Source organism: Pseudomonas sp. B40(2017), from assembly GCF_002112855.1.
GTDB lineage: Bacteria > Pseudomonadota > Gammaproteobacteria > Pseudomonadales > Pseudomonadaceae > Aquipseudomonas > Aquipseudomonas pharyngis.
On sequence record NZ_NEIT01000011.1, the window covers coordinates 1 to 112,700 of the forward strand.

At 58.6% G+C, this 112,700-nt stretch carries 119 protein-coding genes (1 of these 119 running past the window's edge); 52 read left to right on the top strand and 67 right to left on the bottom strand.

Annotated features, from left to right (window positions below; all coding sequences use genetic code 11):
* Positions 1-88: 88 nt before the first annotated feature.
* Positions 89-748, bottom strand: a complete 660-nt coding sequence (locus CAF76_RS26550) for a ribonuclease T2 (protein WP_085648171.1) — start codon at positions 746-748, stop codon at positions 89-91.
* Between the two features lie 165 nt (positions 749-913).
* Between CAF76_RS26550 and CAF76_RS26555 the strand changes: the two genes are divergently transcribed.
* The 6 genes from CAF76_RS26555 (at position 914) to CAF76_RS26580 (ending at position 6,188) form a co-directional block, all read left to right on the top strand.
* Complete coding sequence (locus CAF76_RS26555; protein ID WP_085648170.1) at positions 914-1,396, top strand: hypothetical protein; 483 nt, start codon at positions 914-916, stop codon at positions 1,394-1,396.
* Positions 1,397-1,491: 95 nt separating this feature from the next.
* Complete coding sequence (locus tag CAF76_RS26560) at positions 1,492-3,195, top strand: copper resistance system multicopper oxidase (RefSeq protein ID WP_085648169.1); 1,704 nt, start codon at positions 1,492-1,494, stop codon at positions 3,193-3,195.
* 11 nt (positions 3,196-3,206) lie between these two features.
* Positions 3,207-4,064 carry a copper resistance protein B gene (locus CAF76_RS26565; protein ID WP_085648168.1) on the top strand — a complete coding sequence of 286 codons (858 nt, stop codon included), beginning with the start codon at positions 3,207-3,209 and terminating at the stop codon, positions 4,062-4,064.
* A 31-nt stretch (positions 4,065-4,095) separates the two neighbouring features.
* Complete coding sequence (copC, locus tag CAF76_RS26570; protein WP_085648167.1) at positions 4,096-4,470, top strand: copper homeostasis periplasmic binding protein CopC; 375 nt, start codon at positions 4,096-4,098, stop codon at positions 4,468-4,470.
* A 3-nt stretch (positions 4,471-4,473) separates the two neighbouring features.
* The gene (copD, locus tag CAF76_RS26575) at positions 4,474-5,337 is read left to right on the top strand and encodes a copper homeostasis membrane protein CopD (protein ID WP_085648166.1); all 864 of its coding nucleotides are present in this window, start codon (positions 4,474-4,476) and stop codon (positions 5,335-5,337) included.
* Between the two features lie 59 nt (positions 5,338-5,396).
* On the top strand, positions 5,397-6,188 hold the full coding sequence (locus CAF76_RS26580; protein WP_172829495.1) for a transporter substrate-binding domain-containing protein: 792 nt from the start codon (positions 5,397-5,399) through the stop codon (positions 6,186-6,188).
* A 3-nt stretch (positions 6,189-6,191) separates the two neighbouring features.
* Here the strand turns inward: CAF76_RS26580 and CAF76_RS26585 are convergent, their stop codons facing one another.
* Complete coding sequence (locus tag CAF76_RS26585) at positions 6,192-6,401, bottom strand: hypothetical protein (protein WP_085648165.1); 210 nt, start codon at positions 6,399-6,401, stop codon at positions 6,192-6,194.
* A 186-nt stretch (positions 6,402-6,587) separates the two neighbouring features.
* Between CAF76_RS26585 and CAF76_RS26590 the strand changes: the two genes are divergently transcribed.
* Positions 6,588-7,253: a TIGR02466 family protein gene (locus CAF76_RS26590; protein WP_085648164.1), complete on the top strand. Its 666-nt coding sequence runs from the start codon at positions 6,588-6,590 to the stop codon at positions 7,251-7,253.
* 42 nt (positions 7,254-7,295) lie between these two features.
* Here CAF76_RS26590 and CAF76_RS26595 read toward each other — a convergent pair whose 3' ends face one another.
* The gene (locus CAF76_RS26595) at positions 7,296-7,655 is read right to left on the bottom strand and encodes a DUF6124 family protein (protein WP_007955862.1); all 360 of its coding nucleotides are present in this window, start codon (positions 7,653-7,655) and stop codon (positions 7,296-7,298) included.
* A 461-nt stretch (positions 7,656-8,116) separates the two neighbouring features.
* Here CAF76_RS26595 and CAF76_RS26600 point away from each other — a divergent pair, with 461 nt between their 5' ends.
* From CAF76_RS26600 to CAF76_RS26655, 12 genes are all read left to right on the top strand, one after another.
* Complete coding sequence (locus tag CAF76_RS26600) at positions 8,117-8,662, top strand: PAAR domain-containing protein (RefSeq protein ID WP_085648163.1); 546 nt, start codon at positions 8,117-8,119, stop codon at positions 8,660-8,662.
* Between the two features lie 10 nt (positions 8,663-8,672).
* Positions 8,673-9,455, top strand: coding sequence for a hypothetical protein (locus CAF76_RS26605; RefSeq protein WP_085648162.1), 783 nt, complete (start codon positions 8,673-8,675; stop codon positions 9,453-9,455).
* Complete coding sequence (locus tag CAF76_RS26610; RefSeq protein ID WP_085648161.1) at positions 9,452-9,796, top strand: hypothetical protein; 345 nt, start codon at positions 9,452-9,454, stop codon at positions 9,794-9,796. The genes CAF76_RS26605 and CAF76_RS26610 overlap by 4 nt, the downstream gene beginning before the upstream one ends.
* 92 nt (positions 9,797-9,888) lie before the next feature.
* Complete coding sequence (locus CAF76_RS28625) at positions 9,889-10,545, top strand: hypothetical protein (RefSeq protein WP_143491867.1); 657 nt, start codon at positions 9,889-9,891, stop codon at positions 10,543-10,545.
* 374 nt (positions 10,546-10,919) lie between these two features.
* Positions 10,920-11,669: a restriction endonuclease gene (locus tag CAF76_RS26615; RefSeq protein WP_085648160.1), complete on the top strand. Its 750-nt coding sequence runs from the start codon at positions 10,920-10,922 to the stop codon at positions 11,667-11,669.
* 37 nt (positions 11,670-11,706) lie between these two features.
* Positions 11,707-12,729, top strand: a complete 1,023-nt coding sequence (locus CAF76_RS26620; RefSeq protein WP_085648159.1) for a glycosaminoglycan attachment site — start codon at positions 11,707-11,709, stop codon at positions 12,727-12,729.
* Positions 12,730-13,791: 1,062 nt separating this feature from the next.
* Complete coding sequence (locus tag CAF76_RS26630) at positions 13,792-14,007, top strand: hypothetical protein (protein ID WP_085649318.1); 216 nt, start codon at positions 13,792-13,794, stop codon at positions 14,005-14,007.
* An 83-nt stretch (positions 14,008-14,090) separates the two neighbouring features.
* Positions 14,091-15,932: an NACHT domain-containing NTPase gene (locus CAF76_RS26635; protein ID WP_085649243.1), complete on the top strand. Its 1,842-nt coding sequence runs from the start codon at positions 14,091-14,093 to the stop codon at positions 15,930-15,932.
* A 708-nt stretch (positions 15,933-16,640) separates the two neighbouring features.
* A complete protein-coding gene (locus CAF76_RS26640; RefSeq protein ID WP_085649319.1) occupies positions 16,641-16,829 on the top strand; it encodes a hypothetical protein in 189 nt (62 codons plus the stop codon).
* An 8-nt stretch (positions 16,830-16,837) separates the two neighbouring features.
* The gene (locus CAF76_RS26645) at positions 16,838-17,134 is read left to right on the top strand and encodes a hypothetical protein (RefSeq protein WP_085649244.1); all 297 of its coding nucleotides are present in this window, start codon (positions 16,838-16,840) and stop codon (positions 17,132-17,134) included.
* 131 nt (positions 17,135-17,265) lie between these two features.
* Positions 17,266-18,543 carry an ATP/GTP-binding protein gene (locus CAF76_RS26650; RefSeq protein WP_085649245.1) on the top strand — a complete coding sequence of 426 codons (1,278 nt, stop codon included), beginning with the start codon at positions 17,266-17,268 and terminating at the stop codon, positions 18,541-18,543.
* A complete protein-coding gene (locus tag CAF76_RS26655; protein ID WP_085649246.1) occupies positions 18,543-19,208 on the top strand; it encodes an RloB family protein in 666 nt (221 codons plus the stop codon). The genes CAF76_RS26650 and CAF76_RS26655 overlap by 1 nt, the downstream gene beginning before the upstream one ends.
* Here the strand turns inward: CAF76_RS26655 and CAF76_RS26660 are convergent.
* The 24 genes from CAF76_RS26660 to CAF76_RS26770 all read right to left on the bottom strand — a co-directional run bounded on the left by CAF76_RS26660 (position 19,198) and on the right by CAF76_RS26770 (position 36,613).
* A complete protein-coding gene (locus CAF76_RS26660) occupies positions 19,198-20,172 on the bottom strand; it encodes a hypothetical protein (protein WP_085649247.1) in 975 nt (324 codons plus the stop codon). The two genes, CAF76_RS26655 and CAF76_RS26660, sit on opposite strands and share 11 nt — an antisense overlap.
* Positions 20,145-20,849 carry a hypothetical protein gene (locus tag CAF76_RS26665; protein ID WP_085649248.1) on the bottom strand — a complete coding sequence of 235 codons (705 nt, stop codon included), beginning with the start codon at positions 20,847-20,849 and terminating at the stop codon, positions 20,145-20,147. Before CAF76_RS26665 ends, CAF76_RS26660 begins: the two co-directional genes overlap by 28 nt.
* Positions 20,846-21,391 carry a DNA-binding protein gene (locus CAF76_RS26670; RefSeq protein WP_085649249.1) on the bottom strand — a complete coding sequence of 182 codons (546 nt, stop codon included), beginning with the start codon at positions 21,389-21,391 and terminating at the stop codon, positions 20,846-20,848. The genes CAF76_RS26665 and CAF76_RS26670 overlap by 4 nt, the downstream gene beginning before the upstream one ends.
* Positions 21,388-22,311, bottom strand: coding sequence for a hypothetical protein (locus CAF76_RS26675; protein WP_085649250.1), 924 nt, complete (start codon positions 22,309-22,311; stop codon positions 21,388-21,390). Before CAF76_RS26675 ends, CAF76_RS26670 begins: the two co-directional genes overlap by 4 nt.
* Complete coding sequence (locus CAF76_RS26680) at positions 22,308-23,015, bottom strand: hypothetical protein (protein WP_085649251.1); 708 nt, start codon at positions 23,013-23,015, stop codon at positions 22,308-22,310. Before CAF76_RS26680 ends, CAF76_RS26675 begins: the two co-directional genes overlap by 4 nt.
* A gap of 8 nt (positions 23,016-23,023) precedes the next feature.
* Positions 23,024-24,682, bottom strand: coding sequence for a phage tail protein (locus CAF76_RS26685; RefSeq protein ID WP_085649252.1), 1,659 nt, complete (start codon positions 24,680-24,682; stop codon positions 23,024-23,026).
* Positions 24,683-24,691: 9 nt separating this feature from the next.
* Positions 24,692-25,216 carry a phage tail protein gene (locus CAF76_RS26690; RefSeq protein WP_085649253.1) on the bottom strand — a complete coding sequence of 175 codons (525 nt, stop codon included), beginning with the start codon at positions 25,214-25,216 and terminating at the stop codon, positions 24,692-24,694.
* Entirely contained in the window at positions 25,213-26,385 is a 1,173-nt protein-coding gene (locus CAF76_RS26695) for a baseplate J/gp47 family protein (protein WP_085649254.1), read from the bottom strand. Before CAF76_RS26695 ends, CAF76_RS26690 begins: the two co-directional genes overlap by 4 nt.
* Positions 26,382-26,699 carry a DUF2590 family protein gene (locus CAF76_RS26700; RefSeq protein WP_085649255.1) on the bottom strand — a complete coding sequence of 106 codons (318 nt, stop codon included), beginning with the start codon at positions 26,697-26,699 and terminating at the stop codon, positions 26,382-26,384. The genes CAF76_RS26695 and CAF76_RS26700 overlap by 4 nt, the downstream gene beginning before the upstream one ends.
* Positions 26,696-28,681 (bottom strand): phage tail tape measure protein, encoded by a 1,986-nt coding sequence (locus CAF76_RS26705; RefSeq protein WP_085649256.1) that lies wholly within the window; start codon positions 28,679-28,681, stop codon positions 26,696-26,698. The genes CAF76_RS26700 and CAF76_RS26705 overlap by 4 nt, the downstream gene beginning before the upstream one ends.
* 5 nt (positions 28,682-28,686) lie before the next feature.
* Complete coding sequence (locus CAF76_RS29170) at positions 28,687-28,827, bottom strand: hypothetical protein (protein ID WP_371857948.1); 141 nt, start codon at positions 28,825-28,827, stop codon at positions 28,687-28,689.
* A gap of 23 nt (positions 28,828-28,850) precedes the next feature.
* Positions 28,851-29,141, bottom strand: a complete 291-nt coding sequence (locus CAF76_RS26710; RefSeq protein ID WP_085649257.1) for a putative phage tail assembly chaperone — start codon at positions 29,139-29,141, stop codon at positions 28,851-28,853.
* Positions 29,138-29,653 (bottom strand): lysis system i-spanin subunit Rz, encoded by a 516-nt coding sequence (locus tag CAF76_RS26715; protein ID WP_085649258.1) that lies wholly within the window; start codon positions 29,651-29,653, stop codon positions 29,138-29,140. The genes CAF76_RS26710 and CAF76_RS26715 overlap by 4 nt, the downstream gene beginning before the upstream one ends.
* Entirely contained in the window at positions 29,653-30,186 is a 534-nt protein-coding gene (locus CAF76_RS26720) for a lysozyme (protein ID WP_085649259.1), read from the bottom strand. The genes CAF76_RS26715 and CAF76_RS26720 overlap by 1 nt, the downstream gene beginning before the upstream one ends.
* Positions 30,183-30,479 (bottom strand): hypothetical protein, encoded by a 297-nt coding sequence (locus CAF76_RS26725; protein ID WP_085649260.1) that lies wholly within the window; start codon positions 30,477-30,479, stop codon positions 30,183-30,185. Before CAF76_RS26725 ends, CAF76_RS26720 begins: the two co-directional genes overlap by 4 nt.
* On the bottom strand, positions 30,476-30,688 hold the full coding sequence (locus CAF76_RS26730; protein ID WP_085649261.1) for a TraR/DksA C4-type zinc finger protein: 213 nt from the start codon (positions 30,686-30,688) through the stop codon (positions 30,476-30,478). The genes CAF76_RS26725 and CAF76_RS26730 overlap by 4 nt, the downstream gene beginning before the upstream one ends.
* Positions 30,688-31,140 (bottom strand): phage protein, encoded by a 453-nt coding sequence (locus CAF76_RS26735; RefSeq protein ID WP_085649262.1) that lies wholly within the window; start codon positions 31,138-31,140, stop codon positions 30,688-30,690. Before CAF76_RS26735 ends, CAF76_RS26730 begins: the two co-directional genes overlap by 1 nt.
* Before the next feature lie 6 nt (positions 31,141-31,146).
* Complete coding sequence (locus CAF76_RS26740) at positions 31,147-32,262, bottom strand: DUF2586 domain-containing protein (protein WP_085649263.1); 1,116 nt, start codon at positions 32,260-32,262, stop codon at positions 31,147-31,149.
* Positions 32,263-32,273: 11 nt separating this feature from the next.
* Positions 32,274-32,957: a virion morphogenesis protein gene (locus tag CAF76_RS26745; RefSeq protein ID WP_085649264.1), complete on the bottom strand. Its 684-nt coding sequence runs from the start codon at positions 32,955-32,957 to the stop codon at positions 32,274-32,276.
* A complete protein-coding gene (locus CAF76_RS26750) occupies positions 32,944-33,396 on the bottom strand; it encodes a phage tail protein (protein ID WP_085649265.1) in 453 nt (150 codons plus the stop codon). The genes CAF76_RS26745 and CAF76_RS26750 overlap by 14 nt, the downstream gene beginning before the upstream one ends.
* A complete protein-coding gene (locus CAF76_RS26755; protein WP_085649266.1) occupies positions 33,393-33,854 on the bottom strand; it encodes a head completion/stabilization protein in 462 nt (153 codons plus the stop codon). Before CAF76_RS26755 ends, CAF76_RS26750 begins: the two co-directional genes overlap by 4 nt.
* 98 nt (positions 33,855-33,952) lie before the next feature.
* The gene (gene gpM, locus CAF76_RS26760) at positions 33,953-34,672 is read right to left on the bottom strand and encodes a phage terminase small subunit (RefSeq protein WP_085649267.1); all 720 of its coding nucleotides are present in this window, start codon (positions 34,670-34,672) and stop codon (positions 33,953-33,955) included.
* Positions 34,669-35,688: a phage major capsid protein, P2 family gene (locus CAF76_RS26765; RefSeq protein WP_085649268.1), complete on the bottom strand. Its 1,020-nt coding sequence runs from the start codon at positions 35,686-35,688 to the stop codon at positions 34,669-34,671. The genes gpM and CAF76_RS26765 overlap by 4 nt, the downstream gene beginning before the upstream one ends.
* 1 nt (position 35,689) lies before the next feature.
* A complete protein-coding gene (locus tag CAF76_RS26770; protein ID WP_085649269.1) occupies positions 35,690-36,613 on the bottom strand; it encodes a GPO family capsid scaffolding protein in 924 nt (307 codons plus the stop codon).
* A 162-nt stretch (positions 36,614-36,775) separates the two neighbouring features.
* Here CAF76_RS26770 and CAF76_RS26775 point away from each other — a divergent pair, with 162 nt between their 5' ends.
* The 3 genes from CAF76_RS26775 (at position 36,776) to CAF76_RS26785 (ending at position 39,932) form a co-directional block, all read left to right on the top strand.
* Positions 36,776-38,818: a terminase large subunit domain-containing protein gene (locus tag CAF76_RS26775; protein ID WP_085649270.1), complete on the top strand. Its 2,043-nt coding sequence runs from the start codon at positions 36,776-36,778 to the stop codon at positions 38,816-38,818.
* Positions 38,730-39,599: a phage portal protein gene (locus tag CAF76_RS26780; protein WP_085649271.1), complete on the top strand. Its 870-nt coding sequence runs from the start codon at positions 38,730-38,732 to the stop codon at positions 39,597-39,599. The genes CAF76_RS26775 and CAF76_RS26780 overlap by 89 nt, the downstream gene beginning before the upstream one ends.
* A 75-nt stretch (positions 39,600-39,674) precedes the next feature.
* Positions 39,675-39,932, top strand: a complete 258-nt coding sequence (locus CAF76_RS26785) for an ogr/Delta-like zinc finger family protein (protein WP_047293252.1) — start codon at positions 39,675-39,677, stop codon at positions 39,930-39,932.
* Between the two features lie 55 nt (positions 39,933-39,987).
* Here the strand turns inward: CAF76_RS26785 and CAF76_RS26790 are convergent, their stop codons facing one another.
* Both CAF76_RS26790 and CAF76_RS26795 read right to left on the bottom strand, forming a co-directional pair.
* Positions 39,988-40,173, bottom strand: a complete 186-nt coding sequence (locus CAF76_RS26790; RefSeq protein WP_041074617.1) for a hypothetical protein — start codon at positions 40,171-40,173, stop codon at positions 39,988-39,990.
* 101 nt (positions 40,174-40,274) lie between these two features.
* Positions 40,275-40,622, bottom strand: a complete 348-nt coding sequence (locus CAF76_RS26795; protein WP_178076205.1) for a helix-turn-helix domain-containing protein — start codon at positions 40,620-40,622, stop codon at positions 40,275-40,277.
* A gap of 92 nt (positions 40,623-40,714) precedes the next feature.
* Between CAF76_RS26795 and CAF76_RS26800 the strand changes: the two genes are divergently transcribed.
* The 8 genes from CAF76_RS26800 (at position 40,715) to CAF76_RS26835 (ending at position 45,832) form a co-directional block, all read left to right on the top strand.
* Entirely contained in the window at positions 40,715-40,915 is a 201-nt protein-coding gene (locus tag CAF76_RS26800; protein ID WP_018929266.1) for a DNA-binding protein, read from the top strand.
* 29 nt (positions 40,916-40,944) lie between these two features.
* Positions 40,945-41,418: a YmfL family putative regulatory protein gene (locus tag CAF76_RS26805; RefSeq protein ID WP_085649273.1), complete on the top strand. Its 474-nt coding sequence runs from the start codon at positions 40,945-40,947 to the stop codon at positions 41,416-41,418.
* Positions 41,415-41,780: a hypothetical protein gene (locus CAF76_RS26810; protein WP_085649274.1), complete on the top strand. Its 366-nt coding sequence runs from the start codon at positions 41,415-41,417 to the stop codon at positions 41,778-41,780. The genes CAF76_RS26805 and CAF76_RS26810 overlap by 4 nt, the downstream gene beginning before the upstream one ends.
* 77 nt (positions 41,781-41,857) lie before the next feature.
* Positions 41,858-42,091 carry a hypothetical protein gene (locus CAF76_RS26815; RefSeq protein ID WP_047293115.1) on the top strand — a complete coding sequence of 78 codons (234 nt, stop codon included), beginning with the start codon at positions 41,858-41,860 and terminating at the stop codon, positions 42,089-42,091.
* 2 nt (positions 42,092-42,093) lie between these two features.
* Positions 42,094-44,889, top strand: coding sequence for a toprim domain-containing protein (locus CAF76_RS26820; protein ID WP_085649275.1), 2,796 nt, complete (start codon positions 42,094-42,096; stop codon positions 44,887-44,889).
* A gap of 16 nt (positions 44,890-44,905) precedes the next feature.
* Positions 44,906-45,199, top strand: coding sequence for a hypothetical protein (locus CAF76_RS26825; protein ID WP_085649276.1), 294 nt, complete (start codon positions 44,906-44,908; stop codon positions 45,197-45,199).
* Positions 45,200-45,263: 64 nt separating this feature from the next.
* Entirely contained in the window at positions 45,264-45,560 is a 297-nt protein-coding gene (locus CAF76_RS26830) for a hypothetical protein (RefSeq protein WP_085649277.1), read from the top strand.
* On the top strand, positions 45,557-45,832 hold the full coding sequence (locus tag CAF76_RS26835; protein WP_085649278.1) for a pyocin activator PrtN family protein: 276 nt from the start codon (positions 45,557-45,559) through the stop codon (positions 45,830-45,832). Before CAF76_RS26830 ends, CAF76_RS26835 begins: the two co-directional genes overlap by 4 nt.
* Before the next feature lies 1 nt (position 45,833).
* On the opposite strand, the gene CAF76_RS26840 is transcribed toward CAF76_RS26835, so the two are convergent.
* On the bottom strand, positions 45,834-46,958 hold the full coding sequence (locus tag CAF76_RS26840) for a site-specific integrase (protein WP_085649320.1): 1,125 nt from the start codon (positions 46,956-46,958) through the stop codon (positions 45,834-45,836).
* 102 nt (positions 46,959-47,060) lie between these two features.
* Here CAF76_RS26840 and dusA point away from each other — a divergent pair, with 102 nt between their 5' ends.
* Both dusA and CAF76_RS26850 read left to right on the top strand, forming a co-directional pair.
* Positions 47,061-48,071 (top strand): tRNA dihydrouridine(20/20a) synthase DusA, encoded by a 1,011-nt coding sequence (gene dusA, locus CAF76_RS26845; RefSeq protein ID WP_085649279.1) that lies wholly within the window; start codon positions 47,061-47,063, stop codon positions 48,069-48,071.
* 84 nt (positions 48,072-48,155) lie between these two features.
* Positions 48,156-48,527 (top strand): DUF2388 domain-containing protein, encoded by a 372-nt coding sequence (locus CAF76_RS26850; RefSeq protein ID WP_039772759.1) that lies wholly within the window; start codon positions 48,156-48,158, stop codon positions 48,525-48,527.
* Here the strand turns inward: CAF76_RS26850 and CAF76_RS26855 are convergent, their stop codons facing one another.
* Entirely contained in the window at positions 48,528-49,361 is an 834-nt protein-coding gene (locus CAF76_RS26855) for an undecaprenyl-diphosphate phosphatase (RefSeq protein WP_007951638.1), read from the bottom strand.
* A gap of 506 nt (positions 49,362-49,867) precedes the next feature.
* Here CAF76_RS26855 and CAF76_RS26860 point away from each other — a divergent pair.
* The 3 genes from CAF76_RS26860 to CAF76_RS26870 all read left to right on the top strand — a co-directional run bounded on the left by CAF76_RS26860 (position 49,868) and on the right by CAF76_RS26870 (position 53,336).
* On the top strand, positions 49,868-50,608 hold the full coding sequence (locus tag CAF76_RS26860; protein WP_039772760.1) for a winged helix-turn-helix domain-containing protein: 741 nt from the start codon (positions 49,868-49,870) through the stop codon (positions 50,606-50,608).
* Positions 50,609-50,899: 291 nt separating this feature from the next.
* Entirely contained in the window at positions 50,900-51,559 is a 660-nt protein-coding gene (locus CAF76_RS26865; protein ID WP_085649280.1) for a helix-turn-helix domain-containing protein, read from the top strand.
* A 382-nt stretch (positions 51,560-51,941) separates the two neighbouring features.
* Positions 51,942-53,336 carry an undecaprenyl-phosphate glucose phosphotransferase gene (locus CAF76_RS26870; protein ID WP_085649281.1) on the top strand — a complete coding sequence of 465 codons (1,395 nt, stop codon included), beginning with the start codon at positions 51,942-51,944 and terminating at the stop codon, positions 53,334-53,336.
* A gap of 595 nt (positions 53,337-53,931) precedes the next feature.
* Here CAF76_RS26870 and CAF76_RS26880 read toward each other — a convergent pair.
* The 6 genes from CAF76_RS26880 to galE all read right to left on the bottom strand — a co-directional run bounded on the left by CAF76_RS26880 (position 53,932) and on the right by galE (position 60,131).
* Positions 53,932-56,010 carry a YjbH domain-containing protein gene (locus tag CAF76_RS26880; protein WP_085649283.1) on the bottom strand — a complete coding sequence of 693 codons (2,079 nt, stop codon included), beginning with the start codon at positions 56,008-56,010 and terminating at the stop codon, positions 53,932-53,934.
* Positions 56,007-56,771 (bottom strand): capsule biosynthesis GfcC family protein, encoded by a 765-nt coding sequence (locus tag CAF76_RS26885; protein WP_371855520.1) that lies wholly within the window; start codon positions 56,769-56,771, stop codon positions 56,007-56,009. Before CAF76_RS26885 ends, CAF76_RS26880 begins: the two co-directional genes overlap by 4 nt.
* Positions 56,768-57,433, bottom strand: coding sequence for a YjbF family lipoprotein (locus CAF76_RS26890; protein WP_085649284.1), 666 nt, complete (start codon positions 57,431-57,433; stop codon positions 56,768-56,770). The genes CAF76_RS26885 and CAF76_RS26890 overlap by 4 nt, the downstream gene beginning before the upstream one ends.
* Positions 57,434-57,444: 11 nt before the next feature.
* On the bottom strand, positions 57,445-58,560 hold the full coding sequence (locus CAF76_RS26895) for a polysaccharide biosynthesis/export family protein (RefSeq protein ID WP_172829496.1): 1,116 nt from the start codon (positions 58,558-58,560) through the stop codon (positions 57,445-57,447).
* Between the two features lie 90 nt (positions 58,561-58,650).
* Positions 58,651-58,887 carry a hypothetical protein gene (locus CAF76_RS26900; protein ID WP_003226528.1) on the bottom strand — a complete coding sequence of 79 codons (237 nt, stop codon included), beginning with the start codon at positions 58,885-58,887 and terminating at the stop codon, positions 58,651-58,653.
* A 227-nt stretch (positions 58,888-59,114) separates the two neighbouring features.
* Positions 59,115-60,131, bottom strand: a complete 1,017-nt coding sequence (galE, locus tag CAF76_RS26905) for a UDP-glucose 4-epimerase GalE (RefSeq protein WP_039772766.1) — start codon at positions 60,129-60,131, stop codon at positions 59,115-59,117.
* A 380-nt stretch (positions 60,132-60,511) separates the two neighbouring features.
* Between galE and galU the strand changes: the two genes are divergently transcribed.
* Together galU and CAF76_RS26915 are read left to right on the top strand one after the other, a co-directional pair.
* Positions 60,512-61,345 (top strand): UTP--glucose-1-phosphate uridylyltransferase GalU, encoded by an 834-nt coding sequence (gene galU / locus CAF76_RS26910; protein WP_007951629.1) that lies wholly within the window; start codon positions 60,512-60,514, stop codon positions 61,343-61,345.
* A gap of 47 nt (positions 61,346-61,392) precedes the next feature.
* A complete protein-coding gene (locus CAF76_RS26915; RefSeq protein WP_085649285.1) occupies positions 61,393-61,800 on the top strand; it encodes a mannose-1-phosphate guanylyltransferase in 408 nt (135 codons plus the stop codon).
* 3 nt (positions 61,801-61,803) lie between these two features.
* Here the strand turns inward: CAF76_RS26915 and CAF76_RS26920 are convergent, their stop codons facing one another.
* Genes CAF76_RS26920 through CAF76_RS26955 form a run of 8 tightly spaced genes read right to left on the bottom strand, consistent with a single transcriptional unit; the run spans position 61,804 to position 71,290 of the window.
* Entirely contained in the window at positions 61,804-62,952 is a 1,149-nt protein-coding gene (locus tag CAF76_RS26920; RefSeq protein WP_085649286.1) for a GDSL-type esterase/lipase family protein, read from the bottom strand.
* A 12-nt stretch (positions 62,953-62,964) separates the two neighbouring features.
* A complete protein-coding gene (locus CAF76_RS26925; RefSeq protein WP_085649287.1) occupies positions 62,965-64,008 on the bottom strand; it encodes an acyltransferase family protein in 1,044 nt (347 codons plus the stop codon).
* A gap of 12 nt (positions 64,009-64,020) precedes the next feature.
* Positions 64,021-65,124, bottom strand: coding sequence for a hypothetical protein (locus CAF76_RS26930; protein ID WP_085649288.1), 1,104 nt, complete (start codon positions 65,122-65,124; stop codon positions 64,021-64,023).
* Positions 65,115-66,347, bottom strand: a complete 1,233-nt coding sequence (locus tag CAF76_RS26935; protein WP_085649289.1) for a polysaccharide biosynthesis C-terminal domain-containing protein — start codon at positions 66,345-66,347, stop codon at positions 65,115-65,117. Before CAF76_RS26935 ends, CAF76_RS26930 begins: the two co-directional genes overlap by 10 nt.
* Positions 66,344-67,456 (bottom strand): polysaccharide pyruvyl transferase family protein, encoded by a 1,113-nt coding sequence (locus tag CAF76_RS26940; RefSeq protein ID WP_039772772.1) that lies wholly within the window; start codon positions 67,454-67,456, stop codon positions 66,344-66,346. Before CAF76_RS26940 ends, CAF76_RS26935 begins: the two co-directional genes overlap by 4 nt.
* 14 nt (positions 67,457-67,470) lie before the next feature.
* Entirely contained in the window at positions 67,471-68,547 is a 1,077-nt protein-coding gene (locus CAF76_RS26945) for a glycosyltransferase (RefSeq protein WP_085649290.1), read from the bottom strand.
* Positions 68,548-68,588: 41 nt separating this feature from the next.
* The gene (locus CAF76_RS26950) at positions 68,589-70,811 is read right to left on the bottom strand and encodes a polysaccharide biosynthesis tyrosine autokinase (protein ID WP_085649291.1); all 2,223 of its coding nucleotides are present in this window, start codon (positions 70,809-70,811) and stop codon (positions 68,589-68,591) included.
* 38 nt (positions 70,812-70,849) lie between these two features.
* Positions 70,850-71,290 carry a low molecular weight protein-tyrosine-phosphatase gene (locus tag CAF76_RS26955; RefSeq protein WP_039772775.1) on the bottom strand — a complete coding sequence of 147 codons (441 nt, stop codon included), beginning with the start codon at positions 71,288-71,290 and terminating at the stop codon, positions 70,850-70,852.
* A gap of 290 nt (positions 71,291-71,580) precedes the next feature.
* Between CAF76_RS26955 and CAF76_RS26960 the strand changes: the two genes are divergently transcribed.
* Both CAF76_RS26960 and tal read left to right on the top strand, forming a co-directional pair.
* Positions 71,581-72,525 carry a glycosyl hydrolase family 5 gene (locus CAF76_RS26960; protein WP_085649292.1) on the top strand — a complete coding sequence of 315 codons (945 nt, stop codon included), beginning with the start codon at positions 71,581-71,583 and terminating at the stop codon, positions 72,523-72,525.
* A gap of 187 nt (positions 72,526-72,712) precedes the next feature.
* Positions 72,713-73,639: a transaldolase gene (tal, locus tag CAF76_RS26965; protein ID WP_039772777.1), complete on the top strand. Its 927-nt coding sequence runs from the start codon at positions 72,713-72,715 to the stop codon at positions 73,637-73,639.
* A gap of 73 nt (positions 73,640-73,712) precedes the next feature.
* Here the strand turns inward: tal and rssC are convergent, their stop codons facing one another.
* From rssC to CAF76_RS26980, 3 genes are all read right to left on the bottom strand, one after another.
* Complete coding sequence (rssC, locus tag CAF76_RS26970) at positions 73,713-74,195, bottom strand: anti-sigma factor antagonist RssC (RefSeq protein WP_003226553.1); 483 nt, start codon at positions 74,193-74,195, stop codon at positions 73,713-73,715.
* On the bottom strand, positions 74,195-75,376 hold the full coding sequence (gene rssB / locus CAF76_RS26975; RefSeq protein WP_041475374.1) for a two-component system response regulator RssB: 1,182 nt from the start codon (positions 75,374-75,376) through the stop codon (positions 74,195-74,197). Before rssB ends, rssC begins: the two co-directional genes overlap by 1 nt.
* Positions 75,377-75,698: 322 nt before the next feature.
* Positions 75,699-76,388, bottom strand: coding sequence for a VacJ family lipoprotein (locus CAF76_RS26980; RefSeq protein WP_011335174.1), 690 nt, complete (start codon positions 76,386-76,388; stop codon positions 75,699-75,701).
* A 186-nt stretch (positions 76,389-76,574) separates the two neighbouring features.
* Here CAF76_RS26980 and CAF76_RS26985 point away from each other — a divergent pair, with 186 nt between their 5' ends.
* Both CAF76_RS26985 and CAF76_RS26990 read left to right on the top strand, forming a co-directional pair.
* Positions 76,575-77,195, top strand: coding sequence for a phosphatase (locus CAF76_RS26985; protein WP_085649293.1), 621 nt, complete (start codon positions 76,575-76,577; stop codon positions 77,193-77,195).
* Positions 77,196-77,303: 108 nt separating this feature from the next.
* Positions 77,304-77,567, top strand: coding sequence for a DUF4404 family protein (locus tag CAF76_RS26990; RefSeq protein WP_085649294.1), 264 nt, complete (start codon positions 77,304-77,306; stop codon positions 77,565-77,567).
* A gap of 63 nt (positions 77,568-77,630) precedes the next feature.
* Here the strand turns inward: CAF76_RS26990 and queF are convergent, their stop codons facing one another.
* Both queF and CAF76_RS27000 read right to left on the bottom strand, forming a co-directional pair.
* Positions 77,631-78,461, bottom strand: coding sequence for an NADPH-dependent 7-cyano-7-deazaguanine reductase QueF (gene queF, locus CAF76_RS26995; protein ID WP_085649295.1), 831 nt, complete (start codon positions 78,459-78,461; stop codon positions 77,631-77,633).
* Between the two features lie 61 nt (positions 78,462-78,522).
* Positions 78,523-79,017, bottom strand: a complete 495-nt coding sequence (locus tag CAF76_RS27000; protein ID WP_256579672.1) for a plastocyanin/azurin family copper-binding protein — start codon at positions 79,015-79,017, stop codon at positions 78,523-78,525.
* 193 nt (positions 79,018-79,210) lie between these two features.
* On the opposite strand from CAF76_RS27000, the gene CAF76_RS27005 reads away from it, so the two are divergent.
* Both CAF76_RS27005 and CAF76_RS27010 read left to right on the top strand, forming a co-directional pair.
* Positions 79,211-79,891 carry a heavy metal response regulator transcription factor gene (locus CAF76_RS27005; RefSeq protein WP_085649297.1) on the top strand — a complete coding sequence of 227 codons (681 nt, stop codon included), beginning with the start codon at positions 79,211-79,213 and terminating at the stop codon, positions 79,889-79,891.
* Positions 79,891-81,231, top strand: coding sequence for a heavy metal sensor histidine kinase (locus CAF76_RS27010; protein ID WP_085649298.1), 1,341 nt, complete (start codon positions 79,891-79,893; stop codon positions 81,229-81,231). Before CAF76_RS27005 ends, CAF76_RS27010 begins: the two co-directional genes overlap by 1 nt.
* 30 nt (positions 81,232-81,261) lie before the next feature.
* On the opposite strand, the gene CAF76_RS27015 is transcribed toward CAF76_RS27010, so the two are convergent.
* From CAF76_RS27015 to CAF76_RS27025, 3 genes are all read right to left on the bottom strand, one after another.
* Complete coding sequence (locus CAF76_RS27015; RefSeq protein WP_064598104.1) at positions 81,262-82,506, bottom strand: lipoprotein-releasing ABC transporter permease subunit; 1,245 nt, start codon at positions 82,504-82,506, stop codon at positions 81,262-81,264.
* A gap of 63 nt (positions 82,507-82,569) precedes the next feature.
* Complete coding sequence (gene lolD / locus CAF76_RS27020) at positions 82,570-83,253, bottom strand: lipoprotein-releasing ABC transporter ATP-binding protein LolD (RefSeq protein WP_162831788.1); 684 nt, start codon at positions 83,251-83,253, stop codon at positions 82,570-82,572.
* Between the two features lie 7 nt (positions 83,254-83,260).
* Positions 83,261-84,511, bottom strand: coding sequence for a lipoprotein-releasing ABC transporter permease subunit (locus CAF76_RS27025; RefSeq protein WP_011335182.1), 1,251 nt, complete (start codon positions 84,509-84,511; stop codon positions 83,261-83,263).
* A gap of 94 nt (positions 84,512-84,605) precedes the next feature.
* Here CAF76_RS27025 and CAF76_RS27030 point away from each other — a divergent pair, with 94 nt between their 5' ends.
* Together CAF76_RS27030 and CAF76_RS27035 are read left to right on the top strand one after the other, a co-directional pair.
* Positions 84,606-85,187 (top strand): PilZ domain-containing protein, encoded by a 582-nt coding sequence (locus CAF76_RS27030; RefSeq protein WP_039772787.1) that lies wholly within the window; start codon positions 84,606-84,608, stop codon positions 85,185-85,187.
* 14 nt (positions 85,188-85,201) lie between these two features.
* Positions 85,202-85,924 (top strand): glycerophosphodiester phosphodiesterase family protein, encoded by a 723-nt coding sequence (locus CAF76_RS27035; RefSeq protein WP_064381085.1) that lies wholly within the window; start codon positions 85,202-85,204, stop codon positions 85,922-85,924.
* 42 nt (positions 85,925-85,966) lie between these two features.
* Here the strand turns inward: CAF76_RS27035 and sthA are convergent, their stop codons facing one another.
* Complete coding sequence (gene sthA, locus CAF76_RS27040) at positions 85,967-87,361, bottom strand: Si-specific NAD(P)(+) transhydrogenase (RefSeq protein WP_007953019.1); 1,395 nt, start codon at positions 87,359-87,361, stop codon at positions 85,967-85,969.
* Positions 87,362-87,558: 197 nt separating this feature from the next.
* The gene (locus CAF76_RS27045) at positions 87,559-88,608 is read right to left on the bottom strand and encodes an FAD:protein FMN transferase (RefSeq protein ID WP_178076203.1); all 1,050 of its coding nucleotides are present in this window, start codon (positions 88,606-88,608) and stop codon (positions 87,559-87,561) included.
* A gap of 53 nt (positions 88,609-88,661) precedes the next feature.
* Here CAF76_RS27045 and CAF76_RS27050 point away from each other — a divergent pair, with 53 nt between their 5' ends.
* Complete coding sequence (locus CAF76_RS27050; RefSeq protein WP_085649299.1) at positions 88,662-89,954, top strand: MFS transporter; 1,293 nt, start codon at positions 88,662-88,664, stop codon at positions 89,952-89,954.
* A 65-nt stretch (positions 89,955-90,019) separates the two neighbouring features.
* On the opposite strand, the gene CAF76_RS27055 is transcribed toward CAF76_RS27050, so the two are convergent.
* Positions 90,020-91,483 (bottom strand): glyceraldehyde-3-phosphate dehydrogenase, encoded by a 1,464-nt coding sequence (locus CAF76_RS27055; protein ID WP_039772791.1) that lies wholly within the window; start codon positions 91,481-91,483, stop codon positions 90,020-90,022.
* A 354-nt stretch (positions 91,484-91,837) separates the two neighbouring features.
* Between CAF76_RS27055 and mfd the strand changes: the two genes are divergently transcribed.
* Genes mfd through CAF76_RS27070 form a run of 3 tightly spaced genes read left to right on the top strand, consistent with a single transcriptional unit; the run spans position 91,838 to position 98,566 of the window.
* Positions 91,838-95,287, top strand: a complete 3,450-nt coding sequence (mfd, locus tag CAF76_RS27060; protein ID WP_064598107.1) for a transcription-repair coupling factor — start codon at positions 91,838-91,840, stop codon at positions 95,285-95,287.
* A 10-nt stretch (positions 95,288-95,297) separates the two neighbouring features.
* Positions 95,298-95,864 (top strand): CsiV family protein, encoded by a 567-nt coding sequence (locus CAF76_RS27065; protein WP_064598109.1) that lies wholly within the window; start codon positions 95,298-95,300, stop codon positions 95,862-95,864.
* Between the two features lie 11 nt (positions 95,865-95,875).
* Positions 95,876-98,566 (top strand): DEAD/DEAH box helicase, encoded by a 2,691-nt coding sequence (locus tag CAF76_RS27070; RefSeq protein ID WP_085649300.1) that lies wholly within the window; start codon positions 95,876-95,878, stop codon positions 98,564-98,566.
* A 114-nt stretch (positions 98,567-98,680) separates the two neighbouring features.
* Here the strand turns inward: CAF76_RS27070 and CAF76_RS27075 are convergent, their stop codons facing one another.
* The 3 genes from CAF76_RS27075 to psrA form a co-directional block, all read right to left on the bottom strand.
* The gene (locus CAF76_RS27075) at positions 98,681-99,418 is read right to left on the bottom strand and encodes an S-methyl-5'-thioinosine phosphorylase (protein WP_085649301.1); all 738 of its coding nucleotides are present in this window, start codon (positions 99,416-99,418) and stop codon (positions 98,681-98,683) included.
* Positions 99,419-99,431: 13 nt separating this feature from the next.
* Entirely contained in the window at positions 99,432-100,442 is a 1,011-nt protein-coding gene (gene nagZ, locus CAF76_RS27080; RefSeq protein ID WP_085649302.1) for a beta-N-acetylhexosaminidase, read from the bottom strand.
* Positions 100,443-100,600: 158 nt separating this feature from the next.
* Complete coding sequence (gene psrA / locus CAF76_RS27085; protein ID WP_085649303.1) at positions 100,601-101,308, bottom strand: transcriptional regulator PsrA; 708 nt, start codon at positions 101,306-101,308, stop codon at positions 100,601-100,603.
* 230 nt (positions 101,309-101,538) lie between these two features.
* Here psrA and lexA point away from each other — a divergent pair, with 230 nt between their 5' ends.
* Both lexA and sulA read left to right on the top strand, forming a co-directional pair.
* Positions 101,539-102,147, top strand: coding sequence for a transcriptional repressor LexA (gene lexA, locus CAF76_RS27090; protein WP_007953044.1), 609 nt, complete (start codon positions 101,539-101,541; stop codon positions 102,145-102,147).
* Between the two features lie 10 nt (positions 102,148-102,157).
* A complete protein-coding gene (gene sulA, locus CAF76_RS27095; protein WP_085649304.1) occupies positions 102,158-102,631 on the top strand; it encodes an SOS-induced cell division inhibitor SulA in 474 nt (157 codons plus the stop codon).
* A gap of 83 nt (positions 102,632-102,714) precedes the next feature.
* On the opposite strand, the gene CAF76_RS27100 is transcribed toward sulA, so the two are convergent.
* From CAF76_RS27100 to CAF76_RS27135, 7 genes are all read right to left on the bottom strand, one after another.
* A complete protein-coding gene (locus tag CAF76_RS27100; RefSeq protein ID WP_007953047.1) occupies positions 102,715-102,948 on the bottom strand; it encodes a hypothetical protein in 234 nt (77 codons plus the stop codon).
* A 105-nt stretch (positions 102,949-103,053) separates the two neighbouring features.
* A complete protein-coding gene (locus CAF76_RS27105) occupies positions 103,054-103,578 on the bottom strand; it encodes a DUF6586 family protein (protein WP_064598118.1) in 525 nt (174 codons plus the stop codon).
* A gap of 174 nt (positions 103,579-103,752) precedes the next feature.
* Complete coding sequence (gene topA, locus CAF76_RS27110) at positions 103,753-106,383, bottom strand: type I DNA topoisomerase (RefSeq protein WP_064598120.1); 2,631 nt, start codon at positions 106,381-106,383, stop codon at positions 103,753-103,755.
* Between the two features lie 114 nt (positions 106,384-106,497).
* Positions 106,498-106,734 (bottom strand): DUF1653 domain-containing protein, encoded by a 237-nt coding sequence (locus CAF76_RS27115; protein WP_007953059.1) that lies wholly within the window; start codon positions 106,732-106,734, stop codon positions 106,498-106,500.
* 98 nt (positions 106,735-106,832) lie between these two features.
* On the bottom strand, positions 106,833-108,008 hold the full coding sequence (gene fadA / locus CAF76_RS27120) for an acetyl-CoA C-acyltransferase FadA (protein ID WP_085613118.1): 1,176 nt from the start codon (positions 108,006-108,008) through the stop codon (positions 106,833-106,835).
* Between the two features lie 29 nt (positions 108,009-108,037).
* A complete protein-coding gene (gene fadB, locus CAF76_RS27125) occupies positions 108,038-110,185 on the bottom strand; it encodes a fatty acid oxidation complex subunit alpha FadB (protein WP_064598124.1) in 2,148 nt (715 codons plus the stop codon).
* Between the two features lie 539 nt (positions 110,186-110,724).
* On the bottom strand, positions 110,725-111,162 hold the full coding sequence (locus CAF76_RS27135; protein WP_085649305.1) for a hypothetical protein: 438 nt from the start codon (positions 111,160-111,162) through the stop codon (positions 110,725-110,727).
* A 103-nt stretch (positions 111,163-111,265) separates the two neighbouring features.
* On the opposite strand from CAF76_RS27135, the gene CAF76_RS27140 reads away from it, so the two are divergent.
* Positions 111,266-111,703 carry a universal stress protein gene (locus CAF76_RS27140; protein WP_011335197.1) on the top strand — a complete coding sequence of 146 codons (438 nt, stop codon included), beginning with the start codon at positions 111,266-111,268 and terminating at the stop codon, positions 111,701-111,703.
* Positions 111,704-111,778: 75 nt separating this feature from the next.
* Here the strand turns inward: CAF76_RS27140 and CAF76_RS27145 are convergent, their stop codons facing one another.
* Positions 111,779-112,700: the end of an ATP-binding cassette domain-containing protein gene (locus CAF76_RS27145; protein WP_011335198.1), read on the bottom strand. It continues 1,001 nt past the right edge of the window; the window shows 922 of its 1,923 coding nt (coding positions 1,002-1,923); its start codon lies off the right edge, out of view — the gene reads right to left on this strand; its stop codon occupies positions 111,779-111,781.

Below are 112,700 nucleotides of genomic sequence, written 5' to 3' on the forward strand. Positions count from 1 at the left end.
GGGAACTGGGGGTGGATGCGGGGGGATTTGCTTGAGGTTGATTGCAAAAAAACAGGCGCCCTTTTCAGGCGCCAGTTTTTATGGTCGGTCAACGCGACGGCGGTACTCGAATATCCCCCGCCCGGCACTGGGTTTTCACACCCTTGCCGCAGGCGCCGAATTGCAGGTCCTTGCCCATGCACACGCGCACTTCCGAGAGTTCCGGGCCGTTGCAGATGACGGCGATGCCGTCTGACGGGATGCCCGGATTGCTCTTGCGGAACAGGTCGGCAATTTCCTGCGCTTCGAAGTAATAAGAGCTACTGAACGGTTGCAGTTCTTGCGGGATTTTTACCGCGGCCACGGCCTTGTCCGCTTCGTCCAGATAGCCCATCGCGCCGAGGCCGCTGCAGGTGCCGTGTTTGCTCCATTCGTGATCGAGCAGTTTTTTGGTCGGGAACAGCGTCAGGCCTTTAGCTGTTTCGGCGGCCGACAGGTTGGTCAGCGGTGGGCAGGATTGCGGCCAGCCGCCCTTGGCGTATTGCGGCCACAGGCCATGCAGGACAAAACCGTAACCCTTGCCGGTGCATTGCGGGTCGTCCTTGTGGGTCAGGCAAAAGGTTGGCGACCAGGACAACGTCAGCAGGTAGTAATCGAACACCCCCGCCACTGATTCCGCCTTGCTGGCGGACGACTGGCGCGCCGAACTCAGGCCGATGCTACCGACCGTCAGCGCAATCAGCGCCATAATTGTAAAAAGCTTTTTCATGTTCCCGTTCCTTGGGACGCGTGCGTCCGTGGTTTCTGTGGTCTGACCGTCACTTGGCCAGACGCTGATTGAGTCATGCCCGTGTTGCAAGCGCATGACGCAGGGCAAAACCTGCATTACTTTGAAAGGACTACGATGATGTTGAAATCACCACAGGGAACCGACATGAGTAAAGCAGACGAACTCGCCGCGAAACTCAAACAAACCCGGCACACCCATGCTGACGAAATCACCTGCGCCGAACTGGAAATCGATTGCTGGCCGGCTCAGGTCTACGCCTTGTATCACCGCATCGAAGGCTGGTTGCAACCGGTCACCGAAGTCGGCCTGAAGATTCGGCGCAATCCTACCCATGTTTGCGAAAGTTCGCCGGATGGCGAGGCCCACGACTACGCCATCGACCAGTTGATCATCGAAGCCAACCACCACAGCCTGACGTTCGATCCCATCGCCCGCTTCACCGAAGACGGCGCAGGGCGCGTGCAAATCGTCCTGCCGGGGCGCGAAGCATCGCTGCTGCGCACGGTCGATGAGCACGGTGAAAGCCATTGGTGGTTGCAGACGCTCGAAACCGGGCAACAGCTGGATGCGATTGCGTTGACGGAAAACAACCTGCTGCTGGTGGTCCAGGAAGGTCTCGGTCTGTAGGTTGAACCTGACACAACTGTAATCCGCCCCTCAGCCTGCTGAAAGCTGCCGCTGGTTAGCCTCCCCGTCATTGGTCAAACGGGGACTTCCAGCGCATGCCTTCCACCACCTCAAGACGCACCTTCGTCAAAGGCCTCGCCGCCGGCGGTCTGCTCGGCGGCCTCGGTCTGTGGCGCACGCCGGTCTGGGCCTTGAACAGCCCCGGTCAGGTCAATGAGTTAAGCGGCACGGACTTCGAGCTGTTCATCGGCGAAACCCCGGTCAACTTCACCGGCCAGCCCCGCACCGCGATGACCATCAATGGCAGCCTGCCCGGCCCGCTGCTGCGCTGGCGCGAAGGCGACACCGTGACGCTGCGCGTGCGCAACCGGCTCAAGGACAGCACGTCGATCCACTGGCACGGCATTCTGCTGCCGGCCAACATGGACGGCGTGCCGGGCCTGAGTTTCAAGGACATTGAGCCGGGCGGCGTGTACGTCTACCAGTTCAAGGTCCGCCAGCACGGCACCTACTGGTATCACAGCCATTCCGGCTTGCAGGAGCAGGCCGGGGTCTACGGGCCGCTGGTGATCGATGCGCGGGAACCGGAGCCGTTCCAGTACGACCGCGACTACGTGGTGATGCTCAGCGACTGGTCCGACGAAGACCCGGCCAGCCTGATGAAGACCCTGAAAAAGCAGTCCGACTACTACAACTTCCACAAGCGCACCGTCGGCGATTTCATCCACGACGTCGATGAAAAAGGCTGGGGTACCACCGTCGCCGACCGCACGATGTGGGCGCAGATGAAGATGAATCCCACCGACATCGCCGACGTCAGCGGCGCCACGTACACCTTCCTGATGAACGGCCACGCCCCGGATGACAACTGGACCGGCCTGTTCCGCCCCGGCGAAAAACTGCGGCTGCGGCTGATCAACGGCTCGGCCATGACCTACTTCGACGTGCGCATCCCCGGATTGAAAATGACCGTGGTCGCCGCCGATGGCTTGCACGTCAAACCGGTCAGCGTCGACGAGTTGCGCGTCGCCGTGGCGGAAACCTATGACGTGATCGTCGAACCCGCCGCCGACGCCTACACCCTGTTCGCCCAGGCCATGGACCGCACCGGTTATGCCCGAGGCACCCTCGCCGCCCACGCCGGTTTGTCGGCCCCGGTGCCGGCGCTGGATCCGCGACCGCTGGTGACCATGGACGACATGGGCATGGGCGGCATGGATCATGGTTCGATGGACATGAGCGGCATGGATCACTCGAGCATGAACATGGGTCCGATGCAGGCGCACCCCGACAGCGAAAAGGACAACCCGCTGGTGGACATGCAAGTCATGACCACCGCCGCGAAACTCGACGACCCTGGCCTTGGCCTGCGCGACAACGGGCGCCGGGTACTGAGCTACGCCGACCTGCGCAGCACGTTCGAAGACCCGGACGGCCGCGACCCGAGCCGCACCCTCGAGTTGCACCTCACCGGCCACATGGAGAAATTCGCCTGGTCGTTCAACGGCATCAAGTTCTCCGACGCCGAGCCGCTGCTGTTGAAGTACGGCGAGCGGATTCGCCTGGTGCTGGTCAACGACACGATGATGACTCACCCCATTCACCTGCACGGCATGTGGAGCGATCTGGAAGACGAAAACGGCAATTTCCAGGTGCGCAAACACACCATCGACATGCCGCCCGGCACCCGTCGCACTTACCGCGTGACCGCCGACGCGCTCGGCCGTTGGGCCTATCACTGCCATCTCCTGTACCACATGGAAATGGGCATGTTCCGCGAAGTGCGGGTGGAAGAATGAGGACGCCGACCATGACTCGATTTGCCGCGTTTTCGTTGTCACTCCTGTCGATGGCCCAGGCCTTCGCCGCCAGCGACATGCAGGGCATGGATCACAGCCGGATGGGCGATCTGCAAAGCATGGACGACGGCATGATGCAGCCCGCCGCGCCGACCGAAAGCCGCACGCCGATTCCGGCGCTGACCGACGCCGACCGCGCCGCCGTGTTCACCAGCCACGCCGGACATCAGGTACACGACAGCGCCATCAACACGTACTTCCTCGCCGACAAACTCGAATGGCAGGACGCCGACGACGCCAGCACTCTGGCCTGGGACTTGTCCGGCTGGATCGGCGGCGACATCGATCGGCTGTGGCTGCGCTCCGAGGGCGAACGCAGCAACGGCAAGACCGAAGACGCGGAAATCCAGGCGCTGTGGGGCCACGCGATTTCGCCGTGGTGGGACGTGGTCAGCGGCGTGCGCCAGGACTTCAAACCCGGCGCTCCACAAACCTGGGCCGCGTTCGGTCTGCAAGGCATGGCGCTGTACAACTTCGAAGCCGAAGCCACGGCGTTCCTCGGCGAAAACGGCCAGAGCGCGGTGCGGCTGGAGGGCGACTACGACATCCTGCTGACCAATCGCCTGATCCTGCAGCCGACCGCCGAACTCAACGTCTACGGCAAAAACGACCCGCAACGCGGGATCGGCTCCGGCCTCGCGGACACCGAAGTCGGGCTGCGCCTGCGCTATGAAATCCGCCGCGAATTCGCGCCCTACATCGGCGTGACCTGGAACCGCACCTACGGCCACACCGCCGATTACGCGCGGGAAGAAGGCGAGGATCGCAGCGAAGCGCGACTCGTCCTCGGCGTACGGATGTGGTTCTGAATCCCTTCAAAAAACAACACCGAGGTCTTGCATGCGCACATTGAAAATCTCCCTCGTCCTCGCCAGCGGTTTGCTCCTGAGCACCCTCGCCCAGGCCCATCCGAAACTGCTGTCGTCGACCCCGGCCGAAGGTGCCGACGGCGCGGCGCCCGGCAAGATCGAACTGCATTTTTCGGAGGATCTGCTGACCCAGTTCTCCGGCGCCAAACTGGTCATGACCGAAATGCCCGGCATGGCCCACTCGCCGATGCCGATGAAGGCCAAAGTCAGCGCCGGCAGCGACCCGAAAACCATGCTCGTCACCCCGCTCTCGCCTCTGCCCGCCGGCACCTACAAGGTCGAATGGCGCGCGGTGTCGTCGGACACTCATCCGATCACCGGCAACGTCACGTTCAAAGTGAAGTGAGCGATGGCTGAACTGATCAACATCCTCCTGCGTCTGGCGCTGTATGTGGATTTGCTGCTGTTGTTCGGGCTGGCGTTGTTCGGGCTGTACAGCGTTGACGCGGTGCTGCGGTTTCGGCCGATGCTGCGCGGGATGGCGTTGATCGGGGCGCTGCTGTCAGTGGCGGGACTGGTGTTGATGACTCGTGCCATGAGTGGCGAAACGGAGTTCGCGGCGCTGTGGCCGCATCTGCAAATGATGGTGCTGGAAACCGACGTCGGGCTGGCGTGGACGCTGCGGATGATTGCGCTGATCGCCGTGATGATCTGGCCGGGATTGTGGCTGGCATCGATGGCCGGCGCCGTCGCCCTCGCCTCCCTGGCCTGGAGCGGACACGGGGCGATGGATAACGCGTGGCATCTGCTCAGCGACATCCTGCACCTGCTTGCGGCGGGTGCCTGGCTGGGCGCGATGCTCGCGTTGATCTTGATGTCGCGGCTCGACGCGCTGTTCTGCGAAGCGCGCATTCGTTCGCTGGCGGATTCCGTCAAACACTTCGAAGGCGTCGGCGCGGCGATTGTGCTGATCCTCTCGGTCACCGGCGTGGCGAATTACCTGTTCATCGTCGGCCCGACACTGGGCGAAGTCCTGTTCGGCACCTACGGCATTCTGCTGGCGATCAAGGTTGTGTTGTTCGGGGGCATGCTGGTGCTGGCCGCGTTGAACCGCTTCCACCTCGGGCCGTTGCTCGAGCAATCGTTGCGCGCGGGGCAGCATCAAGTGGCGGCCAACGCCTTGCGTCGCAGCGTGGCACTGGAGCTGGTGATTGCGCTGTTGATCGTGGGACTGGTGGCGTGGCTGGGCACGTTGAGCCCGGAACCGGGGTGACACCCGGCAAACCCATTCACTACACTGGCCCGCACCTCCACTGCACAAGCCCGATCACAATGACAATTCCAAAAAGCACGATGATCTTCTGCGGCCTGCTGGCCATGGCCGGCGCCGCCCAGGCACAAGAACCGGCCTCGCACCTCGACACCATTCAGCAACAGGGCCAGTTGCGCGTCTGCACCACCGGCGACTACAAGCCCTACACCTTCAAACGCCCGGACGGCGGGTTCGAAGGCATCGACATCGCCATGGCGCAAACCCTGGCCGACAGCCTCGGCGTCAAGGTCGAATGGGTACAGACCACCTGGAAAACCCTGATGCCGGACATGCAGGCCGGCAAATGCGACATCGGCGTCGGCGGCATCTCGGTGACCCTAGAGCGCCAGAAAAAAGCCTTCTTCAGCAACACCCTCGACGTCGACGGCAAGATCCCGCTGGTGCGCTGCGCCGACCAGTCCAAATACCAGACCATCGACCAGATCAACCAGCCGAACGTGCGCCTGGTCGAACCCGCCGGCGGCACCAACGAAGCCTTCGTCCACGCCTTCCTGCCCAAGGCGCAACTGGCGTTGCATGACAACGTGACCATCTTCGAGCAACTGCTCGACAACAAGGCCGACGTGATGATCACCGACGCTTCCGAAGCCCTCTACCAGCAGAAACTCAAACCCGGCCTGTGCGCCGTCAACCCGAGCCAGTTCATGCAATACGGCGAAAAAGCCTACCTGCTGCCACGAGACGACATCAGCTGGAAACTCTACGTCGACCAGTGGCTGCACCTGAGCAAAGTCACCGGCAAATACCAGAAAGTCTTGAGCGAATGGATCGCCGTACCCGCGGCCCAGTAAACCTCAGTCGTCATGCATCAGGCCGGAGCTGTACTGGTTGAAACTGTTACCGATATTGCTCCCGCCGAACTTCAACGTATTCACGTTCCGCGCCTGCGGCGACTGACAGTCGCTGGAGAAACAACTGGTGGTGGTCAAGCCACCGGAGCCGGAGCAGGCGCTTAGAACCGAAACGGTTGCGACGATCAACAGTGCTTTGAGTGGGTTGTTCATGGTGTGAGGCGCTCGGGTGGGGTCGGGATCTTGTCGATGGATCGTAGGCCTGTGCGGGTGGTGGGAAGATGAAACTTGCGGGGTTTTCAGCGGGGGTTCAGGTTCGGCCTTTCACAAAGGTTTACATCGGCTTTTCAGTTCGCTCGGTATAGTTTTTTGCAACTTGAGCAACCCAGAGAACCCGCAATGCCGTCGACCAGCCAGTTGGTAAATCCTGACCTGATAAAGATTCGACGGCTGTTCACAACACCCCTCGCCAGCCTCCAGTACCCCGATGCCGCAAAACTTAATTCCCAACTCAAAACCATCATCACAACCCGCATGGCGCAAGATCGCAGCGGCGCCCAGCGCAGCAACGACGGCGGCTGGCAGTCCGCGAACGACTTCCATGAATGGGGCGAAGAAGCCAGCGACGCTCTCGTGAAGTTCGCCAAAGCGTTCGCCGTGCAAATGACGGCAGTGCACAGCGAACAATTCGGACTGACCGAACCGAGTTTCGAATGGAAACTCAACGCCTGGGCCAACGTGAATACCGCAGGCCACAGCAACGCCCTCCACGGACATCCGGGCGCCTTCTGGTCAGGCGTCTACTGGGTGGACGCCGGCGGCCGAGAAGACGACCCGACCGTCGGCGGCGACCTGGAATTCGCCGACCCTCGCGGCATGGTCGCCTCCACCTACAACCCCGCACTGCGAATGCGCGTCGAAGACTGCATCACCGCGGGCTTCAGCAGCACCTGCGCCGCCAGCAGCGGCACCTTCATCATGTTTCCGTCGTGGTTGATGCATTCAGTTCGACGGTTTGAAGGGACGAGGCCGCGGATTTCGATTGCGTTTAATTTTGGTGCTTGAGCCACAGAAAAGCGGCCCTCCGCGACAGAGGGCCGCAACGACCTACTTCGGCTCGACGTTATCCAACGCCTGATTCACCGCCAAAGACCCCAACATCACCAACTGCGCAATGCCGATGGCGGTTTTGCGGTGGGCGGGTTCCAGGGTGGCGGCGAAGTTGTTGAGCATTTCGGAGGCTGAACCCAAGGATTCGCTGGCGTTGGCGAGCAGGGATTCGGTGTCGTAGGCCGGGTTGGCGAAGTACATCGGATCGTGTTGCGTGTGGCTGCCCATGATCCGTTGCTGTGGGGTGAGGTAGTGATCGAGGGCGCGCTCGGCGGCTTCGTTCAGGGTTCGTGAATCGGGGAATTTGTAGGGGGAAACTGGATCGGTTTCTGGTGGGTTGGGTGTTGGTTTGAACATGGAGTAACTCCCGACGGATAAGAGGTTAGGAGCCGCCACCTTCGCTACCAAACTAGGGTGGAGGCCATACGCAGGTTGGTAGACCGGCCGTCAGGAACCCCGGCGCATCCGAAGATGCCCTGCGCATGACCACCATAAAACGAAGGCACTGAAAGCCCCCGCAAGACAGTAGTCTTGTGCTTCTGACGGAATCCGGGCTACCAAACCCGATCACTGTTTTTCAGTGACCCAGGAACGATAGAACCCCCGTGCTAGAGGCACAAGCCGGCGGATTCTGTCTTAGGTGTAGGGGGTGGCGCAAGGATGCGTAGGGCCGAAGTAGTGTCAGAGAGCTTCGTTTAAACACACTCAAATTTTGCTGTTTAGATGGATAACCAACACCGCGCACGTCGCCGTCAGGCAACTACCAAAGCAACTCTGATACAGTCGGTGCCAGCTAATCCGTTGACAGGGAGTCAAACATGGCAAAGCCCGCTGCACGCATCACCGATCCCACCAGTTGCCCCATCCCCGGACACGGCCCCAAAGCCATTGCCTCCGGATCCCCCGACGTATTCTTCGACGGACTTGCCGCCGCCCGAAAAGACGACACCTGCACCTGCGGCAGCGCACTGGCCTCCGCCGTATCCAGCACCGTATTCATCAACGGCAAAAATGCCGCGCTGGTCGGCACAGTGGGTTCACATGGAGACGTTGTGATCGGAGGATCGGGAACGGTGATCATCGGCGACTCACATACGCCTGCGCCGTTTACGCCGCCGACGCCGATGATCATTCATCCTGGATGGATCAGCTTCACCATCCCCGGTTCTGAGTCTTACCTAGGCATGAGCTGCGTTGCTCACTTCGAAGATGGTTCTACCCAATTCGGAAATTTCGATATCACCAACACTGTGAAATTTCTCAACATCCGTGGAAAAGTCTGCCAAAAGCTAGAGTTCGGCACTCAAGAAGAACCACCGACCGACTCAATTTTCGACACGTTATTCAATGCATCATTGAAATAAGGATTGTTTCATGACTGAGCCATTGCTCGTAACGGGAAGCTACGTTGTTCAAAAAGCACACGAGCTTGAAAATTCTCCATTGGACATGGCGATTGCGGGTATGGAGGGGGCTGCCACAAGATTCTCTTTAGATGCCATATCAGATGCAAAAGTACGCACCAACTACATGAGCAACATTAAGCGCATGTCAGTGGAAACCAAAGCCGAAGTCGCCGCAGGAAGGCTAAGTGCCCAAGAAGGAGCAGCATTTTGCCAGGAAATGCGAAATAGAATCTTGGTCGAGCATCGAAAATTTACCTCGGCACAAGGTGTGGCCTTCGCCGAACGGAAGAAACGATTACCTCCGACGTTACAGGACACCCTGGACAAGTACGCACTCAAAACGGCAAACGTCGAATACAACAAATTGACTCCAGAACAAAAGAGCAAAGTCTATTACGAGATTCTGGATTCAGCGGGCCGTGACAACGCACCGGTAAGCAAGGGAACTCAAAAATTAAGAATAATGGGAAAGGTTGGATTACTAGTCACTGCGACCTTCGCCGTATATGAAATCATGAACGCTGACAACAAAGTAAAGGAAACAGCCCGACAAGGCATTATCATCGGCGGCGGCGCCGCTGGCGGTGGACTCGCAGGCTTGGGCGTTTCCGCATTCTGCGGCCCAGGCGCACTTGCTTGCGCGGTGGCAATCGTTCTGGCGGGAAGTATTGTGGGAGGAATTGCTGGTAGCGCAGTAGCCGACACCTTTGATGAAGAACTGGAGGAATTTTCCAAATGGGAAGTTCTATGACAAAGCAACAAAGAGCGGATGTGCGCTGGGCATTGTCCGATGCTTTTGTTGATAACGAGGTCGACTATGCTGCGATTGCACGGCGGACAAGAGAATTCGACCGAGATGAAGTGAAGCGCATACTCTTTGAAGAGGTTGCTCCTGTTTGCCACTCAAACCTTGAAAGCACTCTTCCAACCATATGGCTTTGCTTTAATAGAGAGGAATTGGAAGCTGATATAGAAAAAATGTTGGAGGCAAAAAAAAATAGCTGGTTAAAAAGAAAAACTAACGACTTAACAGTGATATTGTTAAAAAATAAATACAGGTACATCTGGGAAGAATTAGAATACCAATTTTAAATTACAATCTGGATTCCTAACAAACACATCTTCCCAGATTCTTCTCGAATCCATCTTGGTACAAGCCAAAATTCACTTTAGGAAAATCACTTATGGCGCACCCAACCGAGAACTGCAAAGGCGACGAAAACAAGAAAAATATTTGTGCTCTTTATGAAGTACAAGTCATCTCAAGAATTGCGCTAATGCCTGGCTCAACTATTGAGGGGTGTTGCGGTGACTTAGAAAGCGAACACACTATATTTCATTATAAAAATAAAAAAAACCCTACGGATGAAGGGACATTTTCAGTAGGAAAAAGCTGCGCTGCGAGCTTCCTTAAGATACTCAATCAAAAAATGCCACACTTGATAGACCCTATACAGAACATCCAAATTCCAGGCACAGGGCAAGGGCAAACCACATCGACCAACGGGTCAGAAGAACAGAGCATCAAACACTCCAACGTAGCAACTCAATCGATCCCAGCCATCAATCAAGAACTATATACCGCCATTAATTTATTCTTCATTTTACAAAATAAAATCCCCAAATGGGCTCTTCAAAGAATTCTCCTAGAGATCCAGAAATCCCCTACAAAGGCTTTAGATGAGAAAAACGTTTTCGATTTTGTTAAAGTATTAGCAGCACACAAAAAAACCTTAAATGAAATGATCACACTTGCAAAAACAAATTACCCAAAAATGAAATCTTACAACTTCCCAACCATAGATGCCATTGCACGCAAAAACTGGATTTGTCTTCCATAAAATAAACAACACTTAAAAACAACAGAGACCGCTTATTAATAAGTTGCAAAATCAAAGTCGCAATGGGGACAGTCGCAATGGGAACAGATTTATTTGAAACCTAGAAATCTAAAACAAATAAATCTGTCCCTTTAATCGCTAGTGGATTGCCCCAACGATCTCCATCGAGCGCGCAGCGAAAATCGTCCAGAATAGCTGTCGAGCAGGAAGTGACTTCGGAGAGACCCTACCAGCAAAGACGTAGGGAATGTATCCAGTTAAAGTAATGACCTTACAAGGCTAACTGGCAAAACGTAATATTACCCACACTACAGTAGTAGACAGATAGGTGCCAATTAGCTACCTTTTGTTCAAGATAAAATAAGGAGCGTGAAATGTGGGAGTTTGGCGGGGTAATTGAGTACATTTGCAATAAATGTGGCACCGAAGGCGAAATTGCAGTGAGTGAGCTTTCAGTAGAATGTACCGGTGGATCAGAGCGAGGAATGGGTGAGGAGTTAATTTATGAAATTTCTTCAGAACTGGAATGCTCCCATTGCGACAGCAAGATTAATATTTCTTTTGAAGCAAATGAATACCCAATAGGCTTTCTTAGCTTTGTAATAAACAATACTACGGGAGCATCAACGCCGGACGAACCACGAATGATTCATTTGGAGGAGCTTTTCCACACCGATGATTTCGGCCCGGTCCAAAATGCTATTGAAGACCTGATATTAGCAATTAAATACAACCCGACACGCATAAGATCCATCACCTCAAGAGAGTTTGAAGAGATTATCGCAGCAGTCTTCGAAAAAAAGGGCTTTAACGTTGAGCTCACTAAAAGAACTCGAGATGGAGGCAAAGATATCATAGCTATATCCACAGATGGTTTGGGCATAAAGAACAAATACTTCATTGAATGCAAGCATTACGATGAAAACAACAAAATTAGTGTTTCGATAGTCAGAGAGCTTTACGGCGTAATGAATCAAAAGGATGGCCCAAACAAGACAATCATGGTTACCACATCTTCGTTCACTAGCGATGCCCAGAAATTTGTCAACAACGATATTTCCAGCAGCTGGGATATTACCCTTGCAGATTACAATCAAGTAATTGAATGGATCAAAGATCATTAACTATTCCCCCCAAACAAGGCGAGCCCGAGACCACTCCATGACCATCGACCTGTTCACACCTACAATACCAATTTATGAACAACATCCAATTTTCAAGATGATACTCAACGCTGAATATTCAGCCGAGAGGGAAGTCATCAACGCTTGGGCTGAAGGATTCCAGGACCGAGACGGTAAATTCATAAACGAATTTCAGAAAACATTTGAATCGTCATTCTGGGAACTTTATTTGCACGCAGCCTTGAAGAATTTTGGCCTTGAAATAAACTTACAAAATCACGCCCCGGATTTTGTTATAGATGGTCCAACTCCATTTACATTGGAGGCTACTATTGCGGCACCTCCAGCCGGTGGAAAGCCTCCATTGGGCGCGACAGGAAGCGAACTACCGGGTGATTTCACTGAATTCAATATAGAGTCAACTCTCCGTATCTGTAATAGTTTCGACGCAAAACTTAAAAAGTACAGAAAGAGCTATTCAAACCTAGAGCACGTAAAAGAAAAACCTTTTGTACTAGGAATCGCCTCTTTCGATCGCCCTCACTCACATTTTGCTGCAGGCCGAAGTATCATCGCTGCTATGTATGGTCTTTATCACGACGAGGCAGCCACAAAACCAGGTGATACAGAAGTGCCGTCGTACAATGTTAGCGCTGCACCAAAAAACGAACATACAAATATTGACGTAGGTTTATTCTGCAATGACAACCACTCAGAGATTTCAGCTGTAATATATAGCTGTTTAGCGACATGGGGTAAGGTTAGAGCACTTGCCGACAACCCATACGCACCGACAATATATCAAACCATTCACCCCCAAGAGGGCAGCATCTACCCCGAACTACGCTGCGCAATAAAAAAAGACTACACAGAGCACCTGCTTGACGGCCTCTACGTTCTTCATAATCCATTTGCTAAACACCCACTACCAGTTGGCTTACTGAAGCATGAGCGACTTTGCGAGATTACGGTTGCTACTGACGGCGAGCTAATCATGGACGCTCCAGACGACTTCCTCCTCTTGCGCATGCTTTTTTCAGCAGTAGAGAAGCAGCGTTGAAATCATTGCAGTGGAACTGAACGGGATTAGTCTTCTGTAATACTCGGCATACCCAGCTGGCTTCAGCGACAGCCCGATTCCCCCGCCCTACTTAAAAACTTCGCGCACATGAGACTGACAGTTCTTCAACGCGATCAATCCTGGGGTGCCTTCATCGGTGATGACGATAGCTCCTCGAGCATGCGCTGGGTCAAGCTGGGCGCGTAGGGCTCCATCCACCAAGCCTCCGGTGCCTAGATAATTCTCAGATATCAGTGCCCCTTTTCATGCTCCCCCGTAAGCACGCCACTCAGAGCCCCCTAAGCCCCACCCTTCCATTCCTGATAAACTCCCCCACCTCCCAGCCACACCGATTCCGTACCCCCAATGCCCCCAATCACCGCCACACCCGCCCCACTCTCCCGCCGTTTCTCCGTCGCGCCGATGATGGATCGGACTGACCCTTCTTTTTCCTCCCGAAAATAAAGGCCCAAAAGCCTCGCCACCAACCCGCGTACCAGTTGCGTACCAGCTCTATTCTTCTCCCTCCTTGTCCCACCCCTCTGCCGACTGCATTAGCAAATTTTAAGCAGCGGTTCTCGGCTCCAATCCTGGCACTGTCTATCGTCCGCTCAGGCGTGTTTCGTGAGTGTTAAAACCGCGCGCACGAAAGCCCAGCGAATCGCCCCGTCTGTGCTTCACTCCGTTTTCAGGTTGACCCCTGGGAAAAAGGTAATTTTAGTAATTTTCTTTTTTGCATTCAAAAAAAATCAATAAAATCAGCAGGTTATATTAATTTAACAAAGGTAATAATAGGGTAATAGAAAGGTTAGAAAATTACCCTTAGTCAAAGTAATTCCACCCGCCTACGAAACCCTTTAAAATCAGGCACTTGGTAAAAAATTACCTTCGCTCTTACCAAATATTACCTTCAAAGGTAATACCTCAAAGCCACGTTCTATAAGGGCTGCAGCCATTTTTCCGCGGCGGCTTACCAAAATTACCTTTTTCCCAGCCTCGAACCGAAATCCCCCCCTCAGGTGTCCTGCTATGCTTCCTGCTTTCCGCACGGAGGCAAATAGCATGGCCAGCGAATATTCCCTTACCATCGTCCTCGAAAAGATTTATGAGAATCAGCTGGGGCTGGAAGCTGCGTTGATGGAACTGGTTCTGCTAGTCGAGCAGCAGGGACACGATGTCGTAGGCGAGAACGCCCGCGGGGCACTGGAGCGAATTGGGGAGAATGCCGGGTTTATCAAGCAAGGCTTGGCACGACTTAAAAACCTAGAAAAGGACTAAGGATGAAAAGGGCACACTAAAGCACAAACAGGTACTCTCAAAAGTCACTCTTCAGCAAATCTCACTGTCTACTAGGATAGAATATGGCAGCCTCCTTAACAGCCATTGCACTGACTAAGCTTTTAACCCCGCTAATCTCAGAAATTTATAACGGCGCAAGCGGAAAGGTTAAAGACTCATTGAAAAAATGGGCTGCAACTGCAGGATTAAAAAAAACAGGCTCTGCATTATTTCGAGTTGAAAAAGTAAAAACAATATGGTCGCCTGAGAAAGAAGTCTCACTAAACAGTTTTTACTACCCATCAAAACTACTTGTGGCAAGCGACGAAGATTTTGATGATTACATAGAAATTGAAAACAAAAGCATAGAGGGCTTACCAGAAGGAAACCTGGTAATAGAAGGAATTGTGGGACAAGGAAAATCCATATTTATGAGGCATCTTGCCGCCTCCGCCTACAACACAAGCACTCCGAGCGTTATCCCTTTATTCTTAGAACTTCGCACCATATCCACAAAACGCGGATTGAAAGATTTAATTTTTCTCTTAATGGAATCCTTGGGTATTACAGGCACCCCGGATGTGTTCTCATACCTGGCTTCCTCTAAAAAACTTGTGCTTCTACTTGATGGCTTCGATGAAATACCAAGCGAACTCGTAAGCGACACAATACTAGAACTTGATGAAATACAAACAAAACATCCCGAACTAAAAATCATAATTTCTAGCAGGCCACGCCACCACATTCAAAACGTAGCGGGCTTTCAAGTACTCCACTTAGCTCGACTTTCAACTCTCGATTACGATCCTTTCATCTCGAAACTCATACCTTCAAGCGTGAAGCGATTTGAAGTTGTCGAAGCATTGAACGATTGCTCAGATGGAATCAAAGGCGTAATCAGTACACCTTTAATGCTTACTCTGGTTGTAATAGTATATCAAACAGAAAAAGAAATTCCTTCGACGCTTTCAGAGTTCTTTGAAAAGCTATTCGGAATTGTGTTCACCAAACACGATAAACTGAAAGCCGGCTTTAATAGACAACATCACACAAAGCTATCCGAACGTAAACTTCGACAGCTTTTTGACTCCTTTTGCTTTGTACTTATCCAACTTGGAGGAGGACGATCAGTTGAGTCAAAACTGTTTGAGCAAGCATTCGATAGCTCTGTGGCCTACTTCCCAGAATGTAAGTGTGAACTGGAAGATTTCCGAAATGACATCATCAAAGTCGCCTGCCTTATGGTTGAAGAAGGATTAGACACTACAACTTTCCTTCACAAAAGCATCCTTGAATACCATGCTGCGGCCTTTGTAAAATCACAACCAGATAGCCGCGCGCGTAACTTTTATAAATCAGCATTTTCCACTTATGACAAATGGTATGCTATTTTAGAGTTTCTTGAGTCCATTGATACAGTACGCTACTCGAAATATTACATGCTTGAGTGCGTAAGCCCCTTAGTCGATGAGCTATCCGATCTATTACACAACAAGGAAGAAGGCGCCATAGTTGGATACATAGAAAAACATACCCCCGGAATTAGTTATCTTTTTGATGACGAAGTAGTTCAAGAGTTCGGATCGGACGGCGCGCGCGGCCCGCACTTTCTAAATCATCTTAATGAAACCATTATTTACGCAATACTAGATGATCTTGAAGACTCCGAAAAAGAAGACCTGTTCAAAAAAACCGTAAAACTTAGCAACAAACAAGTTAAAGAAGGTGGAGACCACGTCCTCTTCCACCCATACATAAAATACTTCGGACTTCAAAAAATAAAAAGTGCACTCATTCAACTTGAACACGAGCACTCAGAATACATTAGAGAGGCGCGAGAAAAACTTTCTGAAGAAGCATCAAAGGAGAACATTTTTGACGACCTCCTGGCCACTAATGCATCCGTATATAATATATTTGACTAATAAAAAGATAGCGCACTGTATTATAAGAGATCATTAAATTTTTATTACTGCCTTTCCTTCTTCGGCGGAGATGCTCTTCCGCCGGAGATTTCGCCTCCAACAATCACCTCATTGAATTCCGGTGAAATGACATCAACTCACTGAACGCCAACAAAAACGGGCGATTGAGTCAATTCTGTGCCGTTATGCTCGCGTTCCGCTAATTCCTCGGGTGCGAGCTACTCAGAAATTAAAAACTCGATAGAACACGCTTTTCAGCCCCGGCTACCGCATAAATAGTGGCCTAGAGAGGTGAATACGGGCTTGGCCTGATCCGGGACGCAGCGCAACGCCGCTTCAATTCGTTGCAAAAGCTTTCATTCGTTGAAATTGCGATGCTCCTCAAAGCGACCGCATCAGGCCTGGGCAAGCCCTCAGTTTGTAACGTCAGCGCATTTGCACAAAAGAGCGATACGAAGCCCGTTGGCGGGAGGGGGATAAGTGTTTTTTCAGCAGTTTTTTTCGTAGCGGCAGGATTTTTTCGAGCCCCCCTTCCCTGCCGGTCAATGGTCTATCCAATGCCGTCAGTCGCCGTAGTCATCAGAGCGACTTTATAATCAGTATACTGGTTATTCATACAGTATTTTGACAGAATAGGCATCGCCGATGAATAGAGAGTCTGCGGGAGTATTCAGCGCGGAATCATCCGCACTAGCGCAGTGGCAAGTCATGCTGCGCGATGAAGTTGCGTTGCTTGCAATGCCCGGCGCTCAGCACAAAGCATTGCTCAAACAAGCCCACGCTCTGCACCAGGAACATGTGATTGACGCTGACGAACTCAGCGATTTGCTGGAGTTAGCTGACGCGGCGTTGGCCTACGCGGTCGAATCATCACTTGATCTCGATGCTGATGAGTAGGGGGTGCCATGCACGTACTGATTACACCAATGCGCTTACGCGGTGTCGCTTTTGATTCCAAGGAAAGACGCCGCTATCCGGCTATCTGGGGCAACGTCATGGTCAACTCGACTGACTGCCGTGAGTTGGGTCGATCAGCCAACGTTGCCCGCGTGGTGGTGGGGATGCCGCTTGATCCGGATCCGCTGCCGCCTTTGCTGGATGCGACGCTTGCCGGCATGGCAGTAACAGGATTCGTACTTAGCGGTATCGAATACATCGAGGGTTGCGCGTACGCCCAATCTTGGTGGTGCCGCTTAGGTTAGAAATCGCCCTAATACCTGAAAAGAATGGCGAAAGGCCACTCCCCTCATCCTCAAATGGCATGCTACAGTTCGTTTAGCTTATTTTTTTGACATTTTTTGTCAAAAAACGGATCCAAAGGAGATTCACGTAGATGTTGATTCAGTTAACTGTAAGGAACTGGCGTTCTGTTCGGGATGAACAAACCTTCAGCTTAGTTAAGGCGTCCGGAGGTGAATTAACAGAATCAAACTCGTTTGATCCTCAGACGCCCGCTACGGGTGAGCTTTTGAGATCGGCCGCTATCTATGGCGCGAACGCTGCTGGCAAGTCGAATCTCATCAATGCTATGAGAGTAATGACCGAAATTGTTGTCGGATCAACGAACCCTAAACCTGGCGATGAAATTCCAGTCCAGCCATTTATGCTTGATTCACGAACAGAAAAAGAGCCAACCGAGTTCGAAGTTACATTCGTGGCGAAAAACGTTCGATACCAATATGGTTTTTCCGCAACCAAAAAGCGCATCATGGCCGAGTGGCTAATTGCTTATCCTAACGGAAGGCCTCAGAACTGGTTTACTCGAGTATGGAACCCAGTAGATGACGAATACATGTGGGACTTTAAAAACACATTCGTCGGTCAAAAACAAGTTTGGCAAGAATCCACTTTAAGTAACGCGCTATTTTTATCCATTGCAACACAACTCAACAGCAAACAACTCCAACCAGTATTCAACTGGTTCAAATACACTTTACGCTTTGGCAGCGTAACTGGATGGTCGACAAGTTATACTGCATCGCAATGCGAAATCTCGGACCAAAAGGAAAGGATTTTAGACTTCTTGAGAGCTGCCGACCTCGATATTAAAGATGTGGATATCAAATCAGAGAAGTTCTCTACAAAGCATTTGCCCGACTCTCTACCAGAAGAGGTAAAGCGAGATATCTTAGACAACATGAAGGATAACATTGTCTACGACATTAAAACCATTCACAAAGGCGTCCAAGATCAGCCAGTCGCTTTTGAGTTTGATGAAGAGTCCGACGGAACGCAGAAATTATTCTCGTATGCAGGGCCTTGGCTTAACGTACTCGAAACAGGTAGAGTTCTATTTATTGATGAGCTCCACGACAACCTGCACCCAAAACTTGTTAGATTTTTGGTTGATCTGTTTCACAATTCGGAAACAAACCCAAAAAATGCGCAGTTGATTTTCACAACTCATGAAACTTCCATTTTAAACCAGGATGTATTTCGTCGAGACCAGATTTGGTTTTGCGAAAAGAACAAGGAACAGGCCACTAGCGTCTATCCGCTGACAGATTTCAGCCCCAGGAAAGGTAGAGAAAGTCTAGAGGATGCTTACCTTGCAGGCAGATATGGTGCTTTACCATACGTAAGGAACATCCGTAAATCGAGGGCTGGCTAATGGGATCAGATAAGGAAAATCTTTTCCACAAGAGAAAGGCTCAGAATCTTGAACGTAAAAAGCCTTCTAAAAAGCCGTATGAAAAAATCTTGATTGTTTGCGAGGGTGAAAAAACCGAGCCATACTATTTTGAGGAATTAAAAGATCATTACGAAATCGACACTGCAAACATTCGAATTAGCGGCGAATGCGGATCTGACCCAATCAGTGTTGTAAGGCACGGACAAGATCTCTACAGAGAAGAGCTAAAGAAAACTGAGCCTTTTGACAAAGTTTTCTGTGTTTTTGACCGAGACAATTACGGTGAAAAATTCTATGAAGCAGTGAGACTCACAGAGTCCCTAAAGCCGAATAATGTTTTTCAGGCTATTACCTCAATCCCATGCTTTGAGGTGTGGTTCATCCTACATTTTGACTACTTCTCTACAGCATTTGAGACAGTGGGTAAAAAAACCTGCGGAATGCGCACAGTTTCTGAGCTTGAAAAATATTGGCCGGAATACAAAAAAGGTTGCAACGGATCTTTTGATCACGTTTTCGACAATATCGAGAGGGCAAAAGCTCTAAGTCTTCGACTGCACAATGACTCCAAACGTTCGGGTTCTACAAACCCGCTAACCAACGTTCATATACTAGTGGAGTACTTGCAAAAAGTTAAAGGCTAGTAATCGAGCGCAGCTCAGAAATCAGCTGCAACGTAGAATTCGCGTTGATACCGAAATTAGATGCATTGGAGGGCACTGGGCCAGAACCATGAACATGAATAGCTATTTCAAGATTCATCTTCTCAATTATCTCCGATAATTCACAAACAACTTTGAATAGATTTATATCTTCTGACCCTATCCAGTTTTTTGGTGCAACCAAACGTTGTTCAATTCCAGCAATAGCTTCTCGCACTCCCTGAATTCTCTCATGCATATCACCGCCCACCGTAGCGTTGTGCTTCTGCGCGACAACCAGGTTCAGATCCCGGCCAGTCGCTTGGTGCAGATCATCCACTGCCGCCAGGCTCGCGGATCCGCCCGACAGCAGCTTGAGCGCGCCCAGTGCCTCGATCGTCTTCACACCACCGACAGACTCGGTTGAGTGTTCTTCAACCGCACGCGTATGGCTCTGGAACTGCTCGCGGTTGTCCAGGGCTTCAACCTCGCGCTCGATCGCTTGATCCCGGATCTTGCCGTCGGTCTGTCGTAACCAGGTGCCGTCCGCGTCGACGCGCTGCTGTGCCGTGCCGCTGTGCTGCCACACCTGGTCACCCTTCGGCACCTTCGGCATACTCAGCCCGTGAGGCAAGATCGATTGAATGTAGGGCTTGTTCGGCAAGCCGTAGGCGAAACACACCACCACCCGCGTGCCTTCCTCTGGAAAGGCGTAAATACCCATTTCCTCGCCACCAGTGGGCAGTGGCAGCGGGACGCCGGTCAGTGGCGGGATGGCCGGATCCGGCTCGTCGTCCGGGCCGAGAACAACGATGTCCACCGCGTAGCGCGGACGGAAGTCGTCGCAGATCCCGGCGTCCGCCGGCGCATCGGCCACGGCAGTGACTTGGGCGAAACGCGGCAAGTGGTAACCGCCGGTGAGTTCGGGAAATTGGCGCTCTACAGCGCGGCGGATTGCGTCTTCCATCGGATTGCCATCTGGTCATTGGCGAGTGCCACACTGGTGACACGTTCGCCGGCGTTGATCGTTGCACCCGGTCGCAGGCCAGGAAGGGCCGCCACCATTGCGCTCTGGTTGCCCTGGTAGCCGTCAAACAGCTCCGTGGGGATCTGCAGCGCCGTCCGGGCGCCAAAAAAGCTGTCGGCCCAGCTGCCGGCGAACACTTCGCCGTTGCCCAGCTGGTGCCAGGTAAAGTCGGGAATGCTGAACACTCGGGCCAGGCTATCCATGGCCTGGTATCCGGCAGCAAGGCTGTAGAAGTACGGCGCCTTCACGCCGGCGTATGGCCGATCGGGAACGCGAAAGCGCAGGCCCGTCTGCTCGCTGATGGCAGCCAGCACAGCGCGCAGATCGACATGACGCAGGTTCAACGGCAACGGGTTGCCCAGCACAGCAGCCAGCTCACGGCAGAACAGCACCTGCTCTTTGGCATTGGCGGCGGTGCAACGCTCGACGTAGCCGATGAAATGGCGCTGCAGCGTGCGGTCGTTGTAGCCGATATCCAGCGTCACCAACCCTTTCAGCGGCTCAGCAGACTGAACGGTGAAGTTCGCCCGCCCTGGACTGGTGGCGTCCAGCCGAACGTCTTCCTTGACCAGGCGAACAGGCGCGCCATTGATCGACAGAACCTTGTGCAGTTTCACGTCTGCTCACTCCCCAGCCACTTGTCCACGCGGCCCAGCACTTTTTCAAAGCCGCTCAGCTCCGGGTTGTCGCTCGAACCTGAGCCGCCCCCGCCTTCGCCCACCGCGCTACCTGGTGCGCCCTGGGCATCGACCTTGTTGCCAGCGCGTCGACCCTCGACCTTTTCCGGGTTCGATTCGCGCTCGCTGAGGGTGAATTGCACCAGCCAGGCTTTCAGGTTGTCCGCCTCCCGGGCGCTGACGCCTTCGGAGAACTCCACCTGGCGTACGCCGAAGGCCTCGGCGGTATCGTTCACGACGCGGTACAGATGCAACTCCCCGCCGCTCGCCGTGGCTTCGGCCAGGCGCATCAAGTCAGTCAGTTGCACCCGATCAACAAAGGGAATCATCAGCGAAACGGCCAGCGTCTTGGGCTTGAAGCCCTTGTGGGCCTTGTCGGTGTTGCTGGTCTGCCCCGACATGTCTCCGCTTTCGATGCGCAGATTGCCGGTGACCTTGAGGTTTTTCCCTTGGACTTTTTGCCCGTCGAGTAACAGCGTCATAGCCCCACCAATTCCTGTACAAAACTCAGACCTTCCTTGGTGCCGACCAGCAGCATTCCCGCGCACTGCACCCACTCATGCCCCGGTGCGTCGCCGCTCAGCAGCTCCTGGCGCAGCTCGCTGGAGTTGCCGGGGCCGATCAGACGTGCGCGGATGCTGACATCCGGATTGCCCTCGGCCAGTAGGTTTTTCAGGTCGGCCAGTTGTTGATCTCGGCCCTGTTGCTGGGCGACCTTGCGAGCGGCCAGCGCTGCTAGATCGCCCAGCGGCGAACTGTCGGCGGCGTAGCCCTCCAGCACGGCCAACTGGCCGGCCATGGTCTGTTTTGCGGCCTTGACCACCGTGCAGCGCTCCAGCGGCAGGGTCTGCCAGCGCGGGAGTGGGCCGGCGCCGGGGATCTCCCACTTGTCGCTCTCAAGTTTCATCAGGTGCTGCGCGCGCCGCTCCGTGCGCACCAGGTCGGGAATCGGCAGTAATGCGTTGAATCGGGACAGGCCACTGGCCAACTGTTCCAGGCGCGTGCCCAGGAACAGAATCGACAGCGCGTATTGCGGCCCCGCCGGACGCCCGGAGTCGGTCGCGTCTTCCAACTTTCTGGCCAGGTGTTCCAGGACGTTCGGCGCCGACAGGAAACGCTGGTAGCCCGTGCCCTGGCCGATGCCGCTCTGGAATGGCGTCACTACCAGGCACGCCGGCACCTGGCCCAACTGTTCAGCCAGCGCCGCCCGACCGGCTTCAATGGCGCCTTTCGCGGCATCGCCGACCGGCCCCGGGTTGGTGCTGGCCAAACCTTCCAGACCTGCCACCCGCTGGGCGGTGCTGACCAACTCGCCCGTGGCCAGATCCTTGGCGGCGGACAGTCCACCCATCCACTGCGTGGCCTGCTCCGGCCAGCGCATCGTCACCGGTGCCCAGGTCATGCCGGCGGCGTCCAGGTGATGGCTTTCATCGCCTTGAGGTCTTTGTCTTTCAGCGCGCTGGCCACCGCCTGACGCAGCGTCTCGGCCTGTTGCTGCGCCGCCTGCCGAAACCGCACCAGGTCATGACTGACCTTCTGCAGTTGGGCGATCGTGTGCGGTCTGAAGGCCAGCACCTGGTCGGCGTCGTAGCATGGGTAGGTGTCGTCCATCCCCAACAACACCTGACCGTTCAGGTTTACCTGGTCATCAATCGCGCTGCTGTAGCGGTACACCTCGCCCAAGGCGCTGGAGTTGAATCCGCCGGCGATGTACGCCGCGCAGTCGGTGGCGATCGCCTGCAGTTTTTTGTCCCGAAGTGCGGTCAGCACGGCATCGATGTCATCAACCCATTCGCTGCCCTTCCAGATCTGGTTCGGCCCGGGCTTTTTCATGGTGAAGCCTGCCGGCACCGGTTCGAAACCTTCCAGAGTTCGCGGCTCGCCGGTGTCGGTGCTGTACACCACCACGCCGCCGAAGTAGTCCACCAGCTGCCATGCTTTGCCATTCCACCAGGCGGCTTTATGTTCAGGGATAGCCGGCGGCGCTGTTTCTACGCAGCCGCCCGGGATCATGTATACGCCCGGCTCCAGCGGCGATTCGTCAGCGGTCACTGTGCCCACCAGGATTCCTAGGTGGTTGGTCTGATAGACGACTTTCTCGGTCATGCTCGATCTCAATACTTGATGCAGTAGAAAAGGGCCAAGTTCCTAGGCCGGGTTTCAGTGCCGCCGGCGGCGGCGACGGTGATGCCGTGGGTGTGCGCACCACCTCCACCCACGCCGACGTTGTGGGCGTGGTGGCCGGCAGCGTCCATACCGATGTTGTGCGCGTGCGCGCCAGCCCAGGACGTTTCGTGAGCGCCACCTGATTGCTGTACCGAGTTGGGGCCGCCTGCGCCCTGGCCGACACCTGGCGAACTCGGCGCGGAGTGGTTGTGCGCGCCCTGGGCGTCAGTCCAGGTTCGGTGAACGTGGTTGCCCTGGGCGTCTGTCCAGGCAGCGTGAAGGTGGTCACCCACCGCTGCAGCAGAGGCGGTGTGCGCGTGGGAATGGATCATCATGTCCTGATAGACGCCGAACGCACGGCCCGGGTCGAGGCCGCGCCCGTCGTCCCAGCCGCGAGGGAACAGGCCGCGCATATCGGGCAAGTTGAACGTGGTTGTTCCGTCGCCGGCGCCGTAGTGCGTACCCAACCATCCAAACAGTCGCGGATAGGCCGTGCGCGACACCGCCGCACCGTTGCATTTCAGCCATCCCGGCGGGGCAGCAGTCATTGCAAACGCTGCCACCATGCCGGTCATCGAGTCGTCGACCTGCTTCTGCAGCTTGTTCAACGCGGCCGTGGTGGCAAGGATTTCGCTGCTGTTGGTGGCCGGGTCATCGCTCTTGGCGTTGGGCAGGTTGCCCAGATCCACGTCTTCTTTGGTCGTGCCACGGGCGCGCAGCAACGGATAATCACCAGTACGCGACGCGAAATATTTGACCAATGCGCCACCGACCGGCTCGGCGTCCCGCAAATCCACGATGTTGCTGGATGAAATGAAGTCAGCCAACGGCACGCAGTAATGACGCACGCCGGCGGCATCGGTGTAATCGGCCTGCTCGCCGAACACCACTTTCCAAGCGGCCACCCGATCGTTCAACCGGCGTTCCAGCCACACGTCCAGCCAGATTTTGCCTACCGGAATCACACCGGTGACGGCTTCGGATTTGGCGATCGCCACGCGGATGCCTTCGACAAAGGCCGTGCCGCCATTGATCTGATAACCCGAATCCACCTTTTCGAAGATCAGCGAGTTGCTGAAAAAGAACGCACGTCCGTACAGGTTGCGATTACTCAGGCGCTCGCGCTCATCAATCCCGGCCAGGCGCACAGTAAAGTCATGCTGCCAGGTACTGGCATCGATGGAGATGCCGGTAAGCGCCTGGGCGCCGTCGAACGCGACCAGAAAGTTGCGCGTGACGTTGTTGCCGATCTGCAGCGGCGGGATGTTCTTGCGCTTCTGCTGCAGCGGGACGTAGGAGACGGCAAACAGCAGGCCGTCCGCGTCCTCGAGGCCGACCCAGTTGAAGTCCCAGTCGCCGATGTCGGAACCGAGCTGGGCGCTGTAGACAACTTGGTTCGGATTCACAAATCCCCGGTTTTCCTCGGGGATGTCGTAGACCTGGACAATCTGGCCCGCCGGCGGCTTGCCAGCGGCGCGATCCACCGGCGTTTCGGGATCAAGCCCGGGCACGTTGGCGAAAATGAATTTCGTCACAACCAGGGGCTTTTTCTGGCTTTGTTTCAGGGCGATCTGGCTTTCGCCGGCCAAAGTGATACTGGCGCTCACGGTGCGCTCCTACAGGCTGGCGACCAGCGTCTGCTGGTCGTCGTTGAAGTCGATCAGGCCGATTTGCAGGCCCACGGGGGTAATGGTCACGAAGTCATAGCGCCGGCAGGTGCGGCCGTACTGCTGGATCAGCACACGCAACAACTCGGGATTGAGGGACAGCTGCGCGTTGCTGAACTTGAGCAGCACCACGTCCCAGTCACGCCCGGGCTGGCGTTCCTCGATCTCGACGTAGCCGACGCCCAGGCGCTCGAAAATGCGCTTCATGCCGGCAGTGCTGCCGGCGTCCACTGAGTTGATGAAGGCGAATTTCACGCGCAGGCGGAAAAGGGCTTCCGGTTCACCGGTGAAGCGCGTCACGTCACGCTGCCAGGCCCACAGTTCCAGAATGGCCAGGTGGCAGGTGTCGGGATCGATCTGCAGGTAAGGCCAGCGCAACCAGCTGGTGACGGTTTCCCACCAGGACTGTGCAGCGGCCAATAACTTCGACAGCTCGGTGCCGCCGAGCCAGAAAGGCAACTTGAGCTTGGTCATTGCGCCGTCACCTGCAACTGGCCCAGGCGCGGAATGTTCAGCCCGCTGATGATGTCCTGACCGGGCAGAAACCGCAGGGACGCGATGTCCTCGAACTGCTGGTGAATCTCTTCACTGAGCCGGCTGTAGCTGAAACGCGATTGCGGATAGGTCAGCGTCGGCTGGTAGTCCGTCGCGGTGCTTTCTCGAAAAGCTGCGCGCACGAACAATTCCACCTCTTTCACCAAGGCGGCGATCCGCTCGGCGCCTAAGTTGGGCTTGGGCCACAGCCACAGCGTCACGGTCGCCGGGACTTCGGGCATGACCATGGCCATCAGATCGTCGCCGTGGCCATGGTTGCCCTGGTCGCGGATGTGCGCATTGATCTGCTGCAGGTAGGCGTCCGCCGGCACACCCGCATCGAAAAGGATGTAGGCATTGGCACTGCCCGGGCCACGGGGCGCGCCGTGTTCGAAATACACACCATCCGGCCGCACGCCCGGGAAGGCGGAAATCATGGCGCGATACACCGCGTCGGTGTGCCACTGGTTGACCGCCGAGAACTGGTTACGCACGCGCAGACGCAACTGGTCGTTGGGTTCCGGATCTGCACCTGGGGATTCCAGCCAACCGTCTTTGTTCACCACCTGGACAATGCCAGGGATCGGCACCGGCAGGATCGCGTAGTACCCCGGCGCCAGGTTGAAGCCACTGCCGGCCTCGACTGCCTCCACGGGAACGTCCAACTGCAGCTGGCCCTGCTGGAACGTCGCCGGCGCCGTGGTAACCAGTTTGTAGACGTTGCCATTGATCGCGGCAGACTGCACCACGATCCCCTTTTCCAACTCCAGCACGCCGTCCGGAATGGCCCGAGTGAACAGCAGTTTTCCCTGGGCCTTGGTCGCACCCTTGCGCTCGACGTTCACTGCCCAGGCCAGCGTATCCAGCCAGGCGTCAACCGCCGTTTTCACGAAGAAGTTGGGCAGCACGGTCATGCACAGGAAATCCAGCAGCCACAAAACCGGCTTGGTCACCAGCGCGGTCATCACCCGCCAGAACGGCGAATAACTGCTGGTGTTGGCCACTTTCGCGCCCTGGGCTTCAACTTCCTTTTCCCACTCAGCCTTCAACGCCGCCTCAGTGGTCGGGATGCCGGCATCGGCGATCACCTTTTTAAAATCGACGCTCACAGACTTACCTCGATCGATCCGAATTTGATGGTTTTGGCGGTTACCAGGTACACACCTGGCGCCTGCTGAGTGATGCGCGCCGTTCCCGGCACCAGGCGCACATCTTCTTCAACCAGCAGTTCCATCTGCTGGATGCAGTCGCGCTGACGCAGGCGATCACGCTCGGCCACCAGCGTCACCAACAGCCCGCTGTCGCGGATCATGTGGGCGATGTCCTGGGCGATACAGGCACGGTCGTCGACCAGCAGCGGCTGGTGCGACAGATCCAGCGCCATGTCGTTGTCGACGATGAGCAGATCCACGTACTCGCTCATCCGCCTACCGCCATGGCGACCATGTTTTCCATCTCCAGCGGGGTCATCGGCTTACCGGTGTTGATGGTCACGTTCTCCACATGGGTGCCCTTGCTCTGGCTGCTGTTGTTGTTCTGGATGCTGGTCAGCAGGCCACCCGGCGGCACAGCAGACGGACGCGCCGGCGACAGGCTTGGAATGGCCGCATTGATGGTCTGCTGGGCTTTCTGCGCGGCGTTGGCGGTGTCGGCGGCGTTGGTCGCGGCATCGACGCCTGGCACTTCGGGCATGCCGCCAAAACGCGCTTCGATGTTCACGCCCGGGATGCTGTTCAGCAGCTCGATCACGCCGTTAACGGCCTTCGTGAAAATGCCGACGATGCTGTCCCACGCGGCCTTGGCCATGCCCGACCAGCCGCCCATGGAGTTAAGCCAGTCGGACAGCTTCTGGAGCTTGTCGGCGACGAACTGGAACGCGGCCGTGTTCATCAGGGCGCTCGTCCACTCCTTCCAGAAGTAGACCGCCGCCACAATGACCGCCACCAGGGCGACGATCCCGACCACGATCCACACCACCGGGCTGGCCAACAGAGCCGCGTTGACCAGCCAGATCGCGCCCTGCCAAAGCATCATGGCGCCGCGAATAAGCGCCAGGCCGGCGCTCAGCGTGTAGATCACGGCGACGTAAGCGAGGATGGCCAGCTTCTGCAGGATGAACACCGCGACGGTGCGCAGCCCCATCAGTTGGAAGACTTTCCAGACGGTCAGCATCCCCAGCCAGGTCATGCGGGCAATGCCCACCACCATGGTCAGCGCCGACATCGCGGCGACGATGCCCATGATCGTCAGCGCGGTGATGCCGATCACCCGGGTGATATTCGGGAACAGCTGCGACCAGCGCACCAGCGTTTTGCCGATGTCCACCATCTTGGCCATGAACGGCGACAGCACCGGGATCAGCACCTGGCCGAACACTACTCGCATGACTTCAACCAGGGACGCCCACTGTTGCCACGGGTCAACCATCGCCCGCGCCATCTGCTCGGCGTTCTCCAGCCCGCGCACCTTGCCCAGTTGCTCGATGCCGTTGCGCAGCCGATCGGTGTCCTTGGCCAGCGCACCGATCACCTGGGCACCTTCGCCGCCGAAGGCTTCCATCAGCTTGGCCCCGGCCGACGCGCTGGTGAGGTCGCCGAACTTGCCCTGAAGCTTGTCCAGGATGGTCATCATCGGCAGCAACTTGCCCTGCTGGTCGGTGAACTTCATACCGAGCTTTTCGGAGGCGGCGCCGATGTTTTCGAAAAACGCCTTATAGCGTCCGCCGGCGTCGCCGCCCTCCATGGTGCTGCTCAGCGTGCCGATCACCGCCATCTGTTCAGCCAGGTCGACGCCGGAAGTCGTGGCGATCGCCCCGGCTTCCTTGAAGGCGTCTTTCATGGCCGCGCCGCTGGTACGGAACAGCTGCACCGCCAGCGCCGTCTGGCCGCCGAGCTTTTCGACCCACGCGCCCTTCCCCATCGCATCGGCTTGGGATTTCTGCAGGTTGTAGAGCGTGCCGACGTATTCGCCCATGGTTTCGGCGTCGGTCTTGGTGGCCTTGGCCAGCAGGTTGCTGGTGTTGGTGAAGGTCGCCAGCTGGTTGCCGGCAAGGCCCTTAATGGCGCCCTCGATCAGGTACGCCGATGCCACAAAGTCCTTGGCGTTCTCGCCGTAGTTCACCGCGAACTCCAGCGACTTGGCGTTGAGCGCCGACAGCGCGTCCTCGGCTACGCCCAGCGATCGGACGTCGCCCAGGGCGCGATTGACCTCCAGCGCCGGTTCCATCGATTCGCGAATGGCGACCACGCCCGCCGTCAGCCCGCCGAGGCCCAGGCCGATCGTCTTGATGTGCTTTTCGCTTTGATCGGAAAGCTCGGCAAAACCCATTTTCACCTTGCCCAGGGGCGCGGTGACCTTGTCCTGCAAGCTGAGAATGAAAGCCAGGCTGGCGCTACGGTCTGCCAATGTCGTTACCCGTTCAGCGCAAGGGCGATGCCGCTAGCCACGGCAAATTCCATGCGTCTCCAGTGTTCGTCCTCCAGCCACTTGGCCGTCCCCATCGCCTCGGGCGTGGGTTCGACACCAGGTAGCCAGCGGTTCGTCAGGGCCATCAGCTGGCCCAGGCCGTTTTCGCTTAGGCGCTCAGCGTGCTCGAGCGCTTTTTTACGATCACCTCAACGTTGGGCGCGTATTCCTCCAGCAACGCGCCGACCAGCTGCATCACCATCACCGGGTTGGCCAGCAGCGGTTTCAGCGTGGCCTTTTCCTCTTGCTTGACGGTGGTCATCAACAGGTTGTTGCCCGGGGCGACCTTGTTGGTTTGGGTCAGGGCGTTGAAGTACTTGGTCACGTCCGCAGGCGTCAGGTTGAACGTGAATTCCTGTTCGCCGACTTCCAGGGTGATTTCGGTGTTTTGCTGGCTCATGGGGTATCGCTCTTTTTGAGGTTGGGAAAAGTGGTGCCCTGGGGCGCCGGCGATCGCCGGCAAACGCCAAGGGCGTATTGCTGCAGTCCGACGATCATTTGCCGGCTTTTGGCGAGTTGATCTCGGAGGGTGAAATAATCCGGTCGAGCGTCTGCAGCGAGTTCGGCGCGTCCTCCATCAGCCACGCGGGCGGTGCCGGCGGTGGCGGACACAGATCCGGAGGCGGGACAGGTGGCGCTGACGTACAGCCGGCCAGAGCCATCGCCAACAGCGCGGCGCAGGCGTTCGTTTTCAGTGCGTGCATCGGTCAATTCCTTGGTGTTTCGTTGGTCGATCGCGTCCCGTTCGGCGAGCATTTCGCCGCTGATGCGTGCCGCTTCGCGCAGGCCGCTGGCCTCCCATTTCGCGCTGTCGCGCTCGTGCCTGGCTTCGTCGCGCTGGCCTTCAAGTACGTCAAAACCGATCCAGGCAACCAGGCACAGCACGACCAGGAACAAGGCTTCGCGCAGCATCACAAGCCCTCCGCACACAGCCGGGATTCGGCCAGCCGGCGGTTGTGCAGACCCGGCACAAAGCGCTTCTGGCCCTTGGCGTCAGTCACAAAGGCCCATACCGGCGTCTTGCCGTCCGGTGCCCATGCCAGGGCTTTGCAGCCCTCGGCAATGCGACCGGCGTTGATAAGCGCGACCGCTCGACCGGCGCAGGTGCTGGTCACGCCGAAGTTGTGGCTATGACTGGTGAGGGCGTCGAACGTGTTCTGGCCCACGTTCGGGTTCGTGATGCACTCGGCCAGCTGCAGCTGCGTTTTGCGGATCACCAGCTGCTCCACCTCGGCGCACTTGGCGGGCGACCAGTAGTCGCCAACCACGACCGGGTACGGGCTGGTAAACCGGGTGATGCCTTTGCAAACCGTGGGCAGTCCGCCGGCGAGCTTGTCCGCGTAAACGGTGTTCTGGCCGTTGCCTTCCCAGGTGCCCAGGAAGATCACCAACGGGGTGCTGGCCAGCGCGATCGCACCGGCCATGATCCTGCCGCGCAGGCTCATGGGAACCACACGCGCAGCAGTGCCGGCACGACCATCTGCAGCACGGCGCCAACCAGCGTCAGAATCGTCAGCAAGCGCCCGACCTTGGAGCCGATCACGTTGACCGCCAGGGTCAACGCCTGCTGGCCCTTGTTCAGTTCCTTGAGCTGGCCAGTCATGTTTTCGAATTGCTGCTCAAGCTTGGTCACGCGAGTCGGCACGGTGTCGTGACGACCTTCAAACTCATTCATGCGGTGCTCGATCACGGCGAGTTGCCGCTCCAGCGTTCCCAGACGCGAAGTGTCAGTGGTCATCGGCGTTTACTCTTCTCGACGTCCGTCTGGCACGGGACGCACCGGGTTATGCCGCCGTGCGCCTGGCGCGCCGGCGGGATTGGTTTGTCGCAGTCCTGGCAATGGGTCAGGCTCGGCCCGACCGGCACAGCCTTGCTCAGCTGGGCCTTGATCGCCTGGTCACGTTGGCGTTGCTCCAGCTCCTGGGCGCGGTCGAACCAGTCCACCATCAGCGCAGCCCCTCGGTTTCAGCAGCGGCCAGGTACGGAACGCCGTTGATGCGGATGAAATCCGGGCTGGTGACGTCGAACGGAACCTTGTATTTGCTCTTCTCGCCGCCCTTGGGATCGATCGACAGCAGGCTGGAGACCTTCACCCGGCAACCGAACGCTTCCACGCGCATTTCCTCATCCTCGCCGGCCTTGGCGAAGAACACCGAGTCGAAGGGTTTCAGCTCACGGAAACTGCCCGCCGAGCGCGCCGCGTCCACCAGCAAGTTGAAATTGGTGCTGTCCAGTTCCAGCTCGCCGGCGGCGGCGACATCGCCGTCCACGTAGCCGTCCGGCACGCCACGGGTTTGGGCCACTGCCGAATTGTCGGTAATGTCCAGGGTGCAGCTTTCGACGTGCAGCGCGATGTCGCCCAGGTTTACGTCAAAGTTCTTGCCGCCAATCTTCGCCATGGGGCGTTACTCCGTTTTCTCAGTGGAAAGATCCAAGGCGATGTTCGCGGTCAGGTCTTTCGGGCAGTTGTGGGGTTTGAGCTTGATGTAGGCCGCGACCTTGGTTTTCGTCAGCCAGGTCAGCACCAGGTCGCCGTCCTTTGGCGGCTCGATGTCGCCAGGGAACACCTGGCCCGCGAACGTGACGGACTTGGCCATGGCGCGCAGCGGCGCCATCAGCTGGTTGGTGTTGACGGCCATGCTGTTGGGGGTGTTGTTCAGTCGGCGATCGGCCACGCGGCGAATCAGCAGCGGGCGGATCTGCCGAGCGGCCTTGTCGGTGATGCGCAGGTATTCCACGACCTGAAAGTCACTGCCGGCGGTGTCCAGCATGTTGCCGTCGCCCCAGTACACGCCCGGGTAGTCGGGATAGGTCTGCGAAACCGAGTAGCGCGCCCGATCCAGCTCGCTGCGCACCGCCGAGGTCAGCGGGACTTTTTCGCCATCGATCGGAACAGGGCCGAGGCCCAGCACGGCACCGGTAGCCACGCGCATCGGGCTGTCAGCGATGCTCACGGAAGCATTGGCCAGGCGACCGGCCAGCACGCCAAGGTCATTGCCGTGCAACTGCGGTACGACCAGCACACGCGGCGCGGCCAGGTTGGCCAACAACGCTTTGCGTTCGCTGACGTACTGCGCCCAGTTCTGTTCGGCGGTGATACCAGGTGCGGACGCCATGACGAACACACGGCGTCCGTAGGTGTTGTTCAGCGCGATCGCTGCGTCATGCATCGCCGACAGCTCGGCGGCAGCGGTCACCGGCTTGGTAATCACCACAGATTCGACGGAGTAGCCCTGCTGCTGGGCCTTTTCCAACGCCTCGTCCCATTTGCCCTCGGCGCCGATCGGAGCCGCGACACATGCCCACCGCTGGCCACCGTTGAGACGGGCAGCGGTGATTTGGGTTTTCAGGTCGCTGGCCGGAACGCCCAGTTCGGCGTCCAGATCGCTGTCCGTGTTCAGCGGCAGGATCTGGCCGACGTTCTTGCCAGCGGGGCCGATGAAAAGAAAGTAACGCTCAATCTCGCTCACAGGCCCCTGGCCCAGGTTGAGATTGTCGACGGTGACTTGACCGAGTGCCATGCAGTGCCTCGTTAGCGGGGTGAAGTTAGGATTTGTTGCAACACCTGGCTAATCAGCAGGTCGGTGTCGCGTTCGGTTTCGGCGCCGATGAACTGGCGTTTCGGGAGCGTGATTTCCCAGCTCTGCGCGCCCGACGACTCGCTGCGCTGGTCGTCCAGGATGCGAATCAGCAGGCCGGCCTTGGCGTAGTTCACATGCTCCTGAATCCACGCCACTGACGGCCTGGTCAGGCTCTTTTTGCCGGCCTGACGCACGCGAAAGCCCAACCGGCGCAGGCGCTTTGCCTGTTTCTCGGTGGCAGCCAGGCCGGGCGGGGTTTTGTTCCAGCGGCGCATCTGTGCGGCGGTGCGGCGTTCGCTGACACCGTAGTGTTGCTGAGCGGCGACCCATCGGGTCAGAGCGTTTTTCCAGCCCAGTTCCGCTTCATCAGCCGTCAGCCTGGTGACCACCATCAGCTTGGCCAGGCCGGCTTCCATCTTCTTTTTGCCTTTGCCGTCGCCCTGACGCGGGGCGAACGCCGAACCGTCCAGGTTCTGCTGGGCACGCTGACGCTTGCGGCTCATCGTCCGCACACGCTTGGTCACCTGGTTCAGCAAACGCCGGCGCAACTGCGACGGCAGGCTCAGCAACGCCAGTTGCTCGCGCACGCCCAAGCGTCCGCGCACGTCGAGTTCGAACGTGCTACGTCCCGCCATTGGTGGCCACCTCGCCGCGCTCAGCGACCCACAGGTCAAACGGGATGAACGCCCAGGTCTTGCCGAAGGCCTGGATCTCGCCGTCCGGTTCTTCGGATAGATACTGCGGCTCGACGAATTCCAGCGTGACTTCCACGTCGAACAGATCGCTGTCCATGGGCTCCACGGCGAATTCCGGCGCCGGCAGTTCGTGGCGGTCGCGATCGGCGTCGTGAGTCTCCAGCCAACTGCCCACCAGAGCCATCATGCGGGCCGGATTGGCGGCGAAACGCTCCAGGACAATCACGGCGCGATAGTGCATGTCGGCAAAGTGCATGCCGTCGACGTCGGGTTTCCAGATCAGCGACAGCTTGACCTGCTCCGTCCAGCTGTCGAGCTGTTCAGGCTCGACCAGGCGGCGCTCCAGCAGGTAGGCGGTCAACGCCTGCAGCTTGGTCATAGCAATTTCGCCGTGATGCGGCCACGGCCCTGCAGGGCGCGCACAGCCTGCTGACTGAATGCCAGAAACGTGTCTTCACGCTCCGGCGCTTCCTTGCCGGTGTTCTCGGCGCTCTCGCGGCGGGTCACGGTGGCGAACTGCTGCAGGGCGCTGGCCTTGGCGCGGCAATACACGGCGCGCTTGTACAGCTTGGCTTTGAATGCACGCTCAGGCAGCAGCATCGGATCGGCTGTTTCCACGGCGACGATGCCCGTTGCCAGCCAACTGGTTTTGAGCTTGGCCAGGTCGGTATTGACCTCGGCCATCGCGATAAACAAGGCGTCGGTCAGCAGGTCGCCCAGGAACTCCGCCGGCAGGCGATAGCCCTTCTGAAACTCGGCCACGGAGAGGTTCGGCCAAAAGCCGTCGTTCTCGATCGCCTGTTCCACAACAGTGGTGGGTTTCCCGGAAAAGCTCATTGCTGACCGCTCGAATTAGGGCGGGGAGACTGTTTTTCGTGGGGCTGTCCATAAATGGCAGACACACGTCCACAGTTCCCCGCTGGGGGGGTAGTCGGTTATTGGGCGCCGGTGACGGCGGGTGTTTGTTTGGCGATCGCCTTACGGCACTTCGCAATGCGTGTCTCGTTACCGGCCTTGGCGTGCAACTCGGTAGATCGCTCCAGGTGCTTGAGCGCTGTTTCCCACTGCTCGGCCTCCATGGCGCGCATACCGATCAACTTGTGGTACTTGCTCGGGATCTGTTCGGGCAGATCCCATTCGCCGTCGACACGCGGCAGCAGGTCGGACAGGTACGGTTCCGGGCTGCGCTGGGCGTTGTATTCACGGAAAGCCCATTCGATCACCGCGTCCGCTACGAACGTCTGCACGTTGCGCTTGAAGCGCTCCGGCATTTCCTGCCCCTGCTCGATCGCGAAGTCCGCCAGTTCCAGACCGTCTTCGAACTGCTCGGTGTCGAACAGCCAGACCATCACCTGCACCAGGACGGGGTTCTGCATCACCAGGCCCGAATCCATGTAGCGCTGGATGAAGTCCTGGTACTTGGGCAGCAACTCATTTCGCTTAAGCGTTTGTTTGCTCGCCAAGTTCTTTAAATCGCTCAAGCGCTTCAGGTCTTCATCCAGCGAGGCTTGCATCAGCTGCAGGTGCTTTTTCGCGTTGGCCGGACTGCTCAGGGCTTCCGCCGGCGAATACGCAAGCGGTGCCGCTGCAGCAGCGATCACTGCAGCGGTTCCCTGCGCCAAAGTGCGGCGCTTGTGGGCAAGAGCCAGGCTCACTTCACCAGCTCCACGTTTTCGGTCAGCGCGATCTTTTCCAGCTGCTCGATCACGTAGCCCTCGTTGCGGCTGTTGTAATCCTCGACGCGGGAACGTTTCGGGTTGTCCACGGTTTGCTTGCGCCAGCTGGAGTCCTGGAAGTAAATCGACAGGTTGTCCCAACTGGTGACCAGCACGCCGTTGACCGGGAAGAACGGCACGCTAAAGCTCGGCAGACCGCCGTAGGTGGCGATCACCTGGGCGTCCTCGATACGCTCTTTCTCGGTCGGGGTGTCGCCCTGCTTGGCGTACAGCTTGGCCTTGTCAGCGGCCAGCAGGTCGGTGCCGATGATCGCTACCAGGTCGCCGCTGTCGCGCAGACGCTCGTCCACCATTTGCTTGGTGTCATGCACCAGGGCGTCCAGGTTCTCGTAATCACCACCCGGCCCCATGGTGACCTTGCCAGGTGTATTGCCTTCCTTGAGAACCTGCTGCGGTGCCTGCTCGCGCAGTTGCTGCAGCCAGCCTTTGTTCACGTCCTGCAGCATCGGATAGGTTTCGATATCGGTCTGCGCAGCCGCTTTCACACCGTGGAAACCGACCATGATGCGATCCAGGGCGATCTGTTTCTGCACAGCAGCCGAATACTTCTGATGGAAGTCCGGGAACTTGGCCCAGGCATCGATCTTCGCGTAGGGCAGGCCCACATCCGATTCGGTCGACGACAGTTCGTAGGTGCTGTTATCCAGCGCCGAAGCGTCCTTCGCCACGCGGTCGGTGGTCTTGGTGTTGGTGCGGCCTGTCACCGGGCCAGACACGCCAATAAACACCTTCTCGCCCTTGATCTCGGTCACCGGAATGACGTTGATGCGTTGCAGGAAGTCCGACTTGGCGGTGATAGCCTCGTTCAGTTCTTGGGCGATCGACGGTTCAACAGAGAACATCTTGCTGGCCAGCTCGACACCGTAGGTCTCGGCGATCGCCAGCTGCATTTCGGCGTACATCTTGGCGCCGTAGGCGCTCAGTGAACGGGCCATGTCAGAGCACCCGCACTTTGGATTTGTCGGCGGCGCCGGTGGTGCGCGGCAATTGCCGACCGGCAGGGGTGTTTTTCAGTGCGGTGAACTGCTTCTCCAGGCGACCCAGCGCGGCCAGGACAGCTTTGTTGCCGGAGCCGCTGCGCTTGAACTCGCGTTCTTCCTCGGCAGTGGTGACGATTTCGTCTACTGCAGCGCTGACATCATCGATCGGGGCCTGATCGGGTTCCGGTGCGTCTTCGGCTGCAGGCTCGATCACGGCCTGAATGCCGGCAGCGACGACCAGCAGCTGGGCCAGCAGGGCTTTCAAGGCCGTTGCGGTAGCTTCATCCATTGGGGGTTTGCTCTCGGTTGGGGTTTGCGGGGTGGTTTCGGTGGGCGTGTCTTCAATGCCGAAACGCTTGAACAGGCGGGTGAACATGGCGGCAAGGCGCCCGATCTCGCCCTGCGGCTCGGTTTCGCTCAAAGAGCCCAGCTCGTGGGAAGCGGCGTAGTACGAATCGCGGCTGGTGCGGCTGGAAAAGTAGAGTTCTTGGGTTCCGACACTGGCGGGTTCGTCAGTGACCGCGATGCCGGTCATGTAGGCTTTGCCACGGCCCCGGAAATTCGGCCTGATCTCAATGCTGGTGAACAGCTTTTCGCCGGCGTCGTTGAGGCGCAGCAACTTGTCGTTGGGCTTCAACTGCGCCTCAAGGGCAACTTGGCCAGGCTCCAGGTCTTCCGCGTCCTCGACGAGACGCACAGCGAAGACGGTGCCAAATGAACCGAACCAACGTTCGTGCTCACACCAGATAACGGCGGTGTACAGGGTCGGTGTGTAGGTCTCGGCGATGTCGCGCAGTTCCTGGGGCAGGATCTCGCGGCCATCGACGGTCGGGCCGCTGGTGGCAACACGTTTCCAGTAGGAGACAAGGGAACGGGGCATGGTCGGTAACTGCGCTCAATCGTTGAATGAGCCGCCACGATAGGGAGCCGTTTTGCCCCAAACAAACGGTTGGTTTTCGGCGTTCTCCTATTTTCCGGATATAGGCGAATGCCGGGATTTAACCCCGCGTTTCCAGCGTTTTCGCCGCATAGACTGCGGCCCATGAACTACCCGACCGAAGTCAAAGAAGCCGCAAAACGCCTCTACCTGCGCCGCTGTTCGGTAAAGGAAATCCAGGCGCATTTGAAGCTGCCTAACATCCGCATCGTCTACTACTGGATTCGCCAAGGCGGCTGGGACGAGATGCTTACGGATGAAGAACCGCTGAGTGCCGTCAACCGGCGAATCACCCTGATTCTGGAAAAGATCGATCCGCTGACGGATGCCGAGCTGAAAGAGCTGGAGCGCCTGACAAGCTTGCTGGAGCGTCTGAAAAAGCTTGCGGCAAAACCTGCGCCGGCAGCGCCTGCCGACCGTCCGGACGAGTCTGACGAACGCCAGCCAAGCCAACGCCGTGAGCGGCGCGAGGGCGGCGGCAAGAAGCGCGAAAAGAAGGCGAAGAACGACATCAGCGGCCTGACCGAAGTGGACTTCCTGGATAAGTTCATCTCGAAAATGTACGGCTACCAGAAAGAGCTGTTCGAGGCGAAACAGAACCCGCTGACCCGCCGCATCCGGAACATCCTCAAAAGCCGTCAGGTCGGTCTGACCTACTACTTCGCCGGCGAAGCGTTCATGGATGCCGTGTTGAGCGGTGACAACCAGGTGTTCCTGTCGGCCAGCCGATCGCAATCCGAGATTTTCCGCAGCTACATCATCCAGTTTGCCCAGCAGTGGTTCGGCATCGAGCTGACCGGCAACCCGATCACCCTGAGCAACGGCGCCGAGCTGCGTTTCCTCAGCACCAACAGCAGCACCGCCCAGGGCTACCACGGGCACGTCTACGTCGACGAATACTTCTGGATTCGCGACTTCGAAAAGCTCAGCACCGTCGCCAGCGCCATGGGCACCCACAAGAAATGGCGCAAAACCTATTTCTCGACGCCCAGCGCCGTGTCGCACCAGGCGTATCCGTTCTGGTCGGGCGACGAATTCCGCAACAGCAAGCGCGGCAAAAAGGCCGGCGGCGAATGGCCGAGCGAGGCGGCTTACACGCAGGGCGCGCTGTGTCCGGACGGTCAGTGGCGCAAGACGATCACCCTGGACGATGCGATCGCCGGCGGCTGCGATCTGTTCGACCTGGAACAGCTGCAGCTGGAGTACGACGAAGACAAATTCCAGCAGCTGTTCTACTGCAAGTTCATCGACAGCACCCAAAGCGCATTCAGCCTCAAGGATCTGGAGCGCTGCTATTCGGATCTGTCGTTGTGGGAGGACTACAACCCGGATCTGGATCGCCCGTTTGGCAACAGCCCGGTCTGGCTGGGCTACGACCCGAGTCGCACCCGCGACGACGCCACTTGCGTGGTCATCGCGCCGCCACTTGAACCCGGGGCGAAGTTCCGGATTCTGGAAAAGCACAGCTGGCGGGGCCACTCGTTCACCTACCAAGCCGCGCAGGTCAAGAAGCTGACCGAGCGCTTCAACGTGCAGCACATCGGAATCGATGTCACCGGCGTGGGTTACGGCGTGTTCGACCTGGTGCGCGACTTCTACGCCAAGGCAACGCCGATTCACTACAGCCTGGAGGCGAAAAACGCGCTCGTCCTCAAGGCTCAGGACACGATCCAAGGTAGCCGCATCGAGTGGGACGCCGGTTGGACGGACATCGCCCAGGCGTTCCTGACCATCAAGCGCGGCGCCACCAACAGCGGCCAGATCACCTACAGCGCATCCCGTACCGAAGCCACCGGTCACGCCGACATTGCCTGGGCGGTGATGCACGCCCTGTCCAACGAACCTTTGAACACCAACAAGCGGCGCCGTAGCCGCTACGTCACGAGTAACCAGAGCAGCCATGGCCAACCGCAAACGCAGAAAGCACCACGTAGCCCAACCACAGCAACAGCCAATGCGCTCGTTTACGTTCGGGGAGCCGGAGCAGGTGCTGTCCGGCAACATCGGCGAGTACGTGGGGGTGTTTCCCAGCGACGACGGCAAGATCTACAAACCGCCGGTGTCACGGGCTGGCCTGGCCAAGCTGTTGCGCGCCAACGCGCACCACGGCGCCATTCCGAAATTCAAGCGCAACCTGTTGCTGCGTGAGTTCATCGCCTCGGTGGGCTGCAGCACGGAGACGATGGGACGCGCCGGACTGGACTACATGGTGTTTGGTGAAGCGTACTTCTACAACGACACCAATGCATTCGGCCAGGTGCTGGAGCTGCAGCACCTGCCGGCGATCAACATGCGCGTGAAGGTCGACGGCGGCTACGTGATGCTGCTGCCGGACAACAAGGAAATGGAGTTTGAGGCGCACGAAATCTCCCACGTCCTGGACTACGACGTGGAACAGAACATTTACGGGATTCCGGACTACCTGGGCGGCCTGCAGGCGTTGCTGCTGAATGAGGCAGCCACCCTCTTCCGCCGGCGCTACTACAGCAACGGCGCGCACGCCGGCTACATCTTCTACACCAACGATCCCGACCTGACCGAAGAGGACGAAGACGAGTTGCGCGCCCAGATCAGCGCCAGCAAGGGTGTGGGCAACTTCCGCTCAATGTTCGTCAACATCCCCAACGGCAAAGAGAACGCGATTCAGATCATCCCCGTGGGTGACTTCCAGGCGAAAGACGAGCTGGAGAAAGTGAAGAACATCACCCGAAACGATGTCATCGCGGCCTGGCGGATGAACCCCGCGCTGGCCGGCATCATCCCGGAGAACACCGGCGGGTTTGGCGACATTGAAAAGATCGATCGCGTGTACACCAGCAACGAGATTCGACCGATTTGCCAGCTGTTCGATCAGCTCAATGACCGGTTACGCGAAGACAGGCGCTTTAGCTGGAAGCCTGCACCGGATGCAGTGGATATAACTGCATGAAACACCTTTCGGAGCGAATGCCACTACAAATTGTGGCAATATGGTGGCGATCAGCTGCCCCTGGGGAGGGACACTATGAGAGTTGTTTGCAAGTGCGGCCACAAGGGCCGAATTGCTTCACGGGAAGAGGTAACAACGGAGTTCGTCAAGCTGTATTGCCAATGCCTGGACGCAAGGTGCGGGCATACGTGGGTGTCGAACCTGACGTTCTCACACACGCTCAGTCCATCTTCGCAGACCTTCGAACGTATGTTGATCGATCGGTTTCGCGAGTTGCCCAGGGCGAAGCAGCGGGAGCTTTTCGAGCAGTTGGGATCGCAGGCGGTGGCGTAGGTACAAACCGCCAACGCTACAGCGTTGGCGATCGGGATCATTCAAAGAATGACGTTCAGCCCCCTACCTTCTCCTTTGGGTTGATTGCCAGTATCTCGGCCACGCGACGGACCTGCTGCTGTTCAACGCGACTCAGCCGACGATACAGATCGATCAGTCGACGCTCGATGTCCGTGAGGACGGTAGTTTCCGACCCAACGTGTTCGAGGTTGATTTGATCGTTCTTCTTGCGATCCAACATGCTAACTACTCCATAAAGTGCATTGCTGAATCGACGTTATCGGGGCGGCAAACCGCATTGAAACAAAGGCGTGACTAATGAGTCAGGTGCATTGTTGCGAGTTACTTCCGCTGCCGAGCAGCGTCGTCTGCCATGGCTTCGAGAAAGCGACGAATTGCTTTTTGATCCTCGTCAGAGATGCTCCTGAACTGGTGAATCAATTCTTCTTCCGCAGCGCTAAAAAGTTGTCCCAATGGCGTCGATCGCCGACCGGTGAGCACGTAAGCCGCGTCAACGCCACGCTCTTCAAGCGCGGTGACATATCGGAGATCGAGAGAATTTGCTCCCAACTCGTAGTTTTTCTGCGTGCCTCTGCTAACGCCTAGCAGCACACCAAAATCAGTTTGATTTAACCCCAAGCGCTCGCGCTCTTCCCTGAGGCGTTCACCCACTCGATCCGCTATGAGCATTTTTTTAGCCACCACCATTGACTTGATCATTTTTTTGACCAAGAATCACCACAGACAAACGCAAACAAACAGAAACGAACAAGGGGAGCACTATGCCCGCCACCGTTACGCACGAGCAAGCCCGGGCGGCGCTTGATCGAAAAGGCGTCAGCATTGCGGAATTCAGCCGCAAACATGGACTGAACAAAAATTTAGTCAGCGACCTGTTGAACGGTCGGATCAAAGGTCGCCGTGGGGAGGCACATCGCGCCGCGGTACTGCTTGGAATCAAAGACGGCGAAATTGAACAGTAGTGGCACGGCTCAACAGGGAAAAGTAGAAGATGAAAAGTTTGATCCTAGATACCCGCAGGGAAGTTACCAGCGAGATCATTCGAAGCTATGTTGGGGGGCGCGAAGCCGCAGCCAACCGTCTGGGCCTAAAGCTCAAAAAGTTTGACAACCATGCCTACGAAAATGCCGGCTGCTCTCCACTCAGTGACGCGCAAATCTTCATGCTCGAGCAGGAAAACGGCACCTACCACCTGGCGAACTACGTCGCTTCAATGTACGGCGGGCGCTTCATCCCCGTAGCCAATCCGGAAACACTGGATAACGTCGAACTCTATGCCCGCTCCCTACATGTTGCAGCTAAGCGTGGTTGCGTTGACCAGGCCATTGCTCAGGCACTTGAGGATGGATCAATCAGCGAGAAGGAAGCCGAATTGATTCTGGACGCCAACAACCTGCATCTGGCTGCGCGTCACGCCGAAGTATTGGCGGCGATCGCCCTCTACCGCGAAGGGAAAGCCCAATGAGCAACATGAACGCAGTACAGGATCATCAGGACATGCTCAAAGCTACCGCGCTGCTTTTTCTTGAACGGCATCAGTGCGAACACCTGAGCGACGACCAGCAGCTGCTGAAACGCGCAGTCCAGCACCTAGTTGCCGACTTTGACGTGCTGACTCCTACCGCCGAAAAAATGGTTCACCTGGCCTACAGCGATCTGTCTGCAGTGAGCGATCGGCAGCGTCTGGATGTTCTGACCAGCACGCCTACTCACACCGTTATCACGGACACAGGCACCGGTGAGGTGTGGGCCATCCCCGTCAGCCTGATCTATGAGCGAATTCTGAACGCACCGGACAACGGGCGTTTCCGCATCACCACTCCGTAACACCTAACTAAAAAACCCTCCCGATCCCCCCATTCCCGTGGGTTTGGGTGAGCTGCGCCCGAAATTGAGGTTTGACGATGGAAAACGCCCTGAACATCCACGCAAAGCTGCCGCCGGAACAGGCTCAGGCGCTCTTGGCCAACCTGCGCGAACAGTACCGTCTCAGCCTCAATGACCTTTGGTACGCAGACCAATATCGATTCATTCCCGAAGGCCTACGTCACGGATCGATCCTCGCTAATTGCCCTGTGATGGCAGCCCAGAAACACCTGATCGGCGCCCTCTCCCTCTGCCTTAAGAAAGTGAAGTAACGATGAAAGAGAAACTGCGTAGCGACGTGATCGAGCGCCTGACAAGCGATTACGGCCTCAAGCACCGGGCAAACACCGACTACATGCGCGGCGGCACCTGCCCGAAGTGCCGTCAGAAAACGCTGTACACCCGTTTTGACGCTCCGTGGTTGGTGATCTGCGGCAGACCTGAAAAATGCGCTCATACCCTGCATGTGAAGGAGTTGTACGAAGACCTTTTCGAAGACTGGAGCAAGCGCGCGCCGTCCAGCGACCAACACCCCAACGCGACCGCCCGTGCCTACCTGGAATTCGCTCGGGGCTTTCGCATTGAGCTGATCCAGGGCTGGTTCACTCAGGAAAGCTTTTACTCCCCTGACCACAACGCTGGCAGCGCTACGGTACGCTTCGCGTTGGACAAAGGCGGCTGGTGGGAACGCCTGATCGACCGTCCGCACCGCTTCGGCAAGATGAAAGCGCGCTTCAAATCGAAGGACAGCTATCGTGGCGTCTGGTGGTGCCCGCCCTGCGTGGATCTGCTGGAAGCGAAGGAAGTCTGGATTGTTGAAGGCATCTTTGACGCCATCGCCTTGGTACACAACGACATCGTCGCGGTATCGGCCATGTCCTCGAATGCCTTCCCTGAAGAGTCGCTGCGAGCCCTTGCACGTGACCGCGACGGCAAATTGCCCAAGCTGGTCTGGGCACTCGACAACGAGTCAGGCGCCCATGCTTACACCAAACGTTGGGCGAAGCAGGCGCGCGCTTTGGGGTTCGTCTGCGAGGCGGCGCAGATCCCCCTGCGTGATGGCCGCAAGACCGACTGGAACGACCTGCATCAACGTTGGAATTTCATCGAAGACGAGGGCCAACGCGCCGACCAGATCGCGGCAGATCTGAAACAGGCGCGTCACCTGGGCGCGCTGCTGCTGGCCGAGAGCGCCGCCGAAAAAGCGCTGCTCATGTACGACTGGAACAAGCGCGGTGAATTCCACCTGGGCTTCGGTAGCCGCCTGTACTGGTTCAAGTTGGATATGGAGAAATTCAATCGGGCGATGCAGGACATCGAGGACAGCGAAAACCACGAGGACCAACTGCTCAACCAATCCCAACAGCGCGAGAAGGCTTTACAGCAGTCCGGCAGCGTCGTCGAGATCGCCAACTGCTATCCACAGGCGTTGTACTTTCAACGCAACGAAGTTACCGATGAATCCTGGTACTACGTGCGTGTGGACTTCCCTCACGACTCAGAAAGCGTGAAGAACACCTTCACTAGCGGTCAGCTATCAGCCGCCAGCGAATTCAAAAAACGCCTGCTCGGAATGGCTGCCGGTGCCATGTACACCGGTAGCGGCCAGCAGCTCGACAAGCTGATGAAGGATCAACTGTTCGGCATCAAAACCGTATCCACGATTGACTACGTGGGCTACAGCAAGGAATACGGCTGTTACGTTTTTGGGGATCTCGCCATCAAGGATGGCACGATCTACAAAATCAATAGCGAGGACTATTTTGAGTTCGGAAAACTGCGGCTGAAATCGCTGCAGAAAGGCGTCCCGATCAAGCTGCAGCGTGATGGGAAGGACTTTAACGAACAGTGGCTGCAGTTGCTGTGGACATGCTTCGGCGCCCAGGGCCTGGTCGCACTGGTGTTCTTCTTCGGTTCACTGTTCTGCGAGCAGATCCGGGCGCGCTATCAGTCCTTCCCTTTTCTGGAAGCCACCGGCGAGGCCGGCGCCGGCAAAACCACCTTGCTTAACCTGCTGTGGAAACTGCTCGGCCGCGAGGGGTACGAAGGCTTCGACCCGATGAAGTCGACGAAAGCCGGTCGTTCGCGGTTGATGGGTCAGGTATCCGGAATGCCTGTGGTGTTTCTTGAGGCGGATCGCCACGGTGACGATCGATCTCACGCCAAGACTTTCGAATGGGACGAGCTGAAAGACTTTTTTGGTGGCGGCACTTTGGCCACCAAAGGTGTGAAGACTGCCGGCAACGAAACCTACGAACCACCGTTCCGCGGCACGATCGCCATCAGCCAGAACGCGGCCGTGGTCGCCCATGAAGCGATCATGACCCGGATCGTGAAGCTGCACTTCATCCGGCCGACAGTGACGCCGCAAAGCCGCGCTGCAGCGGACAAACTGAACGCCCTGGACGGCGGCACGCTCAGCCACTTCCTGATTCGGGCCGTCAGTAAAGAGTCGGCCGTCCTCGAGCTTTTCGCCCAGCGCATGCCCGAACACGAAGCCAAGCTGCGCCGGCTGCACACCCACTGCTTCGACTGCGGAACCGAGTTCCCAAGCGAACAAGGTAACTGCCGCAGCTGCGGATCCGACCTGCGCGGATACATCCGTGTGGAGCGGATCAGCAAGAACCACGCGCAGTTGCTTTCGCTGCTCGATGCCCTGCGCCTGGTTCTGAAACTGGACGAGCCTCAGGTAGCCGCGACCCAGCGGCAGATCGTCCGAATGGCGATCGAGCGTCAAGCCTCAATCAGCTCCGACCACCCGGCCGTTGCCGAATTCTGGGAAGTCTACGACTACCTCGAATCGCTCAATGATGACCCCCTGGTCGATCACAGCAGCGACCCGAGCGTCATTGCGATCAACCTCAACGAATTCAGCGAACGAGCCGCCGAACACAAACAGAAGCTGGCCGACGTGGCCACCCTGCGCGACCTGCTGAAAGAGTCACGCTCGCACAAGTTTTTGGAAGCAAATAAAGCCGTACACAGCGCAGTCCGCGCAGCGATGAACAGCAGAACACCCTTGGCGCCGGGCCGTCCCACAACGGTCAAGTGCTGGATCTTCAAAGCGTGAAAAGGAGGCTACACCGATGCAAATCCAAGTTTTTATGGGGAATGCCGGCGACGGCAACACGAACAAGCTGCAGGAGATCATCGATCGCCTGAATGCACTTGGGAAGAGCCAGCCGGTGATTCAAGCCGGGGCTTACGGCGAGGACGGGCTGCTGCAGATTCTTGAAGTTCGTGCTGCAGGTGGCCAGCGCGAAATCCTGGTGGACTCATGCAGCCCACAGCAGATCTTGACCGTACTGGAATGGCAATCCTGTACCGAGGAAGACCCGAATTACGCTGACCTGGTTATTCACCTGGCCCGTCGGGACTGACGGAATAGAAGCGATGTCGAGGAGTTGCAGCTCCCCGACATCAACCACCACTGAGGGCAACACCATGGAAGCGCAGCACCAAAGCAGCAGTGATCCAAAGGCTAACACACTCAACAACAGTGACCCGCACGCTCGGCATTTGATGGCTATCAGAATCGTAGGCACAGCGCTGTTTGACTATCGAGTACGGAAAACTGAAGCAGCGCGGATCCGGCTTGAATGCCTTACCACTTTCGCCAAGGAGTTGGGCGACATCGATGCGGCAGAGTTCGCTGTTGTCGCTCAACTACTGGCAGGCAAATCAACAACAGACCGCCCCCCAATTGATCGAACTTACTCACTCGAAGGTATCGCACTATGAAAACGCTGTTTGTACTGATGGCCCAATACAATGGCCAAGTGGTAATTCCCCTGGATCGAGTGTGCCAGGATTATTTCACGCACCTGACAACGGAAATGTTTCAACGCAAAGTTGGTGCAGGGCAGATAAAGCTCCCGATTACTCGCATGGAGTCGAGCCAGAAAAGTGCGAAAGGTGTTCATATTGCAGACCTGTCGGCCTACCTGGATGAACAGCGCGCTGCAGCAGTCAAAGAAAGTAATCAACTGAATAGCGCGCCGCGCAGCAGCTAATTCACCTCAACGTTTTGGCGCCCAGTTTTACGGGCGCCTGCAGGATGCGCTCGAACCATTCCCAAGTTGCATACACATCCCCTCGTCCGCGCAAGTGGGTATAACGGCGCATTGAGTTCCAGTCTCGATGGCCCGACACGCTCGCCACTCGTGGAATATCCCAATCCATTTCAAAAAGACGACTGACGCCTTCGTGGCGCAGATCGTGAAAGTGCAGATCTTCAATGCCCAGGATTTTGCAGGCCCTTGTCCAGGACGTCGACACGGATTCAGCGCTGTAAGGAAAGATCTCAGGCAACACTTTAGGCATGGTTTGAAGGATCTCCCATGCTTCTGGCGGCAATTGACACCAGACGTCGTTACCGATTTTTTGCCCAGGGTTCTTCATGTCACGAACCAGAACCCGATGGCCTGCTTCATCCAAGTCATCCCACCGGATCCGGGTAATCTCTTCTTGCCTACGCGTGGAAAACAACGCGAATCCAGTCAGCTTTAGCATGTTGATAGAAGTCGGACGACGGCTTTGAATACTCCGAAAGTGCGTCAGCAGTTTGTCGAGTTCTTCCAAGGTGGGCCGGCGATCGCGCTCGCGACTTTTCATGTTGTAACCGAGCTTTTTCAACACTCGGCGGGCGTCCGCCATTGCGTACGGATCCACCTCATACCCCCAAGCGGGCCGAGCTATCGAGAGAACCGCACCCAGGTGTGCGAGATCGTTGCCGGCGGTTTGAGGCTGAACGCCCCCGCCCTCCTTGCCCATGCGCCATAACGCGTATTCGACCAGGTGCTGGCTGCTTACATCTCTGTCGTTCAACTTCCCCAGGTAGCATTCGCTGATCGCCTTCAACGTGCCGAGCTTCGTCTTCCCGAGAGGGCGCGCCTTGGTCATCTCGGCCAAGTACCGATCGATCATTTCCTTAATCGTCGCACCCGGTCGGTTCGCTCGCTCGATCGCACCTGGTACATCCAGTTCGGTTTCTCTTTTACGTACCCAAGCCTGTGCGGCCTGTTTTCGGGCGAAGGTCTGGCTCTCTTGGTAAACTTGCGCCCCATCGCGAAACAGGCGTATCTGTGCCGTGTAACTGGTGCTGCCGTCGGTGCGTTTCCGTGCTCTGATCGTGGCCATAGTCAACTGGTACAATTTGAAAGGTGGTTGGTACATTGTACCAACCGACCTCAGAAAACGCCTATTTACCCCCTGAAACCGGCTTAGAACACGTAGAGCAAAATGGTACAGAATTCAGCTACATACCCAACAAACACCGGCTCTACACTGTCTAGAAGGTTCTCCGTTGCGCCCATGATGGATTGGACTGACCGCCATTGCCGGTACTTCCTACGCATCCTGTCGAAAAACGCCCTGCTCTACACCGAAATGGTCACCACCGGCGCGCTGCTCAACGGCGATCACGAGCGTTTCCTCCGTCACAACGAAGCCGAGCACCCGCTGGCGTTGCAGTTGGGCGGTAGTGTTCCGCTGGATCTGGCCGCTTGCGCGCGCATGGCGCAGGAGCACGGTTACGACGAGGTGAATCTGAACGTTGGTTGCCCGAGTGATCGGGTGCAGAACAATATGATCGGGGCGTGCCTGATGGGGCATCCGCAGTTGGTGGCGGATTGTGTGAAGGCGATGCGGGATGCGGTGTCGATTCCGGTGACGGTGAAGCATCGGATCGGGATCAATGGCCGTGACAGTTATGAGCAGCTGTGCGATTTCGTCGGCACGGTGCGGGATGCCGGGTGCACGAGTTTTACGGTGCATGCGCGGATTGCGATTCTTGAGGGGTTGTCGCCGAAGGAGAACCGTGACATTCCGCCGTTGCGTTATGACGTGGCGGCGCGGTTGAAGGCGGATTTTCCGGAGCTGGAGTTCATTCTGAACGGCGGGATCAAGACGATGGAGGCCTGCCATGAGCATTTGCAGACCTTTGACGGGGTGATGCTGGGGCGCGAGGCGTATCACAATCCTTATCTGCTGGCCGAGGTGGATCAGCAGTTGTTCGGTAGCAGCGCGCCGGTGATCAGCCGGGCGGAGGCGCTGGCGCAGTTGCGGCCTTATATAGCCGAGCATTTGCTGGCCGGCGGTGCGATGCATCACATCACCCGGCATGTGCTGGGCCTGGGCACCGGTTTCCCGGGTGCGCGCAAGTTTCGTCAGTTGTTGTCGGTAGATATCCACAAGGCCAAGGATCCGCTGGCGTTGCTGGATCAGGCGGCGGAGTTGCTGGCGGGTCGTTGATCGATGCTTTGAATATGCGGGCAACGAATGACTGTTGCCCGCTGATGTAATTCTTTTGATGTACTGACAGGATGTCTTTTGTTTATGCCCGCGTTGAATTTCTCTGGTTTCAAGCGTTGCACCCTCCTTGCCTTGTTTTGCGCCACGTCTAATGCCCAGGCCCACTGCGACGGGCTGTGTCTGGGTAACACCGATACGCCATGGGAGGTGACCAAGTTGTCTGGTTTCTCGCTTGCTTCCCTGCTGCTCACGCCTTTTACGGCTTCGCAAGAAACCACCGACAGCCATAAACGCGTTTACTCCGCCGAGGAGCTGGAAGACGCGCGGCTTTATCTAGCCAGCGACGGCATGCTGAAGGCTGCGTATTTCACGTCAGCCTTGCAGCGGTTTCGTCATGAATCGCCCGATACCGAGTTAAGCGACCTCGCCGTCGCTGCGCTGATCAGCAGTCAATGATCAGGCGGCTGCGGCCGCCGTCCAGTTCACCCAGCCGAACTGCCAGGTGGCGAGGATCAGCAAGCCGAAGGCAATGCGGTACCAGGCGAAGGTGGCGTAGCTGTGGTTCGCAATGAACTTCAGCAGGCCGCGCACGGCGATCATCGCGAAGATGAATGCTACGACGAAGCCCAAGGCGAAGACCGGCAGGTCGCTGCTCTGGAACAGTTCGCGGTACTTGTAGCCGGAATACACCGCGGCACCGACCATGGTCGGCATCGCCAGGAAGAACGAGAACTCCGTGGCGGCCTTGCGTGACAGGCCGAACAGCAGACCGCCGATGATGGTGGAACCGGAGCGCGACGTGCCCGGAATCATCGCCAGGCACTGTACGCAACCGATCTTCAGCGCGTCGGCCCACTTCATGTCGTCCACATGGTCGACACTCACTACATGATCGCGCTGCTCGGCCCACAACATCACGATGCCGCCCACCACCAATGCAACGGCAACGGTGATCGGGTTGAACAGGTATTCATGAATCGTGTCGGCGAATAACACGCCGAGAATGACTGCCGGGAAAAAGGCGATCAGCAGATTGCGGGTAAACCGCTGGGCATTGCTTTGGGTCGGCAGGCCTTTGACGATCTCGAAGATCTTCGGGCGAAACTCCCAGACCACGGCCAGAATGGCGCCCAATTGAATAATGATGTTGAACGCCATGGCGCGTTCACCGCCGAATTCCAGCAAGTCGGCAACGATAATCTGGTGGCCCGTACTGGAAATGGGCAGGAACTCGGTCAGGCCTTCTACCGCCCCAAGAATCAGCACCTTGAACAAGGTCAGTAAATCCATTAATCCTCCGTCAGAGCGCTCTTTGCGGGCGCCCTGTTAAATGCATTCAGGCATTGAGTATCTGAAGTAAAACAATTGGCAGATGAACACCCATTGCCCGACTCGGGGACGGAGAATATGTCTTATCAAAAGCCACACTCAAGGCATGTTAATAAACGTCCGTGTGTGAACTTGTCGACGTTATAGCCAAAAGACAGGCCTCCCCATAAAATGTGACCCACCTCACACTGCTCTGATACGTATGCAGTTGAGTGATGGCCAAGGGACATAAAAACAGCTCGCGATAATTACAAAATAGTGGCACCATTCCATATTGCCACCATCTAACGGCATCAATTCCGTTAGTTCACAGCCCCGAAAAAATCAACTAAAAGCTTGAATCGCTTAATTATTGTTAGAAAACTCGGGAGCCACGTCTAAAATTCGTCCAAATGTTACCAATTGTCAGTCACAGATGAGAACCGGTGCTTTAACATCCCGATGTCAGCACCTTTTCGAGTCAATGCATGATGCTCACAGGTAACTTAGCGACTAGAAGCCCGCGCCGCACAAGCGACGAACCAGGTGTTCTCACCCTGGGTCGTACCCGTGGCGTGGCTGAACACTTTAGCGCGCTAATCGCAAAGCATGTGCAGAGCGGTGTGGCTGTTGAAGCCGACGCCTACATTAGTTCATATCAGCACAACGAATATCACGGCCTGTATCGGGCGATCTTCATTATCATCGACAGCCCTCAGGCACTCGAAGATAACCTTGCGCTAGTGGAAAACCTGCGCAACGACAACTTGAAGCCGATTATTTGTGCAGTGATCACGGGGCGCGGCGCCCACAACAAGATCAAGTACTTTCTGGCCGGTGCCGACTTCTGTATCAAACTCAATACCTTGTCCGATGAAAGCGCGGAACTGCTGGGTGAGTTCTTCGACAGCGAAGAATGGCAGCGGGATATCAGCCTGGTGCTGGACCCCACCCGCATCTGCCTCTCGGACACCAGCAAGAAACTGGATATCTCCTTTGCCGAAATGAAGATCCTGCAAGCCTTTGCGCAGACCGGCAATCACATTCTCAGCCACGATGAAATCGCCAGCATCATGGGGCTGAACACCCAATTCTACGACCCTCGGGCGCTGGAAAAATCCATCAGCCGCTTGCGTGGGAAAATCAAGGACGTGTACGGTACGAACGCCATACAGAGCATTCGCGGGTATGGCTATCGTCTGATGAGGGGGTTGATCTCAACCCCTTGATTCAGGGAAAACACTCTTTTGCAGCATACGAGGGAACGTCTGATGCAACGCTTCAAACATCCGCTTTCTCATAGTTTTAACCGCGTCACATATCTAATAAAAAGCTGTCAATTGCATGAGCGCTGCAACACTTAAACATAACAATAAACCATTACTCTAACGCAGACCGAGTGGAACTTATCGAGGCCATCTTTGGGCCCAGACCCTGCCTGATCGATTAATTCCGAGGAAAACATTGCTCGCCTGCCATTATTTTTTCGCCAAATTTGGTGTGTACTTTAGGAGAGAGACATGGAAACCAGCACGACCCTCCCAAGAAAATACTTTGTTGTCGTGACTAACAGCTCAGCGTCGCAACGCGAACTCGAGAGCATTCTCTCCAGTGAGCGTTTCAATTCGTTTGGCACGTCTCAGGCACAAATGTTTATTGAAGGTGTTGCTTCGCCCTCTTCCACTCCGATGCTGATGGAGTTCACTTACCCACGCGGCACAAGGAAGCATGTCGCACGTAGCATCGAACATGATACCCAGCGCATATTGGCCACCCTCGAATCGGAATGGCTGGCAGCACAATCGGCGCATTCATTCCACAATTCCACGGCCATGTCCGAAAACCCCGTTGATACTTCCCGAACGATCGAATCCGACGCGCCCTGCACCCAAGCCTGGCATCTGGACAATGATCAGGGTGCATTGACGAAAGAAGGCGTCGAGATCAGTCTCACCGGGCTTGAAACCGCACTGGTCCGCAAGATGCTGCACCATGAAGATCGCGTTGTCAGTCGCGACGATCTGATTCTCAGCATCGGCCGCGAGCCGGAGCAATACCGGGGACTGGAAATGTGCCTGAGCCGTCTTCAAGACAAATTCAAGAACGCCAGCAACGGTGAACGATTGTTTCGTGCCGTGCGCAATCGCGGTTATTGCCTGATCCAGGAAGTTGTTGCCTAAACAACATCCCCCACTACAAGACAAACAGATACAAGTGCGATTACAAAAATAAAAAAGCACTCTGTTTGGTTTCACTCCTCCCTGGTTATACCCGCCTCCTGACCCCACCTACGATAGCAAACACAATATTGATTATTCACCCCCTGCCTTTCGACCTTTTCTAACGTTTGAATATTGGAAATTTAAATAAGTTGGCACTGTGCCATCTTGTTAGAACTCGTCAGACAGCATCCCCGGCAATAACTTAGTCTATTGACTGACGACAGTTCCGCATTCCGGCGTTGTTACCTCAGGACACTGACTCAAACAACAATAACAAGTCTGCTTAACAACTCGGTTTTCTACTGTCGAAACCTGAACGGACGTCTTTTGGGGATATCGTATGGATCTTTCTCTTCGTATCAATCGAAACACCGGCCTCAAGGGACTGACCTTTTGGGGCCAATGGGCGCTGGCACAGAGTTTCATTGTTTCCCTGTTGTTCATACTGGCCGAACAGCACACGGGCACCGTCGAGTTCTACTATCGGATGTGCACGATCCTGGCCGTACTGGCCTCGGTGCCGGCTTATACCTTCAGCGGCGCGTATCGAAAGCGAGACAATTACCTGACCGGGCTGGGTCGACTGTTCACGGGCTGGTTCATGACCATGGCCGGGCTGGCGTTCATCGCCTTCATTTGCAAGGCCGATGCGCTGTTCTCCCGCCAGGTCATCCTTGAGTGGGCGGTGTACGGTTTCCTCGGTCAGGCGCTGTTGTACGCACCGCTGCATGCGTTCTCGAAGTTCTACCAGCGTTCGCGCAAAAGCGAACACAAGACCCTGATCGTCGGCACTGGCGAACTGGCTCTGGGCCTGGCGAAGAAGTTGAGTCAGCACGAAAACCTGCCGCTGGTCGGCCTCGTCAGCAACGGCGATACCCCGTCGCTGGAAGCGGACGCTCCGCGCGTTGTCGGCGCTCAGGACGAACTGCTCGAGCTAATCCAGACCCACGACATCCGCCGCCTGTACATCACGCTGCCGCTGTCGGAAGCCGCCAAGATCGAAGCCATGTATGTGGACTTGCTGGATGCCAACGTTGACGTGGTCTGGGTGCCGGATCTGAACAGCCTGACGCTGCTCAACCACTCGGTGAAAGTCGTGGACGGTCTGCCGGCGATCTACCTCAACGAAAGCCCGCTGACCAGCCGCCCGACCGCTGCGCTGAGCAAGAGCCTGGTGGAGAAAGCCGTCGCCCTGCTGGCGATCATCCTGTTGAGCCCGGTGCTGCTGGCCGTGGCCCTGGCGGTGAAACTCAACTCGCCGGGCCCGGTGTTCTTCAAGCAGGATCGCCATGGCTGGAACGGCAAGGTGATCAAGGTCTGGAAATTCCGCTCGATGCGCGTTCACGATGACCGTGACGTCAAGCAGGCCAGCCGCAACGATTCGCGCATTACCGCGGTCGGTCGCTTCATCCGTCGCACTTCGCTGGATGAGCTGCCGCAACTGTTCAACGTGCTGCAAGGGCACATGGCACTGGTCGGCCCACGTCCGCACGCCGTGGCGCACAACAACTACTACTCGGGCAAGATCCTCGCCTACATGGCCCGCCACCGAATCAAACCGGGTATCACTGGCCTGGCGCAGATCAGCGGTTGCCGGGGTGAGACAGACACCCTCGACAAGATGGAAAAGCGTGTTGAGATCGACCTGAAGTACATCAACAACTGGTCGCTGTGGCTGGATCTGAAAATTCTGGTGAAGACGCCGTTCACCCTGTTGTCGAAGGATATTTACTGAGACGCAGGGCTTGAGAAAGCAACACCGCAAGGGGACGAAAGTCCCCTTTTTTGTGGGCGGGATTTGGGGGTTGGGTGGGTAGCTTGTGACCCCGGTGGGTCAGTTGATTTGATGTCGGCTGTACTAGCGCCATCGCGAGCAGGCTCGCTCCCACTGGGATGATGAGCGGATCAGGATTTACTATTCACCTCAAACAAATGTGGGAGCGAGCCTGCTCGCGATGGCGGTGGAACACCGCCCGGAGCAACCCCACTCCCACAAGGATGATGAGCGGATCAGGATTTGCTATTCACCTCAAACAAATGTGGGAGCGAGCCTGCTCGCGATGGCGGTGGAACACCGCCCGGAGCAACCCCACTCCCACAAGGATGATGAGCGGATCAGGATTTGCTATTCACCTCAAACAAATGTGGGAGCGAGCCTGCTCGCGATGGCGGTGGAACACCGCCCGGAGCAACCCCACTCCCACAAGGATGATGAGCGGATCAGGATTTGCTATTCACCTCAAACAAATGTGGGAGCGAGCCTGCTCGCGATGGCGGTGGAACACCGCCCGGAGCAACCCCACTCCCACTGACTTCCCGCTCTCCCGAACCTACTCGGTAATCTTCCCGAAGTTGCGGTAGAACATGTCCCCTTCCCGACTGTCGGTCATCGAATGCAGCTGGAAGCTGCGATTGAGCCGCGCGCCACCGTCACGGGTCAGCGGTGCCCACACCAGGTTGGCGCGGCGCATGGTCGACATGCTCATCATTTCGTCGAACGGGATCGACAGGTACAGCCCCTTGTCGAAACTACCCTCGCCATACTCGGCGCTGCCGGCGGTGGTGATGGTCGCCCAGGCGCCAAAGCGCACGCCGTTGAAGAACTCGCGGGAGATATCCACCGTGCCGCCAAAGTCGCCCGCCAGGTAACGCCCGACGCTGACCGCGGCCAGCGTGTCGAACGGCAGGTCAGTGTAGCCGGTAATGTGGCCGGTCCAGACCGAGTAATCCTGCAGGCCGAAACCCTGGTCGAACTCACGCTGACGCACGTAGTTCAGGTCCGCACCGATCGACCAGCGCTTGCCGGTCGGACGAAACAGCACCTCGCCCCCGACCCCGGCGAACATCGACTCCAGATAACCGCCGTAGACCATGCCGTACAAATCCTTGTCCAGTTGCTCGGCGTGGCTGACCTGGAACAGCGGCATGGTGGTGTCCGATGTAGTCAGGTACTGACGCAAGTCGGTACGCACACGCGGCAGGCCACTGGGCGCGTCGTAGGTGAATTTGTCGAAGTTGTTGATCAGGTTCTGACTGAGCAGACCGTTCCACCAGGTGTTGCGGTTGAAGCGGTACTCGGCGTCCAGATCCGCCGTGAACTGATAGAGCAAGCCATCGGGGCCGCCGACGTTCTGTTTGAAGCCCAGACCGACGCCGTAATTGAAGTGCTGCGGCGCTTCGGTGTAGAGGGTTTTCTCGTTGCGCGGCATTGCCGGGTTGATCTCGGTGGTGCGGTGCAGCGATTCCAGCGGTTCTTCGTTGTTGATCACTTCGCGGAAGGTCTGCCGGGGCACGCTGGTTTCTTCCAGCGGCAGGTCGTAGCGCTTGTTGACCACGGTAAACCAGTCGATGTCGTCGTTGACGCTGTTGTCGAGAATCCGGCTCGCACGGCCGACAGCCTTGGGCGAATGGAAATAGCGCTGCTGCTCGCCGTACACGATCAGTTCGGAATCGCGCTGGGTGATGCGCTCGACCTTGTAGCCGGCGTTCCGCTGCAAACGGCGCGACACGTCGGCCCAGTTGACCTCCTCCATCGTCGTGGCCGGCGCCTTCGCCGGCAGCGGTTCGGCCGATGGGTCGAAGGTCTTGGCCGGGGCCTTGCGACTGACGAAATTGGTGTGGAACGTGATGCCGAACATCGCCGTGTTGCCGCGCTCCCAGGCCGCGCTCAGATCGACGGAATCGGTCACCTTGAACACCGCGCCGAGGTTGATCGGCGAGTCCTGCTTGATGATGTTGTCCTTGGGCTCGTGCTTGTAGTCGTTGCCTTCGTATTCGAGTTTAAGGCTGAGGCGGTCCCAAGGCGTCTGGTAACTCACACCGCCGAAAAACGATGGCTTGCCACGAAAGTACGAGCCGGCGTTGACGTCACCGGTGCCTTCCAGATCCGGGCGGGTGTTGAAGCGGTCACTGATCGAACCCAACGGGTTGTCGACATCGCCGCGATTACCGATGTAACCCCAGGCGATGCCGGCGCTGAAATCGAAATTGTCATAGCGCTTGTTGGCCACGAAGAATTCACTGGCAAACAAACCGGTACCGCCGATGTCTCGAAAGCCCAGCGCCACTTCCGGCGCCCAGTGGCTTTCCTGCCACAGCCGGACCTTGGCGTCGACCGCCTTGTCCTTATAGCTCTGGCTGCCGCTCAGCGCTTCGGAACCGTACGGACGGTTGGTGATGGCGGTGTAGCGAAACGAACCTTCCAGCCAGTCGAGCGGCTGCAACGAAACGCTGTATCGGCTGTACGGTTCAGTGCGGTTGGCGTTGACGCTCAACTCACCGGCGGGCGACATGCGCGCGGTCGGGGTCTGCAACAGACCGACGCCGCCAAAATCATTCTGGGTAATGCGTGGCTCGGCATGCACCAGGCCACACGGCAATAACAACACAGCTGCAAAACGCAAATTCAACGAACCACCTCAGCCAACTGCGTGGCAATCAATTCGGCCAACTGCTGATTCAGTTCAGGGACAGGCGGATCCAGATCATCGTTTTTCACCGGCACCAGAATCTTGCTGCCGGCCACGGGCATCTGCCCGCTCTCGCGGTTCCAGTGGGCGATGCCGACCCGCCGCGATTCGCCGTTGGGCTGGATCAGCCACAGATAATCGGCATCGGCGTCCGCCGTCAGCAACGTGCAGCCCTGCAGATATTCGCGGGCCTCCTGCAACGGCTGATAAGGCAGGCGGCACGGCTCGGCGACCGCGCCCAGCACTTCGACTTCGTCGACCCGTTTCGGGTAGATCAGTTGATCGCCATCGTCGAGGCGGATGTTGCGGGCGAAACCGACTTCCACCGCCACCGGATCGAGATCGGCGATCTGCCGCCCGGTCACCGGCATCTGCCGGACCTGCTCGGCCAGGCGCTGTGCCAGCGCCGCACGACTCGGCTTGTCGAACAGCATCGCCATGCGCTGCAGCACGTCCAGATCGAACAGCACGCCGACCTTGAGCCGCGTCTGTTCTTCCAGCAATGACTGACGCAACAGGACGCCCGCCAGCCAGTAGCCTTCGGCATTCGGCACGGCCTCGCCGATCACATCGCGCAAACGTCCGCCCGCCGGCAATTCGATCGGGCCCGGGTTGGCGACATCACCGCTGACGATGACCGCTGCCTCGCTGGCACCGGCAAGCAGCATCAGGCACGCCGAGAGCGCTCTTAGCCGCTTCACGGGACATGCCTGCGGTCAGGGGTCAGCTGCACGATCCTGACCCGCAACTGCGAGGTCAGTTGCTGTTCACTTTGCACAATGAAACCGTCCACCGGATCGACCCAGTAACGGTTGGTCGCGCGCAGGCCGATGGCCGGCGCGTCAATCTGCTCATCGACGCGCAGCACGGAGTATTCCTTGTCGAGAATTTCGAGGGTTTCCAGGGATTTTCGGGAGAAGCGGCTGTTGACGATGATCCCGACTTCCTGGCCCTTGTAGAGGTCGATCCAGCGGCGGCTGGTGTAGCCGTCGGTGATGCGATGCAGACCCTGCTTGAACGGCGAGTCATCGGACAGACGCGTGCCGTCCAGATCACCCTCCACGCCCAGGCCCACAGTGCGCATGGCCAGGCCGTCGCGCATCAGCAGCACCTGCTTGCCGGAGGCGACCCAGAACTGCAGGTCCTCGCGCTCGCGCACCAGCGCCAGCACCCCGGACCCGGACGGCGTGGTCAGTTTGAGCTGGGGATACTTGACCCCCGCGACCTGCTCCGCCGACACGTCCAGTTCATCCGGCCCGATGACGGCGGACTTGAGGTTGTTCAACGAAGCGCTCATCAGCGGATTGCAGCCACTGAGCAACACGGCCGCCATCAGGCACACGCCCACTTTCAACGTTTTCACAGTCGGCGGCCTTATTTGCTGTTGTTACTGTATTCGCTCCAGTTCTTCGCAGCGGAAGCCCCCGTCCCGACAATCGATGCCGACGGCACCAACTGGCTGATCAGGCGATTCCAGCGAGTCACGTTGGCAGGCCCGACGTAGACCACGTCCTGAGGCCGCACTTCGAAGTGCGAGGCGAGCGCCATGGCGGTCGGCGATTCGGCTTCCAGCTGATAGATTTTCGCCGGCTCCACGTCGAGGTTTTCCACCCCGCGAATCACATACACGGCGTTGCCGTTGGAGGTGGTCTGGCTCAAGCCGCCGACCGAGCCGAGCACGTCGGACAGGTTCATGGTGGCGGTCTTGAAGCTCAGCGCACGGGGTTGGTTGACCTCGCCCATCACGTAGATGCGCTTGTTGTCGTTGTACGGCAGATACAGCTGATCGCCTCCCTTGAGGTAGACGTTCTGCAATTCGGAATCCTGCTGATTGAGGGCGTCGAGATTGAGCGGATAAACCCGCCCGTTGCGCGTCAGCATCAGCCCCGACAAGTCGGCATTGTTGGTATCGACACCGGCCGAACCGAGGGCCTCGACCACGCTCAGCGGGTTGGTCGAAATCGCCTGGGGGCCGGCCTTGGTGACGGCGCCCGAGACCACGACTTTCTGGCTGGCGAAACGCAGCACCGCGACATCCACTTGCGGCTCGGCAATGAACGCCGAGAGACGTTGCTCGATGTCCGAACGCAGTTGCTGGATGGTTTTGCCGGCGGCCTGGACTTCCTTGATGTACGGGTAATACAACGTGCCGTCGGAACGCACCAGACGGCCGTTGGCGTCGATCTGCTGTTGCGCACCTGAAGGGGCGGTCAGCTCAGGGTGATCCCAGACCGTGATGTACAGCACATCGTTGCTGCCGATGCGGTATTCGGCCGGGGTCGCCAACAACTCTGCCGGCACCGACTCACGCTTGTACGTGGCGCGGTTCATGGCGATGAGCTTGGGGGTGATCGGAATGAGCTCGACCCGGCTGCTTTCGCTGGCGCCCTGGCGCGTGATGCTACTGGTGCTCAGGTACTGGCCGGGGGAGAACATGCAACCTTGCAAAGCGATACTTGCCAACAATAAAAGAGAAAAACGACGGGTCATAATGGCACTACGCTATTCAAGGGCGAATCCAAAAACAAAGTCACCCGACTTTCGTCGGGCGACCCTGTACTGCACCAACAGATACTTCAGTTAGTTGTGCGTGCCGGTTGTACCCGTGGTACCGGTGGTACCCGTTGTACCGCCGTTGGCACTTCCACCACTGTTGGACGCCGCTACAGCACTGGCGACCATGGCAGTACTGGCAGCAGGCGCTGTAGAAGCCGCGACACTGCCAGATACATTGGTCACTGCTGTAAGCGGCGCTTCAGCTGCGGAGGCCCAGTTGCTCAACATCGTCAACAGGGCGATCGCCATCACTTTCTTCATATCAACTCCTTTCTAACATCGCACCTGAACATCGGGTGTTGGTTAGAGGTGGTAGAGTTCAAGTCGCAAAAAGCGCGAACAAGATCCGTTGTTCTTTCACAGTCTTACGCAACTGATAAAAGTCGAACGGCAGGTTTATATCTACGGACTTGCAAAAGGCATTGCCAGTCTAATTTCCCGACGATATCTAACAACCTGACTGAAACTAACATTGCACTAAAACGCCATCATCCCTGATAACCCCGTGGATGATTCGATTGCCAGCGCCAGGTGTCGGTGACCATGTCCTGCAAGTTGCGTGTGGCTTTCCAGCCGAGTTCCTTCGCCGCTTTCGAGGCGTCGGCCCAGCTCTCGGCAATGTCCCCGGAACGCCGTGGCATTACCCGGTAAGGCACCGGTTGCCCACAGGCCTGTTCGAAAGCCCGCAGCACCTGCAACACGCTGTAGCCGTCGCCGGTGCCGAGGTTCCAGGTATGAATGCCGGTACGGTCGGCGATGGTTTGCAGGGCTTTCAAGTGCCCGTCCGCCAGATCGACGACGTGGATGTAATCACGCACGCCGGTGCCGTCGACCGTCGGGTAGTCGTCGCCGAAGATCGACAACTCCTTGAGGCTGCCGACCGCCACCTGGCTGATGTAAGGCACCAGATTGTTGGGAATGCCGTTGGGGTCTTCGCCCATCTGCCCGCTGTGATGCGCGCCGATCGGGTTGAAGTAGCGCAGCAGCGCGATGCTCCAGCGCGGTTCGGACTGGCACAGGTCGCGCAGCACGTTCTCGACGATCAGCTTGGACTGGCCGTAGGGATTGGTCGGAGTGCCGGTCGGGAAATCCTCGCGGATCGGCATCTGCGCCGGCTCGCCATACACCGTGGCGGACGAGCTGAACACCAGCCGGAACACCCCCGCCGCTGCCATTGCCTGGCACAGCGTGATGCTGCCGCTGACGTTGGTTTCGTAGTATTCGAGCGGCTTGCGCACGCTCTCGCCGACAGCCTTGAGCCCGGCGAAGTGCAGCACGGCATCGATGGCGTGCTGCTGGAAAATCCGGTCCAGCAGGGCCCGGTCACAGACATCCCCGCGAATCATCAGCGCACTTTTGCCGCAAATGGCTTCCACCGCGTGCAAGGCGGCGTCGCTGCTGTTGCAAAGATTATCCAGAACTACAACTTCATAACCTGCTTCAAGTAGTGCAAGTGTGGTGTGCGAGCCGATATAGCCGGCGCCACCCGTTACCAGAATCTTCATAGCGCGGTCCATAGTGGGAAAAGTGCCAACTCGCGTGTCAAGCGCTGTTTGTTTAATGTGTGTCTTGATTCACACAAACAGCGCGACAACAACCAGAAACAAAAACAGTTCAATCACTGGCTATAAATATTTTTACAAGCCAAACTGTATTGCCTGGTACTTATTAGCACTCCCGCGCATTCATCACTATCAACGGATGCCGACTAAAAATAACCAATAACTGTCAAACCGACATCTCATAACATTGTCGTGTTTTACACTCATTGCTATTTGCCACTCATCTCCCGAGTCAGGTATTAAAGTACAGCTTCAATAACTTGCAAACCTTTCGTTATTGCAATAAACGATGGCAGTGCGCCATGAATGACCAGGAAACTTTTATGATCCGTAAATGTTTGTTCCCCGCTGCCGGTTATGGCACGCGTTTCTTGCCGGCCACCAAAGCCATGCCTAAAGAGATGCTGCCGATCGTCAACAAGCCGTTGATCGAATACGCCGTTGAAGAAGCACGGGACGCCGGCCTGCAACACATGGCCATCGTCACCGGCCGGGGCAAGCGCGCACTGGAAGACCACTTCGACATCAGCTACGAACTCGAACACCAGATCCGTGGCACCGAGAAAGAGAAGTTCCTGGCCGGCACTCGCGAGCTGATCGACACCTGCACCTTCTCCTACACCCGTCAGGTGGAAATGAAAGGCCTGGGCCACGCGATTCTCAGCGGCCGCCCGTTGATCGGCGACGAGCCGTTCGCCGTGGTGCTGGCGGACGACCTGTGCCTGAACCTCGAAGGCGACGGCGTACTGACGCAGATGATCGAGCTGTACAAGAAATTCCGCTGCTCGATCGTCGCCATCCAGGAAGTCCCGCGCGACCAGACCCACAAGTACGGTGTGATCGCCGGCGAGGCTATTTCCGAGGGCATCTACCGGGTCAACCACATGGTGGAAAAACCGGCTCCGCAGGACGCACCGTCGAACCTGGCGATCATCGGCCGCTACATCCTCACGCCGGACATCTTCGACCTGATCGCCGACACCGAGCCGGGCAAGGGCGGCGAAATCCAGATCACCGACGCCCTGATGAAACAGGCGCAGAACGGCTGCGTGCTGGCCTACAAGTTCAAGGGGCTGCGCTTCGACTGCGGCGACGCCGAGGGTTACCTGCAGGCGACCAACTTCTGCTACGACAACGTCTACCTGAAGGGCCGCTGAGCGGCCCCCACTGATTCATTGCAGCACGCACATCCAACGAGGCAACCATGAACATTGCACAACATTCCGCAGAGATTGAACGTGAGGTGGACAACCTCGGGGTGATGAGCTGGTTATCCCGCCATCAGCCATTGCCCAGCGCCAATGGCCCGTGGCTGGGCACCCTGCTGCTGGTCGACCGCCTCGGCGTGTTTCCCTCGTCCGGGGACATACGTCGAGCGATGCGCGATCCCTATCCCCTGCTCGCCCACCTGAAACGGATCTACGGCGAGCAGGCGCTGGAGGTCGATGACCGCGACGGCCTGAAGATGATCTTCAGCGACTGGCGTTTTCGGGTGCGGATCTGCTGCAACGACCCGGCGATCATCGTCAATGTGGAAACCCGTTGCGTGACGCAGTTGATGCCGCAGAAAACCGCAGAGCTGCTGAGCCATCTGGATCTGTTCGACAACTGACGGCTACTTCGAAGTCTCGCCACAGTTGTCCTGTGGCGAGACTTTTTGTTGCCCGCCCACGACCCAACGATAGAAGTAATCGGCAATCACCCGCCCGCCCGTGGCCGGCAGCGGATGAATCTTGTCCGGTCCGATCATGGCCGCCGCGTAGCGTTTGACGTCGGTGCCAAACGCACATTGCAGGTTGGCATAACCCAGACGCTGCTCACGGGCCCAGGGCTCGATGACCTGCGCATAAGCCGACATCGGATACGCACTGGAGCGGGTGGTGTCCTGGCGCAGGATCAGGTTGATGCTCGCCGCCGGTTGAATCTCGCGGAGCATGCCGACCAGCCCCTGAACGTTATGCAGATACTGCTCAGGCTTCACGCCAAAACCCTGATCGTTGCCACCGAGCATGATCAGGTAAATGTCTGCGGGAATCTTCGAAACCACGGCTTTCCACTGCGCCTGCCAGCGGGCATCGTCGTGGTAGAAATCAGCGGACGCCGCGCCGGACGCCGCCAGTTTCGAGACCCGAACCCCGTTCTGATCGTTGCTCAGCCACAGCCCGAACAGGGTCGGTGCGCCTTTCACCACTTCCAGCCTGAAGGCCCAATCGGTGGCGGCCGACGTACCGGGCAGCGGGACTTCCTGTACGCCCTCGCCCGCGAGTTTCAACGGCTGCCAGTCGGCGGAGGGTGACCAGCGATAACGCAACTCACTGGACTCACCGTTGCCGAGGTAAAGCAGTTTCGCCTGGGTGACCGCGGTGTTGATGGCAGGCGTCGGGCTGGCCTCGACTTGCAGCCAGGCGCCGGGGCGCCCGGTCACCGTGCGGCTGTCGGGGCTGGCCTGGCCGAGGCCGGAGACCTGCCAGTCGCCGCCGAAGTATTTTTCGCTGCTGCGGGTGTATTTGAAATGCGTGCCGCCGAGCGCTGCGCCGTGATTGAACCCGACATACCCCGGCCCGGCAAACCCGACCTCCCCGGCCACGCGCTGCACCAGTTTGTTCAGGTAGAAATCCTGCCCGGCGCTGTAGCTGTCGCCGATCACCGAGATCGACAACACCTTGCCGGCCTTGCCTTCGCGCCACTGGCCAAACCGCTCGCGAGCGTCGCCGACCTGCACCACCGACGCCGCCACCGGCGGCACATCATCAACAGCCAGCATGGATCGCTTCCTTCATCGGGTCTGCGCCACCGGAGCGATGGTCGCCGCCGGTTTCTTTTTCGTCGCCGCACGTTCGCCGAGAAACAGCACGGAAGTGAAGTTGAACCGACTGAAAATCATCGACAACACCACCGGCCCGAGCAAACCACACGTCAAACCGCAGAACACCAGCACGCTTTCGTCTTTCACACCCAGGCGGCCGAGGATCGAACGCGACGTAGCGGCGAACAATACGTGAAAGAGGAAAATCGCGTAGGAGTAACCGCCAAGCCAGGTCAGCGTCTTCGAGCGCATGTCACTCGACAGTAACGCGATGCAGGATACGCAGCCCACCGTCAGGCCGATCAGGCTGCGGCGGTCGACAATCAGCTCGCGATCCACCGCCGCCACGTACAGCAGCGTCAGCGAGATCAGCACAAATACCAGCGGGCCGATCACCTTGAACGTCTGCTTCAGCTCGCTGACTTTCTCTTGGCCGATCATGCCCGCCACGAAGAACGGCAGCAGATAAATCGCCCCGTTGATGCCGAACGCGTCCACGGGAAACGGCGGCAACAGGAACACCGCCGCCGCGAAGGCGAACAACAGGTACAGGCGCGTCGGTGTACGCAACAAACCGCGCCACTCCAGCAGGCCGACGAACATGAAAATGATGAACACCGCCTGCAGAAACCAGAAGTGGTTGATCGGCACGTAGAACGACAACAGCGCATCCATCACGCTGACGTCCTTGTTCACGCCCGGCCCCACCGCCTGCAATACCGAGAACGGCACCCCCACGCAAAACAGCGGCACGATCAGGCGCCGCACCTTGCCGCTGAAGAACGCGGAAAAGTCATTGCCGCGAATCTTGTAGAGGGAATAGATGTAGCCGGAGATGAAGGTGAACAGCGGCATCCGCACGTACACCATCGAATCGGCGATCACCCGGAACGGCGAGCCGATGTCGATTTTCAAACCACCGCCCAACGGCCCGATCACGTGATAGAGCACCAGCAACAGGCACGCCAGGCCACGCAGGGTTTCGATCTCCAGGGACTTTTTCTTGCTCGACATAAAGCACCCGCCTCAATTCAGAATTCTTGATTCAACCTGCACCGGTTTGTTCGCCCGCAACATCAACCCCAGGCCCACGAACAGCACCGGCACCACCATCGAAAAGTGCCGGGCGAACGAGCCGAAGTCCGGTTCGAACAAGCCCTGAACCAGCAGAAACGCCAGCGGAATCGCGATCAGTTCCTTGGGTTTGGTCTGGATCGGCGCGCCCTTGTAATCGGTCGAGGTGATGACTTTGAACAGCAGCAGCGCGGTCATGATCATCAACGCCACGAAGATCACCTGGCCCGGCCCCGACAGCAGGATCAGCTCAACGGGAAACGACAAGCGGAAGAAAATGATCATCGAGTCCAGGGCCTGCGAGACGAAGTCGCTGCCGCTGAGCCACGAGACGATCAGCGATTTGGAACCCTCCTCGCCCGCCGTGCGCAGTTCGTTGTTGCTGGCACGAATCGACGACACCGGAAAGCCCAGCGCCAATTGGATCGCCATTGCAACTGCGAGATAGAACAGGAACAGCATCAGGAAGAAGGTGGTGCGCGAGACGTATTTCTTCATCACGCAGACGCCGACCCAGGACAGCGAAAACAAAATCCAGTAGGGCCGGATCAGCACGCCGTAGATCACCGCCGAAAGGAAAAATCCGCCGCGATATTTGCGCGTCAGCGAGCTGAACAGAATGCTCAGCACCGCCACCGACACGATGATTTCCTTGGTCAAGTTTTCCAGAAAAAACGAACGGACGATGCCCCACAGGCACAGGGTTCCGAAGATGGTCAGCGGCATGCGCCGGAACACCACCACGGGAATGGCCGTGAGGAAAAAGTTGCAGAACATCCCGTAGGCCCAGGCGTTGGTCAGGTTGATCCCGGTGGGCCGCAGCAGGAACGCCGAACATTCGTAGGACGAGCGATCCGGCGAGAACGGGTTCCAGAAATTACAGTTGTCGGCCCGGGCATAGGACGACCACAGGGTCATCGCGTCCGGGCCCGGATCGCGCGGCACCAGCAGCGGCATGGCCACCGACAGAAACAGCCCGGTGAACAGGATCAGGAACGACAGCGACGAATCGAGACGGCGACCACGAAACTCGATGCACGGCAGTTTCAGGCCCATGACACGACAGCCTTTTTCGCGCGCGTGGCACGGGTCAGCAGCGCGATCACGGCAAGCTGCACGATGATCGCGAAGACGTTGCCCCAGGCCGCGCCGTAGATCGACCAGTGCTTGATCAGCAGGTAACTGACCGGCACTGAAACCAACAGGCAAATGGCCGCACTGGCGAGGGACACCCGACTGTTTTTCGAAGCGATCAACCCGCCCCAGACGATGTCGCCAATGGCGCGCAGGGCGAAGGAGAAAATCAGCACGCCGAGGATGCCGTTGTCCGGACGCGGAACACTGGTGGCGACGTAATCGAGCACCACGTTGAAGAACAGATAAATGCCCACCGCGACCGCCGCCGACACCACCAGCGAACGCGCGACCCACTTGTTCACGAACAACTGCCGGACCGTGAACGGTTGCTGATCGGCCTGATAACGCTTGGCGAGCAGCGGAATGCCGACCACCGCCACCACCGCGTAGGACAGCGCCTGCAAGGTGTTGGCCGCCGACCACGCGTACACGTATTTACCGAGGCTGGCGTAGGGTTCGAAGTCGATGATCAGAAAGCGCTCGGCGTACTGACTCAGCGCGATCAGGCCAGTGCCAAGGTAAAACGGCAACCCGGCTTTCCACACGGCGGCGGTGGCCAGCGTCCCCTCTTCCCGCCCGCGATGAACATTCACCACGATCAGGTAACCGGCGACAATCACCAGCACGTTGGCGATGACCCACAGCCACAACACACTGGCGATTGCGGACACCCAGCCGAGTGCCATGCCGCCCACGGCCAGCAGCGCCCAGAGCCCGGTCTTGATGAAGAACAGCAACGCACCCGCCGTGGCTTTCTGCGCGGAAAACACGAACGAGTTGATCTCGAACGACAGGTGTTCGGTGAGCAGCACCAGCGTCACGCAGGCGATCAGCGCGGCCGTCGCTTCCACCGACTGGAACAGCGAATAAATCACCACCGTCAGCACCGACAACGCCAGGCCCACGGCCAGGTACAGCAGCAGCACTTTGTCCACGACCCGGCGCGAACTGCCGCCCACGCTGATCAGCCGGTTGATCTCGGAACTGAAACCGACGCTGTAGAACTTCGACGCGATCAACGACGCCGCGACCACCACGCCGTAAAAACCCAGCGCCTCGTAACCGAGGTAATGGGTGATGGCGAGCACCAGCAGGAACTTCGCGCCCAGTGCCCCGCCGCGCAGCAACAGCCGGAATATCATCGAATGACGCCCTTGATGATGTCGTCCATGGCCACGGTTTTCGCCTCGATCTCGCGGCAGGTGTCGGTCAGGCGTTTGCCGAAATTCGACAGGGCGTCCGGTGCGTAAACCGTGTCGATGATGGTGTCGACATTGATATCGCCGCCGTTGATGACCCAGTCCTCGACGCCCATGTCCTGATAGGCGCCGAAGCCTTTGCGTTCGTAGCTGATGTGGTACGCCGGCACACCCGAGAGCAGCGATTCGATCGCGCCGTGCAGGCGTACGGAAATCACCAGGTCCGGTTGGTATTTGGCCAGCGTTGCCTTCAGCGGCAACAGGTCTTCGGTGATGCCCAGCTCGCGGTAAAACGCGCCGTCATCGTTACCACGCACGGCGCTCTGTACGGCGCAGACCACTTTGCTTTTGTTCTTCAAGCGCTGCAGCAGCACCTTCAGGTTGGCCACGTAGGCGAGCTTCTTTTCCTTGCTCCATGCCGGCGGTTTGCGCAGCACCACGCACACCGTGGCCGGGGTCGAGGCACAGCGGGTGAACTTGGGTTGCTGGAGGATCTTGCCGGCCAGGGCCTGCACCGCGAGGTCCGGCGCGCGGTAGACATTTTCACAAGCATCGAACAGCGCCGAGGACCGGTTATCGCGCACGAACACCGCGTCGGCGCTGGCGTAGTGGCCGACGATCTTGTCGCTGTCGCCGTGAAACGGCCCGATGCTTTGCGGCAGGTACACCGACGGCACTTTGCTGAGGATCGCGGTTTCCAGTTGCTTGGCGTGACCGAGTTTCAGCTTGATGTGCTCGAAGGCGCTCTTCGAGCGCATGTAGCCGCCGCCAACGCCGACGATCAGATCGGTCTTCTTCAGCAGATCCGCCAGCCCCGCGTAGGACTGATTGAGGAACACCGCCTGCTTGACCCGGCCCAAGCCCTTGGCCGCCATGACTGGCGCATCGAAGCGCGGGTGCGGCAGGTACTTGAAAGAGTCCGGATCGGAAGCAACCACACTGATCGCGGTGTCTTCGCCAAAGTTGCGCTGCACCAGCGCAATGGCCAGATCGACCAGCAGACCATCGCCGGAGTTGGAGGCACTGTAGCCATGCAAAATCGTTACGTTCATGAGCGGAGTTCTACTTAATAAGAGGGAGCGGAATACACGTCGTAGGTCTGGCGGATCATCAACGCGGCGCTGAAACGCTCGCGGACGATGCGCCGACCTTCGATGCCGAGGGCCGACAACGCAGGCTTCTGGATTTTCTTCAGCCGATCGGCCAGCGCCTGGTGATCACCGGCAGGGAACACGTAACCGGACACACCATGGGTGACCAGTTCGGGCAAAGACGTGCAGTCGCTGGCGATCACCGGCAGGCCCAGCGCCATGCCTTCCAGCGGCACCATGGCAAAGCCTTCCCAGCGGCTCGGCACGATCAGGGCATCGGCTTTCTGATACAGCGCGTGTACTTCGGTTGGCGTCACCCAGGGCAGGTATTCCACCCCGTCCAGCGGCGGACACTCGACGACGTCCTCGTTCACCGCACTGCCCACCACCGTCAGTTTCAGGTCGCTGCGCTGTGCTTCGGTATAGGCCTTGAGCAACACGTCGAAGCCTTTCTGGTAGTCGAGGCGACCGACAAACAGCAGATGAATCGGTGCCGGATCGTTGGCCTTGCGTTCTTCATGCTTGTGATCGATGCCGTTGTAGATCAGCGTCATGCGCTTGCGCTCGATGCCAAACTTCGCGGCCTTGTCCAGCTCGAACTGGCTGACGCAGATGATCGTGTCCGTGACCTTCTGCAGCACCCGTTCGATCCCCGCATAGACTTTCTGCTTGATCGGCGAACTTTCCATCAGGAACGAGAACGCATGCGGGCAGTAGACGATTTTCGGCTTGCGCCACGGTCGTAGCAGCACGCACACGCAACGGCCGATCACCCCGGAAAAGGTGCTGTGCAAATGCACCACGTCGGGTTTTTCCTTGAGCAGGACCCGCGCCAGTTGCCAGGCAAAACGCAGCAGCGACGGAACATTCCGCCCGCTTCGGGCAAAGGTGCGGATCTGCTGTGGATCGATGCCGTGCAGCTCTTTCTTCTGGTCGAGCGGGACCAGATACACCAGCTCATAGCGCCCGTCTTCGGGAGCCGCCGAAATCGTGCGGATGACCGTTGCCACCCCACCTTTGATCGTTTCCGCCACGTGCAGTATTTTTTTCACAACTCACCCACTTTCATGCCTGTAAGAACCGTCGCTGAATTTCAGGACTGGTCGGACGCGTATTCGTAGTTGTAATAGCTGCCGTTGCCGTAATAGCTGGCCGCGCGCTTCTCGACGCCGTTGAACACCGCGCCTTTCAACTCGATACCGTTCTGGGCGAAACGCCGGATCGTCATTTCGATTTCCTTGGCCGGGTTCACCCCGAACCGCGCGACGATCAGGCTGATGCCGGCTTCGCGACCGACAATCGCCGCATCGGTCACCGCCAGCAGCGGTGGCGTGTCGATGATCACCACGTCATAGCGCTCGCTGAGTTGCGCCAGCAGGTCGCGGAAATTGGCGTGCATCAACAGCTCGGAAGGGTTGGGCGGGACCTGGCCACGGCTGATGAAGTGCAGGTTGTCGACTTCGACCTTGTTGATCGCCTGTTCGAGGGTGCAGCGCTTGACCAGCAGATCGGACAAGCCGTTGGTGATCGGCGTGTTCAGCGTTTTGTGCAGATGCCCCTTGCGCATGTCGGCGTCGATCAGCACCACGCGCTGCCCGCTTTGCGCCATGACCGCCGCGAGGTTGGAAGAGACGAAGGTCTTGCCGACCTGCGGACTCGGGCCGGAAATCATGATGCGGTTGTTGGTCGAATCCAGCGCCGCGAAGTGCAGGCAGGTGCGCAGGCTGCGGATCGATTCGATGGACAGGTCCGTCGGGTTGCGCAGGGCCAGCAGATACGCCGGCGTGTCCGCCGCGACTTTGGCCCGGACTTTTTTGCTGTCCTCTTCCTGTTGCAGAGCGCTGTAGGGAATCGACGCGTAGACCGGCAAGCCGAGCTGCTCGATGCCTTCCGGCCCTTCCAGGCCCTTGCTCAGGGATTTGCGCAACAGCACCAGCGCCACGCCGACGAAGGCGCCGAGGAAGGTGGCGATCAACACGATCAGGGCTTTTTTCGGTTTGACCGGGCTGGTCAGGTCGACATCCGCCGTATCCACCAGACGCACGTTACCCACAGCGCCCGCGCGAACGATGTCCAGCTCCTGGGATTTGTTCAGCAACTGGGTGTAGATCTGCGAGGCGACTTCGACATCGCGGGTCAGGTTGAGCAATTCCTGCTGCGTGGCTGGCAGGTCCTGAACCTTGCCTTCCAGCGAGCGCTGTTGCTGGGTCAGTTCACCGATCTGGGTCATCAGCGCGCGGTAGGCCGGGTGCTGTTTGGTGAACTTGCGATCCATCTCCGCCTGTTGCAGTTTCAGCTCGGAAATCCGCGTTTCGAGCGCCACGGACTGGCCGAGCACCGATTGGGTTTCCATGGAGATGTTCACGGTCTTGCCGTGGGTCTGGTAGGCGTTGAGCGCATCGCTGGCCTTGGCCAGGTCACGCTTGACCTGCGGCAACTGGCTTTGCAGGAAGGCCAGGCTTTGCGCCGCTTCGGCGGAGGTGCGGCGCACGTTCTGATCGACGTACAGCGCGGCGATCTTGTTGAGGATCTTCACCGCTTCGGCGGCGTCGCTGCTGGCCAGGGCCAGACGGATGATGCCGGACTCCTTGCCTTGCTCGGAGATGTCCAGCGCGTCCTGATAACCCTGGATGGTCACGATTCGTGGGTTGCGCACCACTTCGAAACGGGTTCCGGGATTGGCCAACAGTTGCGCGACCTGCCCTTCTACGCCGTCCTGCGCGAAGGCTTCGCCCGCCACGCCGTCGACCAGCAGGTTGTCGTTGTCGTCCAACAGCTGAAAGCGATGTTGTTCGCCGGCAATCAGGGTGAGTTTTTTGCCCAGCAGTTCCTTGGGCAGATTGAGCTTCGCAAACTCCAGGCGTTCACCGCCCCAGGCGTAGCTGCTCAGGCCGAAACGCGGCGGCGCGACGCTGAGTTCGGTCTCACCGCGATAGCGCCGGGAAAGAAAGCCGCCGATCAGCGGGAAGGTGTTGGGAGTGACGTCGATGTCCAGGCGCAGATCGTCGACCGTTTTGCCGATCACCGCGCGGGATTTGATGATGCCGATTTCGGTCACCGACGGCGATTGCCCGCCGAGCATGCTGTTGAGGTCGGAAAAACCGAGCATGTCGTTCTTTTTCGGTTCGACCTGCACCAGCGCGTTGGCCTGATACACCGGCGTGGCCAAAATCGCATAGGCCACACCGGTCATCATGAACGCGCCGGTGAACGCACCGATCAACCATTTCTGATCGATCAGGCTGCCGAAGATGCCGAGAAGATCAATACTGTCTTGATCGTTGTCGCGGGTGCCTATTACTGACGGTAACTGCATAAGTCTTTCTTACCATTCACTGAACTGAAGAATATTCATCAACGCGCCAGGCGTTGCGCCCATGAGCTAACAGCATCTTCAATCAATGCATGGGCATGAATAAAAGCGGCTTGCCCCTGACGATACGGGTCCTGTATTTCTCGTTCGCTCTGCCACTTGCCCAGCAGAAACACTTTGCCCCTGGCGTGAGAGGCAATCTTCAGTACTTGATTAACATGTTGTTTTTCCATCACCAGAATCAGGTCTGATTCATTGACGATGTCCGCTGTCAGTTGCCGCGCCTTGAACCCTTCGGCACTGTGTCCGCGGTCTTCCAGCACCTGGCGCGCGGTCGACTCCATGCCTTCGCCGACCCGTGCAGACAGGCCTGCGGAGGTCACGCTGATCGCCGAGGGTGTCAGTGCATTGCGCAACAGAAGTTCCGCTGTCGGACTTCGGCAGATATTGCCTACGCAAACGACAAGAATCTTTTTGAACAAGGTTTACTTTCCCGTGTAATGTCAATCGGCCAACATGCCTTGCAAATTCGAATGAACCCGCAAGACCTTCCTTCACTCGGAAATAGATTCACCCTTAATACCGATGCATTAAGTACCACGGCCTCTAAAAGTCCCCCAACCAGAATTACCGGACTAAAAATAACTGTGATTTTCAGGCGAAAGTTTTCCGACAAAAAATAACATTCGTGCACTTAGCATCCTTATTGCCCTCGAAACCTGTGTAACGAGATAACCCTTCGCTAGATGTCATTCTCATCAGGAGAGCCGACATGAAATCAGCACATCTCAAACATCTGGGTGCCGCCGCCCTGTTGACACTCAGTGCCACCGCGCAGGTTCACGCCAGTACGCTGTTCCCGTCATTGCCCACCCGAACCATTGGCGTTCAGGTCAAGATCCAGAACTTCACCCCGGCGGACGCCGAGCAGATCAAAGCGGCCGGATTCAGCTTTGTGCGCTTCGGCGTCTGGAGCGACAGCCTCGGCGGCAAGGCCTACCAGAAACAGATCAGCGATGCGTTTGCGACGGCGCGGTCCGCCGGGTTGCCGGTCTTGATGACCGTTCGCGCCACCAAACCCTTGACCGGTGACCTGACCACCGCCGGTGAAGCCTTTGCCAACGCGGTGAGCGGGCTTGAGCAAGCCTGGAACGCGCAACTGGTGGGGATCGAAATCTGGAATGAGCCGGACCTCGACACCTACTGGCCCACTGGAGACTTCAAGAACACCTTCGTGCCGTTCATGACGGCCATGTGCAAGACGCTGCAGGGCAAACCGCAATCGACGCCTCTGGTGGGCTTCGGTTTTGCCCGTCCGCCGACGGCCGGCTCCGCCTCGACCGTGGCCCTCAACAGCATCCTCGGCACTTATCCTGAGTGCCTGGACGCCATTTCCTATCACCCCTACGGCATGACCGCGACGCAGATCAGTAACGCGCAGACCTTCATCCAGCAAAACTTCCGTCTGCCGGGCGTTATCAGTGAATGGGGCGTCTCGGCGCTCGCCTCCAACGGCGGACCGGAAGGGCAAGCCAGTAAAATCTCTGCGTTCATCGCCGATGTTAAAAAACTCAACATTCCGCTGACGTCGATTTACGAATGGAAGAACAGCGAGTCGGGCAGCAACGACCGGGAGAAGAATTTCGGCCTGCTGACCTCCGACGGCCAGCCGAAACCGGCACAGACGGCGGTCTCGACTCATTTGAACGCCGATTAAGCGGTACAGCGGGTCAGTTGCTTTGAACCTGTGGTTCTTTTTGGCATCGTATTGATCGATACGCGCCCCGCCTTTCAAACAGCCGTTTTCAGGTTGTTGCCGCCGGGGCGCTCGATACGCCGACATGCCCTTGAGTGGCTGTCGACGCTCGGGTAATGTCACCAGACCCATAGGACAGAGCACGCTCATGACTTCCAAGCTGGAACAACTCAAACAGTTCACCACCGTTGTGGCCGACACCGGCGACTTCGAAGCGATTGCCCGGGTCAAACCGGTCGACGCCACCACCAACCCTTCCCTGCTGCTCAAGGCAGCGGCTATTCCGGCTTACGCTGAACTGCTGAACGCCAGCGTCGGCGACTGCAAGGGCGATGTCGGCCTGGCCAGCGACCGTTTCGGCGTCGCGGTCGGTCAGGAAATCCTCAAAGTGATCCCGGGCCGTATTTCCACTGAAGTGGATGCACGCCTGTCGTTCGACAAGGACGCAGTGCTCAAACGGGCCCACCGCCTGATCGAGCTGTACGACAAGGCCGGCGTTGGCCGTGACCGCGTACTGATCAAGATCGCCTCGACCTGGGAAGGCATCCGCGCTGCCGAGATCCTCGAGAAGGAAGGCATCCAGACCAACCTGACCCTGCTGTTCTCCTTCGCTCAGGCCGCTGCCTGCGCCGATGCCGGCGTCTTTCTGATCTCGCCGTTCGTGGGCCGCATCTACGATTGGTACAAGAAGGCCAACGGCAACGACTACACCGGTGCCGATGATCCGGGCGTGCAGTCCGTGACGCGCATCTACAACTACTACAAGGCCAATGACTACAAGACCGTGGTCATGGGCGCGAGCTTCCGCAATCTGAGTCAGATCGAGCAACTGGCCGGCTGCGACCGCCTGACCATCAGCCCGGATCTTATCGAGAAACTGGCGGCCGACACCGGCAAGCTGGAACGCAAACTCGCTCCGGGCCATGCTGGCGAAGCGCGCCTGAGCCTCAACGAAGCGCAATTCCGCTGGCTGTCCAACGAAGACGCGATGGCCACCGAAAAACTGGCCGAAGGCATCCGCCAGTTTGCCCGCGACCAGGAAAAACTCGAGGCGCTGCTGCAAGCCAAGCTGTAATCAGCCGAGCGCAAACGCAAAAAGGGCGAACCCTCACAGGTTCGCCCTTTTTTGTGCCTTGCGGTCTGGCTGATCAGTGCCGTTCGAGGGCATTCACCAGGTCATGGAAGGCTTCGCGGTTGGAGTCGTTCAGGCCCATGAGGATCTTGTGCGCTTCGAGCACCTTGATCCGCACCACCTCTTCAGACTGATCCTGATCCGGCAGGTCATCAAGGCATTCCGGGCACGGCACGGGATGGTTGACGATATTGAACACCTGCTCGAAACCCATCGACTGCAGCAGACGGGTGATGTCCTCGTGGGTGGTGACCACGGTCGGCAGCAGGCCGACCTTCTGCCGCGACAGGATCGACAGCTTGGCCAGCAGGCCCAGGGTGGTGCTGTCGATGCTGCGTGTTTCGGTCAAATCGATCACGATCGCGTTGAAATTCAGCGCGGTGAAGATTTTTTCAATAGTCGCATCCAACGCCGAACACAGGGTCAGGCGAACTTCACCGACGAACTTCAGGACGAAGGTGCCGTCCTGCTCGGCGAACTGGATTCTACCGGTACTCATCAAAGATTCCTGCTCAACACCAACAGGGCGATATCATCCGGCATCTCCCCTAGCGTGGCCAATCCAAAAACCTGCCGCAGACCATCCAGGCTGCCGCCCGCCGACTTCACCTTTTGCGGTAAAGCGGCTTCTTTCTCTTTGAGTGTGGGCTCTGGCAAAAGATCCAGAATGCCATCAGACATCAGCGTCAAGCTGAACGTCGGTGGCAGCTCGAGCACGTGGTCTTCGTAGGTAGCTTCGTTGAAAAGCCCCACCGGCAGACCGCGCCCCTCGAGGTAGCGAACACTGTCAGGCGTGTACAACACAGGCAACGGCAGATGGCCGCCGATGCTATAGGTCAACAAACCGGTCTCCTCGTCGATGACTCCACCGACCATTGTGACGTGTTTACCCAGCTTACAACTGATCAGCCCCCGGTTGATATGACCGAGGACTTCCGAAGGCTTGAATTCCGGCAGCGTGCCGTTGCGCTTGGATTCGAACAACAGGCGCGTGGTCATGAACTTCAGCAGCACGGTGACGAACGCCGAAGAGGCGCCATGACCGGACACGTCCGCCAGATAGAACGCCACCCGGCGCTCGTCGACCCGGAAGTAGTCGACAAAATCACCCGACAGGTACAGCGACGGGATGATCTGGTGCGCGAACCTGAATTCGTCGATGGCCCACGGACTTTCCGGCAGCATGTTCATCTGCACCTGGCGACCGGCGTTCTGGTCTTCCTGGAGCAGGTTCAGGCTGGCTTCGAGTTCGCGGTTGGCCTTTTCCAGTTTCTCGCGGTAGCGCTGGTTTTCCAGCAGCAGACGCGCACGATCCAGGGCCCGGCGCACGGAGTGCTCGAGCACGGCCAGATCTTCGAGAGGCTTGATCAGATAATCCGCCGCGCCCAGGCGCAGGGCCTCGACCGCGTCGTTCATCACGCCGGCGCCCGAGACCACGATCACCGGTGTCTGCGGCGACCGCTCAGTGACCTGACGGATGAGTTCGAGACCGCCCATCTGCGGCATGCGCAGATCGCAGATGACCAAGTCGGGCGTGTCTTGCTCGAATACCTGAAGACCCTGCTGGCCGTTACTGGCCTGCAAGACGCTGAAACCACTGTCTTCCAAATAGGCCGCGAGGCTCGCGCGCACTACTTCGTCATCATCGATTATCAGCAGCGTGGCACTGGTTTTTGGCATGTGGGCAAACGGCGCCAGAATTAGGTTGGCGTAGCAGGCGGGGCAACGGCCCGGCGCAGACTACTGGATTCGCTTTCTAGCCTCTCTGCTACACCGCTTCGGAGCATTCGCGCCGCACACGGTTGCACCAGAGGTGCCCTTCTAAGGCGCAGACGGTACTCCCATCCTTCGAGCGTTTCAAGCATGCGCCGATGGTCGCTTGGAGACTTTGTTTGTCAAATCACTCGCAGTTATAAGAACGGCTTCAACCGTAACCCAATCATTGGACGCGCCCACAAAAAAGGCGACCTCGCGGTCGCCCTTTCATACCGATCAATCGAGATCAGAAATCGTCTTCAACCTGCCCGTCCTTGACCTTGAACTCGCGGTTCTGCAGGTAGGCGTTGCGGATGAAGGTGTACTTGTCGCCGCTGATCAGCTTCTCGCTGGACAACAGGCTGGCGCGGGTGTCGACGATGTTCAGGCCGAAAATCGAGTTACGCACCGGCACGTCGTTGATGTAGCGATACGGGCCGGTGAAGCTGTCGACGTACTTGGACGGCGCGTCACGCAGCGTGCTCGGGCCCATCAGCGGCAGCATCACGTAAGGACCGCTGCCGACGCCCCAGTAGCCGAGAGTCTGGCCGAAGTCTTCGTCGCTGCGGTTCAGGCCCATTTTGGTGCCGACGTCGAAGAATCCGAGCAGGCCGAACGTGGTGTTGAAGATCAGGCGCGCGGTGTCGACGCCCGCCGCAGCCGGTTTGGCCTGAAGAATGTTGTTCGCCAGGTTGGTGACATCACCGACGTTGCGGAACATGTTGTGGATGCCATCTTCCAGGAATTGCGGAGTAACAAATTCGTAACCCTGCGCCAGCGGCTTCAGCGCATAGGTGTCGACGAAATCGTTGAACTGGAAAATCGGACGGTTGACGCTTTCCCAAGGATCTTCTTCCGTTGCGGCCTGAGCGGCGAACGGCACCAGCATTACGCTGGCACATACACAAAGCTGAGCAAGAGGATGGCTCCAGCGCATAGAAAACTCCTTGGATAGTACGGACGCAGCACCTGGGCCGCGGCGATTAGTGCGTCAGTATAAGACGGAAACGGCGCTTTAGGCAGTTCCCCCGGTGAAACCCACTGTAGGACGCTTCGTCATTGGCCTGTCATGCAATTGTCACCGACATTGCCTAGCCTGATCGCTATTTCAGGGACGTTTTCCATGCCTCAAGCCGAAGCCTTGCCCCTCGCGGCACCGACGCTGACCGCCGTGCTGTTCGGACTCAGCGGCTGTCTGGTGGACTTCGGCGCCCGCGCCCGTCATCAAACCAGCGTCGGCCCGGAACACGCCGACGTCACACCCGGCGCCCTCGACAGCCTGCGCAGCCTGCAGCGCCAGCAAATTCCCTGCGCCTGGCTGGATGAGTTGTCCATCGCGAGCACTCAGGTACTGGCATCGGCGCTGCCAGACTGGATCAAACCATCGCAATATTCGGCAACAATCAATCCTTGGCCGGCGCCCAACGCCTGCTGGCAAGCGTTGATGGGCTTGAATGTCGATCGCCTCGACGGTTGCGTACTGGTCAGCGGCGAACCGCGCCTGCTGCAATCGGGCCTCAATGCCGGGTTGTGGACCATTGGCCTGGCGTCCTGCGGTTCACTGTGCGGCATGGCGCCGAGCGAATGGCAGGCCCTGAGCCAGAAGGAACGCGAACAACTGCGCGGCAAGGCGACCGTGCAACTGTTCAGCCTCGGCGTGCACTCGGTGATCGATCATCTGGGCGAGCTCGACACCTGTCTGGCGGACATCAGCCTGCGTCGCCTCAAAGGCGAAAAGCCCTGACCGGGATCATGCAGGTTGGCCAAGAGTGGATTAGTCTTAAAGAGAGCCATAGACCTTTGGCGCACGGCTGCGGTCTATGCCAGTGCCTCTCGATAAAAGGAAACAACCATGCCCGCTCAAGAACTGCAAAAACAGCTCACTGCCCTGCGCGAGCAACTGGATCAGACTCCGCCGCTCACCGAAGAAGAGCGCGAACATCTGCACGACCTGATGGCGCAGATCGAATCCGAGATAAAACTGGAACAGTCCACTCAGGAAAACAGTATCGCCGATGGTGTGAACCTGGCGGTCGAACGCTTTGAACTCGAACATCCAACCATCGCCGGTACTTTGCGCAACATTGCTACTACCCTGCACAGCATGGGCATCTGAAACCCGCGAATGCAAAAAAGCCCTGCCATCATTGGCAGGGCTTTTTCATGTCCGCGAGGCGGGTTACTGACGAACGAGACGGTGGTTCGGCAGTTGCACGCTTTCAGTGCTGCGGTACGGGTTGATGTCCAGCCCGCCCCGGCGCACATAACGCGCGAACACCGTGAGTTTTTCCGGTTTCAGCAGGCGCTGCAGGTCGAGGAAGATCCGCTCCACGCACTGCTCGTGGAAGTCCGAGTGCTGACGGAAGCTGACGATGTATTCCAGCAGGCTGGCGTGATCCAGCGCCGCGCCACGGTATTCCACCACCACGCTGCCCCAGTCCGGCTGGCTCGTCACCGGGCAGTTGGATTTGAGCAGATGACTGTGCACGCTCTCCTCCACCACGCGCGAATCGTCGCAGCGCAGCAGTTCAGGACGCGGGTGTTCGTAGTTGCTGACGCTGATATCCAGATCGTCGATGCACACGCCCGGCAGCGCCACAACGCCTTCAGCTTCGACGTCTTTCAGGCTGCGAACCCGCACGCCCACCGGCTTGCCGGCAGCAGCGGACAAGTCCTTGACCAGCGTCGCTTCGAGGCTCGCCATGTCGGCGAACGGCGTCTGGTTCAGCGAGTTCAGGTACAGCTTGAACGACTTGGATTCGATGATGTTCGGCGAATCCGCCGGAATGCTGAATTCACCGATCGCGACCACCGGTTTGCCCGACGGCAGCAGCCACGACAGCTCGAAGCAGTTCCAGAAATCCACGCCTTTATACGGCAGGGTTTCGGCGGTCAGGCCCAGCTCGGCCCATTTCGCAGTGCGCGGGATCGGGAACAGCAATGACGGCGTGTACGTGGCGATGTATTCGCTGGATTTGCCCAGCGGCGAATGTTCGGCTGCGGGATGCATGGCGGAAACCTGACTGAAGAATCAGCGGATTCTACCAGCCTTTGCTCCCGCCTTTGAGTGCTTACTGACTGACAGTCAGTTTGCCGACCATTCCCGCCTGGTAATGCCCGGGAATGTTGCAGGCGAACTCCAGGTTCACGGCTTTGTTGAAGGTCCAGATCAGCTCGGCTGTTTTGCCCGGCTCCACCAGCACGCTGTTGGGGTCATCGTGCTTCATGCCATGCCCCATCGAGGCATGATCCATTCCTGCCATATCGTGGGACATTTCCTTGATGCCGGTCGGCGTCAGCATGCCGCTTTGCTGCATCTGCAACATTTCCTGCTGATGTTTTGCATGCATCGCCGCGTCGCCGAGGTTGAATTCGTGCAGCAACTGGCCTTTATTCACCAGCACAAAACGAACGGTCTCACCGGCCTTGATCTCGATCGCCTTCGGATCGAAGCTCATGTCGCCCATCACCACTTCAATGCTGCGGGTGGCCTTGGACGCCGGGGCCGGCTGGCCGAAGTCATAGGTGTGCGCCGGCGATGCCCACAGCGGCGAACTGAGCGCCATCAGACACGCGGCAAGGGCCAGACGGTTGCGCAAAAACATAGTCGTACTCCAACAAATCAAGGTTCAGCCTGTGGGAAACTCTAGCCCGCCTGCGCTGGCAGCGACCTGACAGGGAGATTACAACTTTGTCAGGTTGGCGCCCGCCGCGTTCGCCCACGGTATAACGTCCTCGTTCCCGCTACCCGAGTTGCCCATGAAACTGCTGATCGTCGAAGACCAACCCAAAACCGGCCAGTACCTGCGCCAGGGCCTGACCGAGGCCGGTTTCAACACCGAACTGGTGGCCGACGGCACCACCGGCCAGCAATTGGCGTTGAGTGGCGACTATGCGCTGCTGATCCTCGACGTGATGCTGCCCGGACGCAATGGCTGGCAGATCCTGCAAGCGGTGCGCAGCGCCGGTCTGGAAACGCCGATCCTGTTTTTGACCGCAAAGGACACCGTTGAAGACCGTGTGCATGGTCTCGAACTGGGCGCCGACGATTATCTGGTCAAACCGTTCGCCTTCTCCGAATTACTGGCCCGGGTGCGCAGCCTATTGCGCCGCGGCAGTTCCACACCCCAGGAAACCAGCCTGCGCCTGGCCGATTTGAGCCTGGACCTGATCCGCCGCCGGGTCGAACGCAGCGGCCAACGCATCGACCTCACCGCCAAGGAGTTTGCACTGCTGGAAATGCTCCTGCGCCGCCAGGGCGAAGTGCTGCCCAAATCGCTGATCGCCTCACAGGTCTGGGACATGAACTTCGACAGCGACACCAACGTCATCGAAGTAGCGATTCGCCGGCTGCGCCTGAAGATCGACGACGACTTCCCCAACAAGCTGATTCACACCGTTCGCGGCATGGGTTACGTCCTTGAAGAGCGAACCGACTGATGCGCCGACTGTCCTTGAGCGGCCGGCTGGCGCTGTTGTTTGCAGGCTGCACCGCAGTGGTTTCGCTAGTCGCCGGGGTGGTTTTCAATCGAGCCAGCGAGGGCCACTTCGTCGAGCTCGACCAGCAACTGCTCGAAGGAAAACTGCTCGGCGTACGTCAGACGCTGCTGAGTGGCAGCGACGCCGCGCACATCACCGATGAGTTGAGCCAACAGGGCGATATCACGTTGCGCGTCAGCGGCCCTGAGGGCCAGCGCTGGTTTGGGCGCTCGTTGCATACCCCCGCTAACCTGCCGCAGCAACCCGGTCTGGCCACCATCAACGACAACGGCACCGACTATCGCCTGCTCAACGCCGCGCTTGAACCGGGAAAACCCGATTCACCGCAGTTGACCTTGCTGCTGGACATCACCCACCACCAGCACTTCCTGCAACGCATGCAGCATTTGATCTGGCTGACCGTCGGCCTCTCGGCGCTGGCCACCGCGTTGCTCGGTGCTTGGGCTGCCCGCAGCGGTCTTCGTCCGCTACGCCGCATGAGTGCCGTGGCCCGTGGGATTTCGGCGCAATCGCTGAATGCCCGATTGCCGGAAGCGCGGATGCCTGCAGAACTCGCGGAATTGGCCCACAGCTTCAACGCCATGCTCGGACGCCTCGATGACTCTTTTCAGCGGCTGTCAGCGTTCTCCGCCGACATCGCCCATGAGCTACGCACACCACTTTCCAATCTGCTGACCCACACCCAGGTCACCCTGACCCGCCCTCGCCCCCTCGAAGACTATCGCGAGGCATTGCACAGCAACCTTGAAGAGCTGCAATGGATGGCGCAACTGGTCAACGACATGCTTTATCTGGCCAAGGCTGACCACGGTTTGCTGGTGCCCAAGCGTGAACCACTGGAGCTGGCGGAAGAAGCCGACGCGTTGCTGGAGTTTTTTGCGCCGCTGGCCGAAGACGCTCAGGTAGGCCTGAGTCGTGACGGTGCGGGGCAGCTCGAGGGGGATCGCCCGATGTTGCGCCGGGCGCTATCGAATCTGCTGGATAACGCGTTGCGCTTTACCCCTGCAAACGGCGAGGTGCGCATTCGGGTCACCGAGCAGGCTAAATCCTTGAGGGTGACCGTGGAGAACAGTGGCGAAGGGATTTCTGCGGACTTGTTGCCGCGTTTGTTTGACCGTTTCTACCGTGCGGACCCGGCGCGCCAGGAAGGCAGCAGCGAGCATGCGGGATTGGGGCTGGCGATTACTCAGTCGATCATCCGCGCTCATGGCGGGCAGATTCATTGCGAATCGGCTCAGGGCTGGACGCGGTTTGTGATTGAGTTGCCGAAAAACGATTGAGGCCGGCAATGCCGGCCTCAATGGGGGAACTTACGAATAGCGCAACGCGTGCGCCGGTTCGATCTTCGCCGCTCGCCACGCCGGGTAAACGGTGGCCAGGAAGCTGAGGATGAAGCCCGCCGAACAGATGAGCAGCACGTCGCCGCCCTGCAATTCCGATGGCAGGTTGCTGACGAAATACACGTCCGAACTGAAGATGTGCTGCCCGGTCACCCGCTCGACCCAGCCCACCATTTCACTGACGTTCAGCGCCGCAATCACGCCCAGCACGCCACCAATGATGGTGCCGACGATGCCGATCACCGTGCCCTGCACCATGAAGATCGCCATGATCTGCCGTGGCGTGGCGCCGATGGTGCGCAGGATCGCGATGTCCGCGCCCTTGTCGTTCACCACCATGATCAGGGTCGCAATGATGTTGAACGCCGCCACCGCGACGATCATCAGCAGCAACAGGCCGATCATGGTTTTTTCCATCTTCATCGCGCTGAACAGACTGCCCTGGGTATGGGTCCAGTCGTCAGCCTTGAAGTCGGTGCCGAGGCCGGTGGCAATGTCCGATGAAACCTTCGGCGCAGCGTACAGATCCTTCACCGCCAGACGCACGCTCTGCACCTGATTCGGCTCCCAGTGCTGCATGGTCGCGGCGTCGGAGACGTGGATCAGGCCCATGGAACCGTCGAGTTCGGCACCGACCTTGAACACGCCGACCACGTTCAAGCGCTGCATGCGCGGAGTGATGCCGCCCGGTGCGGTGCTGACTTCCGGCACGATCAGGGTGATCTTGTCGCCGACGTTGAGGCGAAAACGCCGAGCGGTGATTTCGCCCAGCACTACGCCGAACTCACCCGGCTTCAAGGCATCGAGACGACCCTGGACAATGTGCTGGGCAACGATCGACACCTTGCCTTCCTGGGCCGGATCGACGCCGCTGATCTGGATCGGCTGCATCATGCCCTTGTAGGACAGCATGCCTTCCATCTCGGTGAACGGCACGGCGGCGGTCACTTCCGGGTTCTTCATCGCGGCGGCGGCCACTGGCTGCCAGTCGTCGATCGGCTTGACGCCGACGATGGTCGCGTGAGGCACCATGCCGAGGATGCGCGAGCTCATTTCGCGCTGGAAGCCGTTCATCACCGACAGCACCACGATCATCGCCAGCACGCCGAGGGCGAGGCCGATCATCGAGGTCATCGAAATGAACGAAACAAAGCGATTGCGGCGCTTGGCGCGGGTATAGCGCGTGCCGATAAAGATCGATAACGGTCTGAACATTCGCTGGGGCACCGTATAAAAATAAAAGACCCGACGCCTTTTCAGACATCGGGTTTCAAGCCGTCAGATGGGGGTCAGGCAACCTTCCTGCAGCTGCAGGACGCGGTCCATCTGGCGAGCCAGGTTCATGTCGTGAGTCACCACCAGAAACGCCGTGCGCATCGAAGTGCTGAGTTCCAGCATCAGATCCTGAATGCCTTCGGCGGTATGGGAGTCGAGGTTGCCGGTCGGCTCGTCGAGCATCACCAGTCCTGGATTGTTCACCAGCGCCCGGGCGATGGCCACGCGCTGGCGTTCGCCACCGGACAGCTCTGCCGGTTTGTGCTCCAGGCGATGACCCAGGCCGACCCGTTCCAGCAACGCCGTGGCACGCTGACGTGCTTCCGGGATCGCGGTCTTGCCGATCAGCAGCGGCATGCAGACGTTTTCCAGCGCGGTGAATTCCGGCAGCAAGTGGTGGAACTGGTACACGAACCCGAGGGCGCGGTTACGCAGCAGGCCACGCTTCTTCTCGCTCAGCGCCGACAGTTCTTCACCGTCGAGCCAGACACCGCCCTTGGTCGGCGTGTCGAGACCGCCCAGCAGGTTGAGCAAGGTACTTTTGCCCGAACCGGATTTGCCGACGATCGCCACCCGCTCACCCGGATGCAATTCCAGTTGCAGGTTGGCCAGCACTTCCACCGACTCCGGGCCTTCCTCGTAGGACTTGCCCAGGTTGCGGCAGCTCAAGATTGCTTTTTCACTCATGCCCGACTCACTCATAACGTAGCGCCTCCGCCGGCTGGGTGCGCGCGGCACGCCAGGCTGGATACAGGGTGGCGAGGAAACTCAGGACCAACGCAGCGGCGCAGACCATGACCACGTCCTGGCTCTGCACCTGCGACGGCAGGTAATCGATGAAATACACGTCGGCGTTGAGGAATTTGTGTCCGATCACGCCTTCGAGGGCCGAAATCGCGGCGCTGACGTTGAGCGCGGCGAAGATCCCGACCACGGCGCCGATGGCCGTGCCGACCACGCCGATCACCGTGCCCTGCACCATGAACGTGCGCATGATCGTGCCCGGCGTGGCGCCCAGTGTGCGCAGAATGGCGATATCGCCCTTCTTGTCATTCACCACCATCACCAGCGTGGAAATGATGTTGAACGCCGCCACCGCGACGATCAGCAGCAACAGCAGGCCGATCATGGCTTTTTCCATGCGGATCGCCTGATACAGGTTGCCGTGAGTACGGGTCCAGTCGCGGGCGTAGTAACGGTCTTCGCCGAGGCGCTGGGCGATGTTCCACGCCTCACGCGGGGCCTGGAACAGATCGTCGAACTTCAGCCGCAGGCCCTGCACCTGATCAGGCTTCCAGCGGTGCATCTTCGCCAGATCCTGCAGGTTGGTGACGCCCAGGTAGCCGTCCAGTTCACCGGCGCCGACATGGAAGATGCCGACCACAGTGAAGCGCTTCATGCGCGGGAACATCCCGGCCGGGGTCACACTGACTTCCGGTGCGACGAAGGTGATCTTGTCACCGATGCCCACGCCGAGCTTGGTCGCGGCCTTGTCGCCGATCACGATGCCGAAGCTGCCCGGCGTCAGATCGTCGAGTTTGCCCTGCTTCATGAAGTTGTCGATGATCGAGACGTTGCGCTCCAGCGCCGGGTCGATGGCATTGAGCAACACCTTGGACACCTGGCCGTTGTTGGTCAGCAACCCCTGCATCTGGGTGAACGGCGCGACGGCCGCCACCTGCGGGTTCTGCTTGACCTTGGCCGCCAGGCTCGGCCAGTCGTTGATGGCTTCACCGGACTCGATGGTCGCGTGGGGCACCATGCCCAGCACGCGGGTGCGCATCTCATGATCGAAGCCGTTCATCACCGACAGCACCACGATCATCACGACCACGCCAAGGGCGAGCCCGATCATCGAAGTCAGGGAAATGAATGACACAAAATGATTGCGACGCTTTGCACGGGTATAACGCGTGCCGATAAATACGAAGAGAGGTCTGAACATGTCGGGGCTTGTTCGGAGGGAAAAGGAACGTCCTTGTGGCGGGGGTCGATAACCAGCTTTACACTCAGACCACCGCCGCTACCATGGGTTCGCCATGTCGACATTAGATGAAGAAGATCGCCGCGAATACTACCGTATCGAGGACACGATCGCACTGGAAATTCGGCCCCTGTCCGCTCCCGAAGCCGCAGGCCAGGAAGTGTTGCAGGATGCTTCTCCACTGTTCAACCTGCTCAGCGAACTGCACCTGAGCGAATTCGAGTCGCAGCACCTGCTGCGCCAGATCAGTGAACGCGACCGCGCCATCGCGGCGTTCCTGAAATCCCAGAACAAACGCATCGACCTGCTCAGCCAGGTGGTCGCCCTGACCGTGCTCGGCCATATCGGCGAGCCGCAACCGGTGATCATCTCCGAGGGCGGCATCGACTTTCAGCACCCTACCCCGATCGCCACCGGCGCGCACCTGTCGGTGAAACTGGTTCTGATGCCCCAGGCGCTTGGCCTGCTGCTGCGCGCCCGCGTGACCCATTGCGACCGCAAGGGCGACGGCTACGACGTCGGCACCGAGTTCGAACACCTGACTGACGCCCAGCGCCAGTTGCTCGCCCGCTATATCTTGCAGAAGCAGGCCCAGGAACGACGTCTGGCCCGCGAACAGAACGAATCAGGCATCTAAATTAAGGAAGAACCGTGACCCTTATCTACGGCCACCGCGGCGCCAAGGGCGAAGCACCGGAAAACACCCTGAGCAGTTTTCAGGAATGTCTCAAGCACGGCGTTCGCCGTTGCGAGCTGGACCTGCACCTGTCCAAGGACGGCGAGCTGATGGTCATCCACGACCCGACCCTCAAGCGCACCACCGACCGGCGCGGCAAGGTGGTCGAGCACACCGCCGCCGAGCTGGTGACCTACGACGCGCGCAAGGGCGGTCCGGGCTGGATCAAGCCATGCCCGATTCCAACGCTGGAAGAACTGTTCGAAAAGTGTGATTTCGAGCACTGGCAGCTGGAAGTCAAAAGCGCTTCTCGCACCCGCGCCGCGACCACCGTGCTGGCGATCCGTGAAATGGCAGTCAGACACGGGCTGCTCGACAAGGTGACAATCACCTCGAGTTCGCGGGAAGTGTTGAAGGCTGCACTGGATCTGGTGCCCGACGTATCGCGCGGCCTAGTGGCCGAATACGCCTGGCTCGACCCGTTGAAGGTCGCACAGAGTTACGGTTGCGAGATTCTGGCGTTGAACTGGACGCTGTGTACGCCGGAACGCCTGCAAAAGGCGCAGCGTCAGGGGCTGCATGTGTCGGTGTGGACCGTCAACGAGCCTGCGCTGATGCGCAGACTCGCCGACTTCGGCGTTGACAGCCTGATTACAGACTTTCCCGGTTTGGCCACTGCCACCCTCGGGAATGGCTGAAATCGGTCTCCCCGGCCGGCTCAGGCCACCGGCCGGAGCCCGTCAAAAAAGCCGGTTGAGGCCGTCGTACGCCGCTACCCGATAGGCTTCGGCCATGGTCGGGTAGTTGAACGTTGTGTTGACGAAGTACTTCAGGGTATTCAGTTCGCCCGGCTGGTTCATGATCGCCTGACCGATGTGCACGATCTCCGACGCCTGATAACCGAAGCAGTGAACGCCCAACACTTCGAGGGTTTCACGGTGGAACAGGATCTTCAGCATGCCTTGCGGCTCGCCGGCGATCTGTGCCCGCGCCATGCTCTTGAAGAACGCCTTGCCCACTTCGTACGGCACTTTGGCCTGGGTTAGCTCCTGCTCGTTCTTGCCGATCGAGCTGATCTCCGGAATGGTGTAGATGCCGGTCGGCACGTCATTCACGAAACGCCAGCTGCCATTGTCGACGATGCTGCCAGCGGCCGAACGACCCTGGTCGTGGGCGGCACTGGCCAGGCTCGGCCAGCCGATCACGTCACCGGCGCCGTAGATGTTCTGCACGCAGGTGCGGTAGTTCTCGTCGACTTCGATCTGGCCACGACTGTTGACCTTGACCCCGATGTTTTCCAGACCCAACTGGTCGGTGTTACCGGTACGACCGTTGCACCAGAGCAAGGCGTCGGCCTTGATCTTCTTGCCGGACTTCAGGTGCAGGATCACGCCGTTGTCCACGCCTTCGACGCGGTCATACTCTTCGTTGTGACGTACGGTGATGTTGTTGTTGCTGAAGTGGTAGCTCAACGCCTGGGAGATTTCCGAGTCGAGGAAGCTCAGCAACTGACCGCGGTTGTCCACCAACTCGACCAGCACGCCCAGACCGCTGAAGATCGAGGCGTATTCGCAACCGATCACGCCGGCGCCGTAAACGATCAGTTTGCGCGGGGTGTGACCGAGGCTGAGGATGGTGTCGCTATCGTAGATACGCGGGTGATGGAAATCGATGTCCGCCGGGCGATAAGGACGCGAACCGGTGGCGATGATGATGTGCTTGGCCACCAGTTTCTCGACCACGCCGTTGGCGCAGACCACTTCGATGGTTTGCTCGTCGGCGAAGCTGCCGGTACCGAAGAACACGTCGACGCGGTTACGGGCGTAGTAGCCGGTACGCGAAGCGACTTGTTTGGAAATGACTTTCTCGGCGCTTTTCAACACGTCCGGGAAGGAGAACCAGCGCGGCTCGCCGATCGCACGGAACATCGGGTTGGTGTTGAACTGCATGATCTGCCGCACCGAGTGACGCAGGGCCTTGGACGGGATGGTGCCCAGGTGGGTGCAGTTGCCGCCGACCTGGCGACGGCTGTCGACCATCGCCACCTTGCGCCCTGCTTTGGCGGCGTTCATTGCCGCGCCTTCTCCCGCCGGGCCGGAACCCAGCACCACCACGTCGTAGTTGTAGACAGCCATGCGTACTCCTCAGAACAGGCCGCGGTGCCAGCAGCACCGGCGGCTAAATCACGCCGAACGACGGCGCGAAGGAACAATTGGGGGCCAGTAGAAAACCCGGACACAGTCTATAGAAGCGTCAACGCCGCGCACATTAACCCTTGGTCGCGTCGTAGGCTACTTTTGCATGCACTACAACGCCAGCTTTCGTACTGTTCTCAGTCAACTTTTGCGCCACTGAGCCGTTCGAACGCGTGACTGGTGCGTGTGACGAATCCTTTATCGGCACGAATCACAAAGAATGCACCAATGTCGTGTTTTTCGGCATAGTCCCAGGCCCTTTCAGGGCCGAGAATCAGCAACAGCGTCGATAGTCCATCGGCCATCAGCGCTGAAGGATGAATTACCGTGACCGACGCCAAGTCATGCAGGACCGGCGCACCGGTCCGGGCATCGAAGGTGTGGGAATAACGCCGGCCATCCTGCTGAAAAAAGTTGCGGTAGTCGCCGGACGTGGAGAGGCCGTAGCCATCGACATTGATGACGCGCTCTGCAACCTGCTGATCGTCGCGCGGTTCTTCCAGTGCGATGCGCCATGGCGAACCGTCGGGCTTCTTGCCGGATGCCTTGAGCTCGCCGGTAGCTTCGGCAAGGTAATCATGTATGCCCAGAGCCTGGAGCCGCGCGGCAATGGTGTCGACCGCGTAACCGGCGGCGATGCTGTTGAAATCCACCTCGACCGCCGCGTCCTTGCACAACCGGTCACCGTCGATGCGCAGGTGCTGATGACCGACGCGCTGCCGCACTTCGGCCAGCGCCGCCACATCCGGGACTTTTTCTTCACGGCCTTGCGGGCCGAAACCCCACAAATTCATCAGCGGTTCTACGGTGAGGTCGTAGGAGCCTTCGCTTTGTTGCGACAGCTGCTCGCCCACGCGGATCAATTCAAGGACCGGCGCGGGCATGACCTGACAGCGATCAGCCGGCAATGCATTGAAGCGCGAGATGTCGGAGTCCGCACGGTAAGTCGACATCTGCCGGTCGACGTCCGCGAGGATTTTTTCCACTTCGACACGCACCTCCTGCGGCGCAGGCAGATTGGCGTGGCGCACGTACTTGATCGAATAGGTGCTGCCCATCGTCGGGCCGCCGAAAGTCTCCAGGGAATCACCGTTGCCGCAGCTGGACAAAAACCCGGTCAGCAGCACGAGAATCACCCAGCGTCCAGTTAACAATTCTTCATCTCCCCGCAAAACCGCGCCGGCCATTATGGGCTACGAGCGCAACGCTTTCTTACAAGATTTAGAGCGAGTACCTACCCATGTCTTCCACGACCGGCAAAGGCAAGGCGATTTTTCGCGTTGTCAGCGGCAACTTTCTCGAGATGTTCGACTTTATGGTCTACGGCTTCTATGCCACGGCCATTGCCAAGACCTTCTTCCCTACCGACAGCGCCTTCGCGTCCCTCATGCTTTCCTTGGCCACTTTCGGCGCCGGCTTCCTGATGCGTCCGTTGGGGGCGATTTTTCTCGGTGCCTACATCGACCGACACGGCCGGCGCCAAGGCCTGATCATCACGCTGGCCATGATGGCGGCCGGTACCGTGCTGATTGCTTGCGTTCCGGGCTACGCCACCCTGGGCGTCGCTGCACCGCTGATCGTATTGTTCGGACGATTGCTGCAAGGCTTCTCGGCTGGCGTCGAATTAGGCGGTGTGTCGGTGTACCTGGCGGAAATCGCCACGCCGGGCCGCAAGGGCTTTTTCGTCAGTTGGCAGTCCGCCAGTCAGCAAGCCGCCGTGGTGTTCGCCGGCCTGCTCGGTGTCGGCCTCAACCACTGGTTGAGCCCGGAGCAGATGGGCGAATGGGGCTGGCGCGTGCCGTTCCTGATCGGCTGCATGATCGTCCCAGTGATTTTCGTCATCCGCCGCTCGCTGGAGGAAACCCCGGAGTTCCAGGCGCGTAAACATCGCCCTACCCTGCAGGAAATCATCCGTTCGATCGGTCAGAACTTTGGCATCGTCATCGCCGGCATGGCGCTGGTGGTCATGACCACGGTGTCGTTCTACCTGATCACGGCCTACACACCGACCTTCGGCAAGGCGGAATTGCACCTGTCGGACTTCGATGCGTTGCTGGTGACCGTGTGCATCGGTCTGTCGAACTTCTTCTGGTTGCCGGTGATGGGCGCGGTGTCTGACAAGGTCGGGCGTAAACCCCTACTGCTGGCGGCGACGATTCTGGCGATCCTGACCGCTTACCCGGCGCTGTCGTGGCTGGTGGCGAATCCGAGCTTCAGCCATTTGTTGATCGTCGAGCTGTGGCTGTCCTTCCTGTACGGCTCGTACAACGGGGCAATGGTGGTGGCACTCACCGAAATCATGCCGGTAGAAGTTCGTACGACTGGCTTCTCGCTGGCCTACAGCCTGGCGACCGCGACCTTCGGTGGCTTTACCCCGGCGGCCTGCACTTATCTGATTCATGTGCTGGACAACAAGGCGGCACCGGGAATCTGGCTCAGTGGCGCAGCGGTGCTGGGCCTGATCGCCACGCTGGTGCTGTTCCGTGGCAACAGGCACGAACTGCGCACGGCCCAAGCCGCCATCCCCCGCTGAAACAAATCGCGCGCAAACAAAAACGCCCCGACCAGAGTCGGGGCGTTTTCAATTGCAGCTAAGGCTTAGCGCGGGAACGCTGGCGGGTTTACACCGGCCATGTCTTCCATCACGCGAACCACCTGGCAGCTGTAGCCGAACTCGTTGTCGTACCAGACGTACAGAACAACGCGGTTGTCCTGAACGATGGTCGCTTCAGCGTCGACCACACCGGCGTGGCGCGAGCCAACGAAGTCGGTCGAAACCACTTCCTGCGAATTGACGAAGTCGATTTGCTTGTGCAGATCGGAGTGCAGCGCCATGTAGCGCAGGTACTCGTTCATCTCTTCACGGGAGGCGGCTTTCTCAAGGTTCAGGTTGAGAATGGCCATGGACACGTTCGGCGTCGGAACGCGGATCGCGTTACCGGTCAGCTTGCCGGCCAGCTCAGGCAGGGCCTTGGCTGCAGCGGTGGCGGCACCGGTCTCGGTGATCACCATGTTCAGCGCGGCGCTACGGCCACGGCGATCGCCCTTGTGGAAGTTGTCGATCAGGTTCTGGTCGTTGGTGTACGAGTGAACGGTTTCGACGTGACCGTTGATGATGCCGAACTTGTCATTCACGGCTTTCAGCACCGGCACGATGGCGTTGGTGGTGCAGGAAGCAGCGGACACGATCTTGTCGTCAGCCGTGATTTCGTTGTGGTTGATACCGTGAACGATGTTCTTCAGCTTGCCCTTGCCAGGCGCGGTCAGAACAACGCGGTCGATACCCGGGCACGCGAGGTGCTGACCCAGGCCATCGGCATCACGCCATACACCGGTGTTGTCCACCAGCAGCGCATCTTTGATGCCGTACTGGGTGTAATCCACTTCGGTAGGGTTCTTCGCGTAGATAACCTGGATCAGGTTGCCGTTGGCGGTGATGGTGTTGTTTTCTTCGTCGATGGTGATGGTGCCGTTGAACGAACCGTGTACCGAATCGCGACGCAGCAGGCTGGCGCGTTTGGTCAGGTCGTTTTCGGCGCCCTTGCGCACCACGATGGCACGCAGACGCAGGCCGTCGCCGCCACCGGTTTTCTCGATCAGGATACGCGCCAGCAGACGGCCGATACGACCGAAGCCGTACAGCACAACGTCGGTGCCTTTGCGGGCCGAAGCGTTTTGCTGGCCAACCACGTCAGCCATTTCTTCACGCACGAACTGCTCGGCGGTGCGGCCGTTGCCTTCGTTACGGAATTTGTACGCCAGCTTGCCCAGATCTACCGAGGCCGCGCCGAGCTTGAGCTCGCTCATGGCCTTGAGCAGTGGGAATGTTTCGTGGACGGAGAGTTCGCTGTCGTCGGCAGAGCGGTGGCGAGCAAAGCGGTGAGCTTTGAGAATCGCGATGACAGACTGGTTGATCAGGCTGCGGCCATAGATCGAGCTCACCACGTTGTTGTTGCGGTAGAGCTGACCGATAAGCGGAATCATCGCTTCTGCGAGTGCTTCACGGTCGATCCATTCACCAAGACACTGGTCGGGCTTCTGAGTCACGGTAACCTTCCACATGTAGGGGCAGAAAAAAGGGGCTACATTATGCCGCCGAGAACCTCTTGTAGCAATGCGCGCTTGTCGCGCAATCGGTAACAAAAATCCGTCCAAAAAAATAACGCTCTCCGCCAGCCCAGTAAATACGGGGCTTCCAGCGCAGTCAGTTTTTCGACGACTGTTAGACGATGTCTGTAACCCTCCGTAACACCACCAACTTTTGGCACTACATAACCGTAAAAAAAGCGCTGGTTTTTATGGTTACCACTACATTTTTCCCAAACGGTGCAGATAGACGCATCCTGCAACTGACAGGCGGCACCGGACGCCGCTACAATTACCGACTTTGTCGCAACGCCTGGAGCTCAACCTTCCGTGCCTGTTCTGCGTCTACCGCTTCTCCCTGCTGCGGCAGGTAAACAGCACTGGGGCAACCTCCCCGGTGCCGCCCTGAGCCTGGCGATTGCCGAGGCTGCCAGCGCTGCCAAGCGCTTCACGCTGCTTTTGACCGCCGACAGCCAGAGTGCCGAACGGCTGGAACAGGAGCTGAGTTTCTTCGCCCCGGATTTGCCGGTGCTGCATTTCCCGGACTGGGAAACCCTGCCCTACGATCTGTTTTCGCCGCACCAGGACATCATTTCCCAGCGCATCGCCAGCCTTTATAGGCTGCCGGAGCTGGAACATGGCGTGCTGGTGGTGCCGATCACCACCGCCCTGCATCGTCTGGCGCCGACCAAATTCCTGCTCGGCAGCAGCCTGGTGCTGGATGTCGGGCAGAAACTCGATGTCGAGCAGATGCGCTCACGGCTCGAAGCCAGCGGCTATCGCTACGTCGACACCGTCTACGAGCACGGCGAGTTCACGGTCCGCGGTGCACTGATCGACCTGTTCCCGATGGGCAGCAAACTGCCCTATCGCATCGACTTGTTCGACGACGAAATCGAAACCCTGCGCACTTTCGACCCGGAAAACCAGCGTTCCATTGAAAAGGTCGATTCGGTCAAGCTGCTGCCGGCCAAGGAATTCCCACTGCAAAAAGAGGCGGTCACCCGCTTCAAGGCGCGCTTTCGCGAGCGCTTCGACGTCGATTTCCGCCGCTGCCCGATCTTCCAGGACCTGAGCAGCGGCATCACGCCGGCCGGTATCGAGTACTACCTGCCACTGTTCTTCGAAGAAACCTCGACCCTGTTCGATTACCTGCCGCAAGACACGCAAGTGTTCTCGCTGCCGGGCATCGAGCAGGCGGCGGAAAACTTCTGGAACGACGTGCGCAATCGTTATGAAGAGCGTCGCGTCGACCCATCGCGTCCTTTATTGCCGCCAGCCGAACTGTTCCTGCCGGTGGAAGATTGCTTCGCCCGCCTGAAGAACTGGCCGCGCGTAATCGCCAGCCAGCAGGATGTGGAAACCGGCGCAGGCCGCGAGCGCTTCCCGGCGCAGGCATTGCCGAACCTGGCGATCGAGGCCAAGGCCACGCAACCACTGGCCGCGCTTTCCGCCTTCCTCGACGAATTCCCGGGGCGCGTGCTGTTCACCGCCGAATCCGCAGGTCGTCGCGAAGTACTGCTGGAATTGCTCGAGCGCCTGAAGCTGCGCCCGAAAACCGTCGATAGCTGGCCGGACTTTGTCGCGAGCAAGGATCGTCTGGCGATCACCATCGCCCCGCTCGACGAAGGCCTGATGCTGGACGAGCCGGCCCTGGCACTGGTCGCGGAAAGTCCGCTGTTCGGCCAGCGCGTGATGCAGCGTCGCCGTCGCGAAAAGCGCGCCGATGCCAACAACGATGCGGTGATCAAGAACCTCACCGAGCTGCGCGAAGGCGCGCCGGTGGTGCACATCGACCATGGTGTCGGTCGTTATCTCGGCCTGACGATTCTGGAAATCGACAATCAGGCTGCCGAATTCCTGACCCTCGAATACGCCGAGAACGCCAAGCTCTACGTGCCGGTGGCCAACCTGCATTTGATCGCCCGTTACACCGGCAGCGACGACGCACTGGCCCCGCTGCACCGCCTCGGCTCCGAGACCTGGCAGAAAGCCAAGCGCAAGGCCGCTGAACAGGTCCGCGACGTGGCTGCCGAACTGCTCGACATCTACGCCCGTCGCGCCGCCCGCGAAGGTTATGCGTTTGCCGATCCGAAGGCCGATTACGCGACGTTCAGCGCCGGTTTCCCGTTCGAAGAAACCCCGGACCAGCAATCCACCATCGAAGCCGTGCGCGAAGACATGCTCGCGCCGAAGCCGATGGATCGCCTGGTCTGCGGCGATGTGGGTTTCGGCAAGACCGAAGTCGCCATGCGCGCCGCGTTCATCGCCGTGCACGGCGGCAAGCAAGTGGCGATCCTGGTGCCGACCACCCTGCTCGCCCAGCAGCATTACAACAGCTTCCGCGACCGCTTCGCCGACTGGCCGGTGACCGTGGAAGTGATGAGCCGCTTCAAGTCGGCCAAGGAAGTGAACGCTGCAGTCGCTCAGTTGGCCGAAGGCAATATCGATATCGTGATCGGCACTCACAAGCTGCTGCAGGACGACGTCAAGATCAAAAACCTCGGGCTGGTGATCATCGACGAAGAGCACCGTTTCGGTGTCCGTCAGAAGGAACAGCTCAAGGCTCTGCGCAGCGAAGTCGACATTCTTACGCTGACCGCCACGCCGATTCCGCGCACGCTGAACATGGCGGTGTCAGGCATGCGCGACCTGTCGATCATCGCCACGCCGCCGGCGCGACGCCTGTCGGTGCGCACCTTCGTCATGGAGCAGAACAAGAGCACGGTCAAAGAAGCCCTGCTGCGTGAGTTGCTGCGTGGCGGTCAGGTCTATTACCTGCACAACGACGTGAAGACCATCGAGAAATGCGCCGCCGAACTGGCCGAACTGGTGCCGGAAGCGCGAATCGGCATCGGCCACGGGCAGATGCGCGAACGCGAGCTCGAACAGGTGATGAGCGACTTCTACCACAAGCGCTTCAACGTGCTGATCGCCTCGACCATCATCGAGACGGGCATCGACGTGCCGAGCGCCAACACCATCATCATCGAGCGTGCCGACAAGTTCGGTCTGGCGCAGTTGCACCAGTTGCGCGGCCGCGTTGGGCGTAGCCACCACCAGGCTTACGCCTACCTGCTGACACCACCGCGCCAGCAGATCACCGGCGATGCGGAAAAACGTCTGGAGGCGATTGCCAATACTCAGGATCTTGGCGCTGGCTTCGTGCTGGCCACCAACGACCTGGAAATCCGTGGCGCCGGCGAACTGCTGGGCGACGGTCAGAGCGGGCAGATTCAGGCCGTTGGATTCACGCTGTACATGGAAATGCTCGAGCGCGCGGTGAAGTCGATCCGCAAGGGTGAACAGCCCAACCTCGACCAACCGCTCGGCGGTGGCCCGGAGGTCAACCTGCGGGTGCCGGCGCTGATTCCGGAAGATTACCTGCCGGACGTGCACGCCCGCCTGATCCTGTACAAGCGCATCGCTTCGGCCACCGACGAGGAAGGTCTGAAGGATCTGCAGGTCGAGATGATTGACCGCTTTGGTCTACTGCCGGAGCCGACCAAGAATCTGGTGCGCATCACGGCGCTGAAATTGCAGGCCGAACAGCTGGGTATCAAGAAAGTCGATGGCGGCCCGCAAGGCGGACGCATCGAGTTCGCGGCGCAGACGCCGGTCGACCCGATGACCCTGATCAAACTGATCCAGAGTCAGCCAAAACGCTACAAATTCGAAGGCGCCACGATGTTCAAGTTCCAGGTGCCGATGGAGCGCCCGGAAGAGCGCTTTAATACTGTGGAGGCGCTGTTCGAGCGCCTCATCCCGAAAACTGCTTGAAGGACGCCGCATGCGCCTGTTTCGCTCATTGACCTTGCTACTGACGCTTGTAGCACCGACGGCGTTTGCCGATGACCTGTATCAGGTCGAAATGATTCTGGTACGCCAGAACGCTGTACCGGCGATTATCAGCCGCGCCGCACCGGAAGACTGGGCGGCAGGCGCCCAGCGGCTGGGCGATGACAGCAAACGCACGCCGGCGCTGAACGACGTTGTGACCAAACTCACCGCCAGCGGCGAGTACAGCGTGCTGATGCATAAGGCCTGGCAGCAAACCCTGGGCGAGACGCCTGCCAAAGTGGCGGTCAGCGAAGGTCAGGAGCAGTTCGGCCAGTTCCCGATCGAAGGCACGATTGAAATGAAGCTCGGGCGCTTCACCGACGTGAACGCCGATTTCTGGGTCAACCAGATCGACGCCAACGGCATGGTCACCGCCAGCGAGCGCCTGAAACAGGACAGCCACACCAAGAACGGCCAACTCAACTACCTCGATAACGGCCACCTGGCCCTGCTGATCAAGATCACTTCACTGACGGCGCCCGCGCCTCGGGAAGCGCCTGAAGTCGTTCCGGACTGATCGAAGTCCTTATGCCCCCGCCACTGAGTAAACCGCTGGCCTCCTCCTGGGTCAGCCGATTCAAGGAACAAAGCCTGGAGCGCGGCCGCCGCTACGCACTGGAAAACCGGGTGCGATTCGTGCAGGTCGGCGATGCAACCATTACCGCCAGCTGCGAAGGCTCTGGCGGTAACGTCTACCGTCAGACGATTCACCTGCGCGAGTCGGCCAAAGGCACACTGCTGATGGTCGACGCTACCTGCACCTGCCCGGTACACAGCAACTGCAAACATTGCGCGGCGGTGTTGCTGCAAGTGCAGGAAACCCTCGAATACCCCGCCGCTGCCAAAGACGCCGAACTTCTGGAAAAACTCCAGGCTGTGCTGGAAAACCGCAGCCCGAAAGCGCCGCCGCAAGTGCTGGTGGACAACGTGCAACCGGTGCCGCGTTTGTGGCTGGCCAGCGTCGAATTCAGCGCGTTCGAACCGCGCAACGGCAAGATGCAGCGTTACATCCAGCATCGTGCGGCGCTGTCCTTCAGTTACCTCGACGAATACGTCAGCGGCCAGAAGAACAGCGACATTCTGATTCGCCAGGAAGCGCAGACCCTGCGGGTCAAGCGCCATCCGGACGTCGAGCAAAGCTACCGCGAGCAGCTGCGAATTCTCGGTTTCCGCATCGCCACCCGGCAGAGCAAGGCCCTGCCGGAAAGCGCCGGCGAACTCTACGAGATGGTCAACGACAGCGCCTGGCTGACGTTCACCCTCAACGATCTGCCGAAACTGCGCACCCAGGGCTGGGAGTTGCTGGTCGACGATGAGTTCGGCTTCGACCTGACCACCGTTGACGATTGGTACGCCACCGTCGAGCAGACGCCGGAGCGCGACTGGTTCGATCTGGAGCTGGGGATCATCGTTAACGGTGAGCGCCTGAGCCTGCTGCCGATCCTGCTCAACCTGATGCGTTCGCACACGGAAATCCTCAATCCGGAACGTCTCGCCCGACGTCGCGACGATGAACTGATTCTGGTGAACATCCCGCAACGCAACAGCGAGCACGGGCCGCTGCAAGTCGCCCTGCCCCTCGGCCGGCTGAAACCGGTGTTGGCGACCTTGGGCGAGTTTTATTTGCAGGAACCGGGCGAAACCACCCTGCGCCTGAGCAAGGCCGACGCCACGCGCCTGAATTCGCTGGAAGGCATTCCCCTGCTCTGGGAGGGTGGCGAGCAGATTCGCAGCTTCGCCCAGCGCTTGCGTGATATCCGCGATTACAGCGCCAAAGCACCGAAGGGACTGAATGCGACGCTGCGTCCTTATCAGCTCGAAGGCTTGAGCTGGATGCAGTCGCTGCGGCAACTTGAGGTCGGCGGGATTCTCGCGGACGACATGGGATTGGGCAAAACCCTACAGACATTGGCGCATATTCTCAGCGAGAAGAACGCCGGACGCCTGGATCGCCCGTGCATGGTGGTGATGCCTACCAGCCTGATTCCCAACTGGCTGGACGAAGCAGCGCACTTCACGCCGCAGCTCAAGGTGGTCGCCCTGTACGGCGCAAGCCGCAAAAAGCATTTCGAGCATCTGGCCGATTACGACCTGATCCTCACAACCTATGCGCTGCTGCCCAAGGATGTCGAACGTCTGGCCCAGCAGCCGCTGCACGTGCTGGTGCTGGATGAAGCGCAGTACATCAAGAACCCGAACAGCAAAGCCGCCCAGGCTGCCCGTGAACTCAATGCGCGTCAGCGCCTGTGCCTGAGCGGGACGCCACTGGAGAATCACTTGGGCGAACTGTGGTCGCTGTTTCACTTTCTGCTGCCCGGCTGGCTCGGCGACGTCAAAAGCTTCAACGCCGATTACCGCGTGCCGATTGAAAAACGCGCGAGCGAAGTCAGACTTCAGCACCTCAACGGTCGGATCAAACCGTTTCTGCTGCGCCGCACCAAGGAGCAGGTTGCGACCGAGCTGCCGCCGAAAACCGAAATCATTCATTGGGTCGAGCTCAACGAAGCGCAGCGCGACGTGTACGAAACCATGCGCCTGGCCATGGATAAAAAGGTTCGCGACGAAATCACCCGTAAAGGCGTGGCGCGCAGTCAGATCATCATTCTTGAAGCGTTGCTCAAGCTGCGTCAGGTCTGTTGCGATTTGCGCCTGGTCAATGACGCCACCCTGCCCGCTCGCGGCAGCACGTCGGGCAAGCTCGACAGTCTGATGGAAATGCTCGAGGAGTTGTTTGAGGAAGGCCGGCGGATTCTGCTGTTTTCGCAGTTCACTTCGATGCTGTCACTGATCGAGGACGAGCTGAAAAAACGCAATGTCGCCTATGCGCTGTTGACGGGACAGACCCGTGATCGGCGTACACCGGTGAAGGAATTCCAGAGCGGCAAGCGTCAGATCTTTCTCATCAGCCTGAAAGCTGGCGGTGTGGGCCTGAACCTGACGGAAGCGGACACGGTGATTCACTACGATCCGTGGTGGAACCCGGCGACCGAAAATCAGGCAACCGACCGCGCGTATCGCATTGGCCAGGAGAAGCCGGTGTTCGTCTACAAGATGATTGCCCGGGGCACGGTCGAGGAGAAGATTCAACACTTGCAGCGGGAAAAATCCGACCTGGCGGCCGGCGTGCTGGATGGGCGCAAGGCCGGGGACTGGAAATTGCAGAGTGATGATATCGAGGCGCTGTTTGCGCCGCTGCCGGACAAATTCGACAAGCGCTGAAGTCTTTGTCGTCTACCAGATCGATTCGCGGGCAAGCCCGCTCCCACAGAGATAGCGCTTAACCTGTGGGAGCGGGCTTGCCCGCGAATGGCTCGACTCGGTTTCGAGCCAGACTCAGCCCTTCAGCACCCGCGCCAACGTCGACTTCACTTTGCCCATGCCGTCGTGCAACGCCTGCTCGATCTCGGCCATGGTGATCACTTCCGTGGTCTTGCCCGCCGCCGGATTCACCACCAGCGACAGACACGCGTAATCCAGATCCAGCTCGCGAGCCAGCGCCGCTTCCGGCATGCCGGTCATGCCGACGATGTCGCAGCCGTCACGCTCCAGTCGCACGATCTCGGCCACGGTTTCCAGACGCGGGCCCTGGGTGCAGGCATAAACGCCTTGAACGCTGTACTCGCACCCTTCCGCGGCCAATGCAGCAATCAGTCGCTGACGCAGCGGTTCGCTGTAGGGAAAGCTGAAGTCGATGTGTGTGACATGTTCCAGGTCGTCGGCGAAATAGGTGTGCTCGCGACCACTGGTGTAGTCCACGATCTGATGCGGCACGCAGAAATGCCCGGTGCCCATCGCTGGATGAATCCCACCCACGGCGTTGACCGCAATGATCGCTTCGGCTCCGGCCTGCTTCAACGCCCACAGGTTGGCGCGGTAGTTGACCTTGTGCGGCGGGAAGCGATGCGGGTGACCGTGACGAGCGAGGAACAGCACTTCCTTGCCGGCGTATTCGCCAATCTGGACCTCGGCCGATGGCGCGCCATAAGGCGTATCCACCGCCAGCGACTGACGAATGCTCAGGCCTTCCAGCTGGGTCAGGCCGGTGCCGCCAATGATTGCGTAAACCGTCATAGCGAAAAAATCCTTAATCGATCAGTTGAGCGTCTTTGAGCGCGCCGACAGCGGTCAGCCAGCGCGGATCCTGACGGTATTCGGTATTGGCGAATGCCTGACCGCGCATGCGTGCGATGCGCGGCGACGGCTTGACCTTCATGCGCTGCGCGGCACTCAGGGCCAGCTCGGCGGCTGCGCGGTCGTTGCACACCAGGCCCATGTCGCAACCGGCACTCAGTGCCGCTTCGATACGGCTGGCGGCGTCGCCAACCACGTGGGCGCCGGCCATCGACAGGTCGTCGCTGAAGATCACGCCGTCGAACTGCAACTCTCCACGCAGGATGTCCTGCAGCCAGCGCCGGGAGAAACCGGCAGGTTGTGTGTCGACTTGCGGATAAATCACGTGAGCCGGCATGACCGCGGCCAGTTGCTTGCTGAGTCTGGCGAACGGCACCAGGTCGTTGGCGCGGATCTCTTCGAGGCTGCGCTCGTCGTTGGGGATCGCGACGTGGGAGTCGGCTTCCGCCCAGCCATGGCCGGGGAAATGCTTGCCGGTGGCGGCCATGCCCGCGCTGTTCATGCCTTTGATGAAAGCGCCTGCGAGCAGTGCGGCGCGCTCCGGGTCACCTTCAAACGAGCGGGTGCCGACCACGGCGCTGCGCTGGTAATCCAGATCCAGCACCGGCGCGAAGCTCAGGTCGAGTCCGACTGCCAGCACTTCGGTGGCCATGATCCAGCCGCATTGCTCGGCCAGATACTCGGCGTTCGGGTTATCAGCGATGGCGCGCATGGCTGGCAAACGGACGAAGCCCTGACGCAGACGCTGGACGCGACCGCCTTCCTGATCCACCGCCAGCAGCAAGTCCGGACGAATGGCACGGATCGCCGCGCTCAGCTCGCGTACCTGACGCGGATGCTCGATGTTGCGGGCAAAAATGATCAGGCCGCCCACTTCGGGCTGGCGCAACAATTGGCAATCTTCGGCCGTCAGCCAGGTACCGGCGACGTCCACCATCAACGAGCCTTGCAGGCCAGCAGTCATAGAGATTCCTTGAAAACGAAAAACCCGTCGCCCACGAAATCACCACCAGGGACATTGCCCGGCGGGTCGGTGATTTCAATGAGAAACGGGTTCAGAACGAGAGTCGACATGGGCGGCTAGCTTAGCGGATGTCAGCTGCCGCGCCCACCCATGAACGGTCAAACCTTGGCAGGTACCGGCGCGGATTTGCTGCGTGGACGCAACTGCGCTGTGGCCATGGCCGTGTCCGTGACGCCGGTTTCGGCACGCATGCCGGCCGCCAGGAACGGCACCATCAGACGCATCACCTGCTCGATGGAGGTGTTGACGCCGAAATCGGTCTCGGCAATCGCGCGCAAGGCCTTGATACCCGACATGCTGAATGCTGCGGCACCGAGCATGAAGTGGACACGCCAGAACAGTTCGATTGGAGGAATACGCGGCGCAGCTTCATTTACCAGCAACATATAGCGGCGGAATACCTTGCCGTACATGTCTTCCAGATAACGGCGCAAGTGGCCCTGGCTCTGACTGAATGCCAGACCGAGCAAACGCATGAAGATCGACAGATCGTTGCCGCTGCGTGGCTGTACCACCAGCGCTTGCTCGACGAGGATTTCCAGCAGCTCTTCGAGCGAAGGCTTGTTCTCTGGTTTGGCCTGGCGGCGCTCCAACTCTTTGTCGAGGCTGGTGCAGAACGGACCGAGAAAGCGCGAGAAAACCGCCTGGATCAGCGCCTTCTTCGAGCCGAAGTGATAGTTCACCGCAGCGAGATTGACCCCTGCCTTGCTGGTGATCAGACGCAATGAGGTTTCAGCAAAACCTTTTTCCGCGAACAGCTGTTCTGCAGCATCGAGAATGCGTTCAACGGTTTCCGACTGGGCCATGGCTACTCCGCCTGACAAACACTTGTTTGAAACATACGTTTCAGTCTGTGCCTTGTCAAGCCTGCCGGTTCGTTTTGGGAATGGTCAGTCAGATATTTAACCACAACAAGGACGCCACATTAATCAGGGTCGTCACTGACCGTCCGGCGGCATGGCAAAAAACGATGATTGCCAAGACCGCTTCACTGTATATAATCCCAGTCACTGTATAAAAAGACAGAGCGATCAATATGCTTAAGCTGACGCCACGCCAAGCCGAGATTCTGGCCTTTATCAAACGCTGCCTCGAAGACAACGGCTACCCGCCGACCCGTGCGGAAATCGCTCAGGAACTGGGTTTCAAATCACCCAACGCGGCCGAAGAGCACCTCAAGGCGCTCGCCCGCAAAGGCGCTATCGAGATGACACCTGGCGCCTCTCGCGGCATTCGAATCCCTGGCTTCGAAGCCAAGGTCGACGAGTCCACCCTGCCGATCATCGGTCGAGTGGCTGCCGGTGCGCCGATCCTCGCCCAGCAACACATCGAAGAGTCCTGCAACATCAACCCGGCCTTCTTTCATCCGCGCGCCGACTACCTGTTGCGCGTCCACGGGATGAGCATGAAGGACATCGGCATTTTCGACGGCGACTTGCTGGCGGTTCACACCACCCGCGAGGCACGCAACGGTCAGATCGTGGTTGCCCGGATCGGCGACGAAGTCACCGTCAAACGCTTCAAGCGTGATGGCAGCAAAGTCTGGCTGATTGCCGAAAACCCCGAGTTCGCCCCTATCGAAGTCAACCTGAAAGATCAGGAACTGGTGATCGAAGGCTTGAGTGTCGGCGTCATCCGCCGCTAAAGGAGGCTTTATGCAGTTCTCACACGCACCTCAGCAAACACAACTGCCGTTGTTCGAGGCATTTCTGGCGCAACCACTCGCCCCCATCCTCAAGGATGTCGTCGAGCGTCCGTGGAATACCGAACCTGAAGCGTTCAGCGAGCTGTCACTGCGCGGTGCGGCCGGGAACTGCCTGAACCTGCTGGCGCCGATTCTTCGCGAACTGAGCGAGGATCAGGACGCACGCTGGCTGACCCTGATTGCACCGCCTGCCAGCCTGACCCAGACCTGGCTGCGGGACGCTGGATTGAATCGCGAACGCATCCTGCTGTTACAGCCGCGCGGCGCTCAAAGCGCTCAGCAACTGGCCTGCGAGGCATTACGCCTGGGCCGCAGCCACACAGTCGTCACATGGCTGAACCCACTGAGCGCAGGGTCACGGCAACAGCTGATCAGCGCCGCCCGTACAGGAGACGCTCAAAGCCTGAACATTCGTTTGGGGTGATTCAACAATGCGCGCCATATAAAGCGCAGGGCTTCTCCAGGGATAGAGAAGCCGATCTGGAGCAGGAACTGGGAGACAGCGGATCAATGAAGAACCCGCGGCCCCTCATCCTTATCGAATTCACCTTCAACCATACGCCCCGCCATTTGCACGCCAACGCTCAACATCGCCTTGGCAATTTCAACGTGCTGGCCCTGCAGAAACGCCTTGGCATCCTCGGAGAAATCCAGAGTCACCAGAGAACCCTCGTCCTCGGCCCTGCGCAGTTCGATTCGGCCGTCTGGTAGCTCGACAATTTCTAGAAAGGACGTTGGCATATAGGTCTGATCTCCACGAAAGGCAGGGATTATATAGACATCATTCAGGCTTCGCTCGGGATCTTGACCAGCAGCACGCCTCTCGTCGCCGCCAACCCACGCCCCTCAGCACTCGCTCAAGCCTTCACGGAAACGGAGCGCCAGCCCCTTGAGGTTCTGCCGCCAGCTCTCGAGCTCTTCACGGCTCAACTCTTCAACCACCTCTTCTTCATCCAGATTCACTGCCTGAATCAATGGCTGCGTCACATCGCCCTTCGGCTTGTGTGGCACGCGTGGCGGCTGAAACAACGCCGAATGCGCGGCCAGTAACTTAGACAGCCAGGTCTCCGGATTGCCCGCCAGCTCAATCATCTCTGCCAACTCTGGAATGGCGATCGACTCCAGCACTTCGCGGGTCAGCAGGGCTTCCGCTCGCGCCGCATTGGCTTGCGGCAGACGGTAGAAACCGGCAATTTCATGACACAAACCCAACAACGCACCATAGAGATGAAACAATGCGGATTCGCGCCCGGCCTGAATCAGCGCCAGCGAGTTCATCGCCCGCCCCTCTTCCGCCCTGGCCAGCGCTTCCAGCGACAAACCCGCGAAATAGATCTTCTGATTGGTACGGGTATAGAGTTCGTTGGCCATGTCGGCACTCTCCACAACGAAATAATTGCTTCACACAGGCCGGACAGTGTCGTGGATCAGCCGATCCGACCGCAAGCATTAAACAAAAAGGCCGCATGAAAACCCGAAGGTTGTCATGCGGCCTTTTGTCGTATTGGGCCGATAACATCAGCCCATCGCAAGGTCGGAGTCAGCTCACGCCTTGGCTTTCGCCGGACGCTTGTCCTCGACCGTCCACTTGCCACCGTCAAAGAACGCTTTCCAGCCAGTCGGCTTGCCGTCAACTTCGGTCTGAACATACTGTTCTTTGGTCTTGCGGCTGTAGCGGATCACGGCTGGCAGACCATCCGGATCCTTCTGCGGCGCTTCGCACAGGAAGTGGTACTTCGGATCGATCTCGTCCTTGTGCGGCAGAATCTCGATCACCAGCGGAGCACGGGTCTCGCGGTTTTTCGGGAACTGACTGGCCGCCAGGAACAGGCCGGACGCTCCGTCACGCAGGATGTAGGTGTCGTTGACCTTCTCGCATTTCAGCTCAGGCATCTTCACCGGATCCATCTTCGGCGGCGCCGCATCACCGCTTTTCAGCAGCTTGCGGGTGTTCTTGCACGTCGGGTTGGTGCAACCGAAGAACTTGCCGAAACGGCCGGTCTTGAGCTGCATCTCGCTGCCGCACTTATCGCATTCCAGGCTCGGCCCTTCGTAGCCCTTGATGCGGTAGCTACCTTCCTCGATTTCGTAGCCGGCGCAATCCGGGTTGTTACCGCAGATGTGCAGCTTGCGCTTTTCGTCGAGCAGGTAGGCATCCATCGCCGTGCTGCAGATCGGGCAGCGATGCTTGCCGCGCAGTACCAGGGATTCCGACTCACCCTCATCGTCCGCCGCGATTTCGTCGCCCGGCACCAGGTTGACGGTCGCCTTGCAGCGCTCTTTCGGCGGCAGGCTGTAACCCGAGCAGCCGAGGAACACTCCGGTCGATGCAGTACGGATCTGCATTGGACGGCCGCAGGTGGTGCACGGAATATCGGTCATCACCGGCTGGTTGGCACGCATGCCGGCTTCCGGATTCTCTGCTACTTCAAGTTTTTTCTTGAAGTCGCCGTAGAATTCATCCAGCACGTTTTTCCAGTCGCGCTCGCCCTGAGCCACGTCATCGAGATTCTCTTCCATACCGGCGGTGAAGCCGTAGTCCATGAGGTTCGAGAAGCTTTCCGACAGACGTTCGGTAACGATGTCGCCCATCTTTTCCGAATAGAAACGACGGTTGTGCAGGGTCACGTAGCCGCGATCCTGAATGGTCGAGATGATCGCCGCATAGGTCGAAGGACGGCCGATGCCGCGTTTTTCCATTTCTTTCACCAGGCTGGCTTCCGAATACCGGGCCGGCGGCTTGGTGAAGTGCTGGGACGGATCGAGCTTGATCAGCTTCATCACGTCGCCCTGCGCCATGTCGGGCAGAACGTCGTCATCGCCAGGTTTGGTGATTTGCGGCAGCACACGGGTGTAACCGTCGAACTTCAGGATGCGGCCCTTGGCGCGCAGCTCGAAATCGCCGGCAGCGACGCTGACAGTGGTCGACAGGTATTGCGCCGGCAACATCTGGCAAGCCAGGAACTGGCGCCAGATCAGCTCGTAGAGGCGCTCAGCGTCGCGCTCCATACCAGCCAGCTTGCTTGGCGTGGTGTTGGCGTCGGAAGGGCGAATCGCTTCGTGAGCCTCTTGTGCGCCTTCTTTGCTGCTGTAGACGTTCGGCGACTCCGGCAGATACTTCTTGCCGAACTCGGTCTCGATGTAATCGCGCGCCATCGTCACGGCATCAGCCGAGAGGTTGGTCGAGTCGGTACGCATATAAGTGATGTAGCCGGCTTCGTAGAGACGCTGGGCCATCATCATGGTTTTCTTCACACCGAAGCCCAAGCGGTTGCTCGCGGCCTGTTGCAGTGTGGAGGTGATGAACGGTGCCGATGGCTTGCTGCTGGTCGGTTTGTCTTCACGCTTGACGATGCTGTAGCTGGAGGACTTGAGCTTCTCCAGCGCGGCCGTCGCTTGCGCTTCGTTCAATGGCTTGAAGGCTTCGCCTTTCTCTCGAGCCACTTCGAAACGCACGGTCGAGCCTTTGGCGGTGCCGAGATCGGCATGCACTTCCCAGTACTCTTCCGGGTTGAACGCGCGGATTTCACGCTCACGCTCGACCACCAGTTTCACGGCAACCGATTGCACGCGACCGGCGGACAGGCCACGGGCGATCTTGGCCCACAGCAGCGGCGAGACCATGTAGCCGACGACGCGGTCGAGGAAACGACGGGCTTGCTGCGCGTTCACTCGATCGATGTCGAGTTCGCCCGGCTCCGAGAAGGCTTCCTGAATCGCCTTCTTGGTGATTTCGTTGAACACCACGCGCTTGTAGCGGCTGTCGTCACCACCGATGGCTTCGCGCAGGTGCCAGGCAATGGCTTCCCCCTCGCGATCCAAGTCGGTTGCGAGATAGATGGTGTCAGCATCCTTGGCGAGCCGGCGCAGCTCTTCGATGACCTTTTCCTTGCCCGGGAGGATCTCGTACTTGGCTTTCCAGCCGTGTTCGGGATCGACCCCCATACGCGAGACCAGCTGCTTGCGCGCCTTCTCTTTCGGCGACAGCGCTGGCGCTTCGCCCGCAGCAGCCTTGCCACGCTTGGCGGCTGGCTCCTTGCTGGCGCTAGCCGAACCGCTGGTGGGCAGGTCTCGGATATGGCCGATACTCGACTTCACCACGTATTGGTTGCCCAGATACTTGTTGATGGTCTTGGCCTTAGCCGGGGATTCCACAATGACCAGCGATTTGCCCATGGATCAGAAAATTCCTGAATTCTAGAAGTGAAAGGCGGTTGGCGCCTGACGCGGCACCGCTATATATAGTGGCTACAAGGTGAGGTCAAGCGCAGGGTTTTGCGCGCACTCGCCTTACGGCTTCGAAAAAAGGCTCGGTTCGGCTTGCACCAAAGCAAAGCGTGGGACCTGCTCGCCGTCAACCTCGACGGACTCCAGGAACATGCTCAAGGGACGTACCCAAAAGCCGTAATCGCCATACAGGGCTTGGTAAAAGACGACTTCTTCTTCGGTCTCGGAATGCCGCGCGACACTGAATACGCGGTACTGCGGACCTTTGTAATGTTGGTAGAGCCCAGGTTGTATCGGCATGCTTTGGCCCTCACTCAAATATTTTCAAAATAAAAACAAAATAAATCCGCAAAAACAAAAACCGGGGCACTTGGCCCCGGCTTCCATCGACGAGACGCTTAAACGCGTTCGAAGACGGTGGAGATGCCTTGGCCGAGGCCAATGCACATGGTGGCCACCCCGAAGGTGCCGCCATTCTGCTTCATCACGTTCAGCAAGGTGCCGGAAATACGGGCACCGGAGCAACCGAACGGGTGACCCAGGGCGATCGCGCCGCCGTGCAGGTTAACCTTCTCATTCATCTTGTCGAGCACTTTCAGATCTTTCAGCACTGGCAGGGCCTGTGCGGCGAACGCTTCGTTGAGCTCGAAGAAGTCGATATCGTTGATACCCAGGCCGGCACGTTTCAGTGCTTTCTGAGTAGCCGGTACCGGACCATAGCCCATGATCGCCGGGTCCACACCCGCTACCGCCATCGAGCGAATCACCGCCATAGGCTGGATGCCCAGGTCCTGTGCGCGCTGTGCCGACATCACGATCATGCACGAAGCACCATCGGTGATCTGCGACGAGGTACCGGCCGTCACGGTGCCGCCCTTTGGATTGAACGCCGGCTTCAGAGCCGCCAGACTTTCCAGGGTGGTTTCCGGACGAATGGTTTCGTCGTAGTCGAAGGTTTTCAGGAAACCGTTCTCGTCGTAACCCTGCATCGGGATGATTTCGTCCTTGAACTTGCCTTCCACAGTCGCCTTGTGGGCCAACTGGTGGGAACGCACGCCAAAGGCGTCCTGCTGTTCGCGAGTGATGCCGTGCATTTTGCCCAGCATTTCAGCGGTCAGGCCCATCATGCCCGAGGCTTTCGCCGCGTACAGGGACATGTGCGGGTTCGGATCGACACCGTGCATCATGCTCACGTGACCCATATGCTCGACGCCGCCAACCACGAACACGTCACCGTTGCCGGTCATGATCGCTTGCGCCGCGGTGTGCAGCGCGCTCATCGACGAGCCGCACAGACGGCTGACGGTCTGGCCGGCCGAAGTGTGCGGGATCTGGGTCATCAGCGACGCCATGCGCGCGATGTTCCAGCCCTGCTCCAGGGTCTGGTTGACGCAGCCCCAGATCACGTCCTCGACTTCGGCAGGATCGACCTTGGTGTTGCGTTCCAGCAATTTGCTGATCAGGTGCGCCGACATGTCTTCGGCGCGGGTGTTGCGGTGCATGCCGCCCTTGGAGCGGCCCATCGGAGTACGACCGAAGTCGACAATCACGACGTCTCTAGGATTCAAGCTCATAAGTTCACTCTCACTCTAGTTGGGGGCGCTTAACCGAAGAAGCTCTGGCCGTTCTTGGCCATTTCACGCAGCTTCGCGGTCGGGTGGTACAGCGCGCCCAAATCAGCGTACTGGTCGGCCAGGGCAACGAACTCGGCAACACCGATCGAGTCGATGTAGCGCAGCGCACCGCCACGGAATGGAGGGAAACCAATACCGTAGACCAGACCCATGTCGGCTTCGGCGGCGGTTTCGACGATGCCGTCTTCCAGGCAACGCACGGTTTCCAGGCACAGCGGGATCATCATCCAGTTGATGATGTCTTCGTCAGTGACTTCGCGCTGCTCGTAGACGATCGGCTTGAGTACTTCCAGTACCGACGGATCGGCGACTTTCTTCTGCTTGCCTTTCTTGTCGGCCTCGTAGGCATAGAAGCCCTTGCCGTTCTTCTGGCCCAGACGCTTGGCTTCGTAAAGCACGTCGATGGCCGAACGACGGTCGTCCTTCATGCGATCCGGGAAGCCTTCGGCCATCACGTCACGACCGTGGTGACCGGTGTCGATACCGACCACGTCCATCAGGTACGCCGGGCCCATCGGCCAGCCGAATTTTTCCATGATCTTGTCGATACGGACGAAATCCACACCGGCGCTGACCAGCTTGGCGAAACCGCCGAAGTACGGGAACAGTACGCGGTTGACCAGGAAGCCCGGGCAGTCGTTGACGACGATCGGGTTCTTGCCCATTTTCTTGGCGTAGGCAACGGTGGTGGCGATTGCCAGCTCGCTGGACTTCTCGCCACGGATCACTTCCACCAGCGGCATCATGTGCACCGGGTTGAAGAAGTGCATGCCGACGAAGTTTTCCGGACGCTTGAGGGCCTTGGCCAGCAGGCTGATGGAAATGGTCGAGGTGTTGGACGCGAGGATGGTGTCCTCTTTGACCTTGTCTTCGACTTCCGCCAGAACGGCTTGCTTGACCTTCGGGTTCTCGACCACGGCTTCAACGACCAGGTCAACGTGACCGAAATCGCCGTAGGACAGGGTCGGACGAATGCCGTTGAGCACTTCAGCCATTTTCGCGGCGGTCATGCGGCCTTTATCAACGCGACCGACCAGCAGCTTGGCGGCTTCAGCCAGACCTTGCTCGATGCCGTGCTCGTTGATGTCCTTCATCAGGATCGGCGTACCTTTGGAAGCCGACTGATAGGCGATACCGCCACCCATGATGCCAGCGCCCAGTACGGCAGCCTGCTTCACATCCTTGGCGATTTCGTCGTAGGCCTTGGCCTTTTTCTTCAGTTCCTGATCGTTCAGGAACAGACCGATCAAGCTCTGCGCGGCAGAGGTCTTGGCCAGTTTCACGAAACCTGCGGCTTCGACTTCCAGCGCCTTGTCACGACCGAAATTCGCGGCTTTCTGGATGGTCTTGATCGCTTCGACCGGGGCCGGGTAGTTCGGGCCCGCCTGGCCAGCCACGAAACCTTTGGCGGTTTCGAAAGCCATCATTTGTTCAATGGCGTTCAGCTTGAGCTTTTCCAGCTTCGGCTGGCGCTTGGCCTTGTAGTCGAACTCGCCGGAAATGGCGCGCTTGATCAGTTCAAGGGCAGCATCCTGCAGTTTTTCCGGGGCAACCACGGCATCGACGGCGCCGACTTTCAGCGCGTCTTCAGGACGATTTTCCTTGCCGGCGGCAATCCACTCGATGGCGTTGTCGGCACCGATCAGGCGCGGCAGACGCACGGTACCGCCGAAGCCCGGGTAGATGCCCAGTTTGACTTCCGGCAGCCCAATCTTGGCCTTGGTCGACATGACGCGGTAGTCCGCTGCCAGGCACATTTCCAGCCCCCCGCCCAAAGCGATGCCATTGATCGCGGCGACGGTCGGAACGTTGAGGTCTTCGAAATCGCTGAAGATCTTGTTGGCTTCGAGATTGCCAGCAACCAGCTCGGCATCCGGCAGCTTGAAGTTGTCGACAAATTCGGTGATGTCGGCGCCGACGATGAACACGTCCTTGCCACTGCTGACGATCACGCCCTTGATCGAAGCATCTGCCTTGATGGTGTCTACGGCCTGACGCAGTTCGTTCAGGGTAAGACGGTTGAACTTGTTGACGGACTCACCCTTGAGGTCGAATTTCAATTCGACGATGCCACTTTCAAGAGCTTTAACCGTGATGGCTTTACCTTCGTAAATCATCAACTGATCTCCACGATATGGAAGCTGAACAGTACACGTCGGACGCAGGCGAATGGCTCGGCAGGACGCTTTTTCGTCAATGCTGACACCAATCCACCCGGCACACCCGCCAACGCGATAGTCGGGATTCTGTAGGAGCAGTCTGCAATACAAACGCTCAATTCATACGCCCGTTTGATTTGGGTACGCCACCTTCACGGAATTTCCGACAATTGTCAATCGCCCAAAATACGGGTTGAAATGCGACTTTGCGGTCATTTCTGTAGGACGCAGCCCGGCCACACACGCTTGCATGTGGGGGCATTCATAAGATTAATAGTTAGAAAAGTCGCCCTAATTCACGGCACGCCTTGTTTAACAGGCTACGCTGGCTGGACTACGAAGGAAAACAGGCGCACGTTTGTTGACCGGATCACCCGATTCAACGCCAAAAAGACTTTCCGGCCTGCCTGGCCAACCCCGCCCGATGAATCATGTCGGGCTTTTTATTGCTCGTCTGCCGGACATTTCGCGCCGTTGCATCGCGAAAATTCCGCGAGTCATGCCAGCGCTTTCAGCGTGGCATCAATGTCCAGCAAAACCGATGCTTCACCCTTCTCGCCCCAATAGAGGGCGATCATCTGCTTGTCCGCCTCGACCTTGAAAACATTGCCCGGCAATTTTTCGAAATGATTCAGCAACAGCGGATCTTCACAGACTTCCTGCCACTGATTGACCCACACTCCCGGTGATTTCTGCCAGTACGTCCAGCACGCCGGCTGCTTGCCACGGCGTGGCCGATGGTATTGCGCACACGGGTTCGGCGGCTCCTGAGACATCCAGTGCGGCCACTCTTGAGGTGCCAGCTGCATGGCCAGCCCGATACGCCGGGCCTCCGTGCGCAAGGCTATCCGGCCACTCTGTGCACGGGACGGGCGCAACCACGCCAGCGGACTCAACACCACCAGCAGGATTGACACCACCAGCCAGACCGTCATATCTCTACTCCCGAATCCTGATGAGCCCATTGCGTCACTTTGGAACCAATGCGCTTGAAACCAGCCATACTTACCAATATTGATCCCTCACGAGGAGCACCTCATGCCCTACCACCATATCCTGGTCGCCGTAGATCTGACCGAAGAGTGCGACCCTGTGATCCACCGCGCCCGAGAGCTGTCGGTGAGCAATGGCGCCAAGCTGTCGCTGGTGCATATCGTTGAACCGATGGCCATGGCCTTCGGCGGTGACGTGCCGATGGATCTGTCACAACTGCAACAACAGCAGTTCGACCAGGCCAAGGAACGACTCGAACGCCTGAAGCACAAGTACACCGAGCTCGAAGGCGCCAACTGCCACCTGACCTATGGCCAGCCACGTCAGGAAATCCACCATTTTGCCAAGGAACAGCAGTGCGACCTGATCGTGGTCGGCAGTCACGGCCGGCATGGTCTTGCATTGTTGCTGGGCTCGACCGCCAATGACGTGCTGCACGGCGCACCATGCGATGTGTTGGCGGTGCACCTGGTCAAACGCTGATACCAGTCACTTATGAAAAGCTGAAAAGCCCGGCGCCCATCACTGGACGCCGGGCTTTTTCATGCCTGGAATCAATCAGGCGTCGAGCTCGGCCCAGCGCTCGACCAAGGCATCCAGCTCCGCCTGCAATTGCTCCAGAGAAGCAATGACCTTGGCCGTCTCGGCCGGCGGACGCTGATAGAAACCGGCCTCAGCCATTTCAGCCTCGACAGCAGCAATCTGCTGCTCTTTGGCGTCGATATCGCCCGGCAAGGCTTCCAGCTCGCGTTGAAGCTTGTAGCTCAGCTTCTTCTTCGCAGCCGGGGCCGCAGCAACAGGTGCGGCAACCGGAGCCGGCTCAGCAGTGACCACCGCCGAGTTCAGGTCAGCCTTGCCGGATTTGCTTTCCGTCACGCCCAGCAGACGCGGCGAACCGCCCTGACGGATCCAGTCCTGATAGCCGCCGACGTATTCGCGAACCTTGCCTTCACCTTCGAAGACCAGGGTGCTGGTGACCACGTTGTCGAGGAATGCCCGGTCGTGGCTGACCATCAGCACGGTGCCGTTGAAGGTCAGCAGCACTTCTTCGAGCAGCTCGAGGGTTTCCACGTCGAGGTCGTTGGTCGGTTCGTCGAGTACCAGCAGGTTCGCCGGCTTGCTGAACAATTTGGCCAGCAACAGACGCGCACGCTCGCCACCGGACAACGCCTTCACCGGCGTGCGGGCACGCTGCGGGCTGAACAGGAAGTCGCCGAGGTAGCTCAACACGTGGCGACTCTGGCCGTCGATATCGATGAAGTCGCGACCTTCGGCGACGTTATCGATCACGGTTTTTTCCAGATCCAGCTGATGACGCAACTGGTCGAAGTAGGCCACGTCGATCTTGGTGCCCTCTTCCACTTTGCCGCTGGTCGGTTGCAGACCGCTGAGCATCAGTTTCAGCAGGGTAGTCTTGCCGGTACCGTTGGCGCCGAGCAGGCCGATCCGGTCGCCGCGTTGCAGCACCATGGAGAAATCG

Bases quoted from the DNA above. Each gene is read 5' to 3' on its own strand.
- CAF76_RS26550 (WP_085648171.1), bottom strand. From the start codon at position 748: ATGAAAAAGCTTTTTACAATTATGGCGCTGATTGCGCTGACGGTCGGT.
- CAF76_RS26555 (WP_085648170.1), top strand. From the start codon at position 914: ATGAGTAAAGCAGACGAACTCGCCGCGAAACTCAAACAAACCCGGCAC.
- CAF76_RS26560 (WP_085648169.1), top strand. From the start codon at position 1,492: ATGCCTTCCACCACCTCAAGACGCACCTTCGTCAAAGGCCTCGCCGCC.
- CAF76_RS26565 (WP_085648168.1), top strand. From the start codon at position 3,207: ATGACTCGATTTGCCGCGTTTTCGTTGTCACTCCTGTCGATGGCCCAG.
- copC (WP_085648167.1), top strand. From the start codon at position 4,096: ATGCGCACATTGAAAATCTCCCTCGTCCTCGCCAGCGGTTTGCTCCTG.
- copD (WP_085648166.1), top strand. From the start codon at position 4,474: ATGGCTGAACTGATCAACATCCTCCTGCGTCTGGCGCTGTATGTGGAT.
- CAF76_RS26580 (WP_172829495.1), top strand. From the start codon at position 5,397: ATGACAATTCCAAAAAGCACGATGATCTTCTGCGGCCTGCTGGCCATG.
- CAF76_RS26585 (WP_085648165.1), bottom strand. From the start codon at position 6,401: ATGAACAACCCACTCAAAGCACTGTTGATCGTCGCAACCGTTTCGGTT.
- CAF76_RS26590 (WP_085648164.1), top strand. From the start codon at position 6,588: ATGCCGTCGACCAGCCAGTTGGTAAATCCTGACCTGATAAAGATTCGA.
- CAF76_RS26595 (WP_007955862.1), bottom strand. From the start codon at position 7,655: ATGTTCAAACCAACACCCAACCCACCAGAAACCGATCCAGTTTCCCCC.
- CAF76_RS26600 (WP_085648163.1), top strand. From the start codon at position 8,117: ATGGCAAAGCCCGCTGCACGCATCACCGATCCCACCAGTTGCCCCATC.
- CAF76_RS26605 (WP_085648162.1), top strand. From the start codon at position 8,673: ATGACTGAGCCATTGCTCGTAACGGGAAGCTACGTTGTTCAAAAAGCA.
- CAF76_RS26610 (WP_085648161.1), top strand. From the start codon at position 9,452: ATGACAAAGCAACAAAGAGCGGATGTGCGCTGGGCATTGTCCGATGCT.
- CAF76_RS28625 (WP_143491867.1), top strand. From the start codon at position 9,889: ATGGCGCACCCAACCGAGAACTGCAAAGGCGACGAAAACAAGAAAAAT.
- CAF76_RS26615 (WP_085648160.1), top strand. From the start codon at position 10,920: ATGTGGGAGTTTGGCGGGGTAATTGAGTACATTTGCAATAAATGTGGC.
- CAF76_RS26620 (WP_085648159.1), top strand. From the start codon at position 11,707: ATGACCATCGACCTGTTCACACCTACAATACCAATTTATGAACAACAT.
- CAF76_RS26630 (WP_085649318.1), top strand. From the start codon at position 13,792: ATGGCCAGCGAATATTCCCTTACCATCGTCCTCGAAAAGATTTATGAG.
- CAF76_RS26635 (WP_085649243.1), top strand. From the start codon at position 14,091: ATGGCAGCCTCCTTAACAGCCATTGCACTGACTAAGCTTTTAACCCCG.
- CAF76_RS26640 (WP_085649319.1), top strand. From the start codon at position 16,641: ATGCTGCGCGATGAAGTTGCGTTGCTTGCAATGCCCGGCGCTCAGCAC.
- CAF76_RS26645 (WP_085649244.1), top strand. From the start codon at position 16,838: ATGCACGTACTGATTACACCAATGCGCTTACGCGGTGTCGCTTTTGAT.
- CAF76_RS26650 (WP_085649245.1), top strand. From the start codon at position 17,266: ATGTTGATTCAGTTAACTGTAAGGAACTGGCGTTCTGTTCGGGATGAA.
- CAF76_RS26655 (WP_085649246.1), top strand. From the start codon at position 18,543: ATGGGATCAGATAAGGAAAATCTTTTCCACAAGAGAAAGGCTCAGAAT.
- CAF76_RS26660 (WP_085649247.1), bottom strand. From the start codon at position 20,172: ATGGAAGACGCAATCCGCCGCGCTGTAGAGCGCCAATTTCCCGAACTC.
- CAF76_RS26670 (WP_085649249.1), bottom strand. From the start codon at position 21,391: ATGACGCTGTTACTCGACGGGCAAAAAGTCCAAGGGAAAAACCTCAAG.
- CAF76_RS26675 (WP_085649250.1), bottom strand. From the start codon at position 22,311: ATGACCTGGGCACCGGTGACGATGCGCTGGCCGGAGCAGGCCACGCAG.
- CAF76_RS26680 (WP_085649251.1), bottom strand. From the start codon at position 23,015: ATGACCGAGAAAGTCGTCTATCAGACCAACCACCTAGGAATCCTGGTG.
- CAF76_RS26690 (WP_085649253.1), bottom strand. From the start codon at position 25,216: ATGACCAAGCTCAAGTTGCCTTTCTGGCTCGGCGGCACCGAGCTGTCG.
- CAF76_RS26700 (WP_085649255.1), bottom strand. From the start codon at position 26,699: ATGAGCGAGTACGTGGATCTGCTCATCGTCGACAACGACATGGCGCTG.
- CAF76_RS29170 (WP_371857948.1), bottom strand. From the start codon at position 28,827: ATGGCCCTGACGAACCGCTGGCTACCTGGTGTCGAACCCACGCCCGAG.
- CAF76_RS26710 (WP_085649257.1), bottom strand. From the start codon at position 29,141: ATGAGCCAGCAAAACACCGAAATCACCCTGGAAGTCGGCGAACAGGAA.
- CAF76_RS26715 (WP_085649258.1), bottom strand. From the start codon at position 29,653: ATGCTGCGCGAAGCCTTGTTCCTGGTCGTGCTGTGCCTGGTTGCCTGG.
- CAF76_RS26720 (WP_085649259.1), bottom strand. From the start codon at position 30,186: ATGAGCCTGCGCGGCAGGATCATGGCCGGTGCGATCGCGCTGGCCAGC.
- CAF76_RS26725 (WP_085649260.1), bottom strand. From the start codon at position 30,479: ATGACCACTGACACTTCGCGTCTGGGAACGCTGGAGCGGCAACTCGCC.
- CAF76_RS26730 (WP_085649261.1), bottom strand. From the start codon at position 30,688: ATGGTGGACTGGTTCGACCGCGCCCAGGAGCTGGAGCAACGCCAACGT.
- CAF76_RS26735 (WP_085649262.1), bottom strand. From the start codon at position 31,140: ATGGCGAAGATTGGCGGCAAGAACTTTGACGTAAACCTGGGCGACATC.
- CAF76_RS26740 (WP_085649263.1), bottom strand. From the start codon at position 32,262: ATGGCACTCGGTCAAGTCACCGTCGACAATCTCAACCTGGGCCAGGGG.
- CAF76_RS26745 (WP_085649264.1), bottom strand. From the start codon at position 32,957: ATGGCGGGACGTAGCACGTTCGAACTCGACGTGCGCGGACGCTTGGGC.
- CAF76_RS26750 (WP_085649265.1), bottom strand. From the start codon at position 33,396: ATGACCAAGCTGCAGGCGTTGACCGCCTACCTGCTGGAGCGCCGCCTG.
- CAF76_RS26755 (WP_085649266.1), bottom strand. From the start codon at position 33,854: ATGAGCTTTTCCGGGAAACCCACCACTGTTGTGGAACAGGCGATCGAG.
- CAF76_RS26765 (WP_085649268.1), bottom strand. From the start codon at position 35,688: ATGGCCCGTTCACTGAGCGCCTACGGCGCCAAGATGTACGCCGAAATG.
- CAF76_RS26770 (WP_085649269.1), bottom strand. From the start codon at position 36,613: ATGCCCCGTTCCCTTGTCTCCTACTGGAAACGTGTTGCCACCAGCGGC.
- CAF76_RS26775 (WP_085649270.1), top strand. From the start codon at position 36,776: ATGAACTACCCGACCGAAGTCAAAGAAGCCGCAAAACGCCTCTACCTG.
- CAF76_RS26785 (WP_047293252.1), top strand. From the start codon at position 39,675: ATGAGAGTTGTTTGCAAGTGCGGCCACAAGGGCCGAATTGCTTCACGG.
- CAF76_RS26790 (WP_041074617.1), bottom strand. From the start codon at position 40,173: ATGTTGGATCGCAAGAAGAACGATCAAATCAACCTCGAACACGTTGGG.
- CAF76_RS26795 (WP_178076205.1), bottom strand. From the start codon at position 40,622: ATGCTCATAGCGGATCGAGTGGGTGAACGCCTCAGGGAAGAGCGCGAG.
- CAF76_RS26800 (WP_018929266.1), top strand. From the start codon at position 40,715: ATGCCCGCCACCGTTACGCACGAGCAAGCCCGGGCGGCGCTTGATCGA.
- CAF76_RS26805 (WP_085649273.1), top strand. From the start codon at position 40,945: ATGAAAAGTTTGATCCTAGATACCCGCAGGGAAGTTACCAGCGAGATC.
- CAF76_RS26810 (WP_085649274.1), top strand. From the start codon at position 41,415: ATGAGCAACATGAACGCAGTACAGGATCATCAGGACATGCTCAAAGCT.
- CAF76_RS26815 (WP_047293115.1), top strand. From the start codon at position 41,858: ATGGAAAACGCCCTGAACATCCACGCAAAGCTGCCGCCGGAACAGGCT.
- CAF76_RS26820 (WP_085649275.1), top strand. From the start codon at position 42,094: ATGAAAGAGAAACTGCGTAGCGACGTGATCGAGCGCCTGACAAGCGAT.
- CAF76_RS26825 (WP_085649276.1), top strand. From the start codon at position 44,906: ATGCAAATCCAAGTTTTTATGGGGAATGCCGGCGACGGCAACACGAAC.
- CAF76_RS26830 (WP_085649277.1), top strand. From the start codon at position 45,264: ATGGAAGCGCAGCACCAAAGCAGCAGTGATCCAAAGGCTAACACACTC.
- CAF76_RS26835 (WP_085649278.1), top strand. From the start codon at position 45,557: ATGAAAACGCTGTTTGTACTGATGGCCCAATACAATGGCCAAGTGGTA.
- CAF76_RS26840 (WP_085649320.1), bottom strand. From the start codon at position 46,958: ATGGCCACGATCAGAGCACGGAAACGCACCGACGGCAGCACCAGTTAC.
- dusA (WP_085649279.1), top strand. From the start codon at position 47,061: ATGGTACAGAATTCAGCTACATACCCAACAAACACCGGCTCTACACTG.
- CAF76_RS26850 (WP_039772759.1), top strand. From the start codon at position 48,156: ATGCCCGCGTTGAATTTCTCTGGTTTCAAGCGTTGCACCCTCCTTGCC.
- CAF76_RS26855 (WP_007951638.1), bottom strand. From the start codon at position 49,361: ATGGATTTACTGACCTTGTTCAAGGTGCTGATTCTTGGGGCGGTAGAA.
- CAF76_RS26860 (WP_039772760.1), top strand. From the start codon at position 49,868: ATGATGCTCACAGGTAACTTAGCGACTAGAAGCCCGCGCCGCACAAGC.
- CAF76_RS26865 (WP_085649280.1), top strand. From the start codon at position 50,900: ATGGAAACCAGCACGACCCTCCCAAGAAAATACTTTGTTGTCGTGACT.
- CAF76_RS26870 (WP_085649281.1), top strand. From the start codon at position 51,942: ATGGATCTTTCTCTTCGTATCAATCGAAACACCGGCCTCAAGGGACTG.
- CAF76_RS26895 (WP_172829496.1), bottom strand. From the start codon at position 58,560: ATGACCCGTCGTTTTTCTCTTTTATTGTTGGCAAGTATCGCTTTGCAA.
- CAF76_RS26900 (WP_003226528.1), bottom strand. From the start codon at position 58,887: ATGAAGAAAGTGATGGCGATCGCCCTGTTGACGATGTTGAGCAACTGG.
- galE (WP_039772766.1), bottom strand. From the start codon at position 60,131: ATGAAGATTCTGGTAACGGGTGGCGCCGGCTATATCGGCTCGCACACC.
- galU (WP_007951629.1), top strand. From the start codon at position 60,512: ATGATCCGTAAATGTTTGTTCCCCGCTGCCGGTTATGGCACGCGTTTC.
- CAF76_RS26915 (WP_085649285.1), top strand. From the start codon at position 61,393: ATGAACATTGCACAACATTCCGCAGAGATTGAACGTGAGGTGGACAAC.
- CAF76_RS26920 (WP_085649286.1), bottom strand. From the start codon at position 62,952: ATGCTGGCTGTTGATGATGTGCCGCCGGTGGCGGCGTCGGTGGTGCAG.
- CAF76_RS26925 (WP_085649287.1), bottom strand. From the start codon at position 64,008: ATGTCGAGCAAGAAAAAGTCCCTGGAGATCGAAACCCTGCGTGGCCTG.
- CAF76_RS26930 (WP_085649288.1), bottom strand. From the start codon at position 65,124: ATGGGCCTGAAACTGCCGTGCATCGAGTTTCGTGGTCGCCGTCTCGAT.
- CAF76_RS26935 (WP_085649289.1), bottom strand. From the start codon at position 66,347: ATGATATTCCGGCTGTTGCTGCGCGGCGGGGCACTGGGCGCGAAGTTC.
- CAF76_RS26940 (WP_039772772.1), bottom strand. From the start codon at position 67,456: ATGAACGTAACGATTTTGCATGGCTACAGTGCCTCCAACTCCGGCGAT.
- CAF76_RS26950 (WP_085649291.1), bottom strand. From the start codon at position 70,811: ATGCAGTTACCGTCAGTAATAGGCACCCGCGACAACGATCAAGACAGT.
- CAF76_RS26960 (WP_085649292.1), top strand. From the start codon at position 71,581: ATGAAATCAGCACATCTCAAACATCTGGGTGCCGCCGCCCTGTTGACA.
- tal (WP_039772777.1), top strand. From the start codon at position 72,713: ATGACTTCCAAGCTGGAACAACTCAAACAGTTCACCACCGTTGTGGCC.
- rssC (WP_003226553.1), bottom strand. From the start codon at position 74,195: ATGAGTACCGGTAGAATCCAGTTCGCCGAGCAGGACGGCACCTTCGTC.
- rssB (WP_041475374.1), bottom strand. From the start codon at position 75,376: ATGCCAAAAACCAGTGCCACGCTGCTGATAATCGATGATGACGAAGTA.
- CAF76_RS26980 (WP_011335174.1), bottom strand. From the start codon at position 76,388: ATGCGCTGGAGCCATCCTCTTGCTCAGCTTTGTGTATGTGCCAGCGTA.
- CAF76_RS26985 (WP_085649293.1), top strand. From the start codon at position 76,575: ATGCCTCAAGCCGAAGCCTTGCCCCTCGCGGCACCGACGCTGACCGCC.
- CAF76_RS26990 (WP_085649294.1), top strand. From the start codon at position 77,304: ATGCCCGCTCAAGAACTGCAAAAACAGCTCACTGCCCTGCGCGAGCAA.
- queF (WP_085649295.1), bottom strand. From the start codon at position 78,461: ATGCATCCCGCAGCCGAACATTCGCCGCTGGGCAAATCCAGCGAATAC.
- CAF76_RS27000 (WP_256579672.1), bottom strand. From the start codon at position 79,017: ATGGCGCTCAGTTCGCCGCTGTGGGCATCGCCGGCGCACACCTATGAC.
- CAF76_RS27005 (WP_085649297.1), top strand. From the start codon at position 79,211: ATGAAACTGCTGATCGTCGAAGACCAACCCAAAACCGGCCAGTACCTG.
- CAF76_RS27010 (WP_085649298.1), top strand. From the start codon at position 79,891: ATGCGCCGACTGTCCTTGAGCGGCCGGCTGGCGCTGTTGTTTGCAGGC.
- CAF76_RS27015 (WP_064598104.1), bottom strand. From the start codon at position 82,506: ATGTTCAGACCGTTATCGATCTTTATCGGCACGCGCTATACCCGCGCC.
- lolD (WP_162831788.1), bottom strand. From the start codon at position 83,253: ATGAGTGAAAAAGCAATCTTGAGCTGCCGCAACCTGGGCAAGTCCTAC.
- CAF76_RS27025 (WP_011335182.1), bottom strand. From the start codon at position 84,511: ATGTTCAGACCTCTCTTCGTATTTATCGGCACGCGTTATACCCGTGCA.
- CAF76_RS27030 (WP_039772787.1), top strand. From the start codon at position 84,606: ATGTCGACATTAGATGAAGAAGATCGCCGCGAATACTACCGTATCGAG.
- sthA (WP_007953019.1), bottom strand. From the start codon at position 87,361: ATGGCTGTCTACAACTACGACGTGGTGGTGCTGGGTTCCGGCCCGGCG.
- CAF76_RS27045 (WP_178076203.1), bottom strand. From the start codon at position 88,608: ATGGCCGGCGCGGTTTTGCGGGGAGATGAAGAATTGTTAACTGGACGC.
- CAF76_RS27050 (WP_085649299.1), top strand. From the start codon at position 88,662: ATGTCTTCCACGACCGGCAAAGGCAAGGCGATTTTTCGCGTTGTCAGC.
- CAF76_RS27055 (WP_039772791.1), bottom strand. From the start codon at position 91,483: ATGTGGAAGGTTACCGTGACTCAGAAGCCCGACCAGTGTCTTGGTGAA.
- CAF76_RS27065 (WP_064598109.1), top strand. From the start codon at position 95,298: ATGCGCCTGTTTCGCTCATTGACCTTGCTACTGACGCTTGTAGCACCG.
- CAF76_RS27070 (WP_085649300.1), top strand. From the start codon at position 95,876: ATGCCCCCGCCACTGAGTAAACCGCTGGCCTCCTCCTGGGTCAGCCGA.
- CAF76_RS27075 (WP_085649301.1), bottom strand. From the start codon at position 99,418: ATGACGGTTTACGCAATCATTGGCGGCACCGGCCTGACCCAGCTGGAA.
- nagZ (WP_085649302.1), bottom strand. From the start codon at position 100,442: ATGACTGCTGGCCTGCAAGGCTCGTTGATGGTGGACGTCGCCGGTACC.
- psrA (WP_085649303.1), bottom strand. From the start codon at position 101,308: ATGGCCCAGTCGGAAACCGTTGAACGCATTCTCGATGCTGCAGAACAG.
- lexA (WP_007953044.1), top strand. From the start codon at position 101,539: ATGCTTAAGCTGACGCCACGCCAAGCCGAGATTCTGGCCTTTATCAAA.
- sulA (WP_085649304.1), top strand. From the start codon at position 102,158: ATGCAGTTCTCACACGCACCTCAGCAAACACAACTGCCGTTGTTCGAG.
- CAF76_RS27100 (WP_007953047.1), bottom strand. From the start codon at position 102,948: ATGCCAACGTCCTTTCTAGAAATTGTCGAGCTACCAGACGGCCGAATC.
- CAF76_RS27105 (WP_064598118.1), bottom strand. From the start codon at position 103,578: ATGGCCAACGAACTCTATACCCGTACCAATCAGAAGATCTATTTCGCG.
- topA (WP_064598120.1), bottom strand. From the start codon at position 106,383: ATGGGCAAATCGCTGGTCATTGTGGAATCCCCGGCTAAGGCCAAGACC.
- CAF76_RS27115 (WP_007953059.1), bottom strand. From the start codon at position 106,734: ATGCCGATACAACCTGGGCTCTACCAACATTACAAAGGTCCGCAGTAC.
- fadA (WP_085613118.1), bottom strand. From the start codon at position 108,008: ATGAGCTTGAATCCTAGAGACGTCGTGATTGTCGACTTCGGTCGTACT.
- fadB (WP_064598124.1), bottom strand. From the start codon at position 110,185: ATGATTTACGAAGGTAAAGCCATCACGGTTAAAGCTCTTGAAAGTGGC.
- CAF76_RS27135 (WP_085649305.1), bottom strand. From the start codon at position 111,162: ATGACGGTCTGGCTGGTGGTGTCAATCCTGCTGGTGGTGTTGAGTCCG.
- CAF76_RS27140 (WP_011335197.1), top strand. From the start codon at position 111,266: ATGCCCTACCACCATATCCTGGTCGCCGTAGATCTGACCGAAGAGTGC.